The organism is Cupriavidus necator N-1 (genome assembly GCF_000219215.1).
Classification (GTDB): domain Bacteria; phylum Pseudomonadota; class Gammaproteobacteria; order Burkholderiales; family Burkholderiaceae; genus Cupriavidus; species Cupriavidus necator.
Window position 1 is genome coordinate 2,815,872 of record NC_015726.1, and the last position, 112,052, is coordinate 2,927,923.

General features: G+C 64.7%; 106 protein-coding genes, 2 tRNA genes, 5 pseudogenes and 1 riboswitch (2 of these 114 cut by a window edge). Of the genes and pseudogenes, 52 read left to right on the forward strand and 61 right to left on the reverse strand.

What is annotated here, in order from left to right:
• A protein-coding gene (kynA, locus tag CNE_RS13225; RefSeq protein WP_013957612.1) for a tryptophan 2,3-dioxygenase crosses the window boundary here: on the forward strand, positions 1-398 show its 3' portion. Its footprint begins 490 nt before the window's first position; 398 of the gene's 888 nt are visible here — the last part of the coding sequence; the start codon falls outside the window, past its left edge; it ends in the stop codon at positions 396-398.
• Between the two features lie 25 nt (positions 399-423).
• Here the strand turns inward: kynA and CNE_RS13230 are convergent, their stop codons facing one another.
• A complete protein-coding gene (locus CNE_RS13230; RefSeq protein ID WP_013957613.1) occupies positions 424-1,233 on the reverse strand; it encodes an IclR family transcriptional regulator in 810 nt (269 codons plus the stop codon).
• A gap of 247 nt (positions 1,234-1,480) precedes the next feature.
• Here CNE_RS13230 and CNE_RS13235 point away from each other — a divergent pair, with 247 nt between their 5' ends.
• A complete protein-coding gene (locus CNE_RS13235; protein WP_013957614.1) occupies positions 1,481-2,674 on the forward strand; it encodes an acyl-CoA dehydrogenase in 1,194 nt (397 codons plus the stop codon).
• A 151-nt stretch (positions 2,675-2,825) separates the two neighbouring features.
• Here CNE_RS13235 and CNE_RS13240 read toward each other — a convergent pair whose 3' ends face one another.
• A complete protein-coding gene (locus CNE_RS13240) occupies positions 2,826-3,464 on the reverse strand; it encodes a peroxiredoxin (RefSeq protein WP_013957615.1) in 639 nt (212 codons plus the stop codon).
• 254 nt (positions 3,465-3,718) lie between these two features.
• Here CNE_RS13240 and CNE_RS13245 point away from each other — a divergent pair, with 254 nt between their 5' ends.
• The 3 genes from CNE_RS13245 (at position 3,719) to CNE_RS13255 (ending at position 5,107) form a co-directional block, all read left to right on the forward strand.
• The gene (locus CNE_RS13245; protein WP_010813729.1) at positions 3,719-4,045 is read left to right on the forward strand and encodes a DUF883 family protein; all 327 of its coding nucleotides are present in this window, start codon (positions 3,719-3,721) and stop codon (positions 4,043-4,045) included.
• Between the two features lie 178 nt (positions 4,046-4,223).
• Complete coding sequence (locus CNE_RS13250; RefSeq protein ID WP_010813730.1) at positions 4,224-4,604, forward strand: phage holin family protein; 381 nt, start codon at positions 4,224-4,226, stop codon at positions 4,602-4,604.
• Complete coding sequence (locus tag CNE_RS13255) at positions 4,601-5,107, forward strand: DUF3318 domain-containing protein (protein WP_013957616.1); 507 nt, start codon at positions 4,601-4,603, stop codon at positions 5,105-5,107. Before CNE_RS13250 ends, CNE_RS13255 begins: the two co-directional genes overlap by 4 nt.
• Positions 5,108-5,128: 21 nt before the next feature.
• Here the strand turns inward: CNE_RS13255 and CNE_RS13260 are convergent, their stop codons facing one another.
• The gene (locus tag CNE_RS13260) at positions 5,129-8,029 is read right to left on the reverse strand and encodes an EAL domain-containing protein (protein WP_013957617.1); all 2,901 of its coding nucleotides are present in this window, start codon (positions 8,027-8,029) and stop codon (positions 5,129-5,131) included.
• A 315-nt stretch (positions 8,030-8,344) separates the two neighbouring features.
• On the opposite strand from CNE_RS13260, the gene CNE_RS13265 reads away from it, so the two are divergent.
• The 6 genes and pseudogenes from CNE_RS13265 to CNE_RS13275 all read left to right on the forward strand — a co-directional run bounded on the left by CNE_RS13265 (position 8,345) and on the right by CNE_RS13275 (position 14,384).
• Complete coding sequence (locus tag CNE_RS13265) at positions 8,345-9,559, forward strand: tyrosine-type recombinase/integrase (protein ID WP_013957618.1); 1,215 nt, start codon at positions 8,345-8,347, stop codon at positions 9,557-9,559.
• Positions 9,556-9,762 (forward strand): annotated as a pseudogene (locus tag CNE_RS43055) (transcriptional regulator domain-containing protein); the annotation flags it as partial. The gene CNE_RS13265 and the pseudogene CNE_RS43055, both read left to right, overlap by 4 nt.
• A gap of 111 nt (positions 9,763-9,873) precedes the next feature.
• Positions 9,874-10,227: a DNA -binding domain-containing protein gene (locus tag CNE_RS41530; protein WP_158310025.1), complete on the forward strand. Its 354-nt coding sequence runs from the start codon at positions 9,874-9,876 to the stop codon at positions 10,225-10,227.
• A gap of 227 nt (positions 10,228-10,454) precedes the next feature.
• Complete coding sequence (locus tag CNE_RS13270; protein ID WP_063712333.1) at positions 10,455-11,132, forward strand: hypothetical protein; 678 nt, start codon at positions 10,455-10,457, stop codon at positions 11,130-11,132.
• A 243-nt stretch (positions 11,133-11,375) separates the two neighbouring features.
• On the forward strand, positions 11,376-11,591 hold the full coding sequence (locus CNE_RS39250; RefSeq protein WP_013957620.1) for a helix-turn-helix transcriptional regulator: 216 nt from the start codon (positions 11,376-11,378) through the stop codon (positions 11,589-11,591).
• A 1,434-nt stretch (positions 11,592-13,025) separates the two neighbouring features.
• Positions 13,026-14,384 carry a tetratricopeptide repeat protein gene (locus CNE_RS13275; RefSeq protein WP_158310026.1) on the forward strand — a complete coding sequence of 453 codons (1,359 nt, stop codon included), beginning with the start codon at positions 13,026-13,028 and terminating at the stop codon, positions 14,382-14,384.
• 143 nt (positions 14,385-14,527) lie between these two features.
• Here CNE_RS13275 and CNE_RS13280 read toward each other — a convergent pair.
• The 10 genes from CNE_RS13280 to ybgC form a co-directional block, all read right to left on the reverse strand.
• A tRNA-Lys gene (locus CNE_RS13280) sits at positions 14,528-14,603 on the reverse strand.
• A gap of 56 nt (positions 14,604-14,659) precedes the next feature.
• Positions 14,660-15,775: a YeeE/YedE family protein gene (locus CNE_RS13285; RefSeq protein ID WP_013957622.1), complete on the reverse strand. Its 1,116-nt coding sequence runs from the start codon at positions 15,773-15,775 to the stop codon at positions 14,660-14,662.
• Between the two features lie 27 nt (positions 15,776-15,802).
• Positions 15,803-16,486 carry a 7-cyano-7-deazaguanine synthase QueC gene (gene queC / locus CNE_RS13290; protein ID WP_013957623.1) on the reverse strand — a complete coding sequence of 228 codons (684 nt, stop codon included), beginning with the start codon at positions 16,484-16,486 and terminating at the stop codon, positions 15,803-15,805.
• Between the two features lie 127 nt (positions 16,487-16,613).
• Entirely contained in the window at positions 16,614-17,372 is a 759-nt protein-coding gene (gene ybgF / locus CNE_RS13295) for a tol-pal system protein YbgF (protein WP_013957624.1), read from the reverse strand.
• A gap of 17 nt (positions 17,373-17,389) precedes the next feature.
• Positions 17,390-17,896 (reverse strand): peptidoglycan-associated lipoprotein Pal, encoded by a 507-nt coding sequence (gene pal, locus CNE_RS13300; protein WP_013957625.1) that lies wholly within the window; start codon positions 17,894-17,896, stop codon positions 17,390-17,392.
• A 15-nt stretch (positions 17,897-17,911) separates the two neighbouring features.
• Positions 17,912-19,285 carry a Tol-Pal system beta propeller repeat protein TolB gene (gene tolB, locus CNE_RS13305; RefSeq protein WP_013957626.1) on the reverse strand — a complete coding sequence of 458 codons (1,374 nt, stop codon included), beginning with the start codon at positions 19,283-19,285 and terminating at the stop codon, positions 17,912-17,914.
• 205 nt (positions 19,286-19,490) lie between these two features.
• A complete protein-coding gene (gene tolA, locus CNE_RS13310) occupies positions 19,491-20,534 on the reverse strand; it encodes a cell envelope integrity protein TolA (protein WP_049800571.1) in 1,044 nt (347 codons plus the stop codon).
• A gap of 36 nt (positions 20,535-20,570) precedes the next feature.
• Positions 20,571-21,014, reverse strand: a complete 444-nt coding sequence (tolR, locus tag CNE_RS13315; protein ID WP_013957628.1) for a protein TolR — start codon at positions 21,012-21,014, stop codon at positions 20,571-20,573.
• Positions 21,015-21,085: 71 nt separating this feature from the next.
• Entirely contained in the window at positions 21,086-21,769 is a 684-nt protein-coding gene (tolQ, locus tag CNE_RS13320; RefSeq protein ID WP_013957629.1) for a protein TolQ, read from the reverse strand.
• The gene (gene ybgC / locus CNE_RS13325; RefSeq protein ID WP_010813741.1) at positions 21,766-22,170 is read right to left on the reverse strand and encodes a tol-pal system-associated acyl-CoA thioesterase; all 405 of its coding nucleotides are present in this window, start codon (positions 22,168-22,170) and stop codon (positions 21,766-21,768) included. The genes tolQ and ybgC overlap by 4 nt, the downstream gene beginning before the upstream one ends.
• Before the next feature lie 155 nt (positions 22,171-22,325).
• A riboswitch (ZMP/ZTP riboswitch) is annotated at positions 22,326-22,471 on the forward strand.
• A gap of 127 nt (positions 22,472-22,598) precedes the next feature.
• Between ybgC and glyA the strand changes: the two genes are divergently transcribed.
• From glyA to CNE_RS13385, 11 genes and pseudogenes are all read left to right on the forward strand, one after another.
• Positions 22,599-23,846: a serine hydroxymethyltransferase gene (glyA, locus tag CNE_RS13330; protein WP_013957630.1), complete on the forward strand. Its 1,248-nt coding sequence runs from the start codon at positions 22,599-22,601 to the stop codon at positions 23,844-23,846.
• A 155-nt stretch (positions 23,847-24,001) separates the two neighbouring features.
• Complete coding sequence (gene nrdR, locus CNE_RS13335) at positions 24,002-24,469, forward strand: transcriptional regulator NrdR (protein WP_010813743.1); 468 nt, start codon at positions 24,002-24,004, stop codon at positions 24,467-24,469.
• 131 nt (positions 24,470-24,600) lie between these two features.
• Positions 24,601-25,230, forward strand: a complete 630-nt coding sequence (gene pilV / locus CNE_RS13340) for a type IV pilus modification protein PilV (protein WP_013957631.1) — start codon at positions 24,601-24,603, stop codon at positions 25,228-25,230.
• 1 nt (position 25,231) lies between these two features.
• Complete coding sequence (locus tag CNE_RS13345; protein ID WP_013957632.1) at positions 25,232-26,266, forward strand: PilW family protein; 1,035 nt, start codon at positions 25,232-25,234, stop codon at positions 26,264-26,266.
• Entirely contained in the window at positions 26,263-26,871 is a 609-nt protein-coding gene (locus CNE_RS13350; RefSeq protein WP_013957633.1) for a pilus assembly PilX family protein, read from the forward strand. The genes CNE_RS13345 and CNE_RS13350 overlap by 4 nt, the downstream gene beginning before the upstream one ends.
• 35 nt (positions 26,872-26,906) lie before the next feature.
• Entirely contained in the window at positions 26,907-30,749 is a 3,843-nt protein-coding gene (locus CNE_RS13355; protein ID WP_013957634.1) for a pilus assembly protein, read from the forward strand.
• Entirely contained in the window at positions 30,746-31,201 is a 456-nt protein-coding gene (locus tag CNE_RS13360) for a type IV pilin protein (RefSeq protein ID WP_013957635.1), read from the forward strand. Before CNE_RS13355 ends, CNE_RS13360 begins: the two co-directional genes overlap by 4 nt.
• Positions 31,201-31,734 carry a GspH/FimT family pseudopilin gene (locus CNE_RS13365; protein WP_013957636.1) on the forward strand — a complete coding sequence of 178 codons (534 nt, stop codon included), beginning with the start codon at positions 31,201-31,203 and terminating at the stop codon, positions 31,732-31,734. The genes CNE_RS13360 and CNE_RS13365 overlap by 1 nt, the downstream gene beginning before the upstream one ends.
• Positions 31,735-32,289: 555 nt before the next feature.
• Positions 32,290-32,836: pseudogene (locus tag CNE_RS13375) on the forward strand (GspH/FimT family protein).
• Between the two features lie 53 nt (positions 32,837-32,889).
• On the forward strand, positions 32,890-34,005 hold the full coding sequence (gene ribD / locus CNE_RS13380; protein WP_013957638.1) for a bifunctional diaminohydroxyphosphoribosylaminopyrimidine deaminase/5-amino-6-(5-phosphoribosylamino)uracil reductase RibD: 1,116 nt from the start codon (positions 32,890-32,892) through the stop codon (positions 34,003-34,005).
• A 60-nt stretch (positions 34,006-34,065) separates the two neighbouring features.
• Positions 34,066-34,686, forward strand: coding sequence for a riboflavin synthase (locus CNE_RS13385; RefSeq protein WP_013957639.1), 621 nt, complete (start codon positions 34,066-34,068; stop codon positions 34,684-34,686).
• 9 nt (positions 34,687-34,695) lie between these two features.
• Here the strand turns inward: CNE_RS13385 and CNE_RS13390 are convergent, their stop codons facing one another.
• Positions 34,696-34,938: a hypothetical protein gene (locus CNE_RS13390; RefSeq protein WP_013957640.1), complete on the reverse strand. Its 243-nt coding sequence runs from the start codon at positions 34,936-34,938 to the stop codon at positions 34,696-34,698.
• 467 nt (positions 34,939-35,405) lie between these two features.
• Between CNE_RS13390 and CNE_RS13395 the strand changes: the two genes are divergently transcribed.
• The 7 genes from CNE_RS13395 (at position 35,406) to CNE_RS13425 (ending at position 40,488) form a co-directional block, all read left to right on the forward strand.
• The gene (locus CNE_RS13395; protein WP_013957641.1) at positions 35,406-35,702 is read left to right on the forward strand and encodes a hypothetical protein; all 297 of its coding nucleotides are present in this window, start codon (positions 35,406-35,408) and stop codon (positions 35,700-35,702) included.
• Positions 35,703-35,721: 19 nt separating this feature from the next.
• Positions 35,722-36,309: a hypothetical protein gene (locus CNE_RS13400; protein WP_013957642.1), complete on the forward strand. Its 588-nt coding sequence runs from the start codon at positions 35,722-35,724 to the stop codon at positions 36,307-36,309.
• Positions 36,306-36,551: a hypothetical protein gene (locus CNE_RS13405; protein WP_013957643.1), complete on the forward strand. Its 246-nt coding sequence runs from the start codon at positions 36,306-36,308 to the stop codon at positions 36,549-36,551. The genes CNE_RS13400 and CNE_RS13405 overlap by 4 nt, the downstream gene beginning before the upstream one ends.
• 415 nt (positions 36,552-36,966) lie before the next feature.
• Positions 36,967-38,076: a bifunctional 3,4-dihydroxy-2-butanone-4-phosphate synthase/GTP cyclohydrolase II gene (gene ribBA / locus CNE_RS13410; protein WP_013957644.1), complete on the forward strand. Its 1,110-nt coding sequence runs from the start codon at positions 36,967-36,969 to the stop codon at positions 38,074-38,076.
• 72 nt (positions 38,077-38,148) lie between these two features.
• Complete coding sequence (gene ribH / locus CNE_RS13415; protein ID WP_013957645.1) at positions 38,149-38,649, forward strand: 6,7-dimethyl-8-ribityllumazine synthase; 501 nt, start codon at positions 38,149-38,151, stop codon at positions 38,647-38,649.
• Complete coding sequence (gene nusB, locus CNE_RS13420) at positions 38,642-39,160, forward strand: transcription antitermination factor NusB (protein ID WP_013957646.1); 519 nt, start codon at positions 38,642-38,644, stop codon at positions 39,158-39,160. Before ribH ends, nusB begins: the two co-directional genes overlap by 8 nt.
• A 146-nt stretch (positions 39,161-39,306) precedes the next feature.
• Positions 39,307-40,488, forward strand: coding sequence for a pyridoxal phosphate-dependent aminotransferase (locus CNE_RS13425; RefSeq protein ID WP_013957647.1), 1,182 nt, complete (start codon positions 39,307-39,309; stop codon positions 40,486-40,488).
• Between the two features lie 74 nt (positions 40,489-40,562).
• Here CNE_RS13425 and CNE_RS13430 read toward each other — a convergent pair whose 3' ends face one another.
• Positions 40,563-41,621 (reverse strand): lytic transglycosylase domain-containing protein, encoded by a 1,059-nt coding sequence (locus CNE_RS13430; RefSeq protein WP_013957648.1) that lies wholly within the window; start codon positions 41,619-41,621, stop codon positions 40,563-40,565.
• Between the two features lie 647 nt (positions 41,622-42,268).
• Between CNE_RS13430 and ubiD the strand changes: the two genes are divergently transcribed.
• Entirely contained in the window at positions 42,269-43,798 is a 1,530-nt protein-coding gene (gene ubiD, locus CNE_RS13435) for a 4-hydroxy-3-polyprenylbenzoate decarboxylase (RefSeq protein WP_013957649.1), read from the forward strand.
• A 108-nt stretch (positions 43,799-43,906) separates the two neighbouring features.
• Positions 43,907-45,931: an acetoacetate--CoA ligase gene (locus CNE_RS13440; RefSeq protein ID WP_013957650.1), complete on the forward strand. Its 2,025-nt coding sequence runs from the start codon at positions 43,907-43,909 to the stop codon at positions 45,929-45,931.
• 33 nt (positions 45,932-45,964) lie between these two features.
• On the opposite strand, the gene CNE_RS13445 is transcribed toward CNE_RS13440, so the two are convergent.
• Positions 45,965-46,618 carry a glutathione S-transferase family protein gene (locus CNE_RS13445; RefSeq protein ID WP_013957651.1) on the reverse strand — a complete coding sequence of 218 codons (654 nt, stop codon included), beginning with the start codon at positions 46,616-46,618 and terminating at the stop codon, positions 45,965-45,967.
• 252 nt (positions 46,619-46,870) lie between these two features.
• Between CNE_RS13445 and CNE_RS13450 the strand changes: the two genes are divergently transcribed.
• Together CNE_RS13450 and CNE_RS13455 are read left to right on the forward strand one after the other, a co-directional pair.
• A complete protein-coding gene (locus CNE_RS13450) occupies positions 46,871-48,085 on the forward strand; it encodes a polyhydroxyalkanoate depolymerase (protein ID WP_013957652.1) in 1,215 nt (404 codons plus the stop codon).
• 77 nt (positions 48,086-48,162) lie between these two features.
• Entirely contained in the window at positions 48,163-49,065 is a 903-nt protein-coding gene (locus CNE_RS13455; RefSeq protein WP_013957653.1) for an aldose epimerase family protein, read from the forward strand.
• 15 nt (positions 49,066-49,080) lie between these two features.
• Here CNE_RS13455 and CNE_RS13460 read toward each other — a convergent pair whose 3' ends face one another.
• The 4 genes from CNE_RS13460 to CNE_RS13475 all read right to left on the reverse strand — a co-directional run bounded on the left by CNE_RS13460 (position 49,081) and on the right by CNE_RS13475 (position 52,575).
• Positions 49,081-49,458 (reverse strand): DUF5594 family protein, encoded by a 378-nt coding sequence (locus CNE_RS13460; RefSeq protein ID WP_013957654.1) that lies wholly within the window; start codon positions 49,456-49,458, stop codon positions 49,081-49,083.
• Positions 49,459-49,895: 437 nt separating this feature from the next.
• Entirely contained in the window at positions 49,896-50,588 is a 693-nt protein-coding gene (locus tag CNE_RS13465) for a helix-turn-helix domain-containing protein (RefSeq protein WP_013957655.1), read from the reverse strand.
• A 15-nt stretch (positions 50,589-50,603) separates the two neighbouring features.
• The gene (locus tag CNE_RS13470) at positions 50,604-51,950 is read right to left on the reverse strand and encodes an MFS transporter (protein WP_049800572.1); all 1,347 of its coding nucleotides are present in this window, start codon (positions 51,948-51,950) and stop codon (positions 50,604-50,606) included.
• A gap of 274 nt (positions 51,951-52,224) precedes the next feature.
• On the reverse strand, positions 52,225-52,575 hold the full coding sequence (locus tag CNE_RS13475; protein WP_013957657.1) for a DUF2958 domain-containing protein: 351 nt from the start codon (positions 52,573-52,575) through the stop codon (positions 52,225-52,227).
• A gap of 194 nt (positions 52,576-52,769) precedes the next feature.
• Between CNE_RS13475 and CNE_RS13480 the strand changes: the two genes are divergently transcribed.
• On the forward strand, positions 52,770-53,015 hold the full coding sequence (locus CNE_RS13480; protein WP_041228056.1) for a helix-turn-helix domain-containing protein: 246 nt from the start codon (positions 52,770-52,772) through the stop codon (positions 53,013-53,015).
• A gap of 677 nt (positions 53,016-53,692) precedes the next feature.
• On the opposite strand, the gene mobH is transcribed toward CNE_RS13480, so the two are convergent.
• Positions 53,693-55,537, reverse strand: coding sequence for a MobH family relaxase (gene mobH, locus CNE_RS13485; protein WP_013957658.1), 1,845 nt, complete (start codon positions 55,535-55,537; stop codon positions 53,693-53,695).
• Between the two features lie 318 nt (positions 55,538-55,855).
• Here mobH and CNE_RS13495 point away from each other — a divergent pair, with 318 nt between their 5' ends.
• Positions 55,856-56,230: a DUF3742 family protein gene (locus CNE_RS13495; RefSeq protein ID WP_041228448.1), complete on the forward strand. Its 375-nt coding sequence runs from the start codon at positions 55,856-55,858 to the stop codon at positions 56,228-56,230.
• A gap of 36 nt (positions 56,231-56,266) precedes the next feature.
• On the opposite strand, the gene CNE_RS13500 is transcribed toward CNE_RS13495, so the two are convergent.
• The 28 genes and pseudogenes from CNE_RS13500 to CNE_RS13630 all read right to left on the reverse strand — a co-directional run bounded on the left by CNE_RS13500 (position 56,267) and on the right by CNE_RS13630 (position 81,200).
• Entirely contained in the window at positions 56,267-57,784 is a 1,518-nt protein-coding gene (locus CNE_RS13500) for a conjugal transfer protein TraG N-terminal domain-containing protein (RefSeq protein ID WP_013957659.1), read from the reverse strand.
• 15 nt (positions 57,785-57,799) lie between these two features.
• The gene (locus CNE_RS13505; RefSeq protein WP_013957660.1) at positions 57,800-58,153 is read right to left on the reverse strand and encodes a hypothetical protein; all 354 of its coding nucleotides are present in this window, start codon (positions 58,151-58,153) and stop codon (positions 57,800-57,802) included.
• Positions 58,150-59,532: an integrating conjugative element protein gene (locus CNE_RS13510; RefSeq protein WP_049800620.1), complete on the reverse strand. Its 1,383-nt coding sequence runs from the start codon at positions 59,530-59,532 to the stop codon at positions 58,150-58,152. The genes CNE_RS13505 and CNE_RS13510 overlap by 4 nt, the downstream gene beginning before the upstream one ends.
• Positions 59,533-59,562: 30 nt before the next feature.
• Entirely contained in the window at positions 59,563-60,513 is a 951-nt protein-coding gene (locus CNE_RS13515) for a TIGR03756 family integrating conjugative element protein (RefSeq protein ID WP_013957662.1), read from the reverse strand.
• Entirely contained in the window at positions 60,510-60,950 is a 441-nt protein-coding gene (locus tag CNE_RS13520) for a TIGR03757 family integrating conjugative element protein (RefSeq protein ID WP_013957663.1), read from the reverse strand. Before CNE_RS13520 ends, CNE_RS13515 begins: the two co-directional genes overlap by 4 nt.
• Before the next feature lie 193 nt (positions 60,951-61,143).
• A complete protein-coding gene (locus tag CNE_RS13525; protein WP_013957664.1) occupies positions 61,144-61,635 on the reverse strand; it encodes a JAB domain-containing protein in 492 nt (163 codons plus the stop codon).
• 193 nt (positions 61,636-61,828) lie between these two features.
• Positions 61,829-62,587 (reverse strand): DsbA family protein, encoded by a 759-nt coding sequence (locus tag CNE_RS13530; protein ID WP_013957665.1) that lies wholly within the window; start codon positions 62,585-62,587, stop codon positions 61,829-61,831.
• Positions 62,588-62,597: 10 nt separating this feature from the next.
• Positions 62,598-65,483, reverse strand: coding sequence for a conjugative transfer ATPase (locus CNE_RS13535; RefSeq protein WP_013957666.1), 2,886 nt, complete (start codon positions 65,481-65,483; stop codon positions 62,598-62,600).
• Positions 65,483-65,917 (reverse strand): TIGR03751 family conjugal transfer lipoprotein, encoded by a 435-nt coding sequence (locus tag CNE_RS13540; protein ID WP_013957667.1) that lies wholly within the window; start codon positions 65,915-65,917, stop codon positions 65,483-65,485. Before CNE_RS13540 ends, CNE_RS13535 begins: the two co-directional genes overlap by 1 nt.
• On the reverse strand, positions 65,898-67,364 hold the full coding sequence (locus CNE_RS13545) for a TIGR03752 family integrating conjugative element protein (RefSeq protein WP_013957668.1): 1,467 nt from the start codon (positions 67,362-67,364) through the stop codon (positions 65,898-65,900). The genes CNE_RS13540 and CNE_RS13545 overlap by 20 nt, the downstream gene beginning before the upstream one ends.
• A complete protein-coding gene (locus CNE_RS13550; RefSeq protein WP_013957669.1) occupies positions 67,354-68,274 on the reverse strand; it encodes a TIGR03749 family integrating conjugative element protein in 921 nt (306 codons plus the stop codon). The genes CNE_RS13545 and CNE_RS13550 overlap by 11 nt, the downstream gene beginning before the upstream one ends.
• On the reverse strand, positions 68,271-68,960 hold the full coding sequence (locus tag CNE_RS13555) for a PFL_4703 family integrating conjugative element protein (RefSeq protein ID WP_013957670.1): 690 nt from the start codon (positions 68,958-68,960) through the stop codon (positions 68,271-68,273). Before CNE_RS13555 ends, CNE_RS13550 begins: the two co-directional genes overlap by 4 nt.
• Positions 68,957-69,406 (reverse strand): TIGR03750 family conjugal transfer protein, encoded by a 450-nt coding sequence (locus CNE_RS13560; protein WP_013957671.1) that lies wholly within the window; start codon positions 69,404-69,406, stop codon positions 68,957-68,959. The genes CNE_RS13555 and CNE_RS13560 overlap by 4 nt, the downstream gene beginning before the upstream one ends.
• A 12-nt stretch (positions 69,407-69,418) precedes the next feature.
• Positions 69,419-69,784, reverse strand: coding sequence for a TIGR03745 family integrating conjugative element membrane protein (locus CNE_RS13565; protein ID WP_013957672.1), 366 nt, complete (start codon positions 69,782-69,784; stop codon positions 69,419-69,421).
• A gap of 23 nt (positions 69,785-69,807) precedes the next feature.
• Positions 69,808-70,047 carry a TIGR03758 family integrating conjugative element protein gene (locus CNE_RS13570; protein ID WP_013957673.1) on the reverse strand — a complete coding sequence of 80 codons (240 nt, stop codon included), beginning with the start codon at positions 70,045-70,047 and terminating at the stop codon, positions 69,808-69,810.
• Positions 70,044-70,355, reverse strand: coding sequence for an integrative conjugative element protein, RAQPRD family (locus tag CNE_RS13575; RefSeq protein ID WP_455423812.1), 312 nt, complete (start codon positions 70,353-70,355; stop codon positions 70,044-70,046). Before CNE_RS13575 ends, CNE_RS13570 begins: the two co-directional genes overlap by 4 nt.
• Before the next feature lie 80 nt (positions 70,356-70,435).
• Positions 70,436-70,579, reverse strand: coding sequence for a hypothetical protein (locus CNE_RS41535; protein ID WP_013957675.1), 144 nt, complete (start codon positions 70,577-70,579; stop codon positions 70,436-70,438).
• Between the two features lie 144 nt (positions 70,580-70,723).
• Positions 70,724-71,473, reverse strand: coding sequence for a TIGR03747 family integrating conjugative element membrane protein (locus CNE_RS13585; protein WP_013957676.1), 750 nt, complete (start codon positions 71,471-71,473; stop codon positions 70,724-70,726).
• A complete protein-coding gene (traD, locus tag CNE_RS13590; protein ID WP_013957677.1) occupies positions 71,470-73,641 on the reverse strand; it encodes a type IV conjugative transfer system coupling protein TraD in 2,172 nt (723 codons plus the stop codon). The genes CNE_RS13585 and traD overlap by 4 nt, the downstream gene beginning before the upstream one ends.
• A gap of 15 nt (positions 73,642-73,656) precedes the next feature.
• The gene (locus tag CNE_RS13595; protein ID WP_013957678.1) at positions 73,657-74,193 is read right to left on the reverse strand and encodes an integrating conjugative element protein; all 537 of its coding nucleotides are present in this window, start codon (positions 74,191-74,193) and stop codon (positions 73,657-73,659) included.
• Positions 74,194-74,200: 7 nt separating this feature from the next.
• On the reverse strand, positions 74,201-74,776 hold the full coding sequence (locus CNE_RS13600) for a transglycosylase SLT domain-containing protein (protein WP_013957679.1): 576 nt from the start codon (positions 74,774-74,776) through the stop codon (positions 74,201-74,203).
• Complete coding sequence (locus tag CNE_RS13605) at positions 74,761-75,486, reverse strand: TIGR03759 family integrating conjugative element protein (protein WP_013957680.1); 726 nt, start codon at positions 75,484-75,486, stop codon at positions 74,761-74,763. Before CNE_RS13605 ends, CNE_RS13600 begins: the two co-directional genes overlap by 16 nt.
• A 9-nt stretch (positions 75,487-75,495) precedes the next feature.
• Positions 75,496-76,149: a hypothetical protein gene (locus CNE_RS13610; protein ID WP_013957681.1), complete on the reverse strand. Its 654-nt coding sequence runs from the start codon at positions 76,147-76,149 to the stop codon at positions 75,496-75,498.
• Positions 76,146-76,724 carry a PFGI-1 class ICE element type IV pilus protein PilL2 gene (gene pilL2, locus CNE_RS13615; protein WP_013957682.1) on the reverse strand — a complete coding sequence of 193 codons (579 nt, stop codon included), beginning with the start codon at positions 76,722-76,724 and terminating at the stop codon, positions 76,146-76,148. Before pilL2 ends, CNE_RS13610 begins: the two co-directional genes overlap by 4 nt.
• 1,526 nt (positions 76,725-78,250) lie before the next feature.
• Positions 78,251-78,355, reverse strand: a pseudogene (locus CNE_RS39260) (single-stranded DNA-binding protein); the annotation flags it as partial.
• A complete protein-coding gene (locus CNE_RS13620) occupies positions 78,352-78,900 on the reverse strand; it encodes a DUF3158 family protein (protein WP_013957685.1) in 549 nt (182 codons plus the stop codon). The gene CNE_RS13620 and the pseudogene CNE_RS39260, both read right to left, overlap by 4 nt.
• Complete coding sequence (locus CNE_RS13625; RefSeq protein ID WP_013957686.1) at positions 78,897-79,673, reverse strand: PFL_4669 family integrating conjugative element protein; 777 nt, start codon at positions 79,671-79,673, stop codon at positions 78,897-78,899. The genes CNE_RS13620 and CNE_RS13625 overlap by 4 nt, the downstream gene beginning before the upstream one ends.
• A 366-nt stretch (positions 79,674-80,039) precedes the next feature.
• Positions 80,040-81,200 carry an RNA-guided endonuclease InsQ/TnpB family protein gene (locus tag CNE_RS13630; RefSeq protein WP_049800573.1) on the reverse strand — a complete coding sequence of 387 codons (1,161 nt, stop codon included), beginning with the start codon at positions 81,198-81,200 and terminating at the stop codon, positions 80,040-80,042.
• Between CNE_RS13630 and tnpA the strand changes: the two are divergent.
• Positions 81,188-81,421: pseudogene (gene tnpA / locus CNE_RS13635) on the forward strand (IS200/IS605 family transposase); the annotation flags it as partial. The gene CNE_RS13630 and the pseudogene tnpA sit on opposite strands and share 13 nt — an antisense overlap.
• A 257-nt stretch (positions 81,422-81,678) precedes the next feature.
• Here tnpA and CNE_RS13640 read toward each other — a convergent pair.
• Together CNE_RS13640 and CNE_RS13645 are read right to left on the reverse strand one after the other, a co-directional pair.
• A complete protein-coding gene (locus CNE_RS13640; protein WP_013957688.1) occupies positions 81,679-82,239 on the reverse strand; it encodes a DUF2857 domain-containing protein in 561 nt (186 codons plus the stop codon).
• A gap of 8 nt (positions 82,240-82,247) precedes the next feature.
• A complete protein-coding gene (locus tag CNE_RS13645; RefSeq protein WP_013957689.1) occupies positions 82,248-83,933 on the reverse strand; it encodes a ParB family protein in 1,686 nt (561 codons plus the stop codon).
• 537 nt (positions 83,934-84,470) lie between these two features.
• Here CNE_RS13645 and CNE_RS13650 point away from each other — a divergent pair.
• Positions 84,471-84,796: pseudogene (locus tag CNE_RS13650) on the forward strand (aldose epimerase); the annotation flags it as partial.
• A gap of 14 nt (positions 84,797-84,810) precedes the next feature.
• On the opposite strand, the gene CNE_RS13655 reads toward CNE_RS13650, so the two are convergent.
• From CNE_RS13655 to CNE_RS13665, 3 genes are all read right to left on the reverse strand, one after another.
• Positions 84,811-85,188, reverse strand: coding sequence for a DUF5594 family protein (locus CNE_RS13655; RefSeq protein WP_013957691.1), 378 nt, complete (start codon positions 85,186-85,188; stop codon positions 84,811-84,813).
• An 83-nt stretch (positions 85,189-85,271) separates the two neighbouring features.
• A complete protein-coding gene (locus tag CNE_RS13660) occupies positions 85,272-86,384 on the reverse strand; it encodes a CoA transferase (RefSeq protein WP_013957692.1) in 1,113 nt (370 codons plus the stop codon).
• Between the two features lie 8 nt (positions 86,385-86,392).
• Complete coding sequence (locus CNE_RS13665; RefSeq protein WP_013957693.1) at positions 86,393-87,382, reverse strand: tripartite tricarboxylate transporter substrate binding protein; 990 nt, start codon at positions 87,380-87,382, stop codon at positions 86,393-86,395.
• Between the two features lie 90 nt (positions 87,383-87,472).
• Between CNE_RS13665 and CNE_RS13670 the strand changes: the two genes are divergently transcribed.
• From CNE_RS13670 to trmB, 5 genes are all read left to right on the forward strand, one after another.
• Positions 87,473-88,483, forward strand: coding sequence for a LysR family transcriptional regulator (locus CNE_RS13670; RefSeq protein ID WP_013957694.1), 1,011 nt, complete (start codon positions 87,473-87,475; stop codon positions 88,481-88,483).
• Positions 88,484-88,583: 100 nt separating this feature from the next.
• The gene (locus CNE_RS13675) at positions 88,584-89,978 is read left to right on the forward strand and encodes a PhoPQ-activated protein PqaA family protein (protein ID WP_238553003.1); all 1,395 of its coding nucleotides are present in this window, start codon (positions 88,584-88,586) and stop codon (positions 89,976-89,978) included.
• Between the two features lie 138 nt (positions 89,979-90,116).
• A complete protein-coding gene (locus CNE_RS13680; RefSeq protein ID WP_013957696.1) occupies positions 90,117-90,977 on the forward strand; it encodes a transglutaminase-like domain-containing protein in 861 nt (286 codons plus the stop codon).
• A 98-nt stretch (positions 90,978-91,075) separates the two neighbouring features.
• A tRNA-Gly gene (locus tag CNE_RS13685) sits at positions 91,076-91,150 on the forward strand.
• 66 nt (positions 91,151-91,216) lie between these two features.
• Complete coding sequence (gene trmB, locus CNE_RS13690; RefSeq protein ID WP_013957697.1) at positions 91,217-92,005, forward strand: tRNA (guanosine(46)-N7)-methyltransferase TrmB; 789 nt, start codon at positions 91,217-91,219, stop codon at positions 92,003-92,005.
• Positions 92,006-92,074: 69 nt separating this feature from the next.
• Here the strand turns inward: trmB and CNE_RS13695 are convergent, their stop codons facing one another.
• From CNE_RS13695 to CNE_RS13705, 3 genes are all read right to left on the reverse strand, one after another.
• Positions 92,075-92,956: an undecaprenyl-diphosphate phosphatase gene (locus CNE_RS13695; RefSeq protein ID WP_013957698.1), complete on the reverse strand. Its 882-nt coding sequence runs from the start codon at positions 92,954-92,956 to the stop codon at positions 92,075-92,077.
• Positions 92,957-93,036: 80 nt separating this feature from the next.
• Positions 93,037-93,597, reverse strand: coding sequence for a DUF1439 domain-containing protein (locus tag CNE_RS13700; protein WP_013957699.1), 561 nt, complete (start codon positions 93,595-93,597; stop codon positions 93,037-93,039).
• 41 nt (positions 93,598-93,638) lie between these two features.
• Positions 93,639-93,944 carry a hypothetical protein gene (locus CNE_RS13705; protein ID WP_013957700.1) on the reverse strand — a complete coding sequence of 102 codons (306 nt, stop codon included), beginning with the start codon at positions 93,942-93,944 and terminating at the stop codon, positions 93,639-93,641.
• A gap of 268 nt (positions 93,945-94,212) precedes the next feature.
• Here CNE_RS13705 and CNE_RS13710 point away from each other — a divergent pair, with 268 nt between their 5' ends.
• From CNE_RS13710 to CNE_RS13735, 6 genes are all read left to right on the forward strand, one after another.
• Positions 94,213-95,028: a TetR/AcrR family transcriptional regulator gene (locus CNE_RS13710; protein WP_013957701.1), complete on the forward strand. Its 816-nt coding sequence runs from the start codon at positions 94,213-94,215 to the stop codon at positions 95,026-95,028.
• Positions 95,029-95,030: 2 nt separating this feature from the next.
• Positions 95,031-96,143, forward strand: a complete 1,113-nt coding sequence (locus CNE_RS13715) for an efflux RND transporter periplasmic adaptor subunit (protein WP_013957702.1) — start codon at positions 95,031-95,033, stop codon at positions 96,141-96,143.
• An 11-nt stretch (positions 96,144-96,154) separates the two neighbouring features.
• Positions 96,155-99,391 (forward strand): efflux RND transporter permease subunit, encoded by a 3,237-nt coding sequence (locus CNE_RS13720; RefSeq protein ID WP_013957703.1) that lies wholly within the window; start codon positions 96,155-96,157, stop codon positions 99,389-99,391.
• Positions 99,392-99,504: 113 nt separating this feature from the next.
• Entirely contained in the window at positions 99,505-100,158 is a 654-nt protein-coding gene (locus CNE_RS13725; RefSeq protein WP_010813784.1) for a protein-L-isoaspartate O-methyltransferase family protein, read from the forward strand.
• A 13-nt stretch (positions 100,159-100,171) separates the two neighbouring features.
• Complete coding sequence (locus tag CNE_RS13730) at positions 100,172-100,495, forward strand: rhodanese-like domain-containing protein (protein WP_013957704.1); 324 nt, start codon at positions 100,172-100,174, stop codon at positions 100,493-100,495.
• Positions 100,496-100,570: 75 nt separating this feature from the next.
• Entirely contained in the window at positions 100,571-102,088 is a 1,518-nt protein-coding gene (locus CNE_RS13735; protein ID WP_013957705.1) for a TolC family outer membrane protein, read from the forward strand.
• Positions 102,089-102,156: 68 nt separating this feature from the next.
• Here CNE_RS13735 and CNE_RS13740 read toward each other — a convergent pair whose 3' ends face one another.
• Entirely contained in the window at positions 102,157-102,981 is an 825-nt protein-coding gene (locus CNE_RS13740; RefSeq protein ID WP_013957706.1) for an META and DUF4377 domain-containing protein, read from the reverse strand.
• 354 nt (positions 102,982-103,335) lie between these two features.
• Between CNE_RS13740 and CNE_RS13745 the strand changes: the two genes are divergently transcribed.
• The gene (locus tag CNE_RS13745) at positions 103,336-104,625 is read left to right on the forward strand and encodes an O-antigen ligase family protein (protein WP_013957707.1); all 1,290 of its coding nucleotides are present in this window, start codon (positions 103,336-103,338) and stop codon (positions 104,623-104,625) included.
• Positions 104,622-105,713: a glycosyltransferase family 4 protein gene (locus CNE_RS13750; RefSeq protein ID WP_013957708.1), complete on the forward strand. Its 1,092-nt coding sequence runs from the start codon at positions 104,622-104,624 to the stop codon at positions 105,711-105,713. The genes CNE_RS13745 and CNE_RS13750 overlap by 4 nt, the downstream gene beginning before the upstream one ends.
• A gap of 8 nt (positions 105,714-105,721) precedes the next feature.
• On the opposite strand, the gene waaA is transcribed toward CNE_RS13750, so the two are convergent.
• From waaA to CNE_RS13765, 3 genes are read right to left on the reverse strand one after another with little or no spacing between them, the layout of a single operon-like run.
• Entirely contained in the window at positions 105,722-107,011 is a 1,290-nt protein-coding gene (gene waaA / locus CNE_RS13755; protein WP_013957709.1) for a lipid IV(A) 3-deoxy-D-manno-octulosonic acid transferase, read from the reverse strand.
• Positions 107,011-108,117: a lipopolysaccharide heptosyltransferase I gene (gene waaC, locus CNE_RS13760; protein ID WP_013957710.1), complete on the reverse strand. Its 1,107-nt coding sequence runs from the start codon at positions 108,115-108,117 to the stop codon at positions 107,011-107,013. The genes waaA and waaC overlap by 1 nt, the downstream gene beginning before the upstream one ends.
• A complete protein-coding gene (locus CNE_RS13765) occupies positions 108,098-109,483 on the reverse strand; it encodes a phosphomannomutase/phosphoglucomutase (protein ID WP_013957711.1) in 1,386 nt (461 codons plus the stop codon). The genes waaC and CNE_RS13765 overlap by 20 nt, the downstream gene beginning before the upstream one ends.
• 273 nt (positions 109,484-109,756) lie before the next feature.
• On the opposite strand from CNE_RS13765, the gene CNE_RS13770 reads away from it, so the two are divergent.
• Together CNE_RS13770 and CNE_RS13775 are read left to right on the forward strand one after the other, a co-directional pair.
• Positions 109,757-110,932 carry a glycosyltransferase family 4 protein gene (locus tag CNE_RS13770; protein ID WP_013957712.1) on the forward strand — a complete coding sequence of 392 codons (1,176 nt, stop codon included), beginning with the start codon at positions 109,757-109,759 and terminating at the stop codon, positions 110,930-110,932.
• Positions 110,929-112,052 carry the 5' portion of an exopolysaccharide biosynthesis polyprenyl glycosylphosphotransferase gene (locus tag CNE_RS13775; protein ID WP_013957713.1) on the forward strand. 202 nt of this gene lie beyond the right edge of the window, so the window shows 1,124 of its 1,326 coding nt (coding positions 1-1,124); it begins with the start codon at positions 110,929-110,931; its stop codon lies beyond the right edge, outside the window. The genes CNE_RS13770 and CNE_RS13775 overlap by 4 nt, the downstream gene beginning before the upstream one ends.

Genomic DNA, 112,052 nt, shown 5'->3' on the forward strand with positions numbered 1-112,052 from the left:
ACCGGCCGGAGCATTTGGCGCTGGTGGAAACGGCGCTGAAGACGCCGTCGCTGTATGACGAGGCGATCCGGTTGATGGCCAGGCGTGGTTTTGCGATCGATGCGGACTGCGTCGAACGGGACTGGACGCAGCCCACCGCGTATAACGCGTCGGTCGAGGCCGCCTGGCTGGAGGTCTATCGCAATCCCGGTGCGCACTGGGAACTGTATGAACTGGGCGAGAAGTTTGTCGACCTGGAAGATGCGTTCCGGCAATGGCGCTTCCGGCATGTGACCACGGTTGAGCGGGTGATTGGCTTCAAGCGTGGTACCGGCGGCACGGAAGGCGTCAGCTATCTGCGCAAGATGCTGGATGTAGTGTTGTTTCCGGAATTGTGGAAGTTGCGCACGGACCTGTAACACCTGCGCACGTCGGACCTGGCCGTCAGCCCGCCGGGTCCGACAGCCTTGCCGCCAGCGCCCGCAACGCCGGCGCCAGCGTCTGGTGGAACACCGCCTCATCCACCGCCCCATAGGAAGCACTGCAGCTCAGCATGTGCAACTCCTTCTCCCCCACCGGCCGGAACGCCACCGCACAGGCATGGATGGCCGGATGCCAGTCGCGGAACGACGCCGCATAGCCGCGCTGCTGCGCCTCGGCCAAGGCCGCGCGCGTGGCCGTCTCCTGCTGCTTCCACTGCTCCGGGAACGCCTGGCTGAACTCAGCCATGACCCGCTCGCGCCGCGCCGCCGGCAGCGCGGCCAGGTACGCGCGCCCCATCGAACTCGACACCAGCGACAGCCGCGAGCCCACGCCCAGCCCCAGCATCACGCCCGCATCGTTGCGGATCGATTCCAGGTAGATCACTTCCATGCGCTCGCGCTTGCCCAGCGAGACCGAGACCCCGTATGACTGGGCGAACGCCAGCATATGCGGCCGCGCCAGCGACACCACGTCTGACGCTGACAGGTAGGCATAGCCCAGCGCCAGCACGCCGGCATCCAGCGCGTACTTGCCCAGGCTCTCGTCATAGCGCAGGTAACCCAACTGCACCAGCGTGCCGGCCAGCCGGCTCACCGTGGCCTTGGGGAAGCCGGTGCGGCGCACGAAGTCCTGGTTGCCGAGCATTGCCTCACCGGTGCGGAAGCACCGCATCAGTTCCAGCCCGCGCGCCAGGGCGGTGACGAAGTTCGGATCGCTGTCGCGCACCGGCGCGGGCGGCGTGGCATCGGGAGAAAGTGACGGACTGGTCAAGGGCGGCTCCTCTCAGGTCGGCGGTTGTCCGCTCATCGCACAAAGGCATGGGTGTCGGGGGTTTTGCCTGTTGCACGGCAAACCCATTGCGATATACTAATTCAACGGAACACAGTTCCGCAATGCGGAACCACAAAAACCCTCCGCGAAGATCACCAAACCCGTCATGATTCCCGGAAGCGCCGGTGCGGCAAGCGACCATTCGCCCGCCCCCGATGCTTCCCCCGCGCTACCGAAGGAGACCTGCATGGCTGCCAACGCCGAATTCCACTGGGCCGACCCCCTGCTGCTGGACCAGCAACTGACCGCCGAAGAACGCATGGTGCGCGACGCCGCCGCGGCGTACAGCCAGGACAAGCTGATGCCGCGCGTGCTTCAGTCCTTCCGAAACGAGAAGACCGACATCGAGATCTTCCGCGAGATGGGCGAACTGGGCCTGCTCGGCCCCACCATCCCCGAGCAATACGGCGGCCCCGGCCTGAACTACGTCAGCTACGGCCTGATCGCGCGTGAAGTCGAGCGCGTCGATTCCGGCTACCGCTCGATGATGAGCGTGCAGTCGTCGCTGGTGATGGTTCCGATCCATGAATTCGGCACCGAAGCGCAGAAGCAGAAGTACCTGCCCAAGCTGGCCACCGGCGAATGGATCGGCTGCTTCGGCCTGACCGAGCCGAACCACGGCTCCGACCCGGGCTCGATGGTCACCCGCGCCAAGAAGGTCGACGGCGGCTATGAGCTGACCGGCGCCAAGATGTGGATCACCAACTCGCCGATCGCCGACGTGTTCGTGGTCTGGGCCAAGCTGCAGGGCGATAACGGCAAGGACGAGATTCGCGGCTTTATCCTGGAAAAGGGCTGGAAGGGCCTGTCGGCGCCGGCCATCCACGGCAAGGTCGGCCTGCGCACCTCGATCACCGGCGAAATCGTGCTGGATCAGGTGTTCGTGCCGGAAGAGAACATCATGCCGGGCGTGAGCGGCCTGAAGGGCCCGTTCACCTGCCTGAACTCGGCCCGCTACGGCATCGCCTGGGGCGCGCTGGGCGCCGCCGAGTTCTGCTGGCACACCGCCCGCCAGTACACGCTGGACCGCAAGCAGTTCGGCCGCCCGCTGGCCGCCACGCAGCTGGTGCAGAAGAAGCTGGCCGACATGCAGACCGAGATCACGCTGGGCCTGCAAGGCTGCCTGCGCCTGGGCCGCATGAAGGACGAAGGCACCGCCGCGGTGGAAATCACCTCGATCATGAAGCGCAACTCGTGCGGCAAGTCGCTGGACATCGCCCGCGTGGCGCGCGACATGCTGGGCGGCAACGGCATCTCGGATGAGTTCGGCGTGATCCGCCACGTGGTGAACCTGGAGGTGGTCAACACCTATGAAGGCACCCACGACATCCACGCGCTGATCCTGGGCCGCGCCCAGACCGGCCTGCAGGCCTTCTTCTGATCGCCATCCGCGACTTGCGCACAGGCTCTCCGCAATAAAAAGGCCCGGCTGCAAAGCCGGGCCAAGCACACTACCAAGGAGACGACGAGGCTGCCCCCGTCGATAAAACACCTGTCCTGAACGCCGGCCCCGCCTTCACGCGGGGCCGCGTTCATTTGTTGGGTTGGGGCGTCAGCCGCAGGTACGGCCGTACCGCCTGGTAGCCCTTGGGGAATTTCTCGCGGATCACCGCCTCGTCCTTCAGCGAGGGCACGATCACCACGTCATCACCGTCCTGCCAGTTGCCCGGCGTGGCCACGCTGTGGTTGTCGGTCAGCTGCAGCGAGTCGATCACGCGCAGGATCTCGTTGAAATTGCGCCCGGTGCTGGCCGGATACGTGATGATCAGGCGCACCTTCTTCTTCGGGTCGATGATGAACAGCGAGCGCACCGTCAGGGTCTCGTTCGCGTTCGGGTGGATCATGTCGTAGAGTTGCGACACCTTGCGGTCGCCATCGGCCAGGATCGGGAAGTTGACCGTGGTCGACTGGGTCTCGTTGATGTCGCGGATCCAGCCATGGTGCGACTCCACGCCGTCCACCGACAGCGCGATCGCCTTGACGCCGCGGCGCGCGAACTCATCCTTCAGCTTCGCGGTCAGGCCCAGTTCCGTGGTGCACACCGGGGTGTAGTCGGCCGGGTGCGAGAACAGCACGCCCCAGCTGTCGCCAAGCCACGCATGGAAGCGGATGCGGCCTTCGCTCGAATCCTGCTCGAAGTCCGGGGCGATATCGCCAAGACGCAATGCCATGTTCTGTTCTCCTGATTTCGGGGTGGAACCAGAGTATCCGGATTGATATCCAACCCAAACGAATATAAAGTCACTACAAAATCACTCGAAGTCATATAAACATTTTCTGACAGTCATCACGCGTGCTTTCCGGCATGCTTGCGATACTAGGCACTGGCGTCGCGCTTGCTGGCGTGTAGCCTTGAAACCACGGCCGCCCGCCACATATGCTAAGTATCAGACCGACAAATGCCGTTAGCCTCGGAGCTTAGAAAATGTCAGAATCCGCACAAACCGAACCAACCGCCCGCAAACAGGAGAAACTGATGAGCGATGTCAAGACCGTTCTGTCCGACGCCGAGGAACTGCTGAAGCAAGCCGCCTCGACCACCGGGGAAAAGGCCGCCGAACTGCGCGAGCGTGGCATGGGCCTGCTCAAGCAAGCCAAGGAAAAGGCCCAGGACCTGCAAGACGCCGTCGTGACCAAGAGCAAGGCCGCTGCACGCGCCACCGACGACTACGTGCATGACCACCCGTGGCGCGCCGTGGGCGTGGCCGCCGGCGTAGGCCTGCTGATCGGTCTGCTGCTGAACCGCAAGTAAGCGATTCCAACCCGGCGCGGCATGCTGATGCCGCGCCTGAGCGGCAACCCGGTCATCGGGTTGCCAGTGGCCGGGGCGCAAGCATGTTGGCGACACACCATGACGCCACACCCGGCCCCGCCTGCTGGAAAGGCGCGTACGGCCACGCCGTCGCGCCGCTCTTTCACGCCGGAGCCGCATGAGCGAATCCCCCCCTTCCCCCAAGTTCCTCGAATCCGTGCGCAACCTGGCCGGCTCGCTGGTGGCAATGATCCAGACCCGCCTCGAACTCGCCAGCGTGGAGCTTGCCGAGGAACGCACGCGCCTGATGAAGGTCGCGCTGCTGGCCTGCTTCGGCCTGGTGTTCTTTGGCATCGGGCTGGTCACCCTGACCGGGCTGATCGCCATCCTGTTCTGGGACACCTACCGCTGGCAGGCGCTGGGCGCACTGACGGTCCTTTACCTGGTGCTGTGCGCGATTTGCCTGGCGTACGCACGCAACCTGGTGCGCAACGCCCCGCCGATGCTGGAGGCCACGCTCGCCGAAATCGACAAAGACCGGGAGATCCTGCGCCGATGAGCCCCCTGGAACCCGACGACAGCGCAGCCGGACACAACCGCCGCGATCACCCGCGGCGGGCCCGGTTCACGCAAGAGGTACGCCTGCCACTGGCGGTGCGCAAGGAATTGCTGCTGACCCGCGCCGCGCTGGAACGCTACGACTGCCTGCAGGCCCTGCACGAGGTGCGGGGTGGCGCGCACCGCCTTGGCACTATCGGCCACTGGCTGCCGCGCATCGCCCGTCCGGGGTCGTGGATGAAAGTGGTCGGCATGACCAAGGACTACCCGCTGCTGAGCACCGTATTGACGCTGGCGCTGCCGCTGGTCAAGCGCACGCCGGTGCTGCGCTGGACCTGGAAGCTGTCCAAGGTCGGCCTGGCAGCCGGCGCCGCCTACTGGGTGTACAACACCTGGCGCGAGGCCAGGCACCAGGCCGTGCCGCCCGCAACCGCGCCAACACCCGCGCCGGCCGGTACCCCGCCCGGCGCCGATACCGGCTTCCGCGATCCGCTCGTTCCCTGACCCGCGGCCGGGCCTGGCCGCTCAGCCCGCCAGCGCCAGCGCCGGCCGGTCGCCGGCCTCGGCATCCGCCGGGGCAAACGGCACCGGCGCCGCAATGTGATAGCCCTGCACCAGGTCCACGCCCAGCTCGCGCAGCCGTTCGAGCATGGCCTCGCTCTCAACGAATTCCGCAATGGTCTGCTTGCCCATGGCGTGGCCGATGCGCTGGATCACCTCCACCATCACCAGGTTGACCGGGTCGGCCAGCATGTCGCGCACGAAGCTGCCGTCGATCTTCAGGTAGGCCGCCGGCAGGTGCTTGAGGTAGGTGAACGACGACATGCCCGCGCCGAAGTCATCCAGCGCAAACTTGCAGCCCAGCTGCTGCAGCTGCAGGATGAACGCGCCGGCCTGCGCCAGGTTGGAGATCGCCGCGGTTTCCGTGATCTCGAAGCAGATGCCGTCCAGCGCGATGCCGAAGCGCTGCGCCTGCTCGCGCACGAAATCGGGAAACTGGATGTCCGCCAGCGACGAGCCTGACAGGTTGATCGCGCAGGTGGCAATCTCCGCCTGCCGCCCCGCCAGGGTGGCAAACGCAGTCTCGACCACCCAGCGGTCAATCATCGGCATCAGGTTGTAGCGCTCGCAGGCCGGCACGAAGGCCATCGGCGGCACTAGCCGGCCACGTTCATCGACCATGCGCAGCAGCAGTTCCACATGGCGGCCCGTCTGCGGCAACGCGCCATCGTGCGCCGGCACGATCTCCTGCGAGTACAGGCAGAAGCGGCCGGCCCCCAGCGCCGCATGCACGCGGCTGACCCACTCCATCTCCCCGTGGCGCGCCTGCACCACGCTGTCCAGCGGATGGTAGACCTGCACGCGGTTGCGCCCGCCCTCCTTGGCCACGTAGCAGGCCGCGTCGGCCGCGCTCAGCGCCTCGGCGACGTTGACGGTCTGTCGGTCCAGCGTGACCAGGCCGATGCTGACGCCCAGCGTGAAGGTGCGCTGGCGATGCGCAAAGCGGAAACATGCAATGGCGTGGCGCAAGGCCTCGGCCACGCGTTCGCCATCGCCGGTGCCGCAATGCTCCAGCAGCACGCCGAACTCGTCGCCGCCCAGCCGCGCCAGCGTGTCGCTGCGGCACAGCTGGCTGCGCATGACCTCCGCCATCTGCCGGATCAGCTCGTCGCCGGCGGCATGCCCGCAGGTGTCGTTGACCACCTTGAACTGGTCCAGGTCCAGGTACATCAGCGTATGGGTGGTGCCCTGTTCGCGTGACCGCGTGATCGCCGCGCCCAGCCGGCGCTCGAACTCGGCGCGGTTGACCAGGCCGGTCAGCGCATCGTGGCTGGCCTCGTACGCCAGGCGCGCCGCATGGGCGCGTTCCTGGCTGATATCGTGCAGCACCACCACCACGCCGATGGCCTGCGCGGCACGGTCGCGGATCAGCGCCACCGATGGCTTGACCGCCAGCGCCTGTCCGGGCAGCCCGGACACATCGCGCCGCACCAGCTGCGCCGACCGGCTGCGCCAGCGCTGGCGCAGCGCCAGCGTGACAATATCGGGCAGCGGCGCCAGGCTGTCCTCGTCGCGCAGCACGCAGACGTTGCTCAGCGGCAGGCCGCGGGCGTCGGCTTCGCGCCAGCCGGTCAGGGCCTCGGCCGCGGGGTTGAGCGATTCCACGCGCCCCCACACATCGGCCGTCACCACCGCGTCGCCGATGGCCTGCAGCGTGACCTGGGCGCGCTCCTTCTCGGCAAAGAGCTGGGTCTCGTAGCGCTTGTGGTCGGAAATATTCGTGAGCGACCCCGCCATGCGCGCGCGCCGGCGCCCCGCCCCGCGCACCAGCCGGCCGCGGGCGCGCACCCACAGGTAATCGCCGGCGCGGTTGCGCAGGCGGAATTCGGCGTCGTAGGGCTCGCCGCTGCGCAGATGGTGGGCCAGCTTGGCCTCGAAGGCGGCCAAGTCGGAAGGATGCAGCAGGCCCAGCACGGTTTCGCGCGCATGCGGCAGCTCGTCGTCGTGGTAACCGAGCATCTGCGCGCAGCGCGGCGAGAAGTACAGCTCGCCACGGCCAAGATGCCAGTCCCATAACCCGTCGTTGCTGCCCTCCACCGCCAGCTGCAACTGCTCTTCGCGCTGCGCCAGCGCCTCGCGCAGCCGGCGCTCGCGCCGCAGCGGCGCCACCGACAGCAGGATCGCCGACATCAGCAGCGCCGCCGCCATCACCGCGCTGCCGGTGGTCAGCAGCCGCGTCACGCGGCGCGAGGCCTGGCCCAGATGGCCCGAAAAGGCCTGCTCCAGCGGCGTCAGCCTGGCGTCGATCTGCGCTATGTTGCGCAGCACCGGCGCCACGCAATCGTCCCTGCAGCCGGGCTGGCGGATCAGCCGGCGCAGGGTCAGTGCCTGTTCGTGCAGGGCAGCGATCTCGATGTCGCCCGCGGCCCACACGCGGATCGCGGCATCGACCTCCTGGATATGGCGGAAATTCCGGTAGAGCCGCACCATCCGCGGAATGTCTTCGGGATGGTTGCCGCCGGCAAGGAGCCCTTCATGGATGCGCCCCAGGTCAGGCTCGTCGCGGTCGAGCTCCAGGCGCGCGTGGTGGTCGCCCAGCGGGATCGCGATCGACTCCAGATATGCCTCGAAATCCGCCGGATCGCGATCCTCGCCGTAGCGCAGCAGGTGCAGCACGGCGTTCTTCTGGCCCTTGGACCACTGGCTCTCGCCCGCGACAAAGGCGCGTGCAGCCGACAACAGGTCCAGGCTGGCGATGCTGAACAACGCCAGCGCAACGACCACCGGTACGAACGGCCAGATGATGCGCAGCACGTGCCCGCTGGCCGGCAAGGAAACGCCTGCTTGCCGCATAGGGTCTTGTTGGTGGGCCGTGTCTCGCGGCCGTCCTGATGGACCGCGGTCAACACGCCGCGGCTGACCCATTGTGCTGCGCAGGCAGATCCAAGTCTCTACCTCGAACTAGTTAAAGCACCCCCCACTGTCGGGGCATGCCAGACGCAAAAAGGGCCTGTGACTTGCGCCACAGGCCCTTCGTAATACTGGTGGGTCGTGCGTGACTCGAACACGCGACCAACGGATTAAAAGTTCTCAACCTTCAGGATAGAGCCCAGTTGAAGAACATCGTCCAGAAGCTCTAATCCCTTGTGGCTACTGGCCCCGCGCCTAGAATGACATCGAAAAGCAGCGAAGGAGTTTTTGCCGCTCCGCTTACAAGATGCTTACTTCTTGGGGCTACTCATGACGTCCAAGGCCAAGCTCACAAAAGCGTACGTTGATAGCTGCAGCACCCCAGGCTTCTATTGGGATACCGCCCTCACAGGGTTTGGGCTGCGCATCAGTGGCACGACCAAGACCTACATCGTACAGGCTCGTATCGCCGGGCGGGACACGCGTCGCAGCATTGGCCGACACGGCGTTCTCACTGCAGAGGAAGCCCGCAAAAAGGCGCGTGAAGCGCTGGCGCTCATGGCAGACGGCACCGACCCGAAGGCCGCCGCGCGGGCGCGCAAGATCGAGGGAATATCCTTGACGCAGGTATTCAACGACTACCTGACACAACACCCTCTGAAACCACGGACGCAGTACGACTATAACGGCTTCATGGCTCGCGCGTTCGCGGATTGGGCCATGAAGCCACTTACCACCATCACCGCCGATATGGTCGAGAAGCGCCATGCTGCCATAGTCAGTCGCAGTGGAGGGGCGCAAGCTGATGGAGCAATGCGGTTCTTGCGCGCGCTCTTCAACTATGCGGAAGGGAAATATGAAAAGGTCACCGGTGAGCCGCTAGTCTCATCGAACCCAACAAAGCGGCTACGGGCACTGAAGCTGTGGGCACGCCCTCCCCGGCGAGAATCGTACGTCCGGGAGGAACAGCTTGCTCGCTGGCATCAAAGCGTCATGGCGCTCGGCAATACCCTTGCATCGGACGACGCCGACACGATGCGGGACTATCTTCTGTTCGTCCTCTTCACTGGCTTACGGCGATCCGAGTCAATGTCCCTACGCTGGGAGTATGTTGATCTGGAGGGTAGGCGATTCACGATCCCATCCGAAAACACGAAAAACAAGCGAAGCCACCCTCTCCCTTTGACAACGCTGACGCTCGAAATCCTACAACGTCGCTGGGCTCAGCGTTCCAATGACTATGTGTTTCCAGGCCGGGGGAAAACTGGACATCTTGTGGAGCCCAAGAAGGCAATAGCCAAGGTCGCGGACGATTCCGGTATCCCCTTCACTCTCCACGATCTCCGCCGAACTTTTGCCACATGCGCTAGTACCGTTATCGACAATCAGTCGACCATAAAGCGCCTCATGAACCACCTAACTGGCGGTCAGGATGTTACCGAGGGATACAAGCAAGGGGTGGAGCGCTTGCGAGAACCAGCTCAACGAGTCACCAACTACATGTTGCAACTGATTGCAAACGGCCTGCCGGCATCCACAACATGACCGGCTTCCCGAACTGGCGATCTGCAACGTCGTATCCCACAGCGAATTCCTTTGCTGAACCATACCGGCGCCAAGATGACCCCTTCTATACCTCCAAAGCGTGGGCTTGGCAGTTTCTTCGACGGAGTGAAGTGTATCAAGCAGACTACCGTGGATTGCAACGTCACTTGGGCAGCACCGAAGCACGGAGCGTCGCCCGTCGCTATGGACTATCGATTATGTGCCCATATGATGAGGAAATACCCGCGTATATTCCCTTTCTAGCCACATCCATTCTTCCCCAGATTGATAGCTGTAACAGGCAACCGCCAGGAATGCTAGAACGCCACCACCTCGCATTCGTATTCGACCTTCGATTGCCGCTGGAGCAGCAACTCGAACTAGCAAGAATTCAGTTTGTAGAGGAACGTGATCGCCGCAAAATCAAATCACCGATCCCGCGCCGCAAGCGTCCTGCAGCACTCGCTCGATACTTGAGAGTGATAGATGCGAAACACGCAGGAGCATCAAATAGAGAAATCGCCCAACAATTCATTGCCGACCGTCTCTACTCATCGGATAGCGCTGGATCGCTCTATGCTGGGCAATATCGCATCGAGCGCGATTGGCAAATAGCCCGCCAGCTCGTCGCACACGGTTATCTCGGTCTTGCCTACTCCTCACGATAGAGCCGCATTTAACGTGACCCATACTCACACCACTTTCTCCGCGCGCTAACCGACAGTACCGCCTCACCAAACCCATGCAAGAAATCAATCGGAAGGATGAGCCAAAACAGTTAGCAATATAGTGCATCCATTCCATTATTTTCTTATGACCCGCGCGTGGACCGGAAACGCAGCAATTGCAATACGGTTTTCCCCCGTTACCCTCTTAATTCCAACCGGAGGAAGTCATGTCAGAAAAATTTCAGAGCCACCAATTAGACATAGCCACCCTATGGGAATCAAGAGACGAGAAGGACTGGCGCTGGGCAGAAGAAGTGGGATACTGGAAACCAATAAAACCAAAGAACATTGCACTAGAAATGGAAATGAACACCCTAGATCCGGCCGCCGTTCTCAAAATGGACGCGCACGAATGGTTTGATTTTCTTCTACACAAATATTTCCTATGGAAATTCACAGCACCAAACCGCTATGCCACCACAACAATGCATTTATTTCGCCAAGCAAAAGATCCAGGCATCGACTGGATTCTAGACGTTAAGGAACTCATCTTTATGTGGGCGGAGACGAATGATATACGAGAAACATTATTGGCAGCGAATAGAATTCTTGGACTAGGAACCGCAGGTGCATCCGGACTGGTGGCATTACTGTTTCCCGACAAGTTCGGGACGGTTGACCAGTTCGTGGTAAAAAGCCTACGCAAAATACCTACACTGCCGTGGGAGCAAAAAATACTACTTGAACACATGAATCCAGAACGCCTAACGATCAAACAAGCGGTGTTCCTAATCGAGATTATGCGCTCGAAAGCACGCACCCTAAACCAAATATTCTTCTGCAATTATTGGACGCCACGGAAAATTGACAAGATACTCTGGTCAATTGATCGCGAGAACGGTTAATGCATTTAATCCGAACTGAGCACACAAACGGAATCCATCAACTTATCGATAGATTCGATCAGCATCAGCCTGCGGCGGAAAGATTTGGAGCTGACATCAAAACATATCGTCACACGTCAACTTCTAGCGCATGATTATTTCGGTTTTTGCCATCACGATAAATCTGCCGATTAAATGGGGGTAGGCTTCCGCCACCGCGTACGCAACAATTGGGTCTCCAATATTGATTAATAGCGAGACACCGTGAAAGACATCACATTCAATGAGCGACTACTTACCCCCGTGGAAACATCTGAAATGGTGGGGAAATCCGTTGCGTGGCTTGCACGCAAGCGATGGGAAGGCGGCGGCATTCCCTATCGAAAAATTGGGCGGCATGTTCGCTACCAATTGACCGACGTTCTCGAATGGCTCAACTCACAACCCCGGCTCATCTCCACCAGCCAGCTAGGCAAATGAAATTAATTTCAGCCTGGCCTCCACTGAAAGCGCCAGTCTATAAGGAGGGCAAGCGTACAAGGAGAGAAGGATGGCGTATAGAACGCCAGTAATGATAGACAAACTTAGTATGACAATAGACATCAACAGTCGCGCTCATAGCGGTGTCCTGCAGCGCCTTCAAGCCATGGAGTTGCACGAGGACGTCTTACGTGTAACGAACGCAGATAGTAACCTGCTCAAGAGCTATCGCTACGCATACCTGGTCAATATTTCCCCAGACCAAGCTTGCACGATTCAGATTGCACCGAAGGATCGCGGAGACCGAAGGAGATTTATGCGTCTAGAATGGAATCCACACAAATCAAGTCGAGGCGGGGGGAATTCGTTTGACCGGATACTCCATTGCCTAAGCGAATGCATACCGACCTTCGACCCCATAGCCGTTATTACTGAATCCAGTATTACACGGATTGACATCTCATTTGACCTATTTCGCGTACCGGTAGATTCTCTTCTGGCATTCACAATCCTCCGAAAGCCGAACTCCAGGCGTTTCGCAGAATTACAACAGGATTACGGCCCGCGCGGGTATCTAAATTCAGTAGATTTGGGGCGTTATGATGCCGATAGGTATCTAGTGATCTATGACAAGAATATCGAACGGAGAAAGCGCGGAATTGGGGGGATTGGCCTATATAAAAACGGCACCACTGTAGGCTATCGCCCCATACCACGGACGAGGTTTGAGCTTCGACTCAGGGACGTAGGTACCTACCGGGATTTTCTCACATTACCTAATCCATACGAGAACTACACGATAACCACGTTCCGTTCGGCTCGCGCGCCATCCCAAGATCATCACTGGGTACATTTTCTAGACTCCTGCGAAGTGCGCGGGGCGCAAGCGGCCCTCTCACTGATCGAGAATCGACGGATAAGGACGCAATACAGGGATGCTCTACGGGCGTGCCAGCCGCCAGACTGGTGGAATCCCTCGCTTCTCTGGGAAGAGGCAAAGAACGCATTCCGTCGGATACTTCTTCCCGACACAAACCCCATTAATGGTCAAACAACGGCGTAAGCTGCGATTTCTTGAGGAAGTTTGAAATTGATTTCAAATAATCGACAGTGCGCATGTGTCATACAAGTCCGAGCTGCTCCGTTCACTTTTCCCCTGGTGGGCGACTTTGAAAGCGCGACTATCAGTTTCTTCGGCAAGCGATCCTCAACCACCTGACCGCCACCGACTCGCACACAGTAAAGCCGTAAGGTAATGCCTCAGCCAAATGGCTGAGTTGGATAGAAAATCGCCCCAGTCTCTTGTATAACCGATCACAATCGGTACGCGAGAATTCGGTAGTACCGACGAGCCGGAATGTACCCTGATCAAGTACCGGACATCGCGAAAGATCGACAATGTCCTTTGGTGCAATGGGAGAGGAAGTACCACCTATGCCTGCTACCAATAGTCAACAGTCACTAAACCGCCAGAAGAGGAAAGACATTATGCGTCTATTTCCGCTTATTTTCGCTACCATCACCCTAATTTCCGGGTGTGGATCTAGCGTTAAAGATGGGATCGCAGCATACGAAAAACAGGACTATATAACCGCCAGAAAAATATTTGAACAGCATTCACACGACAAAGACGCGCAGTACTACTTGGCCGAAATGCACCGCTACGGAAGCGGCGTTTCAAAGAACATCGACGCAGCAGTATCTCTGTATAAAGCGGCAGAGTCCCAAGGACAAACTGACGCCCTCTATGCGCATGGACAACTTCTAGTTAAAGGAGAGGAAGTCCCCCGTGACGTTGAGTCAGGTCTCTCCCTGCTTCAAAGAGCTGGCGAAGCGGGAGAAGCAAGGGCCTATGAGGAGATCGGAAACTTCTACGCATCAGCAAAGGGCGGCGGGCGCGGGCTACTCGCACGGGATGCGTACATGAAGGGGCCGACCAGTATCCTTACCCTGCGCCGCTTAGCGCTACTCTATGAACGCGGAACCGATGACCTCCCGACAATGCCTAATCAAGCACGGGCCACCATGGAGAAGGCGCTAGCAAATCCAGACCCCCGATATCCGGGTCTCACTTTGGCTGTAGCCGCAGACCTCGCCGAGTACTACTTTTATGGCTTTGGCGGCCCACGTGAAGGTGAGAAGGCACGCGATATATTAGCCAAGTACCCAAGTGATAATGGCGCAGATTTCCTTGCTTGGATGAAATATCAAGACACGAGCGCGCAGAACAATCAGCTTGAGGCAGTCACCGTCTGGCAAGCGATGATTGATGAAGCCCGGCGGACCCGGCGTACCTCGCCGAAGTACGCGGAGCTCGGTCTTGTCATTGCGTACCACACTGGCATCGGTGCGCCGCAATTGCCGCTGCGTGCGGCAGCTTACAAGGCCCAGATAATTCCTATTTCCGGGCTCGAATATCTAATGCCGGCATTGGCCGCGCGGGGGCTGATCCCTGGCGGATGCGACGAACCGCTTCGGGCAGACGACCACCCTGGTCGATATCGAGGACTTATGGTGACGGCATATGAAATGATAATCACATGCCTTCAGGCTAGAAGAGAGCCCGTATCGGCCTATTTGGTCGCTCGCCAAGCCCGCCTGCACGGGATAGGCAGCGCCGCAACGTGGCAGATGGAAATTCGCAAGTCAATGAACGCCAAGCAAGCAGCCAGTGCCGCCATGCTTGAAGCCGCCCTTAGTGGCTCGTCACCGAGTTCTCGTGGGATTCATGAGAACATACCTCCGTCCAGGCGCCGCGCCGACAGAACACGCAGCATTGTCAGCGGCTCTTAATGCGGGTCGGTGGCGAATCAGCTTCCGTGCGCGAATCGGCCATCAGTGGACACTTTCCGCTTCGTAAGCGGGCGAAGCGCTTACGCCATGCTTACAAGACGACAAGGGGCTAGCCGCCATCGCTGCTAGCCCCTTGATTTTATTGGTGGGTCGTGCGTGACTCGAACACGCGACCAACGGATTAAAAGTCCGCTGCTCTACCGACTGAGCTAACGACCCGAAAAAACAGAACCGCGATTATAGGGATGCAGTTCTCGATGTGTCAAGCATGCGCCTCAGGCCATGCGCTCCAGACGCCATATCTGGTAGCGGAATGCCAGCACCGCGCCGGCCAGGATACCCGCCAGCGCGATAAACGAGCCAAGCGCCAGGGTCGACACGCCCGACAGCCCCTGCCCGACCGTGCAGCCCAGCGCGGTCACGCCGCCCGCACCCATCAGGATGCCACCGACCATATGGTTGGCGACGTCCTCGGCATTGCCGAAGCCTTCCCAGCGGAACGTGCGCGTGGCCAGGGCATAGGCCGCCGCGCCGGCGATCACGCCGAACACGCTGACGATGCCGACCGTCGCCACCTTGCTCTTGTCGCTGAACATCATCAGCCAGTCGAGCGTGTAGGCATAGGGTGCGACGAAGCTCAGGCTTTCCATGCGGCCGCTGTTGGTCGAGACGAACAGTTCTTCAAGCGTGTTGGGGTCTTCGGCCACGTAGCCGAGGTGGCCCGACACATACCACATCGCCACGATGATCAGCCCGACGCCGATGCCGCCAAGCAGGTTGTCGAACGAGCGGAAGCCGCGGCCGGCCAGCGCCCACAGCACCAGCACGCCGCCCAGCGCCAGGCCCAGGCCCAGCTGCAGCGCGCCGCGCGCGAGCCCCGTGCCCTGCGCCAGCACGGACGGCAGGTCTTGCGTGGTGGGCAGCGTCAGCGCCACCGCGTCGACGGTATTCACGCGCACCACGCCGAACAGCCCGCGCAGCGTCATGTAGGCCGACAGGCCCAGGAAGACAAAGACCACCAGCGACTTCAGGTTGCCGGCGCCGATGCGCACCAGCGTCTTGCTGCCGCAGCCCGACGCCAGCACCATGCCGAAGCCGAACATCAGCCCGCCGGCCAGCGCCGACAGCCAGCCCAGCTTGCTGGCGGTGTAGATGGTCTTGGTGGGGTCGATCGCGCCGGTCCAGGCCAGCACGCCGGTGCCGATCATGGCCACGCCGATCGCCAGCACCCACATGCGCATGCGGCTCCAGTCACCCATGTTGACGATGTCAGAGACCGCGCCCATGGTGCAGAAGTGCGTGCGCTGCAGCACGGCGCCAAACAGGAAGGTCAGGACGAACGTGCTCAGCAGCACGGTGCGCGAGAGCGCGGCGAGGTCGATTTCAGGCATGTCGGGGGCGTGAACGGCGGCTTGAGATCAGGCAGCGGCCTGGTAGCGGGTCGGATCGGGCACACCGGCGGCTTCAAAGCCGGCCCGGCGGATGCGGCACGAATCGCACACGCCGCAGGCGCGGCCGTCGTCGTCGGCCTGGTAGCACGACACCGTCAGGCTGTAGTCCACCCCCAGCGCGATGCCGGCGCGGATGATCTCGCCCTTGGTCATGTCGATGATGGGCGCATGCACGCGGAAGCGGTCGCCCTCGACCCCGGCCTTGGTGGCGAGGTTGGCCAGCGTTTCATAGGCCGCGACGTATTCCGGGCGGCAGTCCGGGTAACCGGAGTAGTCGACCGCATTGGCGCCGAAGAACAGGTCGCGCCCGCCGACGGCCTCGGCCCAGCCGAGCGCCAGCGACAGCATGATGGTGTTGCGCGCCGGCACGTAGGTGACCGGGATGCCACCGGAAGCGCCGTCGGTCGGCACCGCGAGCGTGTCGTCGGTCAGCGCCGAGCCGCCGAAGCGGCGCAGGTCCAGGTCGATGATCTCGTGGCGCGTGGCGCCCAGCGCGGCCGCCACGCGCTTGGCGGCTTCCAGTTCAGAGGAGTGGCGCTGGCCATAGCGCATCGACAGCGCATAGGTCTCGAAGCCCTGGGCGCGGGCCATGGCGAGTACGGTGGCGGAGTCGAGTCCGCCGGACAGCAGGACGATGGCGCGTTGGGTCATGATCGGGAGCGCGCCGTCTGGGCGCGCAAAAGATTCAGGCGAATCGCGTATTTTAGCGCGGCCCAAGAAAAAGGCCCGCCGAAGCGGGCCTTGCAGACAGGACCGGGCGTGCCGGCCGCTTCCGGAGTTACTTCAACGTCTTCAGCCGGTTGCTGGCCGCCTGCGCGCCTTCGGTGCCCGGATACTTGGCCACCACCTGCTCCAGCGTCTTGCGCGCGGCCGCCTTCTGGCCGGACTCGAGCTGGTTGTTGGCAACCGCGATCATCGCGTCCGGCACCTTGGGATGCGTCGGGTTGGCGTTGATCATGTTCTGCAGCACCGAGGTGGAGCCCTTGTAGTCGCGCTGCGCATACAGCGAGTTGCCGAGCCAGTATTGTGCCAGCGGCGCGTACGGGCTCTGCGGGTACTTCTTGATGAACGCCGAGAACGAACTCCCGGCGCTCTTGAAGTCGCCCGCCTGGAACTGCTTGAGCGCGGCATCGTATTCGGGCTTTTCGCCAGGCTGCGACAGGCCTTCGCGGCCTTCGACCGTGACCTGCTGCGGCTCGAATTTCTTCAGGCGCGCGTCCAGGTCGGCGTAGTAGTCCTTCTGCTGCTTCTGCAGCGCGTCCACCGTGTTCTGCAGCACTTCGTTCTGGCCGCGCAGCCGCGCCACTTCCTGGCGCAGGCCCTCGAGCTGGTTCTCCATGTCGATCGTGGTGCGGCTGTTCTGCTCGATGCGCTGCGTCGCGGTCGCCTGGAAACCGTTGAACTGGTCGCGCAGGGTGATGACCGCCTTGCGCGCCTCGTCATCGTCGAACACTCCGGCATGCGCCTGCGACAGCGGCAGCATGCCGCCGCCGGCGACGGCGGCGAGCCACAACAAGGTGGAAACGCGTGCTTTCATGGATGGCTATCCGCAGATCAGTAGTTGATGTCCGCGCGGCGGTTTTCGGCCCACGAGGCTTCATCATGGCCGGCGGCCTTGGGCTTTTCCTTGCCCAGGCTCACGGCTTCCATTTGGGTGTCGGGCACACCCATCGAGGCCAGCGAGCGGCGCACGGCTTCGGCACGCTTCTGGCCCAGCGCCAGGTTGTACTCGCTGGTGCCGCGTTCGTCGGTGTTGCCCTGGATCAGGATCTTGCGGCCTTTGTTCGAGCCCAGGTACTTGGCGTGCTCGCCCAGCATGCCCTGGTAGTCAGACTTGACGCTGTAGCTGTCGAAGTCGAAGTACACGCTGCGCTTGGCCAGCGGGCTGTTCGGATCGTTCAGCGGATCGGCGGCCGTCACCGGGGTCACGGCGCGCGCATCGGCACCGGTGCCCGCGCCGGCGCCGGCTTTGGCGGTGTCGTCCAGCTTGACGCCGGAGCTGCAGGCGCCAAGGGCCAGCAGTGCGGCAACGGCAAGGGTTTTGCTCATCAGTTGGGGCATGGTGAATGACTCCTGTTATTGCATGAAAGGACCCCAGGACGGCTCGCGAACATCGCCGGACTGGAGGGACAGAACCTGCCGGGTACGCCCGTCAGTGGAAACCGCCGCCAGCACCGCGCGACCGCCCACTCGGGTGGCATAGAGGATGTACTTGCCGTTGGCGGCAAAGCTGGGCGCTTCGTCGTTGGCCGTATCGGTCAGCGACGTCACGTCGCCGTTGCTCAGGTCCTGCAGCTGCAGCTTGAAGCCGCCCGTGCGCGAGATGTACGCCAGGTACTTGCCGTCCGGCGAAATACGCGGGCTCACGTTGTAGCTGCCCTTGAAGGTGACACGTTGCGCACCGCCACCTTCCTCGCCGGAAGCGGGCATGCGGTAAACCTGCGGCGCACCGCCGCGGTCGCTGGTGAAGTAGATGCTCTTGCCGTCGGGCGAGTACTGCGGCTCGGTGTCGATGGCACTGCTGCGGGACAGGCGGCGGACGCCGGAGCCGTCGGCATTGACCTGGTAGACCTGGGTATTGCCGTCGCGCGACAGCGCCAGTGCCAGGTGCTGGCCGTCAGGCGACCACGACGGCGCGCTGTTGTTGCCCTTCTGGTTCGACACCAGCGTGCGCTTGCCGCTGGCCAGGTCGTGCACATACACCACCGGCTTCTTGGCCTCGAACGAGACATAGGCCACGCGCGCGCCGTCCGGCGACCACGACGGCGAGATGATCGGCTCGTTGCTGGTCAGCGCCACCTGCGCGTTCTGGCCGTCCGAGTCGGAAATCAGCAGCTGGTAGCGGCCGCCCACCTTCGACACGTAGGACAGGCGCGTGGCAAACACGCCGCGCTCGCCCAGCAGCTTTTCATAGATGTAGTCGGCGATCTTGTGCGCGGTCACGCGCAGCTGGGACTGGTTGACGGTAAAGGCCAGCCCGCCCAGGCTCTGGCCCTTGACGGTGTCGTACAGGCGGAAGCGGACCTCATACTTGCCGCCGGCGGCCGGGGTCACGCTGCCGGCGACGAAGGCATCGGCGCCGCGCGACTTCCAGCTGCCCAGGTCGACATTGGCGGATTCCGCCACCGTGGCGCCGCCCGGATCGACATTGCGCAGGCGCCCGCTGCGCGTCAGGTCGGCGCGGATGATCGCGGTCAGGTTCTGCGGGGCCTGGGCCTCGCCCTGGAAGTTGGCGGTCGCAACCGGAATCTGGCTGGAACCGACCCCGGAGATCTCAACGTTGAGTTGCGCGTGCGCGGCGCCGGCTGCCATCGTCATCGCCGCGGCCAGCCAGGCCATCAGCGCGCGGCGGCCGGCCAGGGGGGCCGGGCCGATGGCGCGTTGGGATTCGGGTTGGGTTGCGTTGTGCCGCCTCGCGGACAGCCAGTTGGGGGCCCAAAGCTTTCGCATGCTGCTCCTCAGTCGATTACAAGATTCGTCGGGCACGGCAGGCAATCGGCAAAACGGGCAGGTCGGGCGCTGCGCATGGCGCATGCCCGATCTGCGTGCGTGCTGCACACTGCCGGCCGCGTCAGGCAACCTGCCATGGTAGCGATGGGACTGAAACCCGGCGATGAAGGTTGCATTATGTTGCAAATCATGCGTTACGGGCCACTCAGTCCTTCGGCCGGAAGGTGATGGTGAAGCTGGCCGGCGCCTTGCCGTCCTCGTCACGCGGCAGCGGGTCGGAACGCTCGACCGCGCGCAGCACGGCGTTGTCCCACGCCGAGTTGCCGCTGGACTTGGCCAGCCGCGCCGACATCAGCGAGCCGTCCGGCGCCAGCCGCACAGACACCACCGCAGTCGGGTTGCCGTCTACGTCGTCGGTGAAGACGATGTTCGGTTTCACGCGGCGGCGTACGCGGTCGGGATAGCCGGGCGAAGCCTTGCCACCGCCGCCGGCACCCGCGCCGGCCGTGCTGCCCACGCCGCCACCGCCCGCGCCGGAGCCGCCGGCCAGCGCCTGCAGGCGCGCCAGCTCGCTCTTGCGCTGGGCACTGGCCGCAGCCTCGCGCTTGGCCTTGGCGTCGGCATCCGCCTTGGCCTTGGCCTTGTTCTCGGCGTCAGCCTTGGCCTTGGCGTCCGCCTGGGCCTTGGCGTCCGCCTGGGCCTTGGCCTTGGCGTCCGCTTCCTTGCGTTCTGCTTCCTTGCGCTCGGCCTGCTCCTTGCGCTGCTGTTCCTGCTGCTGCGCTGCCTTCTTCTTCGCGTCGTCCTTGCGCTGGGCTTCCTTGCGCTCGGCCTCGCGCTGTTCCGCTTCCCTGCGCTCGGCTTCCTTGCGTTCCGCCTCTTTGCGCTCGGCTTCCTTGCGCGCGGCCGCCTGCTTGCGCTCGGCCTCTTCGCGCGCTGCCGCCTCGGCACGGCGCTTCTGGCGTTCCAGCGCGATGTCGGCGTCGTCCTCGACCTTGCTCTTCACCTCGGGCAGCGGCGGGGCCGGGCGCGGCTGCACCACCGGCGCCGGCGGCGGCGGCGGGGGCGCGGTGGCGGCCGGAATCTCTTCCCACAGCTCGGCCTCGGCGCCGACCGGGGTGCTGCTCTGCAAGCGCACGCCGTAGTACAGCACGACAGCCAGCAGCATGTGCATGAAGAGCGCGAACAGGAAGGAACGCAGGGTTCCCCGCTCCTTGACCGGCTGGTAGGGATAGGCGGCGACGGTCTTCATCAGGCGCAACGGCAATCAGATAGGCGCTTCAATGCGTCAGGAGGTCTTGGACTTGACCATCAGGCCGACGCGCTTGATGCCATCGGCTTTCAGGATCGACATCACGTCCAGCACCGCCTCGTACTTGACCGAGCGGTCGGCGGCAATCACCACCGGCTGGTCGGGATTCTCGTTCTGGCGCTGGTGCACAAAGTCGAGCAGGCCCTGCTTGTCGACCTTGCGCTCGAAGGCATTGCCGGCGTTGTCCTTGCCGCGCGCGGTGAGCTGGCCGCTCTCGTGCACGGTGACCACGATCGGCGGCGCCTTCTGCTGCGGCGTGGCGTTGGCTACGGTGGGCAGGTCGACGGTGGCGGGGCTCACGATCGGCGCCGCCACCATGAAGATGACCAGCAGCACGAGCATGACGTCGATATACGGCACGACATTGATCTCGGCGCTGGCCCGGCGGCGCGAGCCGCCGCGGCGCTGAATGGCTGCCATTGCAGGACTCCTGGAAACGCCGGCCCGGGCTTGCGCCCGGACCGTCTGGATTAGATTCGATACGTGTGCAGTTAGCGTGCCTGCCGTTGCAGGATGTTCAGGAACTCTTCCATGAAGCTCTCGAACCGGATCGCCAGGCGGTCGATCTCCGTGGCATAGCGGTTGTAGGCGATCACCGCCGGAATCGCCGCGAACAGGCCGATCGCGGTCGCCACCAGCGCCTCGGCAATACCGGGGGCCACCGATGCGAGCGTCGCCTGCTGCACATTCGACAGGCCGCGGAATGCGTTCATGATCCCCCATACCGTGCCGAACAGGCCGATATACGGGCTCACCGAACCCACCGACGCCAGGAACGGCAGATGCGATTCCAGCACATCCATCTCGCGCTGGTAGGCCGCGCGCATCGCGCGCCGGGCCGCATCGAGCAGCGCGCCGGCTTCGTTGCCGCGCTCGCGCGCCTTCAGGAACTCGCCCATGCCGGATTCAAAGATCCGCTCCAGCGCGCCGGTGTTGTGGCGGTTGTTGACGGCACTGTTATATAGCGCCTGCAGGTCGCCGCCGGCCCAGAAGTCGCGTTCGAACCCCTCGGTCTGGGTGCGTGCTGAGCGCACCGCCAGGTGCTTGCGGAAGATATAGGTCCACGAAAATAGGGACATGACGAGCAACAGCACCATGACGGCCTGTGCCAGCAGGCTGGCGTGGAGCACCAGCGTTACGATCGACATGTCTTGCGTGACGGTCACGGGATTCATCGTGCGGACTTGATGGTAGCTAGAACGGGGTCGGGAATCGGGGCGGGACGGAAAGTGCTTCGATCGACACACCCAACGCGGATCGCGCCAGATGCCAGCATCAGCTCGCCACGCCAGGCTTCCTGGGTGAACTGGACCGACGCCGGGCCGACCCGGTCGATGCGCGTGCGGATCTCGAGCTGGTCATCCAGCCGGGCGGGCGCATTGTAGTCCACCGCCGTACTGCGGACGATAAAGACCACGCCCGCCTCGTCGGCGAGCGACTGCTGCTCGATGCCGAGCGCACGCAGCCACTCGGTGCGGGCGCGCTCGAAGAACTTCAGGTAGTTGGCGTAGAACACTACGCCACCCGCGTCGGTGTCTTCCCAGTACACCCGCAGGGTCCAGACAAAGTTTGTCATGGCCGCGATTGTAACGGAGAGCGATAGCGGTTTCGTGTAAACCCGCATGACGACTTTGCAACAGCAAGTTGCTGGCCAGCCCTTGCCAGCGCTTGCCTGGCGGGGCCGACGGCTTGCGGCGGGCGCCCGCCTCGCGCTACACTGCGCGCAACCATTCCATCTTGCGCGACTGGCGAAGTCAGTGGGCACTACCACGAGGAAGCGCAAGTTCTCTGGCGTGACGTTCATTGCGCGTTCGCGTAACGTTCAGCACGCCTAGGCGTGAAGTTGCTTGCGCCTGCCGCTCGCCTGGGCAGCGAATGGGAAGCAGGGTGCGCCCTGCACCGACGGTTACAACGTGCCGCCGGTGCTGGTCGCCGCTAGCCTTCCCCGCGCGCCCTACCCCCGATGCGTGAATCGGATTCCCTATTTTTCAGACGAGTTTCGCCATGTTCGAACGCAGCCGTTTTACGATCGACCAGATCGACCCCGAGGTCTTTGCCGCCATCCAGCAGGAAAACCAGCGCCAGGAAGACCACATCGAGCTGATCGCCTCCGAGAACTACACCTCGCCGGCCGTGATGGCCGCCCAGGGTTCGCAGCTGACCAACAAGTACGCGGAGGGCTATCCCGGCAAGCGCTACTACGGCGGTTGCGAGTACGTCGACGTGGTCGAGCAGCTGGCCATTGACCGCGTCAAGCAGCTGTTCGGCGCCGAAGCCGCCAACGTGCAGCCCAACTCGGGCTCGCAGGCCAACCAGGGTGTGTACTTCGCCGTGCTCAAGCCGGGCGACACCATCATGGGCATGAGCCTGGCCGAAGGCGGCCACCTGACCCACGGCATGGCCCTGAACATGAGCGGCAAGTGGTTCAACGTGGTCAGCTACGGCCTGAACGCCCAGGAAGACATCGATTACGATGCGCTGGAAAAGCTGGCGCAAGAGAAGAAGCCCAAGCTGATCATCGCCGGCGCCTCGGCCTTCGCGCTGCGCATCGACTTCGAGCGCATCAGCAAGGTGGCCAAGTCGATCGGCGCCTACTTCATGGTCGACATGGCCCACTACGCCGGCCTGATCGCCGCGGGCGTCTACCCGAACCCGGTGCCGCACGCCGACTTCGTCACCACCACCACGCACAAGAGCCTGCGCGGCCCGCGCGGCGGCGTGATCCTGATGAAGGCCGAGCACGAGAAGGCCATCAACTCGGCGATCTTCCCCGGCATCCAGGGCGGCCCGCTGATGCACGTGATCGCCGGCAAGGCGGTCGCGTTCAAGGAAGCGCTGACGCCTGAGTTCAAGGCCTACCAGCAGCAAGTGGTGAAGAACGCCGCCGTGCTGGCCGAGACCCTGATCGCGCGCGGCCTGCGCATTGTCTCGGGCCGTACCGAAAGCCACGTGATGCTGGTCGACCTGCGCGCCAAGAACATCACCGGCAAGGAAGCCGAGCGCATCCTGGGCGAGGCGCATATCACCGTCAACAAGAACGCCATCCCCAACGATCCGGAAAAGCCGTTCGTGACCTCGGGCATCCGCCTGGGCTCGCCGGCCATGACCACGCGCGGCTTCAAGGAAGAAGAAGCCCGCATCGTCGGCAACCTGATCGCCGATGTGCTGGACAACCCGCACGACGCCGCCAACATCGCCAGCGTGCGCGAGCAGGCGGCAGCCCTGACCAAGCGTTTCCCGGTCTACGGCTGATGCATCGAGGCCGCCCATGCGGGTTCGCATGAGCGGCCGGCAGCTCCGCAAGCCGGCGCCCCGGGGCACCGGCTTGCGGGCCTCGCCAACCCGCCCCGCCACCGCAGAACGACAACACGGACAAGGCGACGGGGTTCAACTGAAGGTGGTCCGGCATGAAATGCCCCTTTTGCGGTCATTCCAATACCCAGGTACTCGACACGCGCATGTCGGAAGACGGCGATGCCGTGCGCCGGCGCCGCCGCTGCGAAGCCTGCGACCGCCGCTTCACCACCTATGAGCGGATCGAGCTGTTCTTCCCCGCCATCGTCAAGAAAAACGGCTCGCGCGTCGACTACACCCGCGCCAAGCTGAAGGATTCCATGCGCCTGGCGCTGCGCAAGCGCCCGGTCTCGGCCGAAGCCATCGACGAAGCCATCACCCGTATCGAAGAAAAACTGCTGGCCCTGGGCGAAAAGGAAATCCCCAGCAGCCAGGTCGGCGAGCTGGTGATGCGCGAATTGCGCAAGCTCGACAAGATTGCGTATATCCGCTTTGCTTCGGTGTACCGGAGCTTTGAGGACGTGTCGGAATTCCGCGACGTGCTGGATGAATTTGCGGCGTCCACCCCCCGGAAGGGGTAGTAAAAGTAACAAAATCGTTGTTTAATCCCCGTTGCATTTCCGCAAGGCCCGCTGTCGCATATTAAAAGGGCCCGGATTGCAGACCAAAAAAAGAAGTTAACGAAGTCGGACGTCTTTTGACGGGGGTCAGAATGGGTCAACGCTGCCGCGGGGCAGCCGGCTTTGCCATGCTCGAAGCATTGGTGGCAATTGTCGTTCTGGCGGTTGGCGTGCTCGGCGTCGCCAGCCTGCTGCTGAATTCATCCCGCTTCACGCAACAAGCTTCCTACGACACCACTGCCATGCAGCTGGCCACCGAGATGGCCGAGCGCATGCGTGCCAATCCTGCCGTCTCGCAAACCGGCGCGGCGGCGGAAGCCATCACCCCGAACCGCTACTTCATCGACACCGCCACCGGGCAGCCACCCGCGCTCACGGCAGCAAACAGCCCGTACGCGATCGCCTGCTCGGGCACGGCGGCCGGGTGCGCGCAGCAACTGGCGGATTTCGATGTCGCCGAGTTCTGGGAGCGTGTCAGCACAGGCCTGCCTGGCGGACGCGCCGTGATTTGCCGGGACATGGTTGCGTACGACCAGACCACCGGCTTCTCATGGGGATGCACGCCATCGGCCACTGGCCGCCCGGACGACGCACCGATTGTCATCAAGATCGGATGGATCTCGCGGCTTGCCGCCAAAACCGTCGCGGCACGGGTCGACATGTCCGACATGGGCACGCGCCCCCAGGTGGTCATCGTGGCCACGCAGGGTACGGTGAACTGACATGCGGAACGCCAGGACGTATCTCAACCCCGGCCGGCATCGTCAGCTGGGGCTGTCGCTGGTGGAGCTGATGGTAGCGATGACGCTGAGCCTGCTCCTGATCATGGCTGCCGCGGCGCTCTACCTGACCGGGCGAGCCAACTACAACAGCATCGACGACACCACGGCGCTGGATGAGAAAGGCCGCTTTGCGGTGGATACCGTGGTGCGGATCGTGCGCCAGGCCGCCTGGAGCAACTATGCGGGCAACAGCGCCGCGGCCTCGCCCGGCGCCAGCGGGCCACCCGCGCCCAGCCCTGGAGGCGTCATGCTCACGACCACGAGCCTGTCGCCGACCATCAGCGGCCTCGACAGCTGCGGCGCCCCCACGCAAGACCTCGGCAACCCGGCGCAAAACCTCGCGTGTCCTGCCCAGGCGGGCGCCGTGAACAAGAGCGATGTGCTGCAGGTCCGCTTCTTCGGTTCGGGCACGCAGCAGGACCGCACCGTTCCGGACAACAGCATGATCGACTGCTCCGGCAACGGCGTCGCCGAGCCGCAGGCCTGGGAAGACGCAGATCTCGCGCGCGGCATGGCGGTCTTCTATGTCAGCAACGATGCCAGCGGCATGCCTCAGCTGATGTGTGGGTATCGTCCACGGGACGCCGCCAACAAGGAAATCCTCACGGCAGTCACGGCGTACCAGGCTGTTTCGCTGATCTCAGGCGTCGAAGTCTTCCAGGTGCTCTACGGCGTGGATACGAATTTCGACCAGACCCCGGACCGCTTCCTGTCAGCCACCGAGGTGCTGGCCCTGCCCACCACCTGGCAGAACGTCGTCGCCATCAAGATTGCCATGGTGCTGATGGGCGATACCGCCAGCGCATCGCCCCAGGATCCGCCAACCTTCCGCCTGTTTGGGCGCCTGTTCCCGGGCTCGCCGGGCAACGACACGTCCTTCACACCAGCCACGCAACTGCAGCGGATGCGACGACTGTACACCGTCACAGTACAGCTCCGGAACATGGCCACCTGCACCACGTGCTCGCCGACATGAACGCCCGCACCGCGCGACCCAACCCGCGTGGCATCGCGCTGATCACCGCCCTGGTGATGCTGCTGATCATCAGCGTCATCGCCATCGCCGGCGCCCGGCTGGCCATTGGCAGCAAGCGCATGGCATCGAACCAGCGCGACCGGGACCTGGCTCAGCAAGCGGCCGAGGCAGCCTTGCTGGATGCAGAAATCGACATCCAGGGTGTCGCCGCGCCAACCAGCCGGTCGGCCATCTTCTCCGGCACCACGATGAATGTCCTGCCGTTCGTGGCGGGCTGCAATACGGGCGTGACAGGCGCCTCACCCTTCCAGGGACTGTGCGACCCGGTGCTCGACGGTACGCCGAACTGGCTCACCGTTGACTTCAGCCAGACTGGCGCCAACGCACGCACCACCGCCTATGGCACCTTCACCGGCCGCAGGTTCCCGACCGCGACCGGCGGGCTGCTGCCTGCCGCGCTGCCGCGCTACATCATCGAGCCGATCAACGACATGTCGCCAGGCGCGAGCGAGGGCGCATACATCTTCCGCGTCACGGCCGTCGGCTTTGGCGCAAACCCGGCGACCCGGGTCATGTTGCAGTCGTACTACCGAAAGGGGGAATGAATGGCAACGCCCATGACTGTCGCGGAGCACGGCAAATGAGCCGCATCCGGAAATTCCTGTTCGCGGCCATGGCTGCGCTTCTCAGCCTGCCCGCCGGCGCGTTGCTTGCCGCGACAGAACAGAGCAGCCTCGCGACCGTCAAGATCGCGCAGGCACCGCTGTACGGCCGCAATCAGAATATCCACCCCAACCTGCTGCTGACGCTCTCGGTAGAGTTCCCCACGGTTGGGGCAGCCTATCGCTCCGGCACGTATTCACCGGCCACCGAATACATCGGCTACTTCAATCCGCTCAAGTGCTACAACTACAGCGGGGGCGACAGCAACGGCTATTTTGTCATTGCTGGCGATGCCAACACGGCCGATCACACATGCGCGGGCCAGTTCAGCGGCAACTTCATGAACTGGGCCACGGCCTCGGCCATCGATATGCTGCGATACGCGCTGACCGGGGGCGACCGCGTGGTTGACACCGCCACGCAGACCATCCTGCAACGTGCCGTGCTGCAGGACAGTTTTTTCAACAGCAGCTCCTACTTCCCCCGCAAGACTTACGACAAGGCGTCCTCGGTCACGCCTTTCACCAGCCGGACCCTTTACATCACTTCATGCGGCAACAAGGTGTTCTTCGGGGACAGCACCGAATCCGGCGCCAGCTGCGCGAGCCCCGGCAAGTACAAGAACCAGGGCACCTACCTGGTACGGGTGCAAGTCTGCGATGCAAGCGAAGCCAAGTCCCGCACCGATCTCTGCAAGCTGTATCGCACCGGGTACAAGCCGGCTGGTGAAATGCAGCGCAACGCCGACAAGGTCCGCTTTGGCGCGTTTGGCTATCTGAACGACAGTGCCAATACCCGTTATGGCGGTGTCTTGCGCGCGCCCCTGAAGTATGTGGGGCCAAACACTGTCGACAGCAATTTCAATCAAGCCAGCAACCTGCGCCGGGAATGGGATGACGACGGCGTATTCATCCAGAACCCCGAGAGCGCGTCAGAGAACATCAGCGGTGTCATCAATTACCTGAATCAGTTCGGGCGTTCCGGCGCCTACAAGTCATTGGATCCCGTCGGCGAACTCTACTACGAGAGCATCCGCTACCTGCAAGGCCGACAACCAACGCCCGAAGCCATCGACAACGCCAGCGCGTACAAGGATGGATTTCCGGTCTACACGCAATGGACAGACCCCATCCTTGCCAGTTGCCAGAAGAACTACGTCCTTGCCATTGCCGATATCAACACGCACTGGGACCGATACATCCCTGGCAACGGCAGGACGACCTACCTCTCCGGTGGCAAGCCGGTCTCTGCCAATGACCCGGCAAGGCCGGCAGACGCGATGTCGAAATTCAGCAAGTACAGCTTCGATGTCATGACCTGGACGCAGGCGGTGGCCGATCTTGAGAGTTCGGGAACATCTGGCAACAGCCGCCCCGATGCCTCGCTCGCCAACCTGGCTGGCGCCGACACCGGCTCCAGCGGCCACGGCACCTACTATATGGCCGGCGTCGCGTATTGGGCCCATACCTACGGCTTCCGCCCGGATATGCCGGAATTGCGAGTCACCACGTTCAGCATCGACGTCAATGAGAACGGGAACGGCAGCGTGGGCGATGAACAGCGCCGCAGCCAGATGTACCTGGCGGCAAAGTACGGCGGCTTTGACGACCAGAACGGTGATGGCAATCCGTTCCGCACCAAGGGGGCCAGCGGCACCACCGTCACCAGCAATGCCGAATGGGAATCGTCGGGCGGATCGAATGTCCCCGCCAACTGGTTCTTGGCCGGGCAGCCGGCCGCCATGATTGCTTCCATCAAGAAGGTCTTCGCGCAAATCGTCAATGCGGCCGGCACATTGTCTGGCGTGGCACTGACCTCTTCCCAGGTCGCGAGCGACACCCTCCTGTTCACCCCCGGATTCGACCAGCGCTGGAACGGGCGCCTGTCGGCACTGGCGGTGACCAATGATCCCAACACCGGCGTTCAGATCTCCAACACCGAAACCTGGGAGGCCGGCAAGGTGCTGACTGCGCGCACCGCTGCCCGCAATCTGCTGACCTGGGTCCCGTCGGGCACGGTCGACAATGCAGGAACCGGCGCGGGTGCGGGCGCCACCTTCGAATGGAAATCTCTCAACGCCGCGCAGAAGGCCGCACTGAAGATCGTGCCGACAGAGACTGACACCGTAGCCCAGAGCCGGCTCAGCTACCTGCGTGGCGAGCGCAGCCAGGAACAAGCCACCGGCAGCACGGGGACCATGCGCTTGCGCGACTCACTGCTGGGCGACATCGTCAATTCGGGCCCCGTCTATATGGCGGCCCCGTCCGGGACCATCGCGGAAAGCGACTACACCACGTTCTACAAGGCCCACAGCCGGCGTACTGCCGCCGTATTTATCGGCGCCAACGATGGCATGCTCCACGCCTTCAATGCGGCCAATGGCTCTGAACTGTTTGCCTACGTGCCAAACGCAGTGTTCGCCAACCTGACCCAGCTGACCTCGCCGAGCTATATCCATCGGCCGTACGTGGACGCCACGCCTGCCGTGGCGGAAGCCAGGGTGGGCAACGCCTGGCAGACCGTGCTGGTCTCTGGCATGGGTGGCGGCGCGCAAGGCCTCTTTGCGCTGAATGTCAGCGATCCTGCCAGCGTCGGAACCGGCAATGTATTGTGGGAGTTCACGGACAAGGATGATGCCGACATGGGCAACGTCATGTCGCCGCCCCAGATCGTCAAGCTGTTTGCCGGCAAGGACTCCGACAACAAGCCTGTGTACAAGTGGTTTGCCATGACGGGCAACGGCCTGAATGCCAACGATGCGGATGGCGCGAGCAATCCGGCTGCGCCTTCGGTGCTGTTCATCGTGGCACTGGACAAGCCGGCCGGGACGCCGTGGCAACTGGGCGTCAATTACTGGAAGATCTCGATGGCAGCGGACGCCACCGCCAGCATTGCCAACGGGCTGAGCTCGCCGGCGCTGGTGCGGCTGACCGACGGGCAGACCGTCGCCGCCTACGCCGGCGACCTCCAGGGCCGCCTCTGGAAGTTCATCCTGAATGGCGGCCCATCCACCTGGAACGCTGCCGGGGCACTACCGTACTACGGCGGCGGCAACTACGGCCGGCCGCTGTTCCAGGCCCGCGATGCCAGCGGAAAACCGCAGCCGATCACGGTCCAGCCCAAATGGGTCTACGCGCCCGGAGGCTATATGGTGGTGTTCGGCACCGGGAAGTACCTGGAGCCTGCCGACACCATCACCACCGGCACGCTGACCCGGAACGCCATGTACGGCATCTACGATGCCGGAGGCTCCCAGTCGATTGCAGACCGCAGCATGCTGAACCCGGTCACCTTGACCCGCAACAGCAAGGGCGCTTACGAATATTCGTCACGCAGCTATAGCCTCGGCTCAAAGACGGGACAGAAGGCGGGGTGGTACTTTGATTTCCCGGGCAACGGAGAACGCCAGGTCACCGCGCTCGTGCCGGCTTACGGAAAGATCTGGTTCAATTCGCTGATGACCGGTGATGACCTTTGCGGTGCCTCCAGCAACAGCGGCCGCTACCAGATCAATGCGCTGACCGGCATGCCCGCCACGGGGACATCGACCGGCGATCCCTCCACCTTCGGCATCCTGGGTGCGCCGGTGCTGATCCAGACCAGGACCACGGTGGATCCGCAACGCAATGCTGTCGGCCAGATCACTACGCTGAAGTTCATCGACGTGTTTTCGTTCGGCGCATCGGGTGGCGGCCGCAGCGCAGACGCGTCGTTGTCCAGCAGGCCGCTTGTGTCCGGCAACACGGCCACCGACGGGGGGCATCCCACCACCGGGCGCCTTGGCTGGCGCGAGATTCGCAATTTCGGAGCCGCAAAATGAAGCGCTGCCACGGTCACTGGCGTCACCACGCCAGCGGCTTCACGCTGATGGAGATGCTGATTGCCATCGCCATCCTTGGCATCCTCGCCGGCATTGCGTATCCCAACTACGCTGAACATGTTGCCCGCGGGCGCCGCACCGAAGCCAAGGCCGCACTGATGACGGCCATGCAGGCACTGGAGCGTCGTTACGCACAGGCCAACTCCTACGTCGACCCCGCCGACAGCACGCGCGCCTGGCGCGGCTTCCCGCAAACCTCGGAAAGCGGCAACTACACGATCGCATCCGGCGCGTGCACGGGCCTGGCATTCAACGAATGCGTGCAGGTCAGCGCCACGCCCGTCATCGCCGACAACCGGTGCGGCACGCTGCTGCTACGCAGCACCGGCGAGCGTGGCGTGCTGATCAACAATGTCACCGCCTTCGCGAACCTGCCCCAGGGATGCTGGTGATGCGCGATCAATCCCCCCAACCTCAGACCGGGTTCACGCTGATCGAACTGCTGGTCACACTGGTCGTGCTGGCCATCCTCGCCGGCATGGCGGCACCCGCCTACACTTCGTTCATTCAGCGCAACACGCTTGCCACTGAAGCAGACGCGCTGGCTTCGTCGCTTTCCCTGGCACGGGCCAGTGCGCTATCGCGCAATAGCTGGGTCACCGTGGCGCCCGTCAGCAATGACTGGCACAACGGCTGGACTGTCTGCCTGAACCCCAATCGAAACGCGGACTGCACTGGCCAAACCGCGCTGGTTCAGCATGTCCCCTCCGCCCAGGGATTGACTGTAGCGTTCTCCAGCACGCCGCAGTCGACGGTCCTCTCCTATTCGCCCGTAGGCTATACACGCACGCTGGCGGATGCGATGCAGTCTGCCCAGGTGCTGATGGGACTGGGCACCGGCAACCAGAAACTCATCGATATCAGCCAGTTGGGCAGGGTCCGCGTATGCGCGCCCGTGCCGACACAAACCTCGGTGTGTCAGTAAGCGAGGCTGCTTGGTAGCTGTTCCCAGGAAGACCGAAACAACATTCTGCAAATCCTTCACGCTTAGGCACGTATTCGCCTGCTCGCGACAGCTAGTCTGACGGTCCCTGCCAGTCTCGGTGACCGCCCATAAGGCGCCGACCCGTTGCCAACACCCGGCGCCGCCGTCGCAGGCCCTGCCATCGCGATTCCCGCGTGGCACGGCCACCTGATGCGGGGATGGCCGGCGCAGGCGCGTACCGCGCTGACCGAGGGAATGCTGCAACTGGAGCGCCACGCCGTCGGCGCCATGACGTTTTTTGCCGCCGAGCCCGGTGCCGAAGTGGCCGCCGGGGAATGGCCACTTCCCGTACCCGCCGCCGGCATCGTGCGTCATATCGTGACAGCCGCGGCATGCCCGCAGGCCGCCCTGGATACCTGTGTTGAATTACATGCCGTCCCGCAGCGGCCCGACCCGGAGTGCGGCGTGCTGATCCTGCGCAGCACCGGACAGTGGCTGGCGCTGCCCGAAGGTGAAGCCGTGCCGCGGCCGCTTCCGTCCATTGCTGAAGGCGCGATGGCCCGCCACGCACTCCGCCGCCGCCATGGCCTGACCCTGGCCGAGCTGCTCGCCGGCCTGGCCGTCCTGGCACTGCTGGCGGCGGCATCCTATCCGGTGTTCAGCGGCCTGCTCGCCCGGCAACAGGTCACACCTGCGGCCGACCGGCTGGCGGCCTCGCTGGCGCCGGCGCGGGCCACCGCACTGGCGCGCCGCCTCGAGGTGACGCTGCAGCCGCTGCCGGGCGAGGCGACGCTGGGCCCCGGCTGGCAACTGGTCACGGCAGACGGCGACCCGGAGCGACGCGCGGTGCTGTCCGTGGTGGAACCGGGCATGCCCTGCCTGTGGGTGACGGCGCCAGACCGCCCGCGGCACGAATGTGCTGAAATTCCTGCCTGTGGGATACTCTCGATCTGAGCAGGGCGGTTTCCAGGCCGCCACTTTCACGCTCGGCTGCCGTGGCGAGCAGCGGCAAGTCAGGCTGGGCGCGCAGGGACGTATCCGACTCTGCACACCCGGCTGCGACGCTGACTGCGATGCGACGGAGTCCTCCGGACCACCATAACCCCGGCAGCCCTGTATTCCAGATCGCTGCGCCAAGGCAAACGCAACCGCCGAATGTTTTCCGATACCGACCACGCCGCCATGCAACAGGCCCTTGCGCTCGCCGCGCGGGGCATGTTCAACACCACGCCCAACCCGCGCGTCGGCTGCGTGCTCGTCAAGGATGGCCAGGTCATCGGCCAGGGGTTCACCCAGCCGGCCGGGCAGGATCATGCCGAGATCCAGGCGATGAAGGACGCGCTGGCGCGCGGGCTGGACCCGGCCGGCGCCACCGCCTATGTCACGCTGGAGCCGTGCAGCCATTTCGGGCGCACGCCGCCGTGCGCCGATGCGCTGGTGCGCGCGGGCGTGGCGCGCGTGGTGGCGGCCATGGAAGACCCCAACCCTTCGGTGTCCGGGCGCGGCCTGCAGCGGTTGCGCGAGGCCGGCGTCGACGTGCGCTGCGGCCTGCTGGAAAAGGAAGCGCGCGACCTGAATATCGGCTTTGTCTCACGCATGACGCGCGGGCTGCCGTGGGTGCGCGTCAAGGTGGCGGCATCGATGGACGGCGGCACCGCGCTGCATGACGGCACCAGCCAGTGGATCACCGGCCAGGCCGCGCGCGACGACGGCCATGCCTGGCGCGCACGTGCGTGCGCGATCCTGACCGGCATCGGCACCGTGCGCGACGACAACCCCGCGCTGACGGTGCGGGCCATCGCCACGCTGCGCCAGCCGCAGCGGGTGCTGGTCGATTCGCGACTGGAGGTCCCGTTGGACGCGCGGATCCTAACGCCGGACACTGGCGAGTTCGCCAAGCCGGTGCTGGTGTTCTGCGCGGTGGAGGACCGGCAGCGCCAGCGCGCACTGGAAAGCCGTGGCGCCGAAGTCGTGGTCCTGCCCAACCCGCACGGCAAGGTCGAGTTGCGCCGCATGTTGGAAGAACTCGGCCGGCGCGGCATCAACGAGCTGCACGTGGAGGCCGGCTTCAAGCTCAACGGTTCGCTGGTGCGCGAGCACTGCGCCGACGAGCTGCTGATCTACCTCGCGCCCAAGCTGCTGGGCGATGCCCAGGGCATGTTCAACCTGCCGCCGCTGGCGCGGCTGCAGGACGCCGCGCAGTTCCGCTGGCATGAGATCCGGCAGATCGGCGACGACCTGCGGCTGATCGCCCGGCGCAACGACGCGTAGTGCGACACACACCGGCACCGCGTATCCAGATTCCAAATACCCTAAGCAGAAGACACCACCATGTTTACAGGCATTGTCGCGGCAGTCGGCCGCATTGAATCCATTACCCCGCTGGGCGCCGCCGATGCCGGCGTGCGCTTGCGCATCGCCGCGGGCGGGCTGGACCTGTCGGACGTCATCATCGGCGACAGCATCGCCATCCAGGGCGCGTGCATGACCGTGATCGCCATGGCGCCCGACAGTTTCGACGTCGAAGTCTCGCGCGAGTCGCTGGACAAGACCGTGGGGCTGGAGAGCACCGGCCGTGTCAACCTGGAAAAGGCCCTGCGCCTGGCCGACCGCCTGGGCGGCCACCTGGTGTCCGGGCACGTCGACGGCCTGGGCGAAGTCGTGCACTTCGCGCCGGTGGGCGAATCGCATGAACTGCGCATCCGCGCCCCGCGCGTGCTGGCACGCTACCTGGCATACAAGGGCTCGGTCGTGGTCAACGGCGTGTCGCTGACCGTCAACCGCGTCAATGACGAAGCCGACGGCTGCGTGTTCTCCATCAACCTGATCCCGCACACCGTGGAAGTCACCACGCTGCAGGAACTCAAGCCGGGCGCGCGCGTCAACCTGGAGATCGACCTGATCGCCCGCTATGTGGAGCGGATGCTGTCGACCGCGCAGGCCCCCGCGTAATACCGCGGGCTACCTGTCCTCGTCGGGCACGTTATAGGTCTCGCGCAGCTTGTCGGTGAAGGGACGCAGCGCTTCCACGCAGGCGCTGCTGTTGCCGCCCTCCATCGTGGACAGGCTCCAGTTGCAGCCGCCGGTGTCCGGCGCGTGCCAGACCACATCGCCAAAGCAGGCGCCCTCGCAAGCGGCGAACTTCGACTGCTCGGCGCGTACCAGGGCACGCAGTTCGGCCTTGTTCTTGATCTGCCTCGACATCTTTGTCTCCTTTGTTGTGCAAAGTCCGCGGGCGCGATCGGGCTGGCGCCCTGATTTGAAGTCCGAACCGCCGCTTGCCAGCGCGGCGGCATTCAGGGCGGGGCGTGCCCTTTTGTCCCGAGCATACGCTGACAACCCCCTCCTGTGGCAATTTGCTTGCGCTGTCGCCCCCCGGGGAAGGTGCGCCGCGCGGGGCCCGGCGGCTTTGTTGTAAGTCAGCTGGTTCCTGCAACGCCCTAGGCCTAGAATGGTTAAGCAGCGCTTGCAGTCCATGTATGCCCACAGGCGCTCGCCACTCGTTCCCGGGCCTCCCCCCTCGACAACGTCTAGCACTGGTGGCTGCTGAAGCCACTCACGGGGACCACCTGGACCTTCATGCACCCCTGCCCGCCGCGCCGCGCGCTCGTCCGCGAGCTGGCGCCCCCGCCGTTGCTTTCGATTGCCGGCCGGATTGCTGCCCGGCACCCATGAAGGAACTCACTGTGCCCGATCCCACCGCCAGAATCCTGTATCAGCGACTTCCGGCCACGCGCCTGCTGCGTGACCGGCATCCCACTGCGCCGATGCGCGCGCGCCTTGGCTTTGTGCGCCTGGCCGCGACCCACCTGCACCGTGCCGTCACGCTGCTGATCGACTGGGACCAGGCCGTGGGCGACGGATGGCCGCGGCTGCAGCCACCGTCCTCACCCCTGGCGAAGACATTCCGGCGCCCCGGCGCCCGGCGTTTCGCAGGCTTTCCGTGGTCCAGCGGCAAATGGACCTGACATCAAGCGAGGCATCACCATGCTCACCCTACTGTATTTCCGGCTGAACGACATTGCCGCGGCAAGGCGCGCGCACGCGCAGCTTGGCGAGCTGGCCGCGACTCTCGCACGCATCGACGGCCCTTGGTTCTTCCTGCGCGACGACCAGCCGGCCGAAGGCCTGCCCTCGCCCCACGCGGCGCAGATCACCTATCGCAATGAAGTCGCGGCGGCCGGCCTGGTCGCCGGCGCACTGCTGGTGGCCTGGATCGTGTTCCGCTACGGCACGCCGGCCAACGCGGCCGCGGGCTTCATGGCCTACCTCGGCGGCATGGCGCTTGGCGCCGTGATCGGCCGGTGGCTGGGCAGCGTGATCGGTGCCCGGGTCATGCGCGCCGGCCTGAGGCGGCAGAAGCGGCAAATGACGGCAGGCCAGCTGATGATGATCTGCGCGTGCGACCCGCACGCAAAGGGGCGGCTCTGCGAGATCGCCCAGGATGCCGGCGCCGCCGCCATCGACACACAGCATAGCCGGCTGCACCTGCGCGGCTGGCTGACGGACCGCCACTGGCCCGCATGGCTTTCAGGCCATGGCCAGCGTGCTGTCCCACAAAGGAAACAAGCATGAGCGAGAGTTTTTTCTATCAGCATTGCCACGTCGTCGTGACACTGGCCGAGGTCACCTTCGGCAAGTGGGAATGGGCCTATGCGCTGGACGCGCATGCCAGGTTCACCAAGCCCAACGCCGGCTTCCTCACGCGCGAGCTCGCGCTGGCTGACGCGACCCGCGCGGCCAGGGCGCGCATCGCCAGGACCTCGCGGCTGCGCACCGCAGGCCACGACGCCACACCGCTGGCCGTCGCCGCATAGGCCCCCGCCGAGCCTGGCGCCGGCGCCCTGCCGGCAACGGGGCGGCCCATGCAGCACCGCACTCCTCACTGGCTGCGCACCGCAGGCCACGACGCCACACCGCTGGCCGTCGCCGCATAGGCCCCCGCCGAGCCTGGCGCCGGCGCCCTGCCGGCAACGGGGCGGCCCATGCAGCACCGCACTCCTCACCCGCTTCAGGCAGGCGCCGTACTTTCCGGTGCCGTCGCCTCCCGCATTGCCTGCCTTGGCGTACAATACCCGGCTTGACTGGGCGACCTGCCGGGCGTATATGGCCTAGCCGGCCCGGCCCGACGCCCCGCCTCAGTCCGGCCGCTTTCAACCGCGGCCATGGTTCCTGCCCCAGCTATTCGCCGGTTTTTCGCTCGATTCGCCCCAATTTGCCGTTCAGCACGCCATGAAAATCGCCCGTACCGAAGACATCATTGCCGACATCCGCGCCGGCCGCATGGTCATCCTCGTCGATGAGGAAGACCGCGAGAATGAAGGCGACCTGGTGCTGGCTGCCGATTTCGTCACACCGGAAGCTATCAATTTCATGGCCAAGCACGGCCGCGGGCTGATCTGCCTGACCCTGACCGCCGAGCGCTGCCGCCAGCTGGACCTGCACCCGATGGTCAGCCGCAACGGCACCCAGCACGGCACCAACTTCACCGTGTCGATCGAGGCCGCCGAAGGCGTGACCACTGGCATTTCCGCCGCCGACCGCGCCCGCACCGTGCAGGCCGCCGTCGCCCGCGATGCCAAGTCGGCCGACCTGGTCCAGCCCGGCCATATCTTCCCGCTGACGGCCCAGCCCGGCGGTGTGCTGATCCGCGCCGGCCATACCGAGGCCGGCTGCGACCTGGGCGCGCTGGCAGGCCTGACGCCAGCGGCCGTGATCTGCGAGATCATGAAGGACGACGGCACCATGGCGCGCCTGCCGGACCTGATCGAGTTCGCGCAGGAACATGACCTGAAGATCGGCACCATTGCCGACCTGATCCACTACCGCAGCCGCACTGAGAGCATTATCGAGCGTGTGGGCGAGCGCGACATGCAGACCCCCTACGGCACCTTCCGCAGCATCGCCTACCGCGACAAGCCCACCGGCCAGGCGCACCTGGCGCTGGTCAAGGGTTCGCCCGCGCCGGACCAGGAAACGCTGGTGCGCGTGCACGAGCCCTTCTCGGTGCTGGACCTGCTGGAAGTGAAGCGCACCACGCACTCGTGGAGCATCCCCGCCGCGCTGGAAGCCATCGCCGGCGCCGATAATGGCGTGGTGGTGCTGCTGAACTGCGGCGACTCGGCCGACCAGCTGTTCACGCAGTTCAGCGCGCTGGACGCGCCGCAGTCGCGCCCGCGCCGCAAGCCGGACCTGCGCACCTACGGCATGGGCGCGCAGATCCTGAAGGACGTCGGGGTGGGCAGGATGCGCGTGCTGGCGTCGCCGCAGCGCATGCCCAGCATGACCGGCTTCGACCTCGAAGTCACCGGCTACCAACCCATGAACGGCCAGGCCGACTGAGCCTGCGCCACCCGAACACCCCGGCAGCGCGCACCAGCGCCGTTGCCGCCCCGAAAACTGGAGAACTGAACAATGGATCACGGCTTCTACCCCAGCAACCTCGACGGTGAAGGCCTGCGTATCGGCATCGTGCAGGCCCGCTTCAACGAGCCGGTCTGCGCCGAGCTGCTCGAAGCCTGCGTGGCCGAGCTGGAAAAGCTCGGCGTCGAGGGCGAAGACACCCTGGTGGTGACCGTCCCCGGCGCGCTGGAAATCCCGCTGGCGCTGCAGAAGATGTGCGAGAGCGGCCAGTTCGACGCCCTGGTCGCACTGGGCGCCGTGGTGCGCGGCGAGACCTACCACTTCGAGCTGGTCTCGAACGAGTCGGGCGCCGGCATCACCCGCGTCGGCCTGGACTTCAATGTGCCGATCGCCAATGGCATCCTGACCGTGGATACCGACGAGCAGGCCCACGCCCGCACCCGCGAGAAAGGCCGCGACTGCGCCCGCGCCGCGGTGGAGATGGCCAACCTGGTCGTCGCGCTCGATTCGCTGCGTGGCCAGGAAGATGAAGACGAGGACGACGATGAGTGATACGTCGAACACCCCCGACAACGACGGCGGCAAGGCAGCCGGCGGCAAGCCCGCCGCGGCCCGCACCGAGGCCAAGGCGCCGCCCAAGAGCGCGCGCCGCCGCTCGCGCGAGCTGGCGCTGCAGGGCCTGTACCAGTGGCTGCTGAACCGCAACGACATCGGCGCAATCCAGGCCCACCTGCATGATGCGCAAGGCTTCAACAAAGCCGACCGCGAGCACTTCGACGCGCTGCTCAACGGCGCGGTGCGCGAAGAAGCCCGCCTGACCGCCGCGTTCGAGCCCTTCCTGGACCGCACCGTGAACGAGCTGTCGCCGGTGGAGCGTGCCGCCCTGCTGGTCGGCAGCTATGAGCTGGTGCACTGCCTCGACATCCCGTACAAGGTCGTGATCAATGAAGCCGTCGAGCTGACCAAGACCTTTGGCGGCGTCGAGGGCTACAAGTACGTGAACGGCGTGCTGGACAAGCTTGCCGCCCAGGTGCGCGCGGCCGAGGTCGCGGCGCGCCGCTGAGTTGCCAACCGAGCCGCCCGCGGGCCGGCCCACGCCATCACGGCTGGCTTGCGCCGGCAATGATGCAGACGACACCCGCCCCGGCGGGTGTTTTCATTCCTACCCACCCTCTTGCTGAACGGGCCCCAGGCCCGTCCCGGACCACCATGGACACGCAGCACCTGGCCACCGCCTCCCGCCTCGCCAATATCGACGCCTTCCACGTGATGGAGCTGGCCAAGCAGGCCGCCGCGCTGGAGCGCGCCGGCCGCCACATTGTGCACATGGGCATCGGCGAGCCGGACTTCACCGCCGCCGAGCCGGTGGTGCGCGCGGCCGAAGCCGCCATGCGCCGCGGCGTCACGCAGTACACCGGTGCGCTCGGCATCCAGCCGCTGCGCGAGGCCATCGCCGGCTATTACAAGACGGCCTACGGGCTGGATATCCCGGCCCGGCGCGTGATCGTCACGGCCGGTGCCTCGGGCGCGCTGCTGCTGGCGTGCGCGGTGCTGGTCGAGATCGGTGCCGAGGTGCTGATGCCCGACCCCAGCTACCCGTGCAACCGGCACTTCGTCGCCGCCTTCGACGGCGCCGCGCGCATGATCCCGAGCGGCCCGGCCGAGCGCTTCCAACTGACCGCCGCGCAGGTCGAGGCCAACTGGGGCGAGCAAACGCGCGGCGTGCTGCTGGCATCGCCCTCCAACCCGACCGGCACCTCGATCCTGCCCGACGAGCTCGCCCGCATCCTGCAGGCCGTGCGCGCGCGCAACGGCTTTGCCATCCTCGACGAGATCTACCAGGGGCTGTCCTATGACGCCCCGCCGGTCTCGGCACTGAGCCTGGACGAGAACGTGGTCACGGTGAACAGCTTCTCCAAGTACTTCAACATGACGGGCTGGCGCCTGGGCTGGCTGGTGGTGCCGGAGGCGCTGGTGGACGCCTTCGAGAAGGTCGCGCAGAACCTGTTTATCTGCGCGTCGGCCGTGGCGCAGTACGCCGCGCTGGCCTGCTTCACCCCCGAGGCCCTGGCGATTTACGACGAACGCAAGGCCGAGTTCCGCCGCCGCCGCGACCTGATCGTGCCAGCGCTGGAGACACTTGGCCTGCGCGTGCCGGTGCGCCCGGACGGCGCCTTCTATGTCTATGCCGACTGCCGCGGCGTCAACCACCCCGCCGCCGGCGATGCCGACCGGCTGACGCAGGCGATGCTGCACGATGCGGGCGTGGTCATGGTGCCGGGGCAGGATTTCGGCCCGCATACGGCGAAGGACTACATCCGGATCTCGTACGCGACCTCGCGCGAGAACATCGAGGAGGCGATGGCGCGCCTCGGCAAGCTGTTCCGCTGACCGGTCTCTGCCGCGGCTGAAGCAGGCAAAAGAAAAGCACCCCGCGGGGTGCTTTTCTGATTGGCGATCCGCGCTCAGGCGTTGTGCGGACCGTTGTTCGCTTCCAGCTTCTCGCTCGGAGCCAGGTGCTCGGCAGGGGCCTTGACCTCGACCGGCTTTTCGGCGTTGGCGGGCGCGTTGCGCACGCCCAGCAGCTGGCGCAGGCGGGCGCGCTCGGCCAGCACCTTGGCGCCGTAGCCGCCATCGGTGGCCGTGGTGGCACCGACGTAGTACTTCAGGCCGCCTTCGATCGAGCCAGCGCGGGCGATGCAGTCCTTGAGCACCAGCGCGCCGATCTTGATATTGGCGTACGGGTTCAGCGCCGCGGCAACGCCGCCGACGGCCTCGTACTTGTCCTGGTGGACCTTGGTCATGACCTGCATCAGGCCCTGCGCACCCACGCCGCTTTCAGCGTACGGGTTGAAGCTGGACTCGATCGCGATCACGCCCAGGATCAGCAGCGGGTCGATACCGACCTCGCGGCCGGTCAGGTAGGCCGCCTTCACCAGTTGCGCGGTGGCCTGGGCCGCCACGCGGTACTTGCGGGCGATGTAGTCGGCCACGGCCGCCTGTTCGCGGGCGGTGCCCAGCGTGCTGGTGCTGCGGGCATCCATCGCCACGCGCGTCACCGGGATCTGCGCGGCCAGGTGCGCGACCGACGGCACCTTGGCGGCAGCCGCCAGGCTCCATTCGTCCACGCCCGACACGGTCGGCAGGCCACCCTTGCCAAAGGCAAGCTTGGCCGCAGCGACGTCCGCCGAATGCGGCGGCACGGCAGTGCTGGCCACGGCAGGCGCGGCCGACATGGCGGCGCCAACCAGCACCGCGGGTGCTTCGTCACCCGCCAGCAGCGCGGCCAGCGTGGTGCGCCATTCCTGGCTCAGCGACAGCGACACGGCCGAAACGACCGCGACCACGCCCAGGCTGTTCAGGGCGTACTTCAGCGTTGTGCGGCCACCGCGCAACGCGCGGCCCGCGACCGGATGCGCGAGACGGACCTGCAATGCCCGACTCACTCCGGGTACCGGCTGTCGGAGACGGACCTGCAAGGCCCGCCCGATGCCGGGAAGATGAAGGGTTTTCCAACCGCTCATGCTTACCTCCATCCGTTGCCCGCTTCGCGCGCCCGACTGCGGCACGCGCCCGATCTCAACGTACTCAAGTAAGGATGCCGCGCCGTCTAGCAGTGACGACCAAGCATCTGTTGGCAGGCGCTCCCCGTGCGCCCAACTGGAAACAGGCTACGCTCTGGGGGAGCGCACCCTGCCACGACTAAACTCACTACGCTCCGGCAAGTCGCCGGAGGCGACCGGCCGGCCCGCTTGCATTCGGGCCTGACCATCGGTCTTTGCTGGAGGGACTTTCTGGCACATTTACTTGATGTGCACCCCTTGACACAGGGGGAAAATCCATGTTGCGACGCAACACTCCATGGAGCAAGACCGGATTGTAGGAACGGTGTTATATCCCGTCAAGAATAATAACTTCGATTTCTACTACTTATAGTTATTTGTAACAATGGTTGCCATGTCGGCATCGGAGCACCCGATTGCCCGCAAACGCAGGCCTGGCCTTGGCTGGTCGCTCGGAAAAGTACGCTGTCAGTGACAAAAAACTTACAATTTGCGCGGCTTGGTTTTGATGATTTTTTTGCCGCGGCGCCGGTGAATGTGTATCGTCACCGACTTGGACGCCGCCTTGCGGACGCTTTCCCCCGCCCCGCACCACAACAGAATTCACTATGCAATACAAAGACTTGCGCGATTTCATCGGCCAACTCGAAGGCATTGGCGAGCTACGGCGCATCGCCCGGCCGGTCGCGCCCAACCTGGAAATGACCGAAGTCTGCGACCGGCTGCTGCGCGCTGGAGGCCCCGCGGTCCTTTTTGAGAAACCTTCCGGAGCCAGCACCGATGGCGGTATCTATAGCGTCCCCGTACTGGCCAATCTGTTCGGCACGACACACAGAGTCGCACTTGGCATGGGCGCCGAATCGATGGAAGACCTGCGCGACATCGGCCGGGTCTTGTCAGCACTGAAGGAACCGGAGCCGCCGCGCGGTTTGCGCGAGGCCGGCAAGCTGTTCACGCTGGCCAAATCTGTGTGGGATATGGCACCAAAGCGCGTCAGCAGCCCGGCCTGCCAGGAGGTGGTGTGGGAGGGCAACGACGTCGACCTGGCGCGCCTGCCGATCCAGACCTGCTGGCCCGGCGACGCTGCGCCGCTGATCACCTGGGGCCTGGTGGTGACCAAGGGCCCGCACAAGAAGCGCCAGAACCTGGGCATCTACCGCCAGCAGGTGATCGGCCGCAACCAGGTCATCATGCGCTGGCTGGCGCACCGCGGCGGCGCGCTCGATTTCCGCGAGCATGCGCTGGCCAACCCCGGCAAGCCGTTCCCGATCGCGGTAGCGCTGGGCGCCGACCCCGCCACCATCCTGGGCGCGGTGACGCCGGTGCCCGATACGCTGTCCGAGTACCAGTTCGCCGGCCTGCTGCGCGGCAGCCGCACGGCGCTGGCCGGCTGCCTCACGCCGACGCTGTCCGAGCTGAGCGTGCCGGCCTCTGCCGAAATCGTGCTGGAAGGCCATATCCAGCCCGACCCGAACCACCCCTCCGGCTACCAGCATGCGCTGGAAGGCCCGTTCGGCGACCACACCGGCTATTACAACGAGCAGGACTGGTTCCCAGTGTTCACCATCGACCGCATCACCATGCGGCGCGACCCGATCTACCACTCCACCTACACCGGCAAGCCGCCCGACGAGCCGGCGGTGCTGGGCGTGGCGCTGAACGAAGTGTTCGTGCCGCTGCTGCAGAAGCAGTTCCCGGAGATCACCGACTTCTACCTGCCGCCCGAGGGCTGCAGCTACCGCATGGCGCTGGTGCGCATGAAGAAGCAGTACGCCGGCCATGCCAAGCGCGTGATGTTCGGCGTGTGGAGCTTCCTGCGGCAGTTCATGTATACGAAGTTCATCGTGGTGGTCGATGACGATGTCGACGTGCGCGACTGGAAGGAAGTGATCTGGGCCATCACCACCCGGGTCGATCCCAGCCGCGACACGGTGCTGGTCGACAACACCCCGATCGATTATCTGGACTTCGCCTCGCCGGTGTCGGGCCTGGGCTCCAAGATGGGCATCGACGCGACCGACAAGTGGCCGGGCGAGACCACGCGGGAATGGGGCACGCCGATCTCCATGGATGCCGCGGTCAAGGCGAAGGTCGACACCATGTGGGAAAGCCTGTTCGAGCGTCCGGCCGGCAACTGAACCTAAGGGCCGTTATCATGGCAGGCTGATGCCAGCTGCCGCCACAGGCGCCCGGCATACCCATCGCCACCATCCGATGCCCGCGACAGACGGGCCCGAGGAGGAGACATGAGCACCCCCGCCCCTCTGACCGAAGGGAACCTGATGTGGACGCCCTCCGCGGCGTTCCGCGACAGCAGCCAGGTCGCGCGCTTCATGCACTGGCTGCGGGCCGAGCGCGGCCTGGCCTTTGACGACTACGACAGCCTCTGGCAGTGGTCGGTCACCGAGCTGGAAGCCTTCTGGGACGCCGTGCGCGCCTATTTCGACGTACGCTTCGACACGCCCGCCACGCAGGTGCTGGACCGCCGCACCATGCCGGGCGCGCGCTGGTTCGAGGGTGCCACGCTGAACTACGTGCAGCAGGTATTCCGCCACGCCGGTGCGGGCAGCGCCCGCCAGCGCACCGCGATCCGCCATGCCGGCGAGGCCCAGCCGCTGGCCGATGTCAGCTGGGACATGCTGCAAGCGCAGGTGGCGTCGCTGGCGCATGCGCTGCGCCAGATGGGCGTGCAGCGCGGCGACCGCGTTGCCGGCTACCTGCCCAATATCCCCGCCACCATCGTCGCCTTCCTGGCCACGGCCAGCCTGGGTGCGGTCTGGTCGGGCTGCGCGCCGGACATGGGCCAGGTGGCGGTGATCGACCGCTTCCGCCAGATCGGGCCCAAGGTGCTGATCGCCGTCGACGGCTACCGCTATGGCGGCAAGGTCTACGACCGCACCCCGGTGCTTGCCGACCTGATCGCCGCCCTGCCCTCGCTGACCGACCTGGTGCTGGTGCCGCAGATCGGCAGCCCTGCAGCGCCGCCTGCCGGCGTGCGCGCGCATGCCTGGCAGGAGGTGCTGGCGCACGACGTGCCGCTGGCGATCGAGCCGGTGCCGTTCGACCATCCGCTGTGGATCGTCTATTCGTCCGGCACCACCGGCATGCCCAAGCCGATCGTGCATGGCCATGGCGGCATCGTCATCGAGCAGCTCAAGCTGATGGCCTTCCATAACAACCTGGGCACGGACGATGTCTTCCACTGGTACAGCAGCAGCGGCTGGATCATGTGGAACGCGCAGGTGGCCGGGCTGCTGCTGGGCACCACCATCGCGCTGTATGACGGCAACCCGGCCTGGCCCGACGCGGGCGTGCTGTGGCGCTTTGTCGACGACGCCGGTGTGACGCTGTTCGGCGCCGGCGCGGCCTTCTTCATCAACTGCATGAAGGCCGGCATCGAACCGGCACGCATCGCCGACGTGTCGCGCCTGCGCGGGCTCGGCTCGACCGGTTCGCCGCTGCCGGTGGAGGCCTACGACTGGATCTACCGCCATGTGCGCGAAGACATCTGGCTGGTGCCGATGTCGGGCGGCACCGACTTTGCCGGCTCCTTCGTCGCCGGCTGCCCGCTGCTGCCGGTCTATTCCGGCGAGATGCAATGCCGCTGCCTGGGCGCCAAAGTGGAGGCCTTCGACGACAACGGCCAGCCGCTGCTCGACGCGGTGGGCGAACTGGTCTGCACCGAGCCGATGCCGTCGATGCCGCTCTACCTGTGGGGCGACGCCGACGGCAAGCGCTATCGCGACAGCTATTTCGACACCTATCCCGGCGTCTGGCGGCATGGCGACTGGATCAAGATCACAAAGCGCGGCGGCGCGGTGATCTACGGGCGCTCGGACGCCACCATCAACCGCCACGGCATCCGCATGGGCACCAGCGAGCTGTACCGCGTGGTGGAAGACCTGCCGGAAGTGCTCGACAGCATGGTGGTCGACCTGGAATACCTGGGCCGCGAGTCCTACATGCCGCTGTTTGTGGTGCTGCGCGAAGGCCTGGTGCTGGATGATGCGCTGCGCGACACCCTGCGCCTGCGCATCCGCGAAGCGCTGTCCTCGCGCCACGTGCCCAACGAGATCGTGCAGGCACCCGGCGTGCCGCGCACGCTGTCGGGCAAGAAGATGGAAGTGCCGATCAAGAAGCTGCTGCTCGGCCATGCGCCACAGGGCATCGCCAACCGCGATGCGATGGCCAACCCGGACACGCTCGACTGGTACTTCGACTACGCCGAACGCTTCCTGAAGGCACGGCAGGCCGACCCCGCCACGGCGTAACGCCGGCGGCCGCGGCGGTTGCCAGCGAGGACATCAGAACTCCACATCGAGTTCGCTGATTTCGTCGGGTTCCTCGCGCGCCGCCGCGATCCACTCCTGAAGTTCCGGCATCGACAGGATCTGCTTGCAGTAGGCAACCGGCACGGGATCGAGCATCACGCCATAGGTGACAAAGCGCGTCACCACCGGCGCGTACATGGCGTCGGCCATGGTGCGCGTGCCGAACAGGTAAGGCCCGCCATAGCGCGTCAGGCATTCGGTCCAGATCGCCGTGATGCGGTCGATGTCCGCCTGCGCACGCGACCACACCTTCATCCCGGGGAAATGCCCCTTCAGGTTCATCGGCAGCGCCGAACGCATCGCGGCAAACCCGGAATGCATCTCGCCGCAGATGGCGCGGCAGTGGGCACGCGCGGCGCGGTCTTCCGGCAGCAGGCCGGCCTTGGGGTGGATTTCGTTCAGGTATTCGGCGATCGCCAGCGTGTCCCACACCGTGACGCCGTGGTGGCGCAGGCACGGCACCAGGATCGACGGGGACAGCAGCAGGATTTCCGCACGCGCCGCGGCATCGTCCGGCGGCACCACCACTTCTTCGAATTCCAGGCCGGCAAAGCGCGCCAGCAGCCAGCCGCGCAGCGACCATGAGGAATAGGTCTTGCTGCTGATGGTGAGTGTGGTCTTGGACATCGCGCCTCCTTTACTGCTTGTTGCCGCTCATGGCCGCGCACCTATGCAGTGCATCCGGCAGGCACCAGTCTGAAGCCGCTGCGCGCAATGCGCCGCGAAGCGGCGCCACGCCCATGCGCCAGGCGCATGCCTCGCTACTTGCGCGGCATCGTCCGCCCCGCTCACCGCACAAAGCGCAAGGCGCGTGCCAGGTCTAAACTGATGGCATACATATTGCGGCTGGCAAGTACCAGAATAGCGGGGAGCCGAGCCATGCTGTACCACGCTTACCAGATCTACGCGGACATGATACTGCCGGCCTGCACGCTGGCGGAGTTGGCTGCCGCGACGCTGGCGGCAAATCCCAGGTCCGGCGGTTTCGATGCGGTGCCCCGCCTGCGCGCCGCCTGCGAGCTCATCGCGCTGGTGCGGCTCACACACCACCGGCCGGCCTTCGGCATCGACCACGCCACCGTCGGCGGACAGCCGGTGCCGGTCACCGAGGAAGTCGTCGCGCGCACGCCGTTCTGCTCGCTGCTGCACTTCCGCCGCCACGGCATCGTCGGCCAGCCGCGCGTGCTGCTGGTGGCGCCGATGTCCGGCCACTTCGCCACGCTGCTGCGCGGCACGGTCCAGACCATGCTGGCCGACCACGACGTCTATCTCACTGACTGGCACAACCCCCGCGACATTCCGCTGCTGGCCGGGCGCTTCGGCTTCGATGAATTCGTGCAGCACCTGATCGGCTTCCTGCAGACGCTGGGCGGCGGCACGCATCTGGTGGCGATTTGCCAGCCAACCGTGGCAGCGCTGGCGGCGGCCGCACTCATGGCCGAGGACGAAGACCCTGCCCAGCCGCCCAGCCTGACGCTGATGGCCGGCCCCATCGACGCGCGCGTCAATCCGACCAAGGTCAACGTGCTGGCCATGAGCCAATCCCTCGAATGGTTTGAGCGCACCTTGATTGGCATGGTGCCGCTGCGCTTTGCCGGCGCGATGCGGCGCGTCTACCCGGGCCACGTGCAGCTGCTGGCCTTCATGAGCATGAACCCGGAGCGGCACGAACAGGCGCTGCGCGAGCTTTACGCCCTGCGCGAGCGCGGCGAGCACGACAAGGCCGACGCCATCCGCGACTTCTACATCGAGTACTTCGCCACCATGGACCTGACCGCGGAGTTCTACCTGGAAACCGTCAGCCTGGTATTCCAGCGCTTCCTGCTGGCCCAGGGCCTGCTTGACGTGAGCGGTCGCCGTGTGTGCACGCGCGCCATCCACCGCACCGCCCTGCTGACCGTGGAGGGCGAGCGCGACGATATCTGCGCCATCGGCCAGACCGTGGCGGCGCAAGACCTGTGCACCAGCCTGAGCCCCTACATGCGCATGCATCATGTGCAGACCGGAGTCGGGCACTATGGCGTGTTCAACGGCAGGCGATGGGAGACGCAGGTGTACCCGCTGGTGCGCAACATCATCTACACCAGCAGCTAGGACGGCAGCGCGCTGGCCTGGCTTATCATGGCAGCTGCGCCGGGCGGCACGCGCACGGCGCGGCACCAACGATCAACATGCCATTGCTTCCGACACAAGACTTCCAGGGCCAGCCACTGGTCCGGGTCGGCGATGCCGACACGTTCCTGCTGCTCGCCCCGCAACACGGCGGCCGGCTGGTCCGCTGGGTGCACCGCGGACAGGACATCCTCTACTGGCCGGACGCCGCCGACTGGTCCCGCCCGGCCAAGGTCCGCGGCGGCAACCCGCTGCTGTTTCCGTTTATCGGTCGGCATTTTGCCAATGGCAATCCCGGGCAGTGGCGCGACGGACAAGGGACGGTGCACACGCTGGCGCAGCACGGCTTTGCGCGCGACCTGCCCTTCGACGTGAGCGCCATCGACGCACAAGGCGCGATCACGATGACGCTGCGCGACAGCGATGCAACGCGCGCCGGCTACCCCTTTACATTCGCCTTCGACGCCATCTACCGCTTGCTGCCCGACGGCCTCGAGGTCACACTGCGCACCACCAATACCGGCACGCAGCGCCTGCCCTGCTATCCCGGCCACCATTTCTATTTCGCGCTGCCGCACGCGCAACGTGCCGCCGCGTCGCTGGCATTACCGGGCACGGACCGCATGCGCCAGCTACCCGATGGCAGACCCGGGCCCGCAGAGCCAGGCGAGACGACGTACCGGCTGGACGATCCACGCCTGCAGGACACGTTCCACGTCTTCCGCGACAGCCCGTCCGCCACGCTGGCGATGCCAGACCGCCGCGTCACGTTCGAACTCGACCTCGCCGGCAGCGCGCCATGGCATGCCGTGACGACCTGGTCCGAAAACGAAACCTCTGACTTCTATTGCGTGGAACCGTGGGCAGGCCTGCCCGACGCGATCCACCACGGCCAGGGGCTGCGCTGGATCGCGCCGGGGCAAACGGAAAGCGCGGTATGCCGGCTGCGGGTGGCTGGCTGAGCCAGTGCACCAGGCTCAGTGCTCGAATTCCAGCCCGCCGATCAGGATCGCCGGGTCAGCCTGCGATAGCGAGCGGAAGTCGATCCCGCGCGGTTCCTGCCAGGCGCGCAGTTTGGCCGGCAACGCCGCCAGGTAACCGGCAAGGCGCACCTCGCCACCCCCCGCGAACAAGCGCTGCACCTCCAGCCCATCCCACGCCAGCGTGATATCCAGCGCATAAGGGTGGCGCCGCAGGTCCGGCGGACCCTCCCCGGTCACGCGCAGGCGCGGCGGCCGGCCGGGGGCCTCGGCGGGCAGGGAGTGGAGTTGGAAGCGCCGGTCATGCTGACCAATCGCGGCGGCGATGCGCGGCACGCATTCCGCTTCAAAGCGGGCGAAGAAATCGGTGGTCAAGGTGGCGGCGTCCTGACGTTGCGAGTTGGAATGATGGCGGCACACAGCCGTGCGCCATCGTGCCAGCCGCTACACGCCAGCCGGCGTCAGGCTGGCCGGTACACCCAGCAGCCAGGTGAGTGGCTCCACATCGCCCTAGTAGCACTGGTGACCCAGGACTCCATACTCCCCTTACCTTTAAAAGGTTATAAAAGGCCTTTTAGGTAGGCTACGTGTTCCAGCCGTTGGAAGGCCGGCTGTGCCAGCTATCCCCTGGGGATAGCTGGCAGAGTTCGGCTAGTTCATGGGCTGCGCACGCTGTACCTCTCGTGCTCAATACCAGGCGACCTGTTTGTCACTGCGCGTCTGCCTTCTTCCTCAAACCCCATGCCTGGGGCGATTCGGATGGTTGGGCTTGGAGCGGCGCTTGCAAGCGCGAATCTTGACCCTTCAGCCTTCTACAGACGGATATCAATGGAAGCTGGCGTGGCGAATAGCTTGGGTTCCTTGCCGAGCGGAAATCCGATCACGTACAGGACGTTAGCTGGCATTGGCCTGTCCGGGTCCGAGCTTCCCTTCAGCAGCACTTGGCGCTCGGCATAGCAGAGCGAAACGCCAAGGGTCTTGAGCACATCGATGTTGGCTTGCATTGTGTCCGACGCCTCGCGCTTCTCTGCTTCGGTATAGGCGTCCAGGGCATCGCGGTAGTTACGGAAATATTCCATCAGTGCGGCGAAGCGTTTGTCCGCTTCGCCGCCCATTTCGAAGGCCAGCTCCGACATGTCCATCGTGCTGGTCTGCGCCAGCTCCGCCAACTGCTTACCCGTGGTCAGCCGAATCGCCGCGAAGGTGACGTGCTCCCGGTCGAACTGTTCCTGCGCTGCCTTGAGTTCGTCTTCTGGTGGAATCGCGAATGGCTTGTTAAGCGCGTCGATGTCCAGGAAATCGAACGCGCTGGCCAGCGCCCGGCAGATGTCGGGGCCAGCGGGCCAGCCTTGTTCGACGCGCTGGACGGTTCGCACGTTGAGTCCTGCGATCACGGCTAGCTGCTCTTGCGTCCATTGCCGGGCGTCGCGGAACACCTTGATGCAGACAGCCAGCTCGGCGGGAGTCAGCAGGCGTACTGGTGGCGTGTTTTCCGTCGCATTCATTTCGTTGCTCCTTCGTTATCGACTGACGTGGCCAGCCATGCTGGCCACGCCATTGCGCATGGCATGGCCGCACCTGGCGAGGGGCCAGAACGCAAGCAAGAATCCGACAGCGGCCAGCACTGCCACATAGTGCGCCGGCGCCATTGCGTCGTGCTGCAGCCACAGCGTGAGAATCATCGGCGTGAGGCCGCCAAAAACTGCGTAAGACATGTTGTAGGCAAACGAGAGACCGGTGAACCGCACCGGTGCCGGAAAGGCACGCACGCCGGCAATCGGCACAGTGGCGATGGTGCCGACGAACAGACCCAGTAGTCCGTAGTGCCAGAACAGCGTGCCAGGCGTGCCGGGCAGGCTGTCGTAGAAGAGGTAAGCGGTCACGAACAGGCCACCCCAGCCGATCAGCATGACGGCGCGCGTGCCAATGCGGTCGCTCGCCCAACCGACGATCACGCAGCCGATGGTCAGCGCGAGCGTAGCGAAGGCATTGGTCTCGAGCGCAAGCGCGGCGGGAATGTGGTGCACCTTCTGTAGGTAGGCGGGCGTGTACAGCACCACCACGACGATAGAGGTAGAAAGTACCCAGGTCAGCAATGCGACGAACAGGCTGGCCGAGCGGTGCTCGCGCAGCACGGTGCGGATCGGCAGTTCGCGCGCCAGATTGCTGCGGCTAGCCAACTCGCGGAACACGGGTGTCTCGTGCAGAAACCGGCGCAGATACACCGATACCAGTCCAAACACGCCGCCCAGGATGAAGGGGATGCGCCAGGCGAAATCGCTCACCTGCTCTGGCGAGTAATGGCGATTGATGGCGACGGCAACGAGCGAACCCAGCAAAATGCCGCCGGTGATACCCGAGGTCAGCGTGCCGATACCGAAACCGTAATGCCGGCTCGGCATGTGTTCGCCGACAAACACCCAGGCACCGGGCATCTCGCCACCGATGGCCGCGCCCTGCAGCACGCGCATCGCCAGCAGCAACAGTGGCGCCGCGACGCCGATGCTGGCGTAGGTGGGCAGCAGTCCGATCATCAGCGTGGGCGCTGCCATCAGCAAGATCGACAGCGTGAACATGCGCTTGCGGCCAAGCCGGTCACCAAAGTGGGCGATCACGATGCCGCCCAGCGGGCGTGCCAGATAGCCGGCGGCGAAAATGCCGAACGCCTGCAGTTGTCGCAGCCAATCAGGCATGTTGGGCGGGAAGAATAGCGCGCCCAGCACCGTGACGAAGAACACGTAGATGACGAAGTCATAGAATTCAAGCGTGCCGCCGAGGGCGGCAAGACCCAAGGTCTTGTAGTCGCGAGCAGCCAGCGTGCGTACCGGAGCGGGTAAGACGCCGCCAGGTACGCTCAGGGGATTCACAGGTGGTTCCTGTTGTGGATTCACGGTCGGTCCTCGTTAGGTAGTGATCAATGGACTTCGGTCAGGGCCGGTCCTTTTGAGACCGAGACCCCATTGGTTGCGCGTGAGCGATGCCGATCAGGCATCGTTCGGTGCGCCACGCCCGCATGGAAGCGGTCAGTTGCCGCACCGTCTTTCCATGCTGGTTACTCGCGGAATCGACGCCCCTGCATCAATCAATGAGGCGCAGCAGAGGGCTGTCGGGCCCGCCTACCGGAATGGCCGGCTGGTTCGGTCAGTCGGGGATCGAACCGTCAACCTGCGCGAGCTGCGCATATGCCGATAGCGATCGGTTTGGCCGGAAGTACAGGTCGCGAAGAATCGGCTTTTTGAGCGGTCCAACGATGGATGCCAGGTCGGACAGCTTCACATGGCCCAGTTCGGGCATGCCGATACCCACGTCGCATAAACCGTAGGCGGTGTCACCATCGGCGGGGTCGAGCGCGGCCAGTAGCCAGGTCGCATGCGCGTCAGGCGTAAGCAGCCGCACCACAGGCAGCGGGTCGCTGGCGTGGCCGGTTGCGTACGCGTGGCCGTTGGCGAGTAGCTGTGCACGTTGCTCCTCGGTGATTAGGGTTGGGTACATCGATGTTTCTCCTAAAAATTCACTCCACCGGCGGGGGGCAAGGCGATAGCGGGGCCGGCCTGGCGTCCCCCCGAACTTTGCGCGCCGAAGCTCGCGCATAGGGACCGCGCGGGCCACGCCCGCAGCAGCAAAAGATCATTTTTTGGGTATCCTATCCCGTGGTATCGCGTCCGTCAAATTGCGACCATTGACGCATGGCGAGACCCTCACCGAAACACTCTGGCAACCCCGCACTTGCATCCATTGGCAAGACGGTCCGTGCTATTCGGAAGGTCCAAGGGTTTTCACAAGAAGATTTGGCGCTTGCGACAGATATGGACCGCTCTTACATCGGCGGTATTGAGCGGGGCGAACACAATCTGACAGTGCTCAACTTGGCTAGGATCGCGAGCGTGCTAGGCACGTCTGCCGGTGAGCTTCTCACTCAGTCAGGCGTGTAAGAGATGGTCATGGACACCTAGGGTCGCTCGACTGGCTGACTTCTTTCCACGCCGCGCCGAGATATGTCGATCTGGACCGCCGTCGTCTTGAATTAGACTGACATAGTCACAAAGCGGCGCAGCGGCCTTTGACTAGCGGCCCTCCCCTGCTTGGGACCAACCTAGGGACCCTGAAATTCGACGACGCACCCAGGCAAAGAGCAGGCATGATCCGCGACCCGTTCCTGCTTGACATCGACGCCGCGCTGATCTGCAACCTCACCGTCCAAGTCCCGTGAGTGACCGTGACGACCGCCGCGACCGGGACTGAGCTCATCACAAACGAGGAAGCGCAGAACCAGAACAGCGCTATGTAAGCTACAAAGATCAAGACGCACGCCATAACAACAATGTGACAGATTGCCATACGTCGACTACCCTGGTCATCTTGGCTTCCAGTAGCTTACCGAGCCGCGCCAATACCTATGCAAGCTATTGCAAAATTGACGCGAGCGCATCGGCAATGCGGTACCGCCCCCCAGGAGTTAGGAATCGCACATATTGCCGGCTCCCTCGCGCTCGCTCAGGGGCGTCAAAGTCAGACGGACGCCGATCAAAATTGAAATTACGCTCCCCGCTTGCGTCGCAGCGCCTCCTTCAGTTCCATGGAAGATGCCCGCTGCGCAACCTTATGCTTTTTAGGCCGGGACTACACGCGGTGACTCCTGCCCAGAACTGGCGGACGGGGATAGCGACAGGTAAGGGTTGTTCGGCGGCATATCGGAGAACAGGACTCGTGGGTCTTCCAACAGGTAGCCATGAAGTCTCCGCGACTTCCGCGGCCCCACCACGGTGCAGGTCCAGATATTCGCGCCGTCCTGCTGTTTGCGGTGCAAGTGCAGTTTCTCGAACCGTTTCTGCACCCATTGCCAATCGGGCACTCGAGCTTGCTTGGCAAGGAAAGCGGTTTTGGGATGTTCTTGGGCATAGCGCTGGAACACACCGGGGCTGACTAGATAGACGGTATCGGCGACCGTATGCACCAATGCCTTGGCGTCATTGATGATGAGCGTGCGTGCTTCGATGTGCCGGCGCAGCCAAGCAACAAAATGCTCGCCTGACGGCGTTTGCTCCTGTCCCGAAGTTAAGGCGGGTGCCAGGGAAACCGAGTCGATAGGCGCCCTCGACTCTGCGGACTCGACGGTCCGGTCTTCTATAACTGATGGGTCGATTTCCGTGAGTGATAAGGTAGCCGCCGACGCTGCGCCGGGAGCGACTAGCAGATCCAACGCTTCGCCGCTATCGCCCGTTGGCTGGCTAGCTGACGAAGACCGAGTTGCGGGCGAAGGCGCACTGCTCGGCACCGATCCGAGATTCGTTGCCTCCCCCGCTTCCTGGACTACCGTCACCGTACCGGTGAACGATGGGGGCCGCTGATCTCCTTCCCAGATCAGCGAGGGTGTGAGGCGCAGAAGCGTGAAGGTATGGGACCAACCGACATCGCTTGTCACGGTACCTTTCCAGATCGCCTTGCCGTCCAGAGTGGGTAAGGCGATGCCGTGATCCTGCAGCACGTTGAACACGGCCGTATTGCTCGCCGGAATCCCGTCGATGCCCTGCGACAACAGGTGTGCCCGCAGCTTATCGGAAACGGTCTTGCTCACTAACCAGAGCGCATCCTGAGTCAACCAGCCATCGGAAGCCTGAGGCTGGTTCAACTTGAACTCCTCTTTGAGCAGATAACGCAGGCCCTCCAGCAGCTTGCGCTGCAACGCGTTGCGGGACACAGCCAGCGCCTTACTCGGATCACCGCCGAGCTCCTGAGCGACCGAGGCCTGATCGGCCTGAACCACCAGCTCGCCTAGCATGCCGGCGTGCTCGTTCTGGCCTGCCAGGACATAAAGCAAGGCGGTCCACAAGTCAGGATACCCACTCAGCCAGTCGAGAATGTCCGTATCGAGCAGGCGCGCGTACAGCAGCCCCGTTGCTGCGCCGTGAAGCCGGTACTCGCGATTCTTGGGGTAACGGAAGCGGTACGGCAGTCGAAGTGGCCCATGCCAGGGATGCCAGACAGTGCCGTCGCCATACTCGACCTGCAGATCCACAGCGACCTTGCCGACATCGTGCAGCAGTGCCGCGTAGGCCGTGCCCGCGGTCCAGGCTTCCGCTTGGGCAGCTTGAGCTTCCGGCGTCGAGCCAGCCGGAAGGAGATGGGCTTGTCGCAACTTCAGCGCGTAGGCGACGGTTTCCAGTCCGTGATCCAACATGCCGCCGGGGTAGGCATGGTGGTGGCTTTCCGAGGCCGGAAACAGTTGGACCAGCTCGGCGTAGCGTTCCAACGGCGCGCCGTACAACGTGGCGAACTGGTTGCGGGAGACGGAAGTGCGCTGCCAAATGTGCTCCAGCAGCTTCTGTCGGCGCGGTGTCGCCAGCAGTGACGCGGCCGATTCTGGCCGCGTCAGCCCATTAGGAGGCTCCATGGTGGCCGTAGACCGGGTGTCGGTGTTGGGCGGCACTCTCCTGCGTAGGAACAACGAAAGCATGGCGAATTTCGGATGACGGACAAACTTTGGATCCTTGGATATAGCGTCAACAGTTCTTCACAGGCCACAGTCAATGCGGGCTTCGCCAAAGTCGGATTGACCGTCGGTTCCTGCGAGACCCCACTGACCAGGTTAGGGCTTGTCACGTTGTTGGCGCCGAAGGTCGACCACCTGATAACCGGCGACAAGGGGCTGCTGGCCGCCAGTACCCCGTCCTCACGCCCGCGGAATTTTGGGCACGCCACGCAGTCTGATTGGATGTTGCAGGGAAATCAGCCTCTCGGTTGAAAAACCGTGCAGGGGCATGAGGTAGCCACGATGAAACACGTTGCACAAACCACTTTCGCGGAGGGTGTGGGCCGGACCCTGGGCCGGCTGTCGCGGCGTGTCATGCGCCTGGGTAGGAAGGCAACTGGCTGGCTGACGGCGCATGGGCTGGCACCTGGCGTTGCCAAGGTGGTGGTCCTGGTCACCAAGCTCGTTGCACTCGGACTGCTGCTCTACACCGCTTTCTGGGCGTCACTGCTGCTCACGTTCGCTGTGGCGGCGGCTCGGGTGGCTCGGAACACCGAATATGGCGAACCAGAGGAATGGGCGATCGGGGAGCAAGCTAAGCACAAGAAGAATCCAGGATACGACCCCATTCTTTATAACGACACTCCAGACCCCGGGTTTTACGACCCCCCGGATTGACAAAGACTGAAGACCGGCAAGCGGAGAGGCCGGTATTCACCTGAGCTTGTTCGACACGACCCCCGCCCCCTTTCCTCCGGCTTGACCCGCTGGCCGCGTGACATCCGAAAGACCTTGGAGCATGCCGCCGGCACGTACTCCTGCCAAGGACAGAGCCGCCACCCAAAACGTAGGCAGCACAATAAACATCGTCGCCATGACGAAGTTCAGCAGCATGTCGCCGAAGGCATTGTTCAGGCCGATCAAGGGATCGAAGTTTGAGTGCGGCCGGTTCGCACCAAATCCCCAGCCGTAGAGCGCATCGAGGATCGTGCTGTCCAGCCAGCGCGCAAGTTGGAACCAGAAGTCCACGAAGAACAGCGCGAACTCGGCGCAGCTCACAGCGACCACGGCCTTCAGCTCGTAGGTGCCGAACAGCAGCACCAGTGGGATGCAGATGACGAGTGCCATCTTGAGCAGCGACAGCACCATCGGCAGTGCCTGGCGCACCACGTCCATGGCTGGGAAGAAACCAGGCGACCCGGCGGCTAGGCCGAGATCGCCAGTGCCGCGCGCCACAATGTTGGGCAGCGTCTTCTCGATCTGACCGCCGTAGTCGGTATAAACGGCCCCCTGGTTCATCTTCTGATGCCGGGGCGAGACGACGGCGCGGACCACCGAGTCGTTGACCTCATTCTGCGAGAGGAACCCCGCCCATCGCCCGATACGAGAGAGCAGATCGGGATCGACCTGGCCCAACAGGCGTGCGCGCAGCCCACTGCTGCCATCGGACCACCATTGCCGGCAGGTCGGATAGCCGCCGCCACTGTCCACCTGGGCCAGCCCCGCATCGCGGGCCGCGTCATAAGGCCAAGCCGTGCGCGGTGTGCTCGAATGGTAGGTGTCGTAGAAGCCGGCGGTGTTGAGGAAGTAGCCCGAACCGATCCAGGTGACGTCGTTCATCTGTTCGTCGGAGAGCGTCGGCCGGCTCATGAACAGCTTGGCGCGCGAAGGGCCATAGCAGTCACGCACGAAATCGCCAACTTCCTGGGCCAGCACCGGGTTATCGATGCGAGTGGCGTCAACATCCATGCGCATCTGCCGCAGGTCAGTTCCACAAGGAATCGCCGCCACCGCGGCGCCCGTGACGGCCTTCGAGATGGCGTGCATGAAGAACCACCACACCGGCACCAGTGCGCTCTGGTCATTGAGCGTCGTATAGGAGCTGGACCAACCCGTATCGGCCGGCTGGGGGACATTGACTTGGCACTGCCGGGAACGGCTCGTGTCGAATTTGATCGTGCTGAGATCAACCGGAATGAAGGGGATGCCGGCGAACAGGATCACTACGATCGCAACCCACACGCGGTTCTCGATGCGCATCGAGGACAACACGCCCTTGTTGCCCTCGTCCGCGCCTTCTGTCCTCGCGCGCAGCCACTCGTGGATCACGATGGCAACGAACGGCAGCGCGAACAGGCCGCTTTCCACGAGGATGTTCCAGATGCCGTTGTTGACCACCCACCCCACCAAGGTCAGGTAATACTCCAGGTAGTCGGTCGTGTAGAGGGTCATGAGGTCATCCCAGCTTCAGGCATGGCGCAGCAGTTGGCTGCCTTCGAGCAGCACGATGGTGATCACGGCCGCGATCTCGACTCGCAGCAGGCGTTGATGCGCTTCGCCCGATGGCTCGCGCTGCCGCAGGCGCCCGCGCATCCACCACCAGCCATAAGCCGTCGCTCCGTAGAGAAGCAGCCGCCAGACGAGGAAATGGGTCGCGTGAGCACGCAGCCAGTGCTCCCAGCCGTCGACGCTGCCGATGACGTGGATGCCGGCCACACTCACAACCACGAAGATGCCGGCTGCCACCAGTATCCACAGCAGCACAATGCCCACGCGGCGGCTGAGCAGCCAGGCCGGCCGCAGCCAGGTCCGGGCAGTCACGGCGTGCTCCGCGGCTTCTGCACTTCCTTGAGCCGATCGCGCGTGGTGTCGCCCTCGAAGATGCCGCGCGATCCGCCGGCGCGGGTGTCGTGGCGCTGCACGATCGCCAAGGCGGAGTTCCCGGCCAGTGTGCGCCGCAACTCCAGCTCGATCTTGACGTTGTTGATCTCCTGCTCCAGCGTGCCGTTCTCCCGGTCGACCTCCTTCACGGCCAACTCATTGGCTGCGACGTTCGGCTCCTTCTTGCCGGTCAGCAGCGTGCGCTGCAGCAGCAAGGCCTTCTCCAGCACACTTGACAGCGCCACCTCGGAAGCCAGCCGCTTGCCCAGCAAATCCTGGTCGGGCTCGTCTCGCAGGGCTTCGATCACGCCGCGGGTGATCGGCAGCGAATTGCTGCCGGCCGCCTCGAGGTTCGCTACTGTCGTCGGCTTCACACCCGTCACCAGCTCCTGCAGTGCCTGCAGTTTGGCTTCGTACTCTTCCTGAATCACCGGCGTGAGGCCGACGCCCGGCGTGGTCTGCGTCTTGGTGCAGTTGTCGCAGGTGCGCTGCTCGCGCTCGCCCAACACACGGGTGGCGAAGTTGATAGCAGCCTGTGGCGAGGACCACGTGAGGCACGTCAGCCTATTGCCGCAGGACGCAGGCGGAATCGATGACGTCTCCGTGACGTCGCGCCCGTTGAGCAAATTGTAGCCCGCACGCGTTACGTCGCTCACCACCTTGATTGGACTCTGGCTAGAGCCGCCCGCATTGCGGCCGCCTACCCATGGCACGCCGTTGTTGCCCTTGTTCGATTCGGCCCGCGCGATAGCTGACACGGCATCGGTACTACTCACCGCATTGCGCAGCGCCATACCCTCGGCGAGTTGGTCCCAGCCCGCCTGGCCGCCGGCCAAATCCGCCATCCGGTTGGCGATGGCCCGGCAGGTCATCTTGGAGCGGTCGAAGTCCAGGCGCGCCTGCAGCACGCCGTTGGCTAACAGGTTGTAGAGCGCCGGATCCGCGCGCTGGATGATCAGCGCCGGCAGCGACGCCACGGCGCTGGTGGCGTTCTGGATCACTGAGGACATGATGGACTGGAAGCCGCTAGTGGCACCGTTCAGCTGGTTCTGCAGCGTCGTCGTTAGACTCATGTCCCCGCAGATAAGGTTGCTGTTCCAGCCGACACCGACGCCGATGCTTTTCATGTTCCCAGCCCCGCTCATGGACACGGCCCGGCCACCGCCCACACTGTAGAGCACGTCATCGCCAATGACGCTGCCGCTCGCGCTTGCGCCATTGCGGTCGATATGGGTCTGCGCCCACGTGACGCCAGCTGCCGCCGTGACGGCGCAAGCGAGCGCGATAATCAACGCGTAGGGCCTAGCACGCCCTGTCATGCAGGAATAGAACACCTTCATCGGGAAACCTCATGTTAAATCAACGCTACCAAGGAAGACCTGTCCCCGACGCTGGCAACAGGCATAGGGCCGCCACAGCGCCCAAGCGTAGTCGCCCTGCTTGGCCTGCACACGCGGGCTGCTGTGCGGAAAAACGGCACAGGAGTTCGAGAGCGTCGGACTCAGCTCTTGCCACTTTCCGGTGGAAGCGTTGCCTTCCAAAAGTGCGCCAGCCGGCCAGTAACCATCCCGGGTATTCGCCAGCAGCGGTTGATAGACGTGGGGCTGGGCGCGCCGTGTAACGACGTCGCCCGCGCGCTGCGCGACCACGGCAGCGCTCTTGTAGTCATCGGTCTGATGCAAGAATCCGCCGCGCGGATAGACATTGCCCCACAGATCCCCCGTCACGCGGCTACCGATCTCTCGCATACCAGAGGTCAGCGCCTCCGGATACGCCATCTCGGGCACGTTGTAGCGCCAGGCCGCCGTGTCGAGCGTGCTCAGAAAGTACGGCATGAAAGCCGTACCCGCGCCCTGACAGGTGTAACCAAAGGTCCTGGCGAACTCGCTGAATACCGAACCCGCAGGGTGCCCAATCACGTCGGTGTTCTTGAACTTCGCCACGTTGTAATCATTGCCATGGTTCACGGTGCCGTCGCCACCGGCTTGGGCGGTGTCATTCGGCATGCTCATCGCACGCACTTCCATCCATGGGTTCTCGCCGGTATTCGAATAGCTCGATACCACCGCATCCGGCACGTAATGACGTACTTTCAACGACGTACGCACACTGCACCCCGACCATGAGCAATACAGCCAGTAGCAGATGCCGACGACGCGGTATTCCAGACAGCCGGGCGACGCAGAAGAGGCCACGATGGTGGCCGTGGTCAAAGCGAATGCCGACGCGGCACCGCTCAGGAGCGCTAAAGCCATAGCCAGCCGAAACCGGCGAGAGAGTGGCAAGAGCAGGCGATTCATGGCTGTTCCCTCCGATGGTTTTCAATGCGCGCCACGGCGCGCGCAACGTCCGGCTCGCCATAGACCACATAGCGGCCGTCGACCACTACGGCAGGCACCTTGGTGATGCCCAGGGCCCGAGCATCGGCGAACCCTTGGTAGGCCTGGCCTATCCGGCGCTGAAGTTTGCCCTCGCGTAGGCGCTTGCGCACGAGGTCGGCGGCGAGGATCGCATCTGCGGGCAGGCCCGCAGACAGCTCGGCCTCGATCCGCGAGGGAAGGTCCAGTTCGATGATTCGCTCACCGCCCATGGCTCGTACTGGATGGCGGCTGTCGGTGATGACAAGCACGTCGGCGGCGAAAGCGGGCGTGCAGAATGTGATCAGCATGGTTGGCAATACAGCAGCGAAGCTTGGGGCCGGCCACCCCGGCAAGAACTTGAGTAGAAGGGCTGACATGCACGGGATCCTTGGAAGCTGATCAGAGCCATAGTCAAGCGCTGAAGGCGGCATCGCTTCGACAAACAAGACGCACTGCGCGCGTTCCGTTTGTTGGCTCAGCAAGAAACGCGTTGCATTGGCGACAAGAAAAGCGGGAGCCGAAGCTCCCGCAGGGTGGAATATGCGCGTCCGGAACGTCGCCGTGACCGGGTTACAGCAGCCCCGATTCGGCGAACGAGTACGGTGTGCCCTTGCCGATGATGACGTGCTCCAGCAGACGAACATCCACCAGCGCCAAGGCGACGCTGAGTTGGTCCGTGAGCACTCGATCGGCCATCGACGGCTTGGTTATCCCGGACGGATGTTGATGCGCAAGGATGAGCGCCGATGCGTTGAGGGCCAAGGCGCGCTGAACAACGACTCGTGGATACACCGCGACCTCGCTACGCGAGCCCTTGAACAGCGGCTCGTAGGCGAGTACCCGGTCCTGAGCGTCGAGGAACACCGCTGCAAACACCTCGTTGGGCTCCGCAACCAGTTTGAGGCGCAGGAAGTCGCACACGGCCGCGAGACCGTTCAGCACCGGACCAGACTTGAAGACACGCTTCTCCAGCACGGTGATGGCCTGCTGGATGATCCAATCCTCGTGCTGCGCGGCAAGCAGAGCGAGCGACTGCGGGGTGGAATCAGACACGAAAGACATTGCAAACCTCCAATGGTTAAAGTCGGAGGCGCATGCCCCGGGAGGGCAAAACCCTCCAATGGATGACGGCATGAGGCATCGGACAAACAGGCATCCACCACCGCGGTGGCGATGGCTGTTCGCGCCAGGGATGCGATGCGAACGGGGTTTCGATCAACGCGGTCGCGCCGCGCCGTAGCCTTGAAGATCGAGGCTACCTGGGCATGTCGCCGACGATTGCGGCGGGCATATCTGTAGTACTGTACGGATCGGCAGCGGTGTGGCCGCCAGCGGCAAGCAAATCGAGCGCCGAAAGCAAGGCATCGCCCTCGACTGGCCCGTGCAGCAGCAGCGTCTTACCCGTCTCACGGTCCAGTAGAAGCAGGGCCGGCGTGGCCGTGACACCGTTCTTGGCCGCCTCCTCGGCTTGGGCGCGAATGACTGCATTGGGCCGCTCGGACGCCAAGCACTGCTGCGTGGCAGGCGACAGGTCGGGATAGCGCAGTTCCTCCGGCAGGCCCTGGCCATTACCGCGGGTATGGGTATAGACCCATTCCACCGCCTGCCAAAACGCAGCATCGCCGCCGGCAGCACCGACGCATTCGACGAGGCGGGCTTCGGCGGATGCGGCCGGCTCGTGCATCGCGAGCGGCAGATGGTGCCATTGCAAGGCTACGTCTGGGTGTTCATCGATCCAGCGCTTGAGAACTGGGAAGTAGGCTCGGCAGAACTGGCATTCCAGGTCGGCATACTCGATCACCGTGAAGCGCGCGTCAGAACGGCCGCGGCGCCAAGGCGGTACGGGTACTGTCGTGCCCCCAGTCTTCGCCTCGGCATGGGGCTCAACCTGAACAGTAGCAGGCGCCATGGCCTGCGGACGCAGTACCAGCCAGGCGCCTCCGCCTATCAGCGAGGCGGCCACCAGCAGTACGGCAAAAAGGGGCCGGGATTGGGTAGCGCCGGAACGTTTCATCATGCGCTCCTTACGGCGTCAATCCATCGAGCGGAAGCGATGCGATGCCGCGGGCGCAGTCGATCCTCTGAGCGATCTTCAATGCAGCATCCAGTTCGCCAATGCCGTACTGCTGCATCAACTGGAAGCGCTCGGCTTTCTCCTCCGGTTCCGTCTGAGCCAGGGCCAAGTAGAGGCTGGGTGGGACAGCACGAAACAACACTTCCATCGATTTGGAGAGGATCACGCCCTCACTATACTTGCCCGTCTCCTTGCGTGCCGACGCCATCAGCGCCTTCTGTGCCGGGCTCAGCTCGCGGAAGCGTGCGATTTTCTCTACCTCATCCGGCGGCATCGACAGGCAAATCCACCACTCAATCATGTTGAGCATTGGTTCGGCCGCCTTGGGCAAATCATCAAGGTTCTGAGTCGCAAGCCAGTACCAGGCGCCGAGCTTGCGCCACATCTTGGTGATCTTGACGACGTAGGGCGCAAGCAGCGGGTTCTTGGTGATAATGTGCCCCTCATCGGTCACGTTGATAATCGGCCGCCCGAGAAACTGGTCGCGCTCGGCGATGTTGTTCACCGTGTTGATGAGGCTGATGTAAGCGATGGAGAGCTGGGCGTTGTAGCCCTCGCGCGCGAAGGTCGCCAGATCTACGACGGTGATGTCGGCTTCGGGCCAAGGCGTACCGGGCCGATCGAACATTTCGCCATCCACGCCCTGGCAGAACATGTCCATTGCGTCGGCCATTTCCGCCAGTCGGGCGCGACGGATCTCCGGCAGTGTCGAATCGTGAGCGCGCCCGCGCAGTGCGTCGCGCACATCGCGCGTGAGTACCATTCGCTTATCGGCCACACAACGCTGAGCCGCGTCGAGGATGCACTGACGAATGAGGCTGCGGTCTGCTCGCGTCATCCGCGTCTCTTCCTTGTCTTCGCCGCCGGTGATCATCAGCCGCGCCGTGATCTCCAGCTCACCGAGCACATCGCGCTGCTCCTCAGCGTCTGCGACCCGCGTTGTCTCGGCGCGGTCCTCATCCAGGTCATCGGCATCCAGCGTTTGCACTTCACCAGGCTTATCTACCAGGCGCCAGGCGTCGGCGAAAGGGGCCAAGCTCACGCCAGCGCCGGGAGCGAGCTTGACACGGTGGACCGACAGGCCCAGGCGCGAGGCAAAGTCGCCGAAAAGACCGAAGCTATTGCCCGCCTCGACGATAAACAGGCGCGGCCGGTAGATCGCCGTGATCTGATTCAGAATGTTGTTGAGCGTGGCGCTCTTGCCCGAGCCGGTGGGACCGAAAAGAAACAGATGCGCGTTCATCTGCCTGTCCAGCCGGTTAAGCGGATCGAAGGTGATCGGCCCGCCGCCACGGTTGAAAAAGGTGATGCCCGGATGCCCCGTGCCCTGGCTGCGGCCCCACACCGGCGCCAAGTTCGCGGCGTGCTGCGCGAACATGAGCTGGGTGTACCACTGCCGCTTGTCCAGGGCCGGGTCGAAGACGCAGGGCAACCAGCGCAGGTAGCTGTTGAGCGGCGCCACCTCGTCTTCCTCGCGCACCAACTGTAGACCAGCGTTGAGCATGACGTTGACCAGTTGCAGGCCGCGGGCGTCGAGCTGCTGCAGGTCGCGCCCCCGCAGGTAGAAGACCAGCGCGCCGCGGTAGAGCTTGTGCGCGCTGCCAATCATGCTGCGCGCCTGCTGCACGTCCTGGCGAGTCTGCTCCGAAGCTAGTGTCTCGCCCACCGATTTCTTGCTCAGGTGGTTCAGGTGCGCCTCTAGCACGTCCTGAGGCGTAGCGACCAGGGTAAGACACATCACCGTATCTTCCGGCATCTGGTCGAATAGCGCATTGACTGCATCGCTTCCCTTGCGAGTCTCACCGGTTATGTGTCCCGTCGCCGGAGGCATGCGCAGGCGGTCCATCACAATGACCCGATGCGGCATCCCGTCGAAGAGCCAGACGCCGTTGGCCACGTCCGAGCACGGCTGCCCGAAGAACAAGCGCTGGGCAAAGTCGCCGCTAGCCAGTTCGATCTCGCCTGTTTCCCCCTCCTCGGGGTAGCGGGTCAGCGCGTAGAAGCGCTCGCAATCTTCAGCACTCGGCCCCAGCAGCGTCGGATGCGGGTTGAACCAGCGCAGCAGCCAGTCATGGATGTCGGCCGCATGCATGCGGCGGGCCTTCACGCCCGCATTGGCGAGCCCGCCCACGAGTCGATCACAGATCGTGCAGAGAGACTGCTCGGGCGACTGGCCGCGTCGGGAAACCGCTGTCGCGGGTGCGCGCCGGTAGACTACCATGCGCACGCGCCGGACCTGGCCGCGCCACGGCAAGCGTGTGACCATGGTGTCCTCAAACAGCCCGCCTGGCTTGGCGATCGCGCGCAGATGGTGCGCGAAGAAGCGCAGATAGAACTCGCTGAAGGCGATGCCCTGAGCACGTGGCCGGACGTAGTCTGCCAGCGTGCGCAGATAGCCGTCCCAATTCGCCTCGTCCTGAGCATAGAGCTGGACCACCCAGGGATGCTCTTCCAGTTCATCGAAGGAATCCTGCAGCGCGTTCTCCAGCGCGTCGCGCGCCTGCCACAGCCAGGCCAGTTCGCGCCCTTCAGTGCCGACAGGGGCCAACTCGAAGAAGGCCGCGACCGAATCGCCGTCCTCCAGCAGCATGCTCATCGATTCGGGAAGATATTCGACCCAGGGCAGCAGATCGGCGAAGGACGGGGCCACATCATAGAGCGCCTGGGCCTGCGCCTCGGTGGCCGGGTTGCGGCGGCCGGCGGCCAACGCGCTGCCGGGCTCGGTAATGCCATGCGCGGCCAGTAACGACACATGCCGGGTCCAGGCCTCGTCAGCCGGTTCACTGGCACCGGTTGCCCTTTCGGCCCGGCGCGTCCTAAAGAATGAGCGGATCATTAGTAATCCTCCAAACGTTCACCCGGCATCGCGTACTGCACCCGCTGGTAAAGCGGAAACACCGTGGTGTAGCCGGGCACCGGCACTGGATCGCTTCCGGACAGATGCGGGAAGACGTACATCACGAGGTCCGGGTTGGGCAGTCGGTGGAACTGGCGGTAGATCTCGTTGGCGGCGGTGCGGGTGTAGGCTGCATTGGCCGCGGGCATGCTCTTTACATCTGGCTCAGTCAGCGGCCGGCGCAAGCCCTGACGCACATCGATCAGTTGTCTCGCGGGCTGACCACCGCCCGCACTGCCGCCGGTCTCCTGTTGCCAGACATCGAGCATTGTGTGATCGCCTTGTGGTAGTAGCTTGTCCTTGCTGGTGGCACACCCTCCCAGCACCAAGGCTGCAATCAGCGTCGCGGCGGCTTCAGTCCAGATCTGACGCATGAGCTTCTCCGATGCGGTGATTGACCCGCCGCCCCTTGACGTCGTAGTCGATGTTAAGGGGCTGCTCCAGATGGACAGCGACTTTGGCCCCGGGCTGCACGTAGATTGCGGCAAAGGCCTGCCCGTAAAGCTTGTTGACCCAGTCGGCCATGTCGCGCACACCCCCGGCGAGAATGCGGCCCATGGCCTCGTTGCCTGAAATGCCGACCGTACCAAGCGAGCCGTTGCTGTTGGAGACCACGGCTACACTGCCGGTGTCCGACTTGATGAGCGAGGCCGCGCCTGCGCCGGCCGCGGTAATCAACGCCTGCGAACCGAGGTACTGTTGCGCGTTACTGCGACGCTCGCCGGAGACGCAGGGGACGCCGTGGGGATCGCTGATCCAGCCCAAGCTACCCCGCACCGCGCTGCCGTCCATGCCGGTGCTGCTAGCCTGGTCACCGGTGGCGCCCTGGCTGCGCGAACTCTTCTGCGGCACGTTTTGGATAGTTCCGTCTTGGAAAACGAACGTCACGCTGCGGACCTGGCCGCGCACGCATGAAAGTGTCCAGTCGCCCGAGGCGGTGCCGCTCACCACTGCACCGGCTACGTCGGGAATATCGATGCCGTTGGCGGTAAGGTTGTCCGGACCGATCAGCACCTTGAAGGGATACGGGTCGTTGACCGTACCGTCGATCGGCACACGTCCGATCAACGCTGTCATGGCAATCGACCCAATGAGTGTCGAGTTGGACGGCACCGTGTAGATCGGCTTGGCGTAGGTCTCTGCGGCGCTGCTGACAGCCTCAGCGGCGGCGCTCGCAGTGTTTTCAGCCATATCCGTCAGAGTTCTCTGCGCGGGTCCGAAGCTGGTGGGCAGATTCGGGCCGCTACGTACATCGCCACTCTTGACAGGCGTTGCGTCATCTGGTTCCACCCAGTGCATGCCGCCACTCTTGCGCGCACCGCCCCTGTGCTTGCCATCGCCCTCCTCCAGGCCCAGCCCGATGGGCAGGTCGGGCTGCCCGCCCTCGCCGGAAAGCCCATCGAGGCGCCGCTGCAAGTCTTGTAACCGGTCCTGCGTCTGCTGACGATCGTTTGCGATCTGATCACGCTCCTGTTGCACGCGGCCGCGCTCGCCCTCCAATGCGGTCTGGATGCTTTGGTCAATCGCACTCTCACGGACACGCATGCGCTCGTTCTCGGCCTTCTGGTCCTTGTTGTCGTTGAGCGCTGCCTGTAGTTCGTTGCGCAGTTGCTTGACCTGGGCGACCAGCGTGGCAACGGTATCGCGCGGCGTATCGCCCTCGATACCCAAGGCTTTCATCTCTTCAGGCGAGAGCGGATTGGCACGATCGGGCCTGGCGGGCTCGGCACCATGATCATTTGAGAAGAGCCTGATGCCAGCGAAGACCATCAACAGCACCATCGGGATCAGCAACCACTTGAGGAGGGGATTACTTTTCATTATGGGGATCTCCTCCTTCGGCCTGGCCGGCCGCGGCCGCCACCGGCATGCTAGCGGTGGCGTCGAGGGTTGCCACCTTTGGCAGCAGCGACTCGGCCAGGCCATGGCCACGGGTAACAAGATAGACCACGGTGGTGTCGGTCGAAGCGCCAGCCGGCCCCAAGGTCGCATGTTGGAAGGTTGCCGCGACGAAATCGCCTTGCAGTGCGCGCGGGTCGAGTACCAAGCGCCGTGCGGACGTGTTAGTGAGCTTCACTGCCGTCACCCACTGGTCATCGAGCCGCCACGCGGCCAGCGCCTGCGCGCGCAACGGGAGCACAGGTAGCAATGTGTGTAGAGCCAGATCGCGGCGTAGATTCACGCGGCGGACGCCGGCCACCGGCTCCACCGTGCGCAGCGGTGCATAGAGGTTTTGTGCCGCATAGCGTGTCAGCACCGCAGGCACCGGGCTCGCGCGCCGCGTCGCCGCGCCTGCCGTCTCGCGCGGCTGGTGCTCGCTTGTGACGGTACCGGCCAGAGCGTTCGCCGGCGATGATGCCGCATCGCCCACGATGATGCGCACAGGCTCGAGCGCAGGCTGGCCTGCCTTGGCTGGCTCGGCAGCGATGTCGAGCAGGATCAGCGCCCCGGACTCCACGTCTTGCAGTTGCAGCCGCGAGGGCGGAATCGGCTCGCTCGCGCGCAGATAGATCGCGCCGCCGGCGCTCTGCACGCGCAGGTGCGATGCGATGTTCTCCGGCAGGCCGACGCGCACGTTACGATCGATGAAGATCACGCGCTCCTGACCGACCACTAGCGCCACAGCCAGGGGCAAACGTTGCCAGCGCAGGAGCTCCACAGCGTGGCTGATGGAGACTTGTGCCATGCCGAGCAGAAGGCCAGCCAAGGCCGAAAGGATACGCCGCTTCATGGCGCTTCTCCTTGCAGAGGGTTGACAGCGGCAGGTTGGGGGCCGGATACAGTTGCCGGCGCCGATTCAATGCGCTGCGGCGCCCTCGCATAGCAGTCCAGCGCCAGGCCGAAGGGGTTATGCTCTGGGTCCACATCCGAGCGAACGACCTTCAAGGCATAGCGCACCAGTGCGCGCTTGACCTGTTCGGAGCCGAGGTACTCGTCGGCACTTACCTCGAGCGTGACGATCCAATCCGCTGCTGACACGACTTGCACACGCGACGTGGGATCATCGCCGTAGCCTCGGCCGGGGATCTCATAGATTCCGCGCACCCGTTGGCGCAGTTCGCCGTTGTTTCGCCGCAATTCGTAGTCCTGTTGCAGGAAGGACTGGCACCCAGGCGTGAAGTAAGCGGACAGCGCCTTGAGATTGCGCGGGTAGTCCTCCTCGCCATTGGCCGGCCAGCGCTGGGTCTGCTGCCAGATGTAGAAGGTAAAGGCGTAGACGTTTTCCGGAGGCACGTCCCACCACTTTCGGGTGCTACCCGAACGCAGATCAGGGGGCACGTGGATGGTCAGGGTCTTCGGCGCGCTCCACCAGCCGAACCCCAGCACCAGGGCCAGGGCGAACAGCGCTGCCACGGCTAGGCGCAAGGTCTTGACATGCGCCTCGAGGTGCATGACCTCGTTCCTGAACCGGCTCATGCGGCGCCCCGACGAATGGATGTGGAAGGCCACTCGCGCCGTGTGGTCCACCAGCCAGAGTAAGCGATGATCTGCCGTCCGCCTACTTGAGCAGCCAGCGAGGGGTAGCGCAGCGCGAGCCGCCACTGGAGCTGGCGGTATAGCCAGGTGTCAGGCCGACCGCGCTTCTTCCGGCGCAGGAAGCCGCCACCCCCGAACACGCCGATCCCGATGCCAACGACGACCAGGGTCGGCACCATGGCAATACTCTGGGTCAGCCAGGCCGCCGCCAAGCCTGTCAGGAAGCCGGCCACACCGGACAAGCCGGCGCAGGCCCACAGCTCGTCGGCAGTCAATCCGCGTATCACCACCGGATGGCGGTTCAAGCGATGCGGCAGGAAGACGACGAGCCCATCATTGAGACCATCCTGCGCAGCCTGCCTCGGGTTCTGGGGGTAGCCGGTCATCGCTGCACACCCTCAGAGCACACCGGTGGCCTTGGTCATCAGCCAGATGCCAACGACCAACAGAATGGCGCCCACCGCCACCGTGAGGCCGAACTGGCCCCAGGTAGCGCGGCCGGTGTGGATCTCGGCATAACGCGTATAAGCGTGGTAGCAGACCCCGATGAACATCGAGGAAACCACAAGCAGCGCAATGAGCAGCACGATGTCGTAGCCGTAGTTCTGCAGCGTTTGGAGGATGCCTTTACCCGCGCCGCGCGATGGGTCTTCCATGGTCGGCAGGCCGGCAGCGAACGAGGCGATTGGCATGCCCGTAATGCATAGCGCAACGAGTGCGGTGGCAACACATGTGGCGCGATGGAAAATCGAACAGGTTTTCATAGCGATTCAAACTTTCGTGGTGGTCAGGACAGGAGAAAGAAGCTCAGCGTCAGGTACATCGCGACGAATCGTACGGCCACGCCGACGAACTGGCGCTCGGTTGTCCGGTTCTCGGCCCAACCGACATAGGCGGTACGCAGCGCCCAAACACCCCAGAGCAGCAGAACGGCGAAGACGAAGCCGAGGACAACGGTGGAGACGGTCGCAGGCGTGAAACCACTGTTGGCCTGGAAAGCGGCGACTTGATCAGCGGCAAGCGTCATGGCGATGACTCCTGCGGTTCATGGCTTCGTACGTAGTCGCCGGCGATGGGAACGGGATCGCGCGGCTGGGCACGCTCGGGGGCGAGGTAGTCCTGCACGCCTGCACGGACGCGCTCAAGGTCAGCATGCAGCCGGGCATAATCGAAGTGGTAGCGGGCACGTTCATCCATTGCGGTGTTGGCGGCGTGCGCTGCGATGCTGTCCGCCAGTTCAATCTGACGCGCCAAGGCGCCGAGTTGCTCACGCTCCATGGCGCCATTGGAAGCCATGGCCGCACGCAAACTTGAGAACGAAAGCAACAGGAGCAAGATGACTATCCGGCGTGACCACGCGCCAGTGCGTCGGCATGTTTGTTTCATGTTGCCATCCCCTGGTGAAGTGGATGGTGTCAATACTGCAGCGCGCCGCAGTCATGCGCCGTAGAGAAAGAGAATTTCTGCACAACCAGATTGATGGCGTCATGTTGCGCCAACGGCGGCATTTCAGCGCGCAAGCTTTTCCCTTCCCAGAAGCTGCTGAGCACATATGCCATGAGTGCGTAGAACCTACACGTCGGGATGACCGCCGCGGCCATGAGGGAAGAGGGTACAAAGTGCCAGCCCCCAAGCGTGGGGGCTAGTGCACGTTCCTTGCTGCGGGCAAGGCGCAGTCGGGCACGTTCACCTTCCAAAATCGCCTAGAGATACTTCTTGAACGTCGCGGCGGAGATGCATACGGCTACGCCCAGCATTGACGCGCTGGGCAACAGGATTAGCAGCGGATGAACGCTCACCGGCAGCGCCAGGTAAATGACCCACGGCAGAATGGCCAGCGGCATCAGGCTCGCCTTCGCTCGGTGGTAGACGAATCCCGATTCGCGGCCGGCTGCGAAGCTGCGCACGTCACGCCGAACTAGCCCATCCACCAGGCCAACGAAGGCGGCCATCAAAAACAGCGGCAAGGTCAGCGTCAGCACCAGCAGCCGCACGAGAAACACGAGAGCAGTGTAGGCGGAGGCGATCAAGTAGCTCTCAACATGCACATAGACCACGCCAAGGTAGTAGCGCAAATCATGTGCCTGGCTGCGGACACCGGCGCTTGCCTGCGTAGCGGCATCGCGTATCACGTCGAGCAGCCCGCTTTTGACGAAAAGCCAGTCGTAGGCCAGCTCGACAAGATGCCGAGCGGTGCGGCCTGGTTCCTGCACCATCACGCCGCGCGTAAAGCTCTCCGATACCAGGGCCAACTCGTGATTGAGCATGCTCTGCGCGTGACGCCAGCCCTGTTGAGGCCAGAAGAAGTGCAACCCGATGCATTCGATCACGATGCACAAAAGCAGTGAGCCGCACAGCACACCAAAGATGCGGAACGGCAAGGTGATGACACTCGCGACCAGCCCCTGTTGGTAGACCTGCTGGCGCTGCGCTGCGACGACCGGATCGCTCATGTTTCGACGTCTTCGCCACCAGCCTCATTGGCCGCGGTAGTCTGCTGAGAGTTCGCTTGCAGATCGTCTGGAAACGCTTGTTTCTGCGAGACAGGAACGCCTTGACTCGCCCACCAGTCACCCGCCTCGCCATAGTGCTGCCGCATGTAGGCGGCGAGTTCCTGGAGATCCTTTGGCATGACCTCATCGGGGTCGGCGGCGGGGAGCGGCATGCGGATCTTCCATAGATTTCCGCCTTCGATCAGCGCGAAGCATTGCCCCTTGGGCAACGCGACCACGTGCGCGGGCTCGATCAACGGCACGCTGGTGCTGCTGATGCGATCCTGGGTGTTGGAGGTAAAGGCGGTGTTGCCGCTCGGGTCCGAGCTGTCGATCGCGCCGCTCGTCACCGTGGCGGCATACACCTCGACCTTCGGCAGTTGCCGCGTCAGCAGTTCGGCCGTGGCGGTCTCGCGCACGCGCAGCATAAACAGGTTATTGAAGTTGCCGATCAGCTGCCCGGCCTTGGCGCGGCTACCCATGCGCGCCTCGATGTCAGAAAGGGTCTGCGTGTAGGCTGTCACTTGGATCCCGGCGCCGCCGCCCTTGTTGACCATCGGTATGAATTCGTCCCCCATCAGTTCGTTGAACTCGTCGGCGTGGACGTTGATGGGCACCTTCACGCCGGTCGATGGGCCCGGCAGACCTTCCTCGATGCCAAATTTGTAGATGTGGCCGGCGACTGATACCAGGTCGCTAAACATTGAGTTGCCCACGGCGGCCGCGACTTCGGCGTCCGATAGCGCGTCCAGCCCGACGTAGACCACGGCGCGTTTGCGGATGATCTGCATCCAATCAAAGATGGGCCGCAGGTCGTTCAAGTCCGAGTAGTTCGGAGCGAGCAGTGGCGCAATCTTTCCGGTGGTCAGCTTCTCCAAGAGCGGCAGCAGGCTAGCAACGATCTTGTCGAAATAGGTGCGGTCGTAGCGCACGGCACTACGCAGGCCATCGAGCACGGGGTCATAGATGTGCACTTGCGAAAGGTATTGCTCCAGCGCCACGACCCGCTTCTCGCGGCCGATCATGTTGCGCGGCGTGTTCCTGTCGTTTAGCCGCGCCTCGAGCTGGACGATGACCTCCCAGGCTTTCGGCTCGCTCTTGGCGAAGAAGTGCTGGGCGTACTCGATGAATAACGTGTCGATATTGATGACGTGGCGCTGGATCAGCAGGTAGTCGGGACGCTGCCCCAGCTCGACCAGCGCGCGCGCGATGATGTTGACAAAGCGCCAGGCGAACTCGCGGAACGCTGCGCTGTTGCCCTCGGCCGAAAGCTGGCCCGCAATGCGCGTGGCAACCTCCGATATCCGGTCGAAACGGCCCACGGCGTTGTATCGTGCCGAGATGTCCGGCCAGCCCAGGTGGAAGGTGTAGAACTCCCCTTCCCTGCCGGCGCGCCTGGCCTCCACGTACATGCGCTTGAGCAGGTCGGCGTCCCCCTTCGGGTCGAAGACGATCACCACCTCGTGCTGGTCGCCCACCTTGCGGCGGATGTCCTGGGTGATGAACAGCTCGGCCAGGCGGGTCTTGCCCACGCGCGTGGTGCCCAGCACCAGCGTGTGGCCGACCCGCTCGCCCAACGGCAGCGTGACGTCGACCTCGTGCGGCTCGATGCCGTGCAGACGTGGCAGGCCGCCGACTGGCGGCAGCGGGCGCGCTGGATTGAGCCGACTGTCCCAGGCCAGAGCCTTCGCCAACCTGGACACAGGGAATGGCGCGAACTCCAGCCGCGCCTCAATCCTCCGCGCCGCTCGGTAGAGCGTTGTCGGTTCCACGTAGTGGCGGAACTCCGGCCGGTAGGTCTGCATAAGCCGCTGCGTATGGCGCTGGTCCCATCGAAAGCCACGGCCAACGAATAGCCGCTGTTGGCTGACGGGCACGTCCCGGCTGGTCATCACGTAGCGCGGTAGCCTGCGGATGTTGCGTCGGTAGCGGAGGATGGCCCAGACGTCCCGCAGCCGGATGGCGCCGAAGATGAGGAACGCAAGCGCGCTACCCAGGCCCAACAGAGGGCTCAGCGCGAGCGACCACGGTGCCGTCAGGCACAGCAGCGCGGCGCCCGCACAGGCCGCGACGGTGTACAGCTCCACCGCGGGGCGCAGCAGAACCTCGATGTTCCGGGACTTGGCCATAACCGGCGTCTCACATCACGGCTCAATGCCGGTGGAGGTGATCAGCACTGGATAGTGACGGATGCCCAGCCGCTGAGCCAGGTCGTCCCCGGAGACGGGCGACAGCATCAGGCCCGGCGCTAGGCGGCGCAGTGTGGCCAGTGCATCGGGCGACACCACGTTGACCACCAGTCCCACCGCGTGCAACGCTTTCAACGCTCCCCGGCGCTGCAGCAGCCAAGCGCGGGAGCGGTCATCGTCGCCGATCAGGAACAATGGTGTGATGGCCGGCGCGCGGATGACGCGCCGCGGCTCATTACCCGGCGACAGCCGTGTCGAGCGCACCGGCAGCATGACCGCCTCGGCTTCTCCCCGATCTCCGATGCGGGGTGTCTGCTTCGGTGCGGCCGGCCCTGGCGCCCCCTCACCCTCGGCATTCAGTGCCTGGTAATACGGCAGTGCCGGGGCCCCGCCGCGGTCCTCGACAACGATCAGGGGCTGGGCGGTCGATTTCGCCAAGGCGGTGGTGGCAATGAGCAGCCCCAGGGCGGAAGTACAGAGCATCCGATTCATGGCCAGGTCACTTGATAGCGGAAGGCGTTGTGCGCGGCCCCAGCACGCGAACGAGGTGCTGATGAACACTGCGGCGGTAACGAGCGGCCGGTGCGCCGCCGGCTGGACGGTGGTAGCGACCGATGGCGGCTAGCCAGTCCTCGCCCTCTTTGTACTGCTCCATGAGAATTTCCGCGACGATCGCGAGATTCCTGTAAGGGTCGAGGAGCTCGCAGGGATGACTGTAGCGATGCGCCTGGTAACCGAGATTGACCTGCCCGAGGCCGGCGTCGATCCGGTTGGCTGGGATGCGGGTGAGCGCTTGGCGCAAGCGCGCGCAGGTCTGAGCCCGCGTGGCATAACGCTCGCCCCTCCCCGCAACATTGAGTGTCCACGGCCAAGGAATCAACCGTCCACGCAGTCTGGTGCCGCTCTCCTGCAAGGCCACCGCGTACAGTACTGGCGACGGCACACCTGCGTGCTTCGCGGCAATCTGGTAGGCCGGCGGCGGCTCCTCTTGCGCGGGCGCAACTGATGCCCAGACGCAGGCGACTAGCAGGAGCGCGACACGCAACGCGGATTGCGGATTTACTGCCGCTGCCATCTGCCGTTCAGCTCACGTACCACGGCCGGCAGCTCGCCCGACACGCCGAGGGACAGCCAACGTCCGGCATCATGGTTGAGCGTGATCGTGCGTGCGCGGACTCGGGCCGGGTCGATGCCGGCCCGAGTCGCCCACTGGCGGATATAAGCATCGTCCAGGCGGCTGCCGACCATATAGACATCGAACTCCGTGCCCGCCGTCTGCAACTGGCGCACGCGCTGGTCGCACGGCGCGCAGTCAGCCCTGACGAAAACGGCCAGGCGACCAGAACCGCTGTTACCAGCGCTCAGTGTCTGTGCACCCGGGAGATTGACACGCTGCTGGCCCGGATAGAGGCGCTTCCAAGCCGCGTCGTAGGCCCTCTGGTAAGCGAGGGTTTTGTTCACGCGCCTTGCCTCAACCTGCACCTGCAGCTCGGCGTAGTGGTTACGCTCCTCGTCACTGCGTGCCTCGATGCCCAAGGTCGTGAGAGGATCGAGGTTGGGGGAATAAACGCCCAGCGGCCCTTGCATCAGTTGCCGGTATCGCGTCCATTCTTCAGGACGCAAGCCCCAATCCCTGGCCTGGCGCTCGTCGAGCGCGGCGTCAGTGCTTTTCATAAGCTGGCTCTGAGCTACGCGCGGGGTCACCAGCGGCGCTGTCTGTGCGTATGCACCGCGTAAGCCGACTACCAGGAACACGGCAAGGACGGCCACAGGTACTTGCGTCATAGTCCGCCCCTACGGGATTGCGATGCGCAGCGTGTGGCCGTCGATGCGGAATACCGCGCCATGCGCTTCGATGGCTTGGAGCCGCCAGGCGCCCATGGTGTCGCCCTCACGAAGCAGCCGCACTTCGCGCACCGAAGCTGCGCCCCGCGCCGCGACGGATACAAGGCGCTCTCCACCGCGCAGCTCCAGACCGATGACATTGAAGGGCGGCTCGGGTACCGTTGGCTTGGGAGGTTCAGCTTTGCGCCGCGGTACCATGGCCATGGCCGGCGCTGTCCTCTTTAGGCGATCCTCAATGGCGCCGACGCGCGCTTGCAACGCCTGCAACCCGCTGGCACTATCATCGGCGGTCTGAGCCTGCTCAACCCGCGACAGGCGCTCATCCAGCTCTTGGCGCGTGGCATCGAGATCGGCCCGGATGACGGGCGTTGGCTGCAGCTTAACGGCCTCGGCCTGCTTTTCCAGACCGTCGACACGCGTCGCCAGCGCCTGGACATGGGCATTCTGAGCGCTGGCGCGGCTATGCTCGGTCAGACGCGACAAGCCAACGCTATTGAGGATCGTCAGTGCGCTGACAAGCAGCTGCCAGATGCAGGCGACAACCCACGGCCAGCGTACGCGTCGATCGCGTTTGGACGAGGCCGGTTTGTTCGGTGCATTCATTGTTGCACCTCCGGATTATCAACGCGGTCAATGCCTTCGAGGGAATCCACAGCCGTTGCTTCGGCAGTGGTGGTAGCGGGCGCCACCGCGTGCTTGAAGCAAACCTGGCGCGAGGTTTCATCAACGGCCATGTCCCACGCCGGACCGGCGAGCGTCAGCAACGCATCGCGCAGAACCATCGGTCCCAACCGTAGATGAGCCGCCGGCAACGGCAGCGCATACAGCATTACGGCCTGCGAGCCCTCGCACAGCCGATATCCCGACCGCTGGAGGACATGGCGCATGGCGTCGCCGACCGTGGAGTCGAGCGAGGGCGGGATGGTGATGTCCACGACCTGCTTCATTAGGTCCCGCTGCCCCGGCTCCGCCACCAGTTCCGTCAAGGTGTAGCGGCCGTAGCGGACGACGGGCACAGGGCTGCCTGGCGTATTCGTCCCGGATATCAGCGCTTGGGATTGCTGGGGTGGCCCGGGCGTCTGTGTCAGATCGGCCGGTGGTACGGTGGTAGCACAACCCGTGATAAGGACGGCCCCGGCAAGACCGGCGAGAGGGAGAGAATAGGCGGACAGTCGCATTTATATTGGCTTCCGAAACACGCAGCCATTACCTTCGCCGCATTCGATGCAAACGGCAGCACCAAATGGGAATCGCATCGTCACCGGTTTGGCGATGCAGCCCCGGGATCGAGGAGAGCCAGTTAGCGCCGCGGGGCCGCTCTTCCGCCACAGTGTGATCAATCACGCCTTGGGATAAAGACTCCCCAAGACACTCCTGCAGGCTGGGCTCATGCCTGGCACCGCTGTTGCCAGTGCCCCGTCGGCAGGGCCGCCTCTGCCGCCTCCCGTGAGGGGAAATACTCCACTGCCTCACGTGATACCGATCCTTCACGGTGGGCAGTGCCGATGTAGTGCCCGGCGGCGCTGGAAAGCACCTGCAAGGATGGGTGTTTGCCCGTGTAGGCCTTGGCCAGATGGCCGTTGGGACGGAAAGCCCCACACCATGACGGAAACGGAATCGTTCCAAAGGCTTGCAGAAGAAGCGCATCGGCGTCGGGAAGACGCGCCGCCGCAGGGAGACAATGCGAAGCGGACTGTTGCGATGCATGCGGCGATCACGTCTTACAGACTTGAAAATCCTAGCGGCCTCACCTCGCGCTGACCGGGCGGCAGCCTCCATGCCGAGGGCCGCGCCACTTTCTGACCAGGCAAAGAACAATCGGCTGAAAGCACTAGGCTTTCAGCCTTGGACAAAGGCGCCACCTGTGGCTGCTGCAGCCCTGTCAACGGCATTTGCTGCGCCAGCAGTCGCACTCGACCCGTATCGTGGCTGGGGTCGACATCCTTGGGCACACATCCGTGCACAAAGGGAGCCCGTTGTTCCACCGGCGGGCACCGGCAACGAATACCGACGACCCGACGGGTCTCCTCGAGGCTCGCTGCGGCACAGGCCCGCAAGCCGCCAGGAGACCCTTCGCCATCGACGGAATCAACTGGATCAACGCAACCGCGCCGAGCACGGTCTATCAAGGAACGACCTTCTCGCCTCGCATGTGCATAACGGCACCGTGAGACGCGCGCAACGTTGCAGAAGGTGACATGCGCTGGGATTTCCCGCGGGATGCGAGCAATTGGCCACGCCGGCTAATGCAGCCGGCGTGACGCAGGGTTCGCGAGGCCAGCGCCACCTGTCATGGCGACCTGGCTGATGCGCGCCACTGCGAGATGCGCCGCCCTGCCGGCGAGATCTTCATCCTCGGTTTCTGGATCCGACAATGAAGGCTCCTTGTCGATGGGCGGCTCGCCGGATGGGTGACAGCATGACTGCGCCGAATGAGACAGGCCACAAAAAAGCCGGACTGCATGGGCGCCGATTAATGACCGTCGAGGGAACAATTGCCGCAGCATGCGTCGATTGTTCGCAACCAGCAAGGGGACCCCAAGCTTGCCTCAGGAGAGCGGATGGGAGCGAGTCGACCGCTGGGAATCTGTCCCGGGCGATAGCACACGGCGCACGGCGGGCATGCTACAGCTGCCCGGCGCTTGTATACGACAGCGTTCTCGTCGGCACCCGCTCTTCGCCGCAGACCCGCGCGCCGAGCTGGAACAGTGTGGCGCGGCAGCCGGCCCGGCTTGCGATTTCCATTGGCAAACTCGCGGTAGTCCGGCGCAAGACCGATGTTGCCTTCGCCGACAAACGATGTGCTCATGGTGACTCCTTGGGAATGGTGACAGTGGACGTGGCATGGCTATGGGTGCGCCGCAGGTAAGCGGCCTCAGCCTGGGCCATCTTGTTGGCGCATTCCAAAGCGTTGCGGGCGATGCTGTGGGTCAGGCTGATCTGCATGTTTAGCGCAATACGCTGCATCTCCATCGCATACAGGTCGTCAATCAGCGAGGCCGGTATCGCAGGGCTGCCGATCAGGGATTCCCACAAGGCGACGCCCATGGATGAGCGGTCGACATTGCGCCAGCGTAGGAAGGTCGTCCCTGCGCCAGTCGTTTGCTGGGCCAGCTGCACATTGAGCAGGTTGAAGGGATAGGCTCTGGCTTGGGGCAGCACACGCCGCTGTGCCAGCACGATCACGCTGTCGCGCAGCGCCAGGCATTGACCGGCCCAAGCCTCCAAACTCCCCTTACCTTTAAAAGGTTGTAAAAGGCCTTTTAGGTAGCCTGCGTGTTCCAGCCGCTGGAAGTCCGCCTGTTCCAGCGCCGTGAAGCGCCTCGGCTGGACGGGCATGGTATGTACCGTCATTCCGTCGCATCCTCGTCGCGTGCGGCAGTGCCGGTTGGGTCATCGATGGAGGCGAAAGTCGGCCCCACCGCGGTGGGCGCAGCCGCGGATTCGCGACTACCGCCTCGGCGCACAATAGGCGGTGCAAAGCGTGAACGGCGCGTGCCTTCGAGCACCTCCTGTGGCAGCTCGCCGAGCTTCTGCACTGCCGCCTGCGCCGCCGCATTGTTCTCCGCAAAGTCAGCGCGGGTTGCGCCAGAGAAGTAATACTCTTGGGCGAGCGAAAACAGGCTGCGCATTGCGTGCGCGCCATCGTTGAGCCAGCGCTCCAGCGTGCTTCGGTCAATCAGCGCCGTATGGTGGGCGAGCATCAGCTTGCGCGCGAGGTCGTCGTAATCGGCCAGCAAGTAAATGGCCGCAAAGCCGAGCTGGGCGTTGACGAACAGCGGAAGTTTCACCGGTTGAAGATTCAGGTTCTCACCAAGGCTGAGCGCAGGGGGTACGCTGGCCAGCACCTGCTCCACCTGTTCGCGCAGCGTCTGCAGGCACCTCTTAGTTTCGTCCAGCTTGTCTTCGATGCGAAGCATCCACCAGTCGGAGTAGGGATCGTCCTGCTCGGCGCCGCGTTTCATCTTTCCCATCACGCTGATGTAGCCGTTGAGGCCGATGATGCCGGGCCGCCCCTCTGCCGCGGGGCGGCCATGCCAGATACGGGAAGCGTGGTGAGTGTGCAGCGTCAGCGATATCGCGCTGCGCAACGATCCGAGATTTAGTTGCAAGGGTTCATTAGCCATAGCGACGACTCAAAAAGGAGGAATGAGTCGCTAGCATCCGCGTCGCCCGGAAGGGCGTCAGTCAAAAAAGCGCAGACCGGGATTGCCCGCTTTGTTCGATGCGGAAGGCCGGGTGTGCCAGCTATCCCCTGGGGATAGCTGGCAGTCAGCCATTTTCATGGAGAGCCGTGGGCGCCATACCTCGTATGCTCTGCACACCAGGCGGCCCGCTGAGCGTCACGTAGGCAACGAAGCTCGAACATTGACATCTCTCCGTCCTCAGCCTTCGGCTGCCGCCTTACGGCGGAAAGGACGAGGATTCCTACGGCGCTACGTGATGCTCTACGTAGTCACTTCGGTGGGTTCCTGCTTCGTAGAGCGGCTTGACTACGCCGACTCTCCACAGGCTGCAACGCGGTGCCCCCGCGCCAAAATGTTGATCGCGCCGACCACGTCGGCGTGATTCGCATAGCCGCATGCCACACAGGCGAAGCTCGCCTGGCTCTGCCGGTTCTCGGCAGATACATGCCCGCAGCAAGGGCACGTGCGACTGGTGTGCTGTGGCGGCACAGCTATTAGCCAGCCGCCATTCCACGCTAGCTTGTATTCCAGTTGACGCCCGAACTCGTACCAACCCTGATCGAGGATGGCCTTGTTCAGGCCGGACTTGGCCCTGACGTTCTTGCCCGGTTGCCCGCTTGAACCGGCCGCTGACTTGGACATGTTCCGTACCTTCAGGTCCTCGATACACACCATCGCTTGATTTTCGCTGATCGTGGTCGTGGCTTTGTGCAGGTAGTCGAGGCGGGCGTTACCGATGCGTGCGTGGATACGCTGGATTCGGGCCTTGGACTTCTTCCAGTTGTTGCTGAATTTCGTCTTGCGGCTCATCGCCCGCTGCGCACGGCGCAGTCTGGCTTCGTGCTTCCTAAAGCTGTTGAGCGGCGCGAGGAAAGTGCCATCGCTCATGGTGGCAAAGCGAGCGATGCCCATGTCGATGCCGATGGCGCTGGTGGCTTTCGGCACAGGTCGCTCGACCTTCCGCTCAGTCTGGATCGAAACAAACCACTTGCCGCCCGACAGGCTGACGCAGGCATTGCGTACCTCACCGAGTACGTCGCGGCTGTTCCTGTATCGCAGCCAGCCCAGCTTGGGCAAAAAGATACGCGAGTTGGTCTGATCAAGCTTGATTTGCTTCTGGTCGGGATAGCGGAAACTGTCGCCCAGACCCTTCTTCTTGAAACGCGGGAAGTCGGCCCGTTTTGCGAAGAAATTTGTGTAGGCCCGCTCCAAGTCCTTGAGCGTCTGTTGAAGAGGATGGACTGGTGCATCGGCCAGCCATGCTGTTTCCGTGCTGTTGCGCCACTCCGTGAGTTGCTTACACAGACCGGCATAGCTGAGCTTCTTTTCGCCTTGATCGTAACGCTGTTTCTGCAACGCCAGCGCCTTGTTATAGACGAACCGGCACGATCCGGCATAACGGCGCATGTTGCGCTGCTGCTCGCCGTTCGGCATCAATTCGTATTTGAAGGCTTGAAGACGCTGCATGCCTTCTTGAGAACTACCCGCCAAAGGTCGCGGTGTCCGCACTGGTAAACAGCTTGAAAGGGGTATCCAGCCGTATGATCCGAAAGAAGAACTACCCGAGCATCAGCAAGAAGCTATGGGGCGGTGCGCTGTGGTCGCCGTCTTACTTCGCAGGGAGCTGCGGCGGTGCGCCCATCGAGATCATCCGCCAATACATTGAACAACAACAGACGCCGCATTAGCCGCCGAAAGGACGCCGATGGCGTCCGCGCTATCCTTCCCCGGCCTAAAGGCAGCCTAAAGGCCGAGGCTTGCCGCGCACCTGGTCAAGCTCATGAACCGGTTGCGCGCTAGTGCTGCATCCATACGTGGCGTGGAGTTGCTCCGGATGCCGTTTGGGCGATCGATGGGGCCGATGCCAGCTCTCTTGTGTATCGAGGAACCATGCCGACAGTGCTATGGGGCCATCACGCCAGGGCGCACTGCCCTTCCCAATGGTCTACACCAGCCCCTCGTCGATCCAATTTCGGATCGACGCCCAGACCACCGACATCGGTAACGTCAGGGTCTCGGCCAGGTCCATCGACAGGCCCAGCATGGGCGGATCGTCGTCCAGCGCAAGATTACGCTCGCCGACTCCGGCCTTCCAGTGTTTCCACAGTGCGATGCCCTGTGTCTCGTCTAGCACCGGGTGCCGGCCCTTGCGTTTGGGCAAGCCGAGAATGTCGCGCCGCAGTGCGATTTCTTGATGCGTGAGGCCGTAGAAGCGGCTCACCATCTCCGTGCTCGCGCCCAGGCGCAGCATGCGATCCACCGTGGCAATTTCCTGCTCCACGTCATGCACTTGGCTTAGCAGCCGCTTCAGGACCTCACGATTGACCGATACCGAACACCACGACACCGTGGCGTTGACCAGCACACTGACTAGCGCCGGATGCTTGAGCGCCTCCAGTTCCTCTTCGCCGAATCCCATCGCTTTGCACCGACGCAATTGGCCATTGCGCAGATCGTGCAACGCTTGGGCGATGACAGCCTGGTTGAGCGGGTGAGATGACGACATGGTGGCCCTCAGGAATCGCGGCCCTGATCGGCGAACCCCGTACCGTGCTCCAGGTCTCGCAGCCGTCGCGCCAGACGCAGCAGCCGGAACAACTTCATCAGGCCAGTGTCGCTCAGTCGCGTGGACGCTGCCCCAGCGCCATGCAGCAGCGGCGCCAGGTCGTTATCCAGTCGCGCACGATTCAATCCTGTCGCGATTGGCTCGGGCATGCTCAACGCATGCAACAGCGCCAGAAGCGCGCGAGGGAAATCAGGCAAAGCGCTCACCTGCCCAACGCGGGGGATCATGCAAACGAAGCCGATACCACTGTCACTTGGCACGATCTGATTGGCAACCGCCGCCTCTTCGGCAATTTCACGGGCAAACTGTGCAATATGCACCCGAAGTCGGCTTGGCTCGTCCAATCCTGGCTCGATATGCCAGACATCCGAGATCGGGTAGAGGCCACCGACCAGAACCGGAATCGCGCAAGAAGCATTGGTGTCAAAGTCGAGTAGCCTGTCGCCCAACTGGCTCGATACCTGGCCCTGAACGCACTGCATGCGTTCGGTGGTCGGCGCCGGAGACACGATATGCCCCTGCACGGGCTGCCCATCACGGTCATCCCGTACTGGCGCGGCAGCTTCTTCCTCAACTAGCCCGCTGCCAGCCGCAGACACCATTGCAGCCCGTGTTGAGGCCTCTTTGAACGCCAGTTCAGTCGATAGGCCGGCCGGCTGGGCTGTCGCCGCCGCCTGAGGAAGGGATGCCGGCTTTGGCGTCGAGAATATGGTAGAGGCCGTCGATTTCGCCGGCGCCGGCTCGCTGCTCAACGCGCGCTGCCGGCTTTCGCTGCCGTCGATTTCGAGGCTCAGCGCATCATAGCCTGTGCCCAGCAGCTCGGCCATCTGGCCCACTAGTTCATCCTTCACCCGCTGGAGCGAAAAGCCATCCGGTAGCGCGTCGAACTGCGACAGCACATCCTGGAACAGCGAGGCGAAGTCCACCACGAGGTGACTCTCCTGAGCCCTTCGTTCCCAGGTTCGCTCGCACGCCTTGCGCAGCACCACGAGCCTGTCCACCTGATGCCGGCCGAGCCCTTGGTACAGCACGGTAGGTATCGCCGACAGCAAATAGCACACCGCATCTTGCATGCGGCTGATGTGTGATTGCTGCACCGGATAGCCATCGGCCGTCAGGCGCCGGGCGAGTTCGGACTGGCTCAGTTTGCTACCTGCCTCCTGCTCGTAGAGTCTGCGCGCCTTCTCGACTCCCAGGGCGCGCTCGATGAAAGTCAATCCGCCGCGCAGTTCGTTTTCTGCCAGGTGGCCCGTTAAGGCGACGATCTCGCCCCGTTCCGGCCACGGACGGAATAGGCAGAAGATGCGAAAGAACCGCTCCTGCTTGGTCTCTGCCCACAACTCGCGAAGTATTGCCAGTCGCGTATTGCCACCGTTGCGAATGATTAAATGTGCTTCACCTGGGCGCCTGGTTATCGCCGGTGGCGCGTCCAAGCCGCGCTCTCGGATGGAGGCTTTGATTTCCTCATAAGCCGGATTGCGCATAACGCGCGGATCGTGGTCATACGAGCGCAATTGGTCCAGCGTCACAATCATCGGTGTGTCAGCGATGGGATCGCTCCCAGCTGTCGCCGAAGGGACGGCCCTCTGAGCCTTGGCCGCGATCAATTTTTCGTCCTTGTCCCGAAGATTCATCCGAATGCGCGGGAAACCTCGGCCTTCAGGCCGGGAAGGGATAGCGCGCCGTGTGTAACTCGGCCTTCTCCCGCGACTCCTTGGTCTTAAGCTATCCTTGTGTATCGGTATCCGTCACTCCGTTGGAGCCGGGTCAATGTCGATGCGCAATGCCTTGGACCACATCTCTGCCGCGTTGGATAGTGAAATTGCCAGTCGCTCGAACCGCTACGCAGACAACGTAGGTTCCCGGCTTATTGCCAGTGGGCAATAAGGCGTGCACCCAAGTCTCCAGTCTGGAATCCCTGCATGCGATCTCGCGAGTTTCCTCTTCGGCAAACCTGTTGCCTTCGGCTTCGCGAACCGGGCGTACGCAACAACTCCCAGGAACGCTCATATGCAATGACGGATACTGGGTCTCTTCCGTCTGCAGGCGATGCGCAACCGTCATATCGACATATGCAGCGGGGCGTACCTGCGTGATTAGACCTGCTCTGCAAGCACTTGGCAAAGACCGATTTTGTATGAATTGTTGCGCCTGGAGGCATAATCAGAGCGCCTGATGGCAGCCCCGGGCCTGCGGAGCCCGGGGAGACGACATACCAGCTCGACGATCCACGGCTGCAGGACACCTTCCACGTCTTCCGCGACAACCCGGCTGCGGCGCTGGCGATGCCGGGTCGCCGCATCAGGTTCGAACTCGACCTGCCCGGCAGCGCGCCCTGGCATGCCGTGACCATGTGGTCGCAGTCCGCGAGTTCCGATTTCTATTGCGTGGAGCCGTGGGTGGGCCTGCCCGATGCCATCCACCACGGGCAGGGGCTGCGCTGGATCAACCAGGGCAATCTGAAAGTGCGGTGTGCCGGCTGCGGGTGACGGCCTGAATCAGCGCACGCGCTCAGTGCTCGAAATCCAGCCCGCCGATCAGGATCTGCGGGTCAACCTGCGATAGAGAACGGAAATCGATCCCGCGCGGCTCCTGCCAGGCACGCAGCTTGGATGGCAGCGCCGCCAGGTAGCCGGCAAAGCGCGCCTCGCCACCATCCGCGAACAGCCGCTGCACCTCCAGCCCGTCCCACGCGAGCGTGATATCGAGCGCATACTGATGGCGCCGCAGGTCCGGCGGCCCATCGCCCGTCACGCGCAGGCGCGGCGGCCAGCCAGGGGCATCGGCAGGCAGCGTGTGGAGTTGCACGCGCCGGTCATGCTGGCTGATCGCGGCAACAATGCGCGGCAGGCATTCGGCTTCAAAGCGGGCGAAGAAATCGGTGGTCAAGGTGGGGGCGTCCTGACGTTGCGAAGGGCGATGGCGGCACACTGCCGTGCGCCACCGTGCCAGCAACTATACGCCGCCGGGTGTCATACCGGGCGGTAGACCTGGAAGCCCAGCCCCGGCGACAGCACCTCAGTCTTTCCTTCCTGCAGCGCCACCGGCCGCAGGCTGCCATTGGCCATCGACTCCCCCGCAAACTCAGCGATATTGCGCAGGCGGGCCGCCGGGATCCCCAGCGCGTTGAGGCGCAATTCCAGGTCCTCTGCGGTGCCCGCCGCCACCGCGCCCGCAATCGCCCGCTTGAGCGCGGCCGGATCGAGCGAGCGCACGAAGGCAGGCAAGGCGCCGGCATCCAGCGGCATCTCGAACAAGGCCGGATCCCGCGCAAGCTCGCCCAGCCCGAGCACCTTTAGCAGCGCGAGCAACTGCTTCGGCGTATTCGCGCCGATCGCCAGCCAGCCATCCTGCGTGCGGAAGAAATCGGCCGACGGGCTGCCCGAATACCCCTGGTTGCCCTGCCGCGCCGGCACGCCGCCGGCGGTCATGGCATCGCACGTCATCGGATACATCAGCTGCAGGCCGGCCGTGGCCATCGAGACATCGAGCAGCATGCCCCGCCCCGTGCGCTCACTCTCGCGCACGCCGGCCAGGATGGCAAAGGCGGCCAGCATACCGGTGGCCGAGTCGATCACCGGGAAGCCGGTCTTCATCGGCGGATCGCCCTCGGTGCCGGCCATCCAGGCCATGCCGGTGGCGGCCTGCACCACGTGGTCGTAGGCAGGCCGGCCATGCCACTGCGCCGCGCCGCGGCCAAAGCCCGAAATGCTGCAATAGACCACGCGCGGATTGACCGCCCGCACCGCCTCATAGCCCAGCCCGAAGCGCTCGAGCACGCCCGGCCGCAGGTTGTCGACGAAGACGTCGCAGCGGCCGGCCAGTTCCAGCGCGTGTTCGCGCCCGGCTTCATCCGACAGGTCGAGCGCCAGCGACGACTTGCCCGCATTGAGCGCGACAAAGGCGGCATGCCCCTTGCCCGCGCGGCGCATCACGTCGCCGCCGCCGGCGCTCTCGACCTTGGTGACCTGCGCCCCCAGCTGCGCCAGCAGGAAGGTGGCAAACGGCCCGGCGATCACGTGCGAAAAATCCAGCACGCTGATGCCGGCCATCGGGGCAAAGTCTGGTTGTGGAGTGAGGGTCATGGGATGGCCTATTCGATGGTGATGCGGTTCTTGTCGATAACCTGGCGGATGCGGGTGGTCTCATCGGCCACCAGCCGCGAAAAGGCTTCAGGCGTGGGCGTCGGCGCAAGCACCGCGCCCATCTCGGCATAGAGCCGGCGCAGGCCGGGATCGCCCAGCGCCTGCATCACCGCGGCATGCAGCCGCGCCACGATCGGCGCGGACAGATGCGGCGGCGCCCAGATGCCGCTCCATGCGTCGAGATCGAGATCCTTGCGGCCCAGCGCCTCATTCAGCGTGGGCACCTGCGGCAGCACCGCGGCGCGGCTGGCCGAGGTCACCGCCAGGGCCCGCGCCTTGCCGCTGGCGATCTGCGGAATCGCCGTCGCCGCCACCGGGAAGCCGAACTGCGTGTCGCCCTTGATCAGCGATGGCACGATCTCGACCGAGCCCTTGTACGGCACATGCACCACGTCGATGCCGGTGGCCGACGCAAACGCCGCACCCGACACATGCGCGGCCGAGCCGATCCCGCCCGAGGCATAGTTCAGCGTGCCGGGCGCGCGGCGCGCCGCGGCGACCAGGTCGGCCACGTTCCGGTACGGCAAGCTGGCGCTGACCACCAGCACCGCCGGGCTGACGCCGACGCGGATGATGTGGGTGAACGCCATCGGGTCGAACTTTGCGCCGGGCTGCAGCAGCTTCTGCGTGACATGGGTCGAGGCACCCAGCATCAGCGTGTAGCCATCCGCCGGCTGCTGCGCGACGAACTCCGCGGCCAAAATGCCACCTGCACCGACCTTGTTCTCAACCACCACCGGCTGGCCAAGCTCGCGCGCCAGCAACTCAGCCAGCTTGCGGGTCTGGATATCCGGACCGCCGCCGGCGGCGTAGGGCACCACCAGCCGGATCGGCCGGTTGGGATAGGGACTGGCCGCACCGGCCCTGCCCAGCGCGGCAGCGGCCGGCAGCGCCAGCAGGGACTTCAGCAGCAGGCGGCGCCCGACGTTGGCATGCATCGCATGTCTCCTCCATGGTTTGCCCCGATTGTCCGGCGCCGGGCCATTCGAAACAATTATCCAGTCTTGATGGAGCCATCACGCTTTGTTATGAGTCCCGCCTCCCCAACGCGCGCCAGCGCCGCCGCCCCCGCCGCCACCCCTTCTCCCAACCGGATCGACCGGCTGCGCATCCGGCACCTGCGCCTGCTTGACCTGGTGGCGCGCAGCGGCTCGCTGACCGCGGCCGGCGAAGCGCTGCATATCAGCCAGCCCGCCGTCACCAAGATGCTGCAGGAACTGGAGCACGCCTTCGGCTGCAAGCTGATCGAACGCACCACGCGCGGCGGGCGGCTGAGCGCCGCGGGCGAACGCGCGCTGGAGCGGCTGCGCGTAGTGCTGGGCGTGATCGACGCCACCGGCGAGGCGCTGCAGGCGCGCCCGGAGGTGCCACTGGTCCGGCTGGGCATGCTGCCGCTGGTGGGCGTGGACGTGCTGCCGCAGGCGGTCGCGCTGCTGCGGGCCCAGGACGCGCTGCCGCGCTTGGCAGTACGCGAACATACCGTCGGCGGCCTGACCGCAATGCTCTGCGAAGGCGAACTCGACTGCATCGTGGGCCGGCTGCAGAAAGGCGACACCGACCAGCTCAAGGCCAGGGTCCACATCACCCCGCTGCGCGACGAATACCTGGCCGTGGTCTGCGCCCCCGGCCACGCGCTGGCGAGGCGCCGCGAGGTTGCGCTGGCTGACCTGCAGGAGGGCCCCTGGATCCTGCCGCCGCGCGGCACCCACACGCGCGACGTGTTCGAGCAGCCATTCCTCGACGCCGGCCAGCTGCCGCCCGTGCCGCATATCGAATCGGCCTCGTTCCACAGCAACCTGGCCATGACCGCCTCCGGTGGCTTCCTGACGGTGGCGCCGGCCACGGCGCTGGCCCACTACCAGGCCATGTCGATGGTGCGGGAAGTGCGGCTGCGCACCCCGTTTGCCTCGGGCCGGCTGGTCTTCATCACCCCGGCGGAGATCGAGGCGCCGCCCGCCGTAATCCGGTTGCGCGAAGCCCTCGAAGCGGTGACAAGGCAGGACACCGGTGCACCGCCGGCACGCGCGCGGCAACGCTGACGGGTCATATCGATTCGTGATGGCGCTATGCAAACTGGCGAATTGCCGGTAATGGCCACGCTCACGACAATGCCTCTTCCCATCACAGGAAGGAGACATCGTGACAACACGGATCATGGGCATTGCGCGGCAAGCGGCCTGGCTGCTTGCGTCGCTGCTGCTGCCCGGCATCGCCGCAGCGCAAGCGCAGCCGGCCGGCCCGGCGGCGTTCTTCGACATGCAGGCCGTACGCGACGAAAGCACGCTGGCACCGGTGATTTCCCGCGATACCGTGGTGCCCAGCCGCGCGCGCCCCGGCAAGCGCGTGCGCGTGATCGAACTGCGCTTCACCAGCCAGGACTGGAAGGGCTTGCCATGGACGCACCCGGCGCGCATCTACGTGCCCGACGGCTACCAGGGCGGCGGCAACGCGGGCATCATCGGCACCGAACGGCAGTTCTTTGACGAGCCTGCCTGGCCGCGCCACACCATCCCCGGCACTGGCCTGAACACCGAAGCCGAATACGCCGAAGGCACCGCCATCGACCTGGGCATGCCCGTCATGCTGTTCTCCAACCCGGCCGAAGACTACTGGGGCATGAACGAATCCGACCTGACCGGCTATGCGCTGAAGCAGGTGATGGAAACCGGCGACCTGACCTGGAACGGCTATTACCCGATCGCAATGGCCTACCTGCGCGCGATCACCCTGATGCACAACCTGCCCGGCGTACGCACCGAGCGCGCCGTGCTGATGGGCTGCTCCAAGCGCGGCTTCGCCGTCAGCATCGCCACCGGCGTCGACCCTGACCGCGTCGCGGGGGTGATGGCCACCTGCTATTACGGCGGCAACAGCCTGTACTTCCTTGCGCGCAAGTACGCCGAGTTCGGCCCCGGCGTCGGCGGCCCCGCGCAGCAGCGCACCGGCCCCGGCTTCCAGCCCGCCGACGCCGTGCTGCGCACGATCAACAACCCCACGGGCTTTCGCATGCTGACGCACTTTGACCCGTATATGTGGCGCAAGCAGATGCGATCCAGCTTCCTGGTCGCGCTCGGCACCAACGACGAGTTCTTCGCGCTGGGCACTCCCAACAGCATGCTGACCGAGATGTCCGGCGACAAGGCCTTCCTGGCGGTGGACAACCTGCCTCACTCGTGGGTCTCGGCCAAACACCTGGCTGCATGGCGCATGTGGCTGGCGCATACCTTCCTGGGCCGGAAGCTGCCCGCGATCGAAGCCAGCGGGGTGGCGCAGGGCGGGCAGTTCGCGGTGCGGGCGAGCGTCAGGGCCGAAGCGGCGCCTGCCCGCGTGCTGCTCTATTACGCCTACAACCCGGTCGCCGCCGACTGGCGCAAGGCCAGGTGGGAGTCGGTGCCGATGCGCACCGATGGCGAGATGTATGCCGCCGGACTGCCGCTGCGCGATGGGTATCGGCTGGCGTACTACGTAGAAGTGGAGGACAAAGGCACAGGCGGGACAGGATTTGTCAGTTCGCTGGTGAACTTTGCGAACTAGCACAGCAGGAACCTGCCGCGGCATCCGTGGCGCAGGCAGGGCCGGCGGCCCGCACTACACTGGAAATGGATGTACCGCCATTTCCGGCGCAAGGGAACCGGCCGCCTTTTCCCGGCCCCAGCCAGTGCTGACCACCCGATGAACCGCCTCAGGTACGCAGTAAGCCTGTCCTATGAGGTCATGGATCCCATGGCAGACTTCCTGCTCAATATCGAAGCCGCCCGCACGCCCCGGCAGTCCGTCGTCTCGGAGCAGCTGACGCTGCCGCCCGGCCTCGAGACCGCCCGCTACACCGATCCCGTGCTGGCCAACCGGCTGCTCAGGCTGCGCGCGCCCCGGGGCCGCCTCGGCATCCGCTATGAGGCGATCATCGACATCGATCACTACCTGGAAGACGGCGACAGGTTGTCGGAAGTGCCCGTTGCCGAGCTGCCCTTCGATGTCCTGCCCTACCTGGCACCAAGCCGCTACTGCGAGTCTGACCGCCTGATGGAATTCGCCAGCCGCGAGTTCGGCGGCATGCTGCGGGGCTATGTGCGCGTCTACGCCATCCGCGAGTGGGTGCGCAATCACGTGCGCTTCCTGTCGCGGTCCACCAACGAACGCACCTCGGCTGCCGACACCATCGTGGAGCGCACCGGTGTCTGCAGGGATTTCGCCCACCTGATGATCGCCCTGTGCCGCGCGCTGAGCATCCCGGCACGCATGTCCAGCAGCCTCGACTATGGTGCGGACCCAAGCACGGGCGCGCCGGATTTCCACGCGGTGGTGGAGGTCTACCTGTCGCACCGCTGGTACCTGCTGGATCCTTCGGGCATCTCGATCCCCACCGGCCTGCTTCGCATCGGCACCGGCCGGGATGCCGCGGACATACCGTTTGCGGCCATCTTCGGCCAGGTAAGGTCGGAGCGGCCCGCGGTGGAAATCGAGCCGTTGACGGATGCGGCGGCTGGTATCGGCATGCCGGTGTTTACGCCGCAGGCGATTTCGACGTGGTAGCGGATCAGGACGTTAGTGCTGGAACAGGCACTTATTTTGCCAGCACCGCAGATGGCTGCTTGCGTCCTCGCCAGAAATCCGCATAAAATCGCGGGTTCGCGGGCGTCGTATAATGGCTATTACCTTAGCTTCCCAAGCTAAAGACGTGGGTTCGATTCCCATCGCCCGCTCCACTTCCAGTCGAGACAAGCCGCCTTTGCCACCATTACGGTGATCTGCCCGGCGGCTTTTTTGTTGCCATGCTTCCCCAAGACCCCAGCACCGATCCGACGCCGGCTGACGACGCCGCGCCGGTAGACAGCGCCGGACAAGCGTCCGCTCCCTCTCCTGCCGATCCTGAAGGCGTTGCGCATCCGCGCCGGATCCGTTCGTTCGTGCGCCGCGCGGGGCGGACCTCGACCGGGCAGCAGCGTGCCATCGACGAAGTCGGGCCGCGCATGATGGTGCCGTATGCGCCACAGCCACTGGACTGGGAAGCTGTATTTGGCCGCAAGGCACCGTCGATCCTGGAGATCGGCTTCGGCATGGGCGAGACCACCGCGCATATCGCCGGCCTACGGCCGCAAGACAACTTCCTGGGCTGCGAGGTACATGAGCCCGGCGTGGGCGCGCTGCTCAAGCTGATCGACGAGCGCGGCCTGGGCAATGTGCGGATCCTCCAGCACGATGCGGTGGAAGTGATTGCGCATATGCTGACCGACGACTGCCTGGACGGCGTGCATATCTACTTCCCCGACCCCTGGCACAAGAAGCGCCACAACAAGCGCCGGCTGGTGCAGCCGCCGCTGGTGAAGGTGCTGGCCGCGCGCCTGAAGCCGGGCGGCTATATCCACTGCGCGACCGACTGGGAAGAGTATGCGCACCAGATGCTGGAAGTACTGTCGGGCGAGCCGTTGCTGGAGAACACTTCGACCGCTGCGGACGGATTTGCCGAGCGGCCGGATTACCGGCCCGTGACCAAGTTCGAGCGGCGCGGCGTGCGCCTCGGGCACGGCGTGTGGGACGTGGTCTTCCGCAAGCGCGCCTAAGCGCTCGCAGCCGACCAACAAAAAAGCGTGGCAGATGCCACGCTTTTTTGTTGCCCGCGGCAAACCCACTCAGGCGTGCCAGGACACCAGGCCGGAGTATGCGGTCACCAGCACCACGATGCCGAAGGCGATGCGGTACCAGGCAAACGGCTTGAAATCATGCGTGGCGACGAAACGCAGCAGCCAGCGCACGCACAGGAAGGCGGACAGGAAGGCAAAGACGAAACCCACTGCAAAGATGCCGAGGTCGTCGGCGTTGAGCAGCGCGCGCGCCTTGTACAGTTCGTAGACGGTGGCACCGAAGATCACCGGGATCGCCAGGAAGAACGAGAACTCGGTGGCCACCTGCCGCGACAGCCCGAACAGCATGCCGCCGATGATGGTGGCACCGGAGCGCGAGGTGCCCGGCACCAGCGCGAAGCATTGCGCCAGGCCGACCTTGAGGGCGTCGCGCCAGTTCAGGTCATCGACCGATTCAATCCGCGGCGCGCCGGCCTTGGCGGCCTCCAGCAGTGCATTGCCCTGCGGATGCGAGACCGTGCCGCGGCGCGCGTCGCGCCATTCGGCCAGCAGGATCACCACGCCGCCAACGATAAAGGCCAGCGCCACCGAGATCGGGTTGAACAGGTGGGCCTTGATCCATTTGCCGAAGATAAAGGCCAGCACGATGGCCGGCACCGAGGCGATCACCACGTTGGCGGCAAAGCGTTGCGCCAGCGGGTCGGCGCGCAGGCCGCGCACCACGTTGCCGATGCGCGTGCGGAATTCCCAGCAGACCGCCAGGATCGCGCCGAACTGGATCACGATCTCGAAGATCTTGCCCTTCTCGTCGTTGAAATCAAGCAGCTGGCCGGCCAGGATCAGGTGGCCGGTGCTGGAGATGGGCAGAAACTCGGTCAGTCCTTCGACGATACCGAGTATCACGGCTTTCAGGGCAAGTGCGATTTCCATGCGGAACGGAGAAACGTTGTCATGGGCGTTGCCCGGCATGCGCGCCGGGACCGCCCTGGATTGTTGTTTGAGCGCCCCAGTCAGGGGCGGTTGATCTTGACGTTGATGCCGTCGGGCAAAACGGTGATTGTACCGGGTGCCACATTCATGCCGGCAACCCGCAGCTGGTCTTCGCGGAAGGTATAGAGCGGATAGCCCTGCAGCAGCTGCTCGGCCAGGATGCCGCCCAGGGCGTTGAGCTGGCGCGAGAACTGCGCGGGCATGCCCTGCACGTCGAAGCGCTGCACCTCGGGGTCCTGCAGCACCACCGAGCGCGTGGGCTCGTCATAGCGCAGGCCGCTGTCCAGCGCAAAACGCCCTGACAGGGCCCGGCTGAAGAACAGCTTGTTGTCGATCATGGCGTCAAACTGCACGTTGACGCGGTTGCGCGCCGGGTCCAGCGTCAGCTGCGGGTTGGCCAGCTGGATGTCGAACAGCTCCATATAGCGCTTGTTGAACGGAAACTTGCGCTCCAGCGCCGCCTGCAGCTGGCTTTGCGAGAAGGTGTATTCGTTGCGGAAGCCGCCGCAGGCGGCCAGGACCACGGCCAGCGTGGCCGCGCCAGCCGCGGCAAGCCAGCGCCGTCGGGAAGTCCGGATCATATTGCCTCCGATTGCGGGATAGTCGGGTCGCGTACCAGGCGTCATGCGCGCGCACAGGGCCGCCCGGGCGTGGCCTGCGGCGCGGTCAGGATTTCCAGCCGTGTCAGCCAGTGCAGCGCGGCTTCGCGCGAATCGCCGCACATCTCGGCCGACGGCTTCAGGCCGCCGCAGAACGCAGGCCGGTCCGGCCTGCCGAACACCGCGCAGCGCATATCCGGCAGCAGCTGCGCGCACGGCTCGCCCGCCGGCTTGCCGCCAGGCATGCCGGGCAGCGGCGAGGCGATCGACGGGGCGATGCAGCAGGCGCCGCAGCCTGCGCGACAGGAAAGGTCTGACCGGCAACTCATGACGATGGTTCAGGATGGACGGCCGCCAGGCGGCCAGCATAAAAGGGACATTGTGCCCGAAGGGCCCCTGCCGTCCTGTAAGAAAAGGAAAACGCAGTAAGCCGCGCCCGCGCACCGCCGGAAAAAGCGCACCCTAAGCCACAAGTCGTAATTTAGCCTCAGTGCCGTCTCGGTGTGTTCCCGAGGGTCGCCGGCCTGTGCTTGACCCTCCCATGGCGCTCATCTACATTACTGACCGACAAGTTATTAACTTCCCGACCCGTCCCCCGTGCCCCGCAGGACCCGCAAGACATCCGTGAAAACGCCCGCCGATCCACACAAGGACGCCGACACCCCGCGTTGGAGCCGGCGCAAGGCCGCCCGCCCGCAAGAGCTGGTGGCCGCGGCGCTCGACCTCTTCGTGGAGCGCGGGTATGCGGCCACGCGGCTGGAAGACGTGGCCGCCGCGGCCGGCGTGTCCAAGGGCACGGTCTATCTTTACTTCGCCAATAAGGAAGAGCTGTTCAAGTCGGTGGTACGCGCGAACTTGGTGCCGGCACTGGCGCGCGGCTCCGACCTGGTCGACGCCTACGACGGCAGCACGCCCGAGCTGTTGCGCGAGCTGCTGCGCGGCTGGTGGGGCCTGATCGGCGCCACGCCGGTGGCGGGACTGACCAAGCTGATCATGGCCGAGTCGGCCAATTTCCCGGACATCGCCCGTTTCTATAACCAGGAAGTGATGGTGCCGGGCGATGAGCTGTTCGCCAAGGTGCTGGCCCGCGGCGTGGCACGCGGCGAATTCCGCGCGATGCCGGCCAACCCCACCACGACGCTGGTCTGTGCGCCACTGGTGTTCCTGATGCTGTGGCAGCGCGCGCTGCGCGCCACCGCCGAGAAGGACATCAACCCCGAGGCCTTCCTGGACGGCCTGCTGGACACGCTGCTGTTCGGGCTGACCACCGGCGACGCCCGCAATCGCCCGCTGCCGCCGCAGACCGGCCCCTATATCTGGGAACGCATCCGCGACGACATGCTGACGCAACGCGCCGCCGCCATGGAAGCCGACGCCGACCCCGATCCCCCCGCGCCGCGACCCGGCCCCTGAACATGAAGCGAAAGACCCTGCTGATCACCGCCGCCTGCATCGCCATCGCGCTGACCGCCACGGTCGCCGTGCGCAAGGCCGGCAGCGCGCGCCAGCCGCAGGCGCCGGCACAGGCCGCCGTCAACGTGGTGGAATTCCTGCAGACCGACCTGGTCAGCGTTGCGCGCCAGGACCTCCGGGTGTCGCTGCCGCTGTCGGGCGGCCTGCGTGCGCTGAACCAGGCCTCGGTCAAGGCCAAGGTCTCGGGCGAGGTCAAGGCGGTGCTGGTGCGCGAAGGCGAGCCGGTGCGCACCGGCCAGGTGATCGTGCGCATCGATCCCACCGAGTACGAAGCCAAGGTCGCGCAGGCGCGCGGCCAGATGCTGGCCACACGCGGACAGTTCGAGAACTCGCGCCAGACCTGGGAGCGCAACCGCGAGCTGGTCGGCAAGGGCTTTATCTCCAGGACCGCGTTCGACAAGTACCAGGCCGACCTGGACGTCGCCCGCGCCAACCTTGACGCGGCCCAGGGCGGGCTGGCGGTGGCGCAGAAGGCGCTGGCCGACACCGTGGTCAAGGCGCCGCTCGAGGGCATGGTGGCCGCGCGCGCAGTGCAGCCGGGCGAGAAGGTCTCGCCGGATACGCGCCTGGTCGACGTGGTCGACCTGCGCGTGCTGGAACTGGAAGCACCGATCCCGATGGCGGACGTGGCGCGCGCCGCGGTCGGCCAGCCGGTGGCGCTGGACGTGGAAGGCGCCGGCCGCTTTACCGGCAAGCTGGTACGCATCAACCCGGCGGTCAGCCAGGGCACGCGCAGCATCATGGTCTATATCCGCGTCGAGAATGCAGACCAGACGCTGCGCGCCGGCATGTTCGCGCGCGGCGCGCTGGTGCTGGGCGAGCGGGCCGGCGTAGCGGCAGTGCCGTCCTCGGCGGTGCGCACGGAAGGCGAGCGCGCCTTCGTCTATGCCATCGACAAGGACACGCTGGCCGAGCGCCCGGTGCAGCTTGGCATCCGCGACGAGGCCAGCGGCATGGTGGAAATCGTCTCGGGGCTGGACGCCGGCACCGAGATCGTCCGCAACAACCTTGGCACGCTGCGCAGCGGCAGCCAGGTCAAGCGCGTCAAGGCATAGGGACCCGCGCCATGTGGTTCACCCGCCTGTCGATCCGCAACCCGGTGCTGGCCACCATGATGATGATGGCCTTCATCGTGGTGGGGCTGTTCTCTTACCAGCGGCTGCCGGTCGACCAGTTCCCCGACATCACCTTCCCGGTGGTGGTGGTGCAGACCGAATACCCGGGCGCCGCGCCCGAGTCGGTGGAGTCCGACGTCACGCGCAAGGTCGAGGAGATCGTCAACACCATCTCTGGCATCGACGAGATCTTCTCGCATTCGTACCAGGGCACCTCGGTCGTCGTCATCAAGTTCGACCTGAGCGTCGACGTTGGTCAGGCCGCGCAGGACGTGCGCGACAAGATCGCGCTGATCCGCCCGCAGTTCCGCGACGAGGTGAAGGAACCACGCGTGCTGCGCTATGACCCGTCCGACGCGCCGATCTTCTATCTCTCGGTCTCCAACGCACCGGGCGCCACCCGAAGCCAGCGCGAGCTGACCACCATCGCCGACCAGATCGTGCGCAAGCGGCTGGAGACGGTGCGCGGCGTGGGCGCCATCAATATCGTGGGCGGCACCAAGCGCGAGGTCGAGATCCGCATCCGGCCCGCGCAGCTGGAAGCGCTGGGGATCGGCGTGGACCAGGTGATGAACGCCATCCGCAACGAGAACCAGGAACTGCCCGCGGGCGAGCTGCGTTCCTCGGCCACGGAAACGGTGGTGCAGATCAAGGGCCGCGTGCCCACGCCGGAGGCGTTCCGCCAGATCATCGTGGCGCGCCGCGCCGGCCAGCCGGTCACGCTGGGCGAGATTGCCGATGTGCGCGACGGCCAGGAAGAGCAGGAAAGCCTGGCACTGCTGGACGGCAAGCGCGCGCTGTTCCTGTCGGTGGTGAAGGCACAGGGCCAGAACACCGTCGATACCGTCGACGGCCTGGTGCGCATGACCGAGGAAACACGCAAGCTGGTGCCGGCTGGCGTGCAGCTGAACGTGGTCAACGACACCGCGCGCGGCATCCGCAGCAGCGTCAAGGAGGTGCGATCGACGCTGCTCGAAGGCGCCTTCCTGACGGTGGCGATCGTGTTCCTGTTTCTGGGTTCGTGGCGCAGCACCGTGATCACCGGGCTGACGCTGCCGATTGCGCTGATCGGCACCTTCGGCGTGATGTATATGTGCGGCTTCACGCTCAACGTGATCACGCTGATGGCGCTGTCGCTGTGCGTGGGCCTGCTGATCGACGACGCCATCGTGGTGCGCGAAAACATTGTGCGCCACAACCTGATGGGCAAGGACCACCGCACCGCGGCGCTGGACGGCACCAATGAGATCGGGCTGGCGGTGCTGGCCACCACCTTCTCGATCGTGGCGGTGTTCCTGCCGGTGGGCTTCATGGGTGGCATCATCGGGCGCTTCTTCCACCAGTTCGGCATCACCGTTGTCGCGGCGGTGCTGATCTCGATGTTCGTCTCATTCACGCTGGACCCGATGCTGTCGTCGGTCTGGCACGACCCGGACCTGCACGGCACCGGCAACAAGAAGAGCTGGTACGGGCGCACGGTGGGGCGGTTGCTGGACTGGTTCTCGGCAAAGATGGACAAGCTTGGCAACGGCTATGCCGGCATGCTGGGCTGGGCGCTGAAGCACCGGCTGGCCACCGCCATCATCGCCGCGGTGACCTTCTTCGGCAGCTTTGCGCTGGTGCCGCTGATCGGCACTGAATTCGTGCCTAATGCCGACCTGGGCGAGACCCAGGTGGGCTTCACCACGCCGGTGGGCACCTCGATCGAAGTCACCGAAGCCAAGGTGCGGCAGGTGGAAGCCGCGCTGAAATCCTTCCCCGAAGTGGCCTACACCTACGCCACCATCAACTCGGGCAATGCCTCGGGCCGCAACAACGCGCTGGTGTCGGTGCGCCTGACCGAGCGGCGCTCGCGCCAGCTGTCCACCGCGCAGCTCAACCCGCTGATCCGGCAGCGCCTGGCGGGCATTGCCGGCATCACGCTGACCATGGTGGGCATGCCCGACGGCGCCGGCGGCCAGAAGGCGATTCAGGTATCGATCCAGGGCGATGACCTGGACGAACTGCGGCGCCTGTCCAGGGAAGCGGGCACACGCATGAAAGCGATCCGCGGCCTGGCCGACCTGGACTCGAGCATGAAGGACGACCGCCCCACCATCGAGGTGCGCATCCGGCGCGAGCTGGCCTCGGACCTGGGCGTGGGCGTGGCGCAGATCGGCAACGCCCTGCGCCCGCTGCTGGCCGGCGACGCCATCAGCTCATGGCGCGCGCCCGATGACGAGAACTACGACGTGCGCGTGCGCCTGCCCAAGGACGCGCGCACCGGCATGGCCGACCTGAGCGCGCTGATGATCGCGAGCAGCCAGACCAACGCCGACGGCTCGCCCAGGATGGTGCCGCTGCGCCAGATCGCCGAGCTGGTGCCGACCACCGGCGCCAACCAGATCAGCCGGCGCGACCTGAACCGCGAGGTCGAGCTGACCGCCAACGTGGCCGGGCGCTCTGCCGGTGAAGTCGCACGCGACGTCAAGGCCGCGCTGGACGGCATGAACTGGCCGGCCGGCTACAAGTACCGCTTTGGCGGCTCGACCAAGTCGATGAACGAGTCCTTCGGCTACGCCGTGTCGGCGCTGGCACTGGCGGTGATCTTCATCTACATGATCCTGGCCTCGCAGTTCGCCAGCTTCTTCCAGCCGATCGCCATCATGACCTCGCTGCCGCTGACGCTGGTCGGGGTGTTCGCGGCGCTGCTGCTGTTCCGCTCGACGCTGAACATGTTCTCGATCATCGGCTTCATCATGCTGATGGGGCTGGTGACCAAGAACGCGATCCTGCTGGTGGACTTCGCCAACCAGGCGCGCCAGGGCCATGTCGACGGCGCCGACGGCCGCCAGCCGCTGTCGCGCGAGGCGGCGCTGGTGGAGGCCGCGCGCGTGCGGCTGCGCCCCATCCTGATGACCACGCTGGGCATGATCTTCGGCATGGTGCCGCTGGCCTTCAGCCTGGGCGAAGGCGCCGAGCAGCGCGCGCCAATGGGCCAGACCGTGATCGGCGGGATCATTACCTCGTCGATCCTGACGCTGGTGGTGGTGCCGGTGATCTATACGTATCTTGATGATTTCGGGGCCTGGCTGCGCCGGCTGTGGCAAGGCAAGGCGGCCAGCGGGCCCGCAGCGCACGCCCCGCCCGCACCCGGCCGGCAAGCGGCTCCGGACCGGCCGGCCCCGGCGGACGCCAGCGCGGAATGAGCCCGGCGGCGTCTGCAAGGTTAAAATAAAGGGTTTGATAAGACTGTCCGGCCGTGGCACCGCGCGGCCGGCGCACAGACCGACAGCGGTTGGCATTGGTAAGGAATGGCAAGATGGATCTCGAAAAAGCCCGATTCAACATGATCGAACAGCAAATCCGCCCGTGGGACGTGCTGGACCAGGAAATCCTGGACCTGCTGGCGGTGGTCAAGCGGGAGCAGTTCGTCCCGGCCGCGTACGCCTCGCTGGCGTTCGTCGACATGGAGATTCCGCTGCCCGCCGGGCAGAACATGCTGGCCCCGCGCGTGGAAGCCCGCATCCTGCAGGACCTGGCCGTGCGCAAGCATGAGAACGTGCTGGAAATCGGCGCCGGCTCCGGCTACATGGCCGCCCTGCTGGCCAACCGCGCGCGCCACGTGCTGACCGTGGACATCGTGCCCGAGCTGGTTGAGCTGGCCCGCACCAACCTGGCCAACGCCGGCGTCACCAACGTCGACGTGGCCGAAGGCAACGCCGCCGACGGCTGGAGCGCCGCCGCGCCCTACGACGTGATCTGCATCTCGGGCTCGCTGCCGGCGATTCCGCAGTCGATCCTGTCGCAGGTCAAGGTGGGCGGCCGCATCGCCGCCTTCATCGGCGAGCTGCCGGTGATGGAAGCGCGCCTGGTCACGCGCGTGTCCGAGACCGAATACCAGGTCGTCAACCTGTTCGAAACTGCGGTCAAGCCCCTGCAGGGCGCGGCCCGGCCGTCGCAATTCCAGTTCTGAGGACATAACCACCATGCAGGTCATCAAAGCGGCCGAACTGGCCCAGTGGCTGGCCGATGCCAGCCGCGCCAAACCGGTCCTGCTCGACGTGCGTGAAGGCTGGGAGGTGCAGACCTGCGCCATGCCCGGCATCACCCACATCCCGATGCGGGACATCCCCGCGCGCGCGGCCGAACTGGACGAAGACGCCGACATCGTCTGCATCTGCCACCACGGCGCACGCAGCATGCAGGTGGCGGCCTACCTGGAGCGCCAGGGCTACGCAAGGGTCTACAACCTGACCGGCGGCGTCGACGCCTGGGCCAGCGATGTCGACCCGGCCATGCCGAAGTACTGAAGCGGCAGTCCAGCACAGCAACACCAAGAAGAAATGACTGTAGCCGCGGCCCGCGCCCGGCAACCTGGAGCTTTCATGACGTTTGCGCCCAACGCCCTGCCCGGAGTGATCCGGACACGCCTGGCGATCGCGGTTTCCGTGCTTGCCCCGCTGCTGGCCATGCTGCCGGCGGCACCGGCAAGCGCGGCCGACCTGCTGCAGGTCTATCGCGATGCGCAAGCCAATGACGCGCAGTTTGCCAGCGCGCGCTCGCAGCTGCTGGCCACACGCGAGCGGCTGCCCCAGGGCCGCGCCGGGCTGCTGCCGCAGGTGGTTGGCACCGCGGGCGCCAACCGCACCAAGCTCGACCAGACGGCTTCGCTGCCGGTCGGCGCCGGGGCCAGCGCCTCCGGCACGCGCTTCTTCAACAACAACAACTGGCAGCTGCAACTGAGCCAGCCGCTGTTCCGCTGGGACCGCTGGGAAACCTACAAGCAGGGCGAACTGGCGTCGCTCGCCGGTGAAGTCAGCTTCCACCAGGCTGAGCTCGACCTGATCACCCGCAGCGCGCAGGCCTACTTCGACGTGCTGGCGGCACAGGACAACCTCTACCTGGCACGCGCGCAGAAAAAGGCCATCTCCGAGCAGCTGGAGCAGGCCAAGCGCAATTTCGAGGTCGGCACCGCCACCATCACCGACACCAACGACGCCCAGGCCCGCTACGATCTGGCCACCTCGACCGAGATCGCCTCGCAGAGCGACCTGGAGATCAAGCGCGCCACGCTGCAGCAGATCACCGGCAAGCCGGTCGACGAAGTGCTGGGCCTGCGCCCCGAGGCGCCCATCCCTGGCCCGCAGCCGCCCGACGTCAACGCCTGGGCCGCGCAGGCAGAGACCAGCAACCTGCAGGTGAACCTGGCCAGCTACAACCTGGAAACCGCCCAGCGCGAGACCAACAAGGCCAAGGCCGGCCACCTGCCCTCGGTCGATCTGGTGGCGTCATACGGTTTCACCAACCAGACCGGCAGCGCCACGCAGGCGATCTCCACCCATTACAACGCCTCGCAGATCGGCGTGCAACTGACCATGCCGATCTTCGCCGGCGGCCAGATCCAGTCGCGCGTGCGCGAGACCCTGGCCCTGGCCGACAAGGCCGCCAGCGACCTGGAATTCGCGCGCCGCACCGCCGCGCAGACGGCACGCCAGACCTACTCCGGCGTGTCCAACGGCCTGGCCCAGGTCAAGGCCCTGGAAGCCGCCGAACGCTCGGCCACCAGCGCGGTGGAATCCAACCAGCTCGGCTATGAAGTGGGCGTGCGCATCAATATCGACGTGCTGAACGCCGAAGCGCAACTGTTCTCCACCCGGCGCGACCTCGCCAAAGCCCGCTACGACACCATCATGAACGGCCTGAGGCTGAAGGCCTCCACTGGCGTGCTGCAGGAAGCCGACGTGGTGCAGATCAACACCCTGCTGACCTCGTCGCCCGGTGCGCTGTACAAGCTGCCCGCGCCCGCCCAGGCCGGCGCCAGGGCCCCGGCAACCCCGCGCGCCTCGGTCGAGCGCCGCGGCACGCGGCGCGAAGCCACGCCTGCCGGCGCACCGCGCACCTGATCCTCCGCAGCGCGCCGCAACGCAAATGGGCCGCAATTGCGGCCCATTTGCATGAACGACGTCGCGCCCTAGTTCGCCCGCGTACGCGACTCCACCTTCAGCAGCTGCCAGCGGATCGACGACGCATCCGCCGGAGGGTTCGGCACCTGGTACTCACGCACGCGCAGCTTGTAGGCCACGCCCGGCTCAAAGTCCAGCCCCTCGATCGGGCCATACCAGAGCTGCCACGGCGCCTCCGGCGATTCGCGCCAGCGATAGCACGTCATCTTGCCCACGCCCGAGCACTCCACGCGCTGCGAATCGATGTAGACCACCTTATCCACGCCCCCGGCTTCCACGCTCGCACCGCGCTTGCCCAGGCCTTCGCGCTCAACAAACTGCAGCAGGTCACCGCCGGCAGTCTTCCAGATGATCTGCCGACCCGTGCTGCCCGCCGACGGCTGTGTGCCGACCGTGGCAAACGGCGTCTGCATCGCCTTGAGCAGGGCCGATTCCAGTTCCATACGCGGCGGCGGGCAAGCCATGCGCGTGCCGGCAATGCGGTCGAAGCGGATGCCGGTATCGGTCTTGCCATAGCTGCCGGTAAAGCGGTTGCACCCACTGGTGCCGCTGACCGTACCCTGCGCGGCATCGATGCCCTCATTGAACTCAAAAATGATGGGCTGGCCGTTGTCGCCGTGCGGGATATCGCGCAGCGCGCCGTCGGGCTGCTGCCAGCGCACCAGTTCCCAGCGGCTGGGGCCGGAGGGTTGGGTCTGGTTGAGGTTGGTGCCAGCGGAGGGGAGGTCCGGTGCTGTCGCGGTCGTGCAGGCACCTAGCGCGGTTGCCACCAGCAAGGCGGCCGCGCTGCGGGCAGCCAGGGCGAAGGGGAACAGGCTGGTACGGCTGTGCATGAAGGGCTCCTGTAACAGGCCGCTCAAGACGGCCGCATGGATGCAATCGACAGATCTGACAAAGGGCATGCCGAAAAGTGCACCCCTACTGATACATCAGTTTAGCAAGGCGGTTGCGCCAAAGCCCGGTCAAGCACCGATTAAATCACATACATCCTGTAACGTCCCAACCGCGTCGGCGGGCTAGGATGCGGAACGTCAAGAAATCCCACCCTGACCATCCGATATAATTGCCTCGCCCGGCGCAGCAATGTGACCGACAGGCTCCGCTGCTCAACAGGCGGCAACAATAATAAGAAGGATGGATCGGCCCGCATCCCGAGTGCACAACCCTTCCTCCGGAAACCTCTCTCCATGCTCTTGATGACGAGATTGCAGAGATCCCAATCGTATGGGGTCGACAAAGCTCTGTACCTGGCCGCCTGTGCCGTCCTGGCTGCGTTCCCTGCGCTGATGTTTGTCAAGCCGACGGTTAGCAACCTCTGCTACGGACTCCTGCTCGGCTGGAGCGCCATCACTCTCGTTGCCGGCGGGCGCGCGGGCCGGGCGGAATGTGGCGCGCTGCTGCGCCGATACTGGCTGTTCATGCTGGCCATGGCGGCGCTGCCGCTTGCGGTGCTGTTGCAGCAACTGCTGGCCGGGGCGGAGGAGCCGCATGTTTCTTACCTGTACCTGCGCTTTGCATTGTTCATTCCGTTGGTTTTTGGGATGGTACGGCTTGGCAGGGGTGGGATGCGGAGTGTGCAGTGGGGTTTCGTGGTCTGCGCACTCCTTTCCGCCGCTTGGATCCACGAGGCGACAGCTGCCGGTCGCCCAGCTCACGTAGGGTTCTCCAATATCATTCCCCTTAGCAATCTGTCCATGCTGATGGGAATTCTCGCCCTGATTTCAATTGGATGGGATCGCCCCAGGGGCTATCTGCAGTCGGGCCTGAAGCTGCTGGCCGGCTCTGCTGGCCTGTACGCCTCATACACCAGCGGCACGCGTGGCGGCTGGCTCGCAATCCCCGTGCTGGCGCTGATTGCGTTGGCAGCATCACGCAGATTGACCCGCGTACACAAGGTGGCCGCACTGGCTGGACTGGCTGGTCTCATGGTCCTCACGTGGTTCGGCAGCCCCTTTGTGCAGCAGCGCACGACAGACGTTGTATCCGAACTGTCTCAATTTGATCACCATGTAACACTGGACACGTCGATCGGGATACGGCTACAGCTGTGGCGAACATCGCTCCAGATGGTGCAGGCCCATCCCTGGACCGGCGTGGGGCCGGACAACTATGAACAGGCTCTGCAGGCCCTGGCGGCACAGCACGTGATTACCGCTGAGGCCGCCACCATGCCGCACACCCACAATGACATCCTGCACGCGGCGGCCACACTCGGCATACCAGGGCTGCTGGCAGTGCTCATGCTGTATCTTGTGCCAGCCGCCTTCTTCCTGCGCCACCTGCGCAATGACGATCGGGATACACAAGTCGCCAGCGCCATGGGCCTAGCCCTGTGCTGCGGCTTCATGGTGTTCGGCCTGACCGAGGTCATGTTCGCCACGACCCTGGTCAATGCCTTCTACAGCCTGATCATGGCCGTGTGCTTCGCCTACGTGGTTGCGCGCAAGGACGCCTTGCCCGCGCAGGCGGCCAGTTGAGCCAGGGCTCACGACAGCACATCTGCTTCCTGACCGGTACCTTGAATGCGATGGCCGGCGCGGAACGGATGACCGCAACGATCGCCAATGCGCTGGCCGACCTTGGCCATCATGTCACCATCCTGAGCCTCTGGGACGCTACCAGCCAGTTTCCGTTGCATCCGCGCGTGCGCCATGTAGCGCTGTACGCGCAACGGCCCTCCTTCAAACGCGCCTATTTCGGCACGGTTTCCGGCATCCGCAGGCACTGCACCGCGCATCGCATCGATGTGCTGGTACAGGTCGACACCATGCTCGAACTGTTCGTGCTGCCTGCCACCCTCGGCCTGGGCCTGCACCATATCGCGTGGGAGCATTGCCATTTCGACGAGGATCTCGGCAGGCCGGCGCGCAAGGTGGCACGGCGACTGGCCGCGCAGTTCTGCCGGCAGGTAGTCGTGCTGACAGAGCGGGACCGCCGCCGCTGGCTTGAGGCACTGCGGCCGCGCAGCGAGGTCGTCTGCCTGCCGAATCCGCTGCCATTTCCGATGCCGGCCGAACCCGCGCCACGCATGCAGAAGACCGTGCTGGCCATGGGCCGGCTGGTCCCGGCGAAAGGCTTTGATGTCTTGCTGCGCGCCTGGCAGAAGGTAGTGGAAGCGGAACCGGAATGGCAACTGGTCATCCACGGCGAAGGCGAAGAGCGCCCTGCCCTCACTGCACTGATCGGCCAGCTGCAACTGCAAGACCGGGCCAGCCTGCCGGGTATCTGCCAGGATCCGGCGCAGGCCTACGGGCGTGCATCGGTCTTCTGCCTGAGTTCGCGCTATGAGGGATTCGGACTGGTGCTGATCGAAGCGATGGCCTTTGGCCTGCCGATCGTATCGACCGATTGCGAGACCGGACCCCGCGAACTGCTCACCCCGGGGCAGGATGCGCTGGTGGTTGCAGCGGATGATGCCGATGCGCTGGCCAAGGCGCTGCTGACGGTAATCCGCCAACCGGAACTGGCGAGCCGCCTTGGCGCCGGTGGCCGCCACAAGGCAAGCCATTTCACGCTGGAGCGGCTTGCCCTGCAGTGGGATGCCCTGGTCAAGGCACCAGGGTAAGCACCGGATCAGCCTTCCAGCGCCGGGGCCAGCGCAGCGAGGGTGCGCACGGTGGCGCCCCGATGCAAACCCGCAAAGGTCTGCGCATGCGCGCGCATATCCGCCAGCCGCGCTGGATCGGCCAGCACGCTTGCCGCGGTGCGCATCAGCGCATCGGCATTGTCGACGCGCAGGCAAGCGCCTGCGGCAATCGCGTCTTCCGTCGCCTGCGCAAAGTTGAAGGTATGCGGACCAACCAGCACCGGCGTGCCGACCGCGCAGGCCTCGATCAGGTTCTGCCCCCCGAGCGGCAACAGGCTGCCACCGATAAAGGCAAGATCCGACGCAGCAAAGTACATCGCCATCTCGCCCATCGAATCGCCCAGCACGATATCGGCAGTCAGCAGCGACTGGATGCCGTCAAGATCCAGTGCACTGCGGCGCTCGACCGAGAACCCCGCACGCGCCGCCATCGCGGCGACTTCATCGAAGCGCTGCGGGTGACGGGGGATCAGCAGCAGAGCGGGACGCGGGACATTGCCCGCCAGTGATTGCCAACGGGAGAAGGCGTCGAGCAACATCGGCTCCTCTCCCTCACGCGTGCTGGCTGCGGCCAGCACCGCACGCGTGCCAAAGACCTTGCGCAACTGCTCGCCCAGCGCAACGCCTGCCGGCGCCGGCTGCATATCGAATTTCAGGTTGCCCGTGATCTGCACCGCCGGCACGCCCAACGCCTGGAAACGCTCGGCATCACCCACCGTCTGCGCCAGCACGCCCGCAAAATCCCCATACATGACCGCCGCCGCGCGCCCAAACCGCGCCGTGCGCCGGAAGCTGCGCGGCGACAGGCGCGCATTGACCAGGAACAGCGGCACCCCCGCCTTGCGCGCGCCGCGCACCAGGTTGGGCCACACCTCCGTCTCCATCAGCATGCCCGCTTGCGGCCGGAAATACCGCATGAAACACCCCACCAGCCATGGCAGGTCATACGGCAGGTAGCACTGCAGGATGCGCGGCTCCTTGCCGAACAGCTGCGCACCGGTCTGGCGGCCGGTCGGCGTCATGTGCGTCAGCAGCAGACGGTGGTGCGGATAGGCGCCGAGCAGCGCCTCGATCAGCGGCTGCGCGGCGCGGGTCTCGCCTACTGACACGGCGTGGACCCATAGCCACGGACCTTTCCGGGGCAGGCTGCCGTAGACACCCAGGCGCTCGCCGACATGCTGCACGTAGCCCGGCTCCTTGCGCGCACGCCAGGCCAGCCGCAGCAGCGCCAGCGGCAGCACCACCACCCACAACATGCTATAGAGCAAACGCAGCATCAGGCAGCCACTCCGCGCACGCGGCAAGCCGCGTCGTAGACCTCATCGACCGACGGCACCACGCCGTCGTCACCGACATTGGCGATGCGCCCGGACCAGTAGCCCTCAGTCTTCCAGCGCCACGTGGCCGTATAGATCTCCACCGTCGGCCGGCACAGCGCCGCGGCGATATGGACCAGGCCCGTATCGACCCCAATCACCACCTCGGCCCGGTTGATCAGCCCGAAACCCTGCATCACGGAGAATCGCGGCAACACCCTCGCCTGCGGCACACCGGCAGCGATCTCTTCGGCAGCCTGGCGTTCCTTGTCATTGCCCCACGGCAGCAACATCACCAGACCCTCATCCGCCAACCGCCTGCCCAGCGCATGCCAGTTCTGCACCGCCCATTTCTTGCGCGCGCCAGCAGTCGCGTGGAAGCACACGGCATAGCGTGCAGGCAGGTCGCCCCACAGCGGATCGTCAACATGCAGCGATTGCGCGGCAGGCCCGAAAAACTGCGGCGGCTCCGCTGGCGCAAGCCCGGTCAGCGCAGCGCCCAGCAAGCGCGAGCGCCGCACCGAATGCGTCTGGCGCGGCACCCGCACCGGATCGGTGTATAGCAGCCGCGCCGCCGGCTCATAGCCGGAGCCCTGCGTGGCATTGCCCAGCCCGATAATCGGCGCACCGGGCGCCCGCGCGGCCACGCGCGCGACCACCGCGGTCTTGAGCAAACCCTGGCTCTCGATCACCGCGTCATAGCGCTCCTGGCGCAACGCGTCACGCACCTCGCCCACCTCGCGCCAGGTGCCGCCCTGCAGGATGCGCTTGCGCCAGCGCCGCAGCGCAAACGGAATTACCCGGCGAACCTCCGGCAACAGCCGGACAAGCTCGACATAGCCCTCTTCCACCACCCAGTCGATCTCGGCACCCGGCCAGCGCGCGCGCAGATCGTGCACCAGCGGCATGTTGTGCACCACGTCACCGAGCGACGACACCTTGACCAGCAGGATGCGCGGCCGTTCCGGCAGGGTGAAAGGCACCGCGGCCGGCGTGGGCTGCGCCACACCGGCCGCGTCCGACGATGCCGCCGGCACCGTCGCGCGCTCAGAACGGGAGCTGAGCATCCGGCTTCTCTGCCAGGATCACGCGCTTGAACTCCGCCTGGATACGTGCCAGCGCGGCGTCGTTGTCCGCCTCGAAACGCATCACCACCACCGGGGTGGTGTTGGACGGGCGCGCCAGGCCGAAGCCATCGGCATATTCCACGCGCACGCCGTCGATGGTGATCACCTCGCGCGCCCCGTCGAACTTCGCGTTCGCCTTGATCCGGTCCAGCAGCGTGAACGGCTCGCCCTCGGCACACTTGAGCTGCAGTTCCGGCGTGTTGTTGGCATTCGGCAGCGCATTCAGCACCGCGCTCGGATCCGCGTGGCGCGACAGGATCTCCAACAGGCGCGCACCCGTGTACAGGCCATCGTCAAAGCCGTACCAGCGGTCCTTGAAGAACACGTGACCGCTCATCTCGCCCGCGATCGGCGCGCCCGTTTCCTTCAGCTTGGCCTTGACCAGCGAATGGCCGGTCTTCCACATCAGCGGCTCGCCGCCGTGTTCTCGGATCCAGGGGGCCAGCTTGCCGGTACATTTCACGTCGTAAATAACCTGGGCACCTGGGTTGCGCGACAGGATCTCTTCAGCGAACAGCATCAGTTGCCTGTCCGGGAAAATCACCTGACCGTCCTTGGTCACCACACCAAGGCGGTCGCCATCGCCGTCGAAGGCCAGGCCAAGCTCGCAGTCAGTCTCGCGCAGGGCCTTCATCAGATCCTGCAGATTCTCGATATGTGCGGGATCAGGGTGGTGGTTCGGGAAGTTGCCGTCCACGTCGCAGAACAGCTCAGTCACCTCACAGCCCAGTCCACGGAAAAGGTCACCCACGAAGGCACCGGCCACGCCGTTGCCGGCATCCAGGGCAACCTTCATCGGACGGGCCAGCTTGACGTCGCTGATGATGCGGTCGAGGTACTTTTGGCGCACATCGACTTGCTTGTAGGTGCCGGCACCGCTGGTGAAATTGCCGGCTTCGATCCGCTGGCGCAGCGCCTGGATCTGCTCGCCATAGATCGCCTTGCTGGCCAGCACCATCTTGAAACCGTTGTAGTCCGGCGGGTTGTGGCTGCCGGTGACCATGATGCCGGAGGTCGGGCGAACGCCGTCGATCTCGATGTTGGTGGCGAAGTAGACCATCGGGGTGGCGACCAGGCCGATGTCGATCACGTCCAGGCCGGCGGCGCGCAGGCCTTCGACCAGGCCGGAGATGAGGTCGGGGCCGGAGAGGCGGCCGTCGCGGCCTACGGCGATGGTTTTTTCGCCCAGTTCAGTCGCCGCCGAACCGAACGACAGCCCGATCTGGCGCGCAACGTCGCGCGTGAGAGTCTTACCCACGATTCCGCGAATGTCGTAGGCTTTAAAAATGGTGGGATCGATTTGCATGTGGCTTCCTGTATCGCGTTCCGGCCGCACCGCACTTTCAAAACAGAAAATGCGACGCACCAAAGGGTGCTATTTTGCCGGATTGCGGCAGCCCCGGGCGGTATAATCGCCGCATTATCACGGATGGACACAATTTTCGGAGTCTGTCCTACATCGAGCGGTGCCCTGTCCGCCGCCCCTGGGCCGCTCCCCGTTTGGGGCGCCATGGTAGCTGGCAGCAATCTGCCCGGGCACCCGGCAACCTCCCTCTCAGCTTGCATTGCCCTGTGACATATGGCGGCCGCGACCCGGCTACAGACGTACAGACCCTTGAGACCAACTGCCCAGCCTTCGCCACGCCCTCGCATCGCCTATCTGATCACCAATTCGGAGATCGGCGGCGCGCAGTCGCATGTCGCTGACCTGTTGCAGTCGATGGTGGGCAAAGCCGATACCGTCCTCCTGGCCGGCGGCGACGGCCCCCTGTTCGATATTGCCAAACAGGCAGGCGCCCAGGCCGTCCGGCTGGCGCGGCTAGACAATGCGCTGTCTCCGTGGCGTGCAATCGCTACCCTGCGCGAGCTGGTCAAGGCGCTCAAACAGGCCGCGCCCGACCTGATCCACGCGCATAGCGCCAAGGCCGGCGCGCTGGGCCGCATCGCCGGATTCCTGCTCGGCATACCTGTCATCTATACAGTCCATGGCTTCGCGTTCAAGCCCGAGGCTCCGGCGCGCCAGCGCTTCGCTGCGCGCGTGGCGGAATGGATGTTGGCGCCGCTGACGGCGCGCGTCATCTGCGTGGCGGAAGCGGAGCGGCGGCTGGCACAGGCACTGCCTTTGCCGGCTGATCGAATCGCTGTCGTTCCAAATGGGATCGCCGATTCCATTCAGCAGGCCACGCCTGAGAATCCGATGCGCCGAATCGTCATGGTGGCACGCTTTGCGGCGCCGAAACGGCCCGATGCGGTGATCCGGGCGTTTGCTCGATCCAGCCTGACCGATTGCGAACTCGTTCTGGCGGGGGATGGTCCGGAGCGCGAGGCAATGCAGCAGTTGGCCCAGGCCATCGCGCCCGGCCGGGTGACATTCCCAGGCAGCGTGACAGATATCGCCGGACTATTGGCTACTGCCCAGGCATTCACGCTGGCCTCCGACCATGAAGGCTTCCCCCTCTCCGTGCTGGAAGCCATGCGAGCCGGGCTGCCGATCATCGCCTCTGACCTGCCCGGAATCCGGGAACAACTGGAAGATGGCAAGCATGGCCTGCTGGTCAACCACCACGACGAATCCGCGCTGGCCGCAGCCTTCGAGCGCCTTGCCGGCGAACCCGCCCTCCGCGCCTGCCTTGGCCGCGCCGCCCGCCAACGCTGGGAACAACTTTTCGGCCTGAAACGGATGGCCGACGCCACATGGACCATCTACCAGGCCACGCTCCCGATCCCGCCTCGCGCGACGCGAGTGCCGACATGATGCATTCGACCAAGACCGACACCCTGCCCCGTCACGCGGTCCGCCGGCGCATCGCCGGCTCCGAAACCATTCGCCGCATCAGCCGGATGCTGGCATGGGCGGCGCTGGGACTGGCCTTGTTTGCAGTCAACGCGGCGCTGGCGGAGCTGGCCCATCGGGCCGGGTTCGTGACCCACGTGTTTACGCGCACGCTGCTGTGGTCGATCGTGCCATATCTGGCCGGTTTCATGCTCCTGCATCGCTCACTGCACCTGCCGGCGATGGAAGGGAACAGCCTTGTCGGGCTGGCCGCCACGCTGCCATTCGTAGCGCTTCTATTCGTCTTCGCTGCATTCCATATCGAATATTCCCGCGGCGCCATGCTGCTCGCCTACATCATCACGCTGGGTTGGACCTGGCTGGGCTACCGCCGTTTCGTGCAGAACTACGTTCCGCTGTTCGGCTATACCGACCCCCATGCGCTAGAGCAACTGGACACCATACTGGCCATGCCCGGTGCAGCACCAGCTGCGCACATGCGATTCGAACTCATCCGCTCCCTGGAAGACGCCAAGCATTGTGACGGGCTGATGCTCGACCGAGGCGCCACGGCAGACCCGGAGCGCACCAGGCAGCTCGCCCAGTACAAGATGAGCGACGTGCGGATGTACTCCGTGGAGCGCGTTGGCGAGATGCTGACCGGACGGGTTGGGCTATCCCACATCGATGAGAACTTCCTCGATGACTACGCCGCCCATTACCTCTATGGTTATCTCAAGCGAGCCGTTGATATCCTTGCCGTGCTTTGCCTGGCACCATTTGTCCTACCCATCGGCCTGGCCGTGGCATTGGCGATCCGGATGGAAACACCAGGCGGCGCCATCTTCCGCCAGTCACGCGTGGGCCTGTTTGGCAAGCCGTTTGTCATGCTCAAGTTCCGCAGCATGGGCGTCGATAAAAGCGCCCCGGCACAGTTCGCCGCGCGGCGCGATCCGCGTGTCACGCGTGTGGGCCGCATCATCCGCAAATACCGGCTCGACGAGATTCCACAACTGTGGAACGTCCTGATCGGCCAAATGAGTTTCATTGGACCCCGGCCGGAACAGGTGCCGATGGTCGAGCAATTCTCGGAAACGATTGC

What these genes read in the sequence shown, in the direction of transcription:
- CNE_RS13550 (WP_013957669.1), bottom strand. Translation starts at nt 68,274, where the DNA reads ATGAAGCGGCGTATCCTTTCGGCCTTGGCTGGCCTTCTGCTCGGCATG.
- ribBA (WP_013957644.1), top strand. Translation starts at nt 36,967, where the DNA reads ATGAAAATCGCCCGTACCGAAGACATCATTGCCGACATCCGCGCCGGC.
- CNE_RS13475 (WP_013957657.1), bottom strand. Translation starts at nt 52,575, where the DNA reads ATGTACCCAACCCTAATCACCGAGGAGCAACGTGCACAGCTACTCGCC.
- CNE_RS13495 (WP_041228448.1), top strand. Translation starts at nt 55,856, where the DNA reads ATGAAACACGTTGCACAAACCACTTTCGCGGAGGGTGTGGGCCGGACC.
- pilL2 (WP_013957682.1), bottom strand. Translation starts at nt 76,724, where the DNA reads ATGCGACTGTCCGCCTATTCTCTCCCTCTCGCCGGTCTTGCCGGGGCC.
- CNE_RS13365 (WP_013957636.1), top strand. Translation starts at nt 31,201, where the DNA reads ATGCGCGATCAATCCCCCCAACCTCAGACCGGGTTCACGCTGATCGAA.
- CNE_RS13480 (WP_041228056.1), top strand. Translation starts at nt 52,770, where the DNA reads ATGGCGAGACCCTCACCGAAACACTCTGGCAACCCCGCACTTGCATCC.
- CNE_RS13610 (WP_013957681.1), bottom strand. Translation starts at nt 76,149, where the DNA reads ATGAATGCACCGAACAAACCGGCCTCGTCCAAACGCGATCGACGCGTA.
- CNE_RS13715 (WP_013957702.1), top strand. Translation starts at nt 95,031, where the DNA reads ATGAAGCGAAAGACCCTGCTGATCACCGCCGCCTGCATCGCCATCGCG.
- CNE_RS13235 (WP_013957614.1), top strand. Translation starts at nt 1,481, where the DNA reads ATGGCTGCCAACGCCGAATTCCACTGGGCCGACCCCCTGCTGCTGGAC.
- CNE_RS13530 (WP_013957665.1), bottom strand. Translation starts at nt 62,587, where the DNA reads ATGAAACGTTCCGGCGCTACCCAATCCCGGCCCCTTTTTGCCGTACTG.
- CNE_RS13250 (WP_010813730.1), top strand. Translation starts at nt 4,224, where the DNA reads ATGAGCGAATCCCCCCCTTCCCCCAAGTTCCTCGAATCCGTGCGCAAC.
- CNE_RS13765 (WP_013957711.1), bottom strand. Translation starts at nt 109,483, where the DNA reads ATGCAAATCGATCCCACCATTTTTAAAGCCTACGACATTCGCGGAATC.
- CNE_RS13595 (WP_013957678.1), bottom strand. Translation starts at nt 74,193, where the DNA reads ATGAATCGGATGCTCTGTACTTCCGCCCTGGGGCTGCTCATTGCCACC.
- CNE_RS13620 (WP_013957685.1), bottom strand. Translation starts at nt 78,900, where the DNA reads ATGACGGTACATACCATGCCCGTCCAGCCGAGGCGCTTCACGGCGCTG.
- CNE_RS41535 (WP_013957675.1), bottom strand. Translation starts at nt 70,579, where the DNA reads ATGGCATATGTGCTCAGCAGCTTCTGGGAAGGGAAAAGCTTGCGCGCT.
- CNE_RS13285 (WP_013957622.1), bottom strand. Translation starts at nt 15,775, where the DNA reads ATGCCTGAAATCGACCTCGCCGCGCTCTCGCGCACCGTGCTGCTGAGC.
- CNE_RS13400 (WP_013957642.1), top strand. Translation starts at nt 35,722, where the DNA reads ATGCTCACCCTACTGTATTTCCGGCTGAACGACATTGCCGCGGCAAGG.
- CNE_RS13725 (WP_010813784.1), top strand. Translation starts at nt 99,505, where the DNA reads ATGGATCTCGAAAAAGCCCGATTCAACATGATCGAACAGCAAATCCGC.
- CNE_RS13385 (WP_013957639.1), top strand. Translation starts at nt 34,066, where the DNA reads ATGTTTACAGGCATTGTCGCGGCAGTCGGCCGCATTGAATCCATTACC.
- CNE_RS13680 (WP_013957696.1), top strand. Translation starts at nt 90,117, where the DNA reads ATGAACCGCCTCAGGTACGCAGTAAGCCTGTCCTATGAGGTCATGGAT.
- pilV (WP_013957631.1), top strand. Translation starts at nt 24,601, where the DNA reads ATGGGTCAACGCTGCCGCGGGGCAGCCGGCTTTGCCATGCTCGAAGCA.
- CNE_RS41530 (WP_158310025.1), top strand. Translation starts at nt 9,874, where the DNA reads ATGCTAGAACGCCACCACCTCGCATTCGTATTCGACCTTCGATTGCCG.
- CNE_RS13345 (WP_013957632.1), top strand. Translation starts at nt 25,232, where the DNA reads ATGCGGAACGCCAGGACGTATCTCAACCCCGGCCGGCATCGTCAGCTG.
- CNE_RS13585 (WP_013957676.1), bottom strand. Translation starts at nt 71,473, where the DNA reads ATGAGCGATCCGGTCGTCGCAGCGCAGCGCCAGCAGGTCTACCAACAG.
- CNE_RS13255 (WP_013957616.1), top strand. Translation starts at nt 4,601, where the DNA reads ATGAGCCCCCTGGAACCCGACGACAGCGCAGCCGGACACAACCGCCGC.
- CNE_RS13730 (WP_013957704.1), top strand. Translation starts at nt 100,172, where the DNA reads ATGCAGGTCATCAAAGCGGCCGAACTGGCCCAGTGGCTGGCCGATGCC.
- CNE_RS13500 (WP_013957659.1), bottom strand. Translation starts at nt 57,784, where the DNA reads ATGACCCTCTACACGACCGACTACCTGGAGTATTACCTGACCTTGGTG.
- CNE_RS13660 (WP_013957692.1), bottom strand. Translation starts at nt 86,384, where the DNA reads ATGACCCTCACTCCACAACCAGACTTTGCCCCGATGGCCGGCATCAGC.
- tolA (WP_049800571.1), bottom strand. Translation starts at nt 20,534, where the DNA reads ATGAAGACCGTCGCCGCCTATCCCTACCAGCCGGTCAAGGAGCGGGGA.
- CNE_RS13405 (WP_013957643.1), top strand. Translation starts at nt 36,306, where the DNA reads ATGAGCGAGAGTTTTTTCTATCAGCATTGCCACGTCGTCGTGACACTG.
- CNE_RS13440 (WP_013957650.1), top strand. Translation starts at nt 43,907, where the DNA reads ATGAGCACCCCCGCCCCTCTGACCGAAGGGAACCTGATGTGGACGCCC.
- CNE_RS13625 (WP_013957686.1), bottom strand. Translation starts at nt 79,673, where the DNA reads ATGGCTAATGAACCCTTGCAACTAAATCTCGGATCGTTGCGCAGCGCG.
- CNE_RS13450 (WP_013957652.1), top strand. Translation starts at nt 46,871, where the DNA reads ATGCTGTACCACGCTTACCAGATCTACGCGGACATGATACTGCCGGCC.
- CNE_RS13740 (WP_013957706.1), bottom strand. Translation starts at nt 102,981, where the DNA reads ATGCACAGCCGTACCAGCCTGTTCCCCTTCGCCCTGGCTGCCCGCAGC.
- CNE_RS13705 (WP_013957700.1), bottom strand. Translation starts at nt 93,944, where the DNA reads ATGAGTTGCCGGTCAGACCTTTCCTGTCGCGCAGGCTGCGGCGCCTGC.
- CNE_RS13430 (WP_013957648.1), bottom strand. Translation starts at nt 41,621, where the DNA reads ATGAGCGGTTGGAAAACCCTTCATCTTCCCGGCATCGGGCGGGCCTTG.
- tolB (WP_013957626.1), bottom strand. Translation starts at nt 19,285, where the DNA reads ATGCGAAAGCTTTGGGCCCCCAACTGGCTGTCCGCGAGGCGGCACAAC.
- CNE_RS13355 (WP_013957634.1), top strand. Translation starts at nt 26,907, where the DNA reads ATGAGCCGCATCCGGAAATTCCTGTTCGCGGCCATGGCTGCGCTTCTC.
- CNE_RS13565 (WP_013957672.1), bottom strand. Translation starts at nt 69,784, where the DNA reads ATGAAAACCTGTTCGATTTTCCATCGCGCCACATGTGTTGCCACCGCA.
- CNE_RS13535 (WP_013957666.1), bottom strand. Translation starts at nt 65,483, where the DNA reads ATGATCCGCTCATTCTTTAGGACGCGCCGGGCCGAAAGGGCAACCGGT.
- mobH (WP_013957658.1), bottom strand. Translation starts at nt 55,537, where the DNA reads ATGCTTTCGTTGTTCCTACGCAGGAGAGTGCCGCCCAACACCGACACC.
- waaC (WP_013957710.1), bottom strand. Translation starts at nt 108,117, where the DNA reads ATGCTCAGCTCCCGTTCTGAGCGCGCGACGGTGCCGGCGGCATCGTCG.
- CNE_RS13745 (WP_013957707.1), top strand. Translation starts at nt 103,336, where the DNA reads ATGCTCTTGATGACGAGATTGCAGAGATCCCAATCGTATGGGGTCGAC.
- nusB (WP_013957646.1), top strand. Translation starts at nt 38,642, where the DNA reads ATGAGTGATACGTCGAACACCCCCGACAACGACGGCGGCAAGGCAGCC.
- CNE_RS13520 (WP_013957663.1), bottom strand. Translation starts at nt 60,950, where the DNA reads ATGTCAGCCCTTCTACTCAAGTTCTTGCCGGGGTGGCCGGCCCCAAGC.
- CNE_RS13265 (WP_013957618.1), top strand. Translation starts at nt 8,345, where the DNA reads ATGACGTCCAAGGCCAAGCTCACAAAAGCGTACGTTGATAGCTGCAGC.
- CNE_RS13560 (WP_013957671.1), bottom strand. Translation starts at nt 69,406, where the DNA reads ATGACCGGCTACCCCCAGAACCCGAGGCAGGCTGCGCAGGATGGTCTC.
- ribH (WP_013957645.1), top strand. Translation starts at nt 38,149, where the DNA reads ATGGATCACGGCTTCTACCCCAGCAACCTCGACGGTGAAGGCCTGCGT.
- CNE_RS13425 (WP_013957647.1), top strand. Translation starts at nt 39,307, where the DNA reads ATGGACACGCAGCACCTGGCCACCGCCTCCCGCCTCGCCAATATCGAC.
- CNE_RS13275 (WP_158310026.1), top strand. Translation starts at nt 13,026, where the DNA reads ATGCCTGCTACCAATAGTCAACAGTCACTAAACCGCCAGAAGAGGAAA.
- CNE_RS13390 (WP_013957640.1), bottom strand. Translation starts at nt 34,938, where the DNA reads ATGTCGAGGCAGATCAAGAACAAGGCCGAACTGCGTGCCCTGGTACGC.
- CNE_RS13260 (WP_013957617.1), bottom strand. Translation starts at nt 8,029, where the DNA reads ATGGGTCAGCCGCGGCGTGTTGACCGCGGTCCATCAGGACGGCCGCGA.
- nrdR (WP_010813743.1), top strand. Translation starts at nt 24,002, where the DNA reads ATGAAATGCCCCTTTTGCGGTCATTCCAATACCCAGGTACTCGACACG.
- CNE_RS13695 (WP_013957698.1), bottom strand. Translation starts at nt 92,956, where the DNA reads ATGGAAATCGCACTTGCCCTGAAAGCCGTGATACTCGGTATCGTCGAA.
- ubiD (WP_013957649.1), top strand. Translation starts at nt 42,269, where the DNA reads ATGCAATACAAAGACTTGCGCGATTTCATCGGCCAACTCGAAGGCATT.
- CNE_RS13240 (WP_013957615.1), bottom strand. Translation starts at nt 3,464, where the DNA reads ATGGCATTGCGTCTTGGCGATATCGCCCCGGACTTCGAGCAGGATTCG.
- ybgC (WP_010813741.1), bottom strand. Translation starts at nt 22,170, where the DNA reads ATGACAAACTTTGTCTGGACCCTGCGGGTGTACTGGGAAGACACCGAC.
- CNE_RS13445 (WP_013957651.1), bottom strand. Translation starts at nt 46,618, where the DNA reads ATGTCCAAGACCACACTCACCATCAGCAGCAAGACCTATTCCTCATGG.
- traD (WP_013957677.1), bottom strand. Translation starts at nt 73,641, where the DNA reads ATGGCCAAGTCCCGGAACATCGAGGTTCTGCTGCGCCCCGCGGTGGAG.
- CNE_RS13350 (WP_013957633.1), top strand. Translation starts at nt 26,263, where the DNA reads ATGAACGCCCGCACCGCGCGACCCAACCCGCGTGGCATCGCGCTGATC.
- CNE_RS13630 (WP_049800573.1), bottom strand. Translation starts at nt 81,200, where the DNA reads ATGCAGCGTCTTCAAGCCTTCAAATACGAATTGATGCCGAACGGCGAG.
- CNE_RS13395 (WP_013957641.1), top strand. Translation starts at nt 35,406, where the DNA reads ATGAAGGAACTCACTGTGCCCGATCCCACCGCCAGAATCCTGTATCAG.
- CNE_RS13540 (WP_013957667.1), bottom strand. Translation starts at nt 65,917, where the DNA reads ATGCGTCAGATCTGGACTGAAGCCGCCGCGACGCTGATTGCAGCCTTG.
- CNE_RS13525 (WP_013957664.1), bottom strand. Translation starts at nt 61,635, where the DNA reads ATGTCTTTCGTGTCTGATTCCACCCCGCAGTCGCTCGCTCTGCTTGCC.
- trmB (WP_013957697.1), top strand. Translation starts at nt 91,217, where the DNA reads ATGCTTCCCCAAGACCCCAGCACCGATCCGACGCCGGCTGACGACGCC.
- CNE_RS13645 (WP_013957689.1), bottom strand. Translation starts at nt 83,933, where the DNA reads ATGAATCTTCGGGACAAGGACGAAAAATTGATCGCGGCCAAGGCTCAG.
- CNE_RS13735 (WP_013957705.1), top strand. Translation starts at nt 100,571, where the DNA reads ATGACGTTTGCGCCCAACGCCCTGCCCGGAGTGATCCGGACACGCCTG.
- CNE_RS13545 (WP_013957668.1), bottom strand. Translation starts at nt 67,364, where the DNA reads ATGAAAAGTAATCCCCTCCTCAAGTGGTTGCTGATCCCGATGGTGCTG.
- CNE_RS13555 (WP_013957670.1), bottom strand. Translation starts at nt 68,960, where the DNA reads ATGAGCCGGTTCAGGAACGAGGTCATGCACCTCGAGGCGCATGTCAAG.
- CNE_RS13605 (WP_013957680.1), bottom strand. Translation starts at nt 75,486, where the DNA reads ATGACGCAAGTACCTGTGGCCGTCCTTGCCGTGTTCCTGGTAGTCGGC.
- CNE_RS13455 (WP_013957653.1), top strand. Translation starts at nt 48,163, where the DNA reads ATGCCATTGCTTCCGACACAAGACTTCCAGGGCCAGCCACTGGTCCGG.
- CNE_RS13700 (WP_013957699.1), bottom strand. Translation starts at nt 93,597, where the DNA reads ATGATCCGGACTTCCCGACGGCGCTGGCTTGCCGCGGCTGGCGCGGCC.
- CNE_RS13245 (WP_010813729.1), top strand. Translation starts at nt 3,719, where the DNA reads ATGTCAGAATCCGCACAAACCGAACCAACCGCCCGCAAACAGGAGAAA.
- tolQ (WP_013957629.1), bottom strand. Translation starts at nt 21,769, where the DNA reads ATGAATCCCGTGACCGTCACGCAAGACATGTCGATCGTAACGCTGGTG.
- ybgF (WP_013957624.1), bottom strand. Translation starts at nt 17,372, where the DNA reads ATGAAAGCACGCGTTTCCACCTTGTTGTGGCTCGCCGCCGTCGCCGGC.
- CNE_RS13600 (WP_013957679.1), bottom strand. Translation starts at nt 74,776, where the DNA reads ATGGCAGCGGCAGTAAATCCGCAATCCGCGTTGCGTGTCGCGCTCCTG.
- glyA (WP_013957630.1), top strand. Translation starts at nt 22,599, where the DNA reads ATGTTCGAACGCAGCCGTTTTACGATCGACCAGATCGACCCCGAGGTC.
- tolR (WP_013957628.1), bottom strand. Translation starts at nt 21,014, where the DNA reads ATGGCAGCCATTCAGCGCCGCGGCGGCTCGCGCCGCCGGGCCAGCGCC.
- CNE_RS13270 (WP_063712333.1), top strand. Translation starts at nt 10,455, where the DNA reads ATGTCAGAAAAATTTCAGAGCCACCAATTAGACATAGCCACCCTATGG.
- ribD (WP_013957638.1), top strand. Translation starts at nt 32,890, where the DNA reads ATGTTTTCCGATACCGACCACGCCGCCATGCAACAGGCCCTTGCGCTC.
- CNE_RS13665 (WP_013957693.1), bottom strand. Translation starts at nt 87,382, where the DNA reads ATGCATGCCAACGTCGGGCGCCGCCTGCTGCTGAAGTCCCTGCTGGCG.
- CNE_RS13640 (WP_013957688.1), bottom strand. Translation starts at nt 82,239, where the DNA reads ATGTCGTCATCTCACCCGCTCAACCAGGCTGTCATCGCCCAAGCGTTG.
- CNE_RS13465 (WP_013957655.1), bottom strand. Translation starts at nt 50,588, where the DNA reads ATGAATGCGACGGAAAACACGCCACCAGTACGCCTGCTGACTCCCGCC.
- waaA (WP_013957709.1), bottom strand. Translation starts at nt 107,011, where the DNA reads ATGCTGCGTTTGCTCTATAGCATGTTGTGGGTGGTGGTGCTGCCGCTG.
- pal (WP_013957625.1), bottom strand. Translation starts at nt 17,896, where the DNA reads ATGCCCCAACTGATGAGCAAAACCCTTGCCGTTGCCGCACTGCTGGCC.
- CNE_RS13360 (WP_013957635.1), top strand. Translation starts at nt 30,746, where the DNA reads ATGAAGCGCTGCCACGGTCACTGGCGTCACCACGCCAGCGGCTTCACG.
- queC (WP_013957623.1), bottom strand. Translation starts at nt 16,486, where the DNA reads ATGACCCAACGCGCCATCGTCCTGCTGTCCGGCGGACTCGACTCCGCC.
- CNE_RS13570 (WP_013957673.1), bottom strand. Translation starts at nt 70,047, where the DNA reads ATGACGCTTGCCGCTGATCAAGTCGCCGCTTTCCAGGCCAACAGTGGT.
- CNE_RS13770 (WP_013957712.1), top strand. Translation starts at nt 109,757, where the DNA reads ATGGCGGCCGCGACCCGGCTACAGACGTACAGACCCTTGAGACCAACT.
- CNE_RS13515 (WP_013957662.1), bottom strand. Translation starts at nt 60,513, where the DNA reads ATGAATCGCCTGCTCTTGCCACTCTCTCGCCGGTTTCGGCTGGCTATG.
- CNE_RS13510 (WP_049800620.1), bottom strand. Translation starts at nt 59,532, where the DNA reads ATGACAGGGCGTGCTAGGCCCTACGCGTTGATTATCGCGCTCGCTTGC.
- CNE_RS13670 (WP_013957694.1), top strand. Translation starts at nt 87,473, where the DNA reads ATGAGTCCCGCCTCCCCAACGCGCGCCAGCGCCGCCGCCCCCGCCGCC.
- CNE_RS13720 (WP_013957703.1), top strand. Translation starts at nt 96,155, where the DNA reads ATGTGGTTCACCCGCCTGTCGATCCGCAACCCGGTGCTGGCCACCATG.